The sequence below is a fragment of the Tsukamurella hominis genome, assembly GCF_965137015.1.
GTDB classification, from domain to species: Bacteria; Actinomycetota; Actinomycetes; order Mycobacteriales; family Mycobacteriaceae; genus Tsukamurella; species Tsukamurella hominis.
Genome location: NZ_CBCRZG010000001.1, coordinates 279257 through 390967, shown reverse-complemented (window position 1 = coordinate 390967; position 111711 = coordinate 279257). Strand labels below are relative to the sequence as shown.

111 protein-coding genes, 2 tRNA genes, 1 other RNA gene and 2 pseudogenes (2 of these 116 only partly in view) are annotated in these 111711 nt (G+C 71.0%); 50 read left to right on the top strand and 66 right to left on the bottom strand.

Translation table 11 applies throughout. The features are described 5' to 3' along the window. Together ACM9LD_RS01910 and ACM9LD_RS01905 are read right to left on the bottom strand one after the other, a co-directional pair. Positions 1 to 504 carry the 5' portion of an NUDIX hydrolase gene (locus ACM9LD_RS01910; protein WP_415675106.1) on the bottom strand. It extends 144 nt beyond the left edge of the window, so only the first 504 of its 648 coding nucleotides appear in the window; the start codon lies at positions 502 to 504; its stop codon lies off the left edge, out of view. Then, on the bottom strand, positions 501 to 1373 hold the full coding sequence (locus ACM9LD_RS01905) for an ABC transporter ATP-binding protein (protein ID WP_415675105.1): 873 nt from the start codon (positions 1371 to 1373) through the stop codon (positions 501 to 503). Before ACM9LD_RS01905 ends, ACM9LD_RS01910 begins: the two co-directional genes overlap by 4 nt. 40 nt (positions 1374 to 1413) lie before the next feature. On the opposite strand from ACM9LD_RS01905, the gene glgX reads away from it, so the two are divergent. Further along, the gene (gene glgX, locus ACM9LD_RS01900; RefSeq protein WP_415675104.1) at positions 1414 to 3558 is read left to right on the top strand and encodes a glycogen debranching protein GlgX; all 2145 of its coding nucleotides are present in this window, start codon (positions 1414 to 1416) and stop codon (positions 3556 to 3558) included. Between the two features lie 22 nt (positions 3559 to 3580). Here the strand turns inward: glgX and serB are convergent, their stop codons facing one another. Both serB and ctaD read right to left on the bottom strand, forming a co-directional pair. Further along, positions 3581 to 4810: a phosphoserine phosphatase SerB gene (gene serB / locus ACM9LD_RS01895; RefSeq protein ID WP_415675103.1), complete on the bottom strand. Its 1230-nt coding sequence runs from the start codon at positions 4808 to 4810 to the stop codon at positions 3581 to 3583. Positions 4811 to 4897: 87 nt separating this feature from the next. Then, positions 4898 to 6634, bottom strand: a complete 1737-nt coding sequence (gene ctaD / locus ACM9LD_RS01890) for an aa3-type cytochrome oxidase subunit I (RefSeq protein WP_415675102.1) — start codon at positions 6632 to 6634, stop codon at positions 4898 to 4900. A 246-nt stretch (positions 6635 to 6880) separates the two neighbouring features. Here ctaD and ACM9LD_RS01885 point away from each other — a divergent pair, with 246 nt between their 5' ends. The 5 genes from ACM9LD_RS01885 (at position 6881) to ACM9LD_RS01865 (ending at position 12328) form a co-directional block, all read left to right on the top strand. Further along, positions 6881 to 7825 (top strand): TroA family protein, encoded by a 945-nt coding sequence (locus ACM9LD_RS01885; RefSeq protein ID WP_415675101.1) that lies wholly within the window; start codon positions 6881 to 6883, stop codon positions 7823 to 7825. A 354-nt stretch (positions 7826 to 8179) separates the two neighbouring features. Beyond that, a complete protein-coding gene (locus tag ACM9LD_RS01880) occupies positions 8180 to 9184 on the top strand; it encodes an AurF N-oxygenase family protein (protein ID WP_415675233.1) in 1005 nt (334 codons plus the stop codon). 95 nt (positions 9185 to 9279) lie between these two features. Next, positions 9280 to 10803, top strand: coding sequence for an FAD-dependent oxidoreductase (locus tag ACM9LD_RS01875; RefSeq protein WP_415675100.1), 1524 nt, complete (start codon positions 9280 to 9282; stop codon positions 10801 to 10803). 28 nt (positions 10804 to 10831) lie between these two features. Then, on the top strand, positions 10832 to 11779 hold the full coding sequence (gene ligD, locus ACM9LD_RS01870) for a non-homologous end-joining DNA ligase (protein ID WP_415675099.1): 948 nt from the start codon (positions 10832 to 10834) through the stop codon (positions 11777 to 11779). Positions 11780 to 11833: 54 nt separating this feature from the next. Further along, the gene (locus tag ACM9LD_RS01865; RefSeq protein WP_415675098.1) at positions 11834 to 12328 is read left to right on the top strand and encodes a beta-class carbonic anhydrase; all 495 of its coding nucleotides are present in this window, start codon (positions 11834 to 11836) and stop codon (positions 12326 to 12328) included. 10 nt (positions 12329 to 12338) lie between these two features. Here the strand turns inward: ACM9LD_RS01865 and ACM9LD_RS01860 are convergent, their stop codons facing one another. The 6 genes from ACM9LD_RS01860 to ACM9LD_RS01835 form a co-directional block, all read right to left on the bottom strand. Then, positions 12339 to 12575, bottom strand: coding sequence for a DUF1272 domain-containing protein (locus ACM9LD_RS01860; protein WP_415675097.1), 237 nt, complete (start codon positions 12573 to 12575; stop codon positions 12339 to 12341). Positions 12576 to 12654: 79 nt separating this feature from the next. After that, the gene (locus tag ACM9LD_RS01855) at positions 12655 to 13236 is read right to left on the bottom strand and encodes a hypothetical protein (RefSeq protein WP_415675096.1); all 582 of its coding nucleotides are present in this window, start codon (positions 13234 to 13236) and stop codon (positions 12655 to 12657) included. A 101-nt stretch (positions 13237 to 13337) separates the two neighbouring features. Further along, the gene (nrdF, locus tag ACM9LD_RS01850; protein ID WP_415675095.1) at positions 13338 to 14342 is read right to left on the bottom strand and encodes a class 1b ribonucleoside-diphosphate reductase subunit beta; all 1005 of its coding nucleotides are present in this window, start codon (positions 14340 to 14342) and stop codon (positions 13338 to 13340) included. Positions 14343 to 14634: 292 nt separating this feature from the next. Continuing rightward, the gene (locus ACM9LD_RS01845; RefSeq protein ID WP_415675094.1) at positions 14635 to 15375 is read right to left on the bottom strand and encodes a maleylpyruvate isomerase family mycothiol-dependent enzyme; all 741 of its coding nucleotides are present in this window, start codon (positions 15373 to 15375) and stop codon (positions 14635 to 14637) included. Positions 15376 to 15392: 17 nt separating this feature from the next. After that, complete coding sequence (locus tag ACM9LD_RS01840) at positions 15393 to 15908, bottom strand: TrmH family RNA methyltransferase (RefSeq protein WP_415675093.1); 516 nt, start codon at positions 15906 to 15908, stop codon at positions 15393 to 15395. Between the two features lie 50 nt (positions 15909 to 15958). Next, positions 15959 to 16708: a maleylpyruvate isomerase family mycothiol-dependent enzyme gene (locus ACM9LD_RS01835; RefSeq protein ID WP_415675092.1), complete on the bottom strand. Its 750-nt coding sequence runs from the start codon at positions 16706 to 16708 to the stop codon at positions 15959 to 15961. A gap of 37 nt (positions 16709 to 16745) precedes the next feature. Between ACM9LD_RS01835 and ACM9LD_RS01830 the strand changes: the two genes are divergently transcribed. Genes ACM9LD_RS01830 through ACM9LD_RS01820 form a run of 3 tightly spaced genes read left to right on the top strand, consistent with a single transcriptional unit; the run spans position 16746 to position 18482 of the window. Next, positions 16746 to 17363, top strand: a complete 618-nt coding sequence (locus tag ACM9LD_RS01830; protein WP_415675091.1) for an LON peptidase substrate-binding domain-containing protein — start codon at positions 16746 to 16748, stop codon at positions 17361 to 17363. A 10-nt stretch (positions 17364 to 17373) separates the two neighbouring features. Then, positions 17374 to 18108, top strand: a complete 735-nt coding sequence (locus ACM9LD_RS01825) for an enoyl-CoA hydratase/isomerase family protein (RefSeq protein WP_415675090.1) — start codon at positions 17374 to 17376, stop codon at positions 18106 to 18108. Next, on the top strand, positions 18105 to 18482 hold the full coding sequence (locus ACM9LD_RS01820; protein WP_415675089.1) for a hypothetical protein: 378 nt from the start codon (positions 18105 to 18107) through the stop codon (positions 18480 to 18482). Before ACM9LD_RS01825 ends, ACM9LD_RS01820 begins: the two co-directional genes overlap by 4 nt. Here ACM9LD_RS01820 and ACM9LD_RS01815 read toward each other — a convergent pair. Further along, positions 18467 to 19081: a TetR/AcrR family transcriptional regulator gene (locus ACM9LD_RS01815; RefSeq protein WP_415675088.1), complete on the bottom strand. Its 615-nt coding sequence runs from the start codon at positions 19079 to 19081 to the stop codon at positions 18467 to 18469. The genes ACM9LD_RS01820 and ACM9LD_RS01815 overlap by 16 nt on opposite strands. 103 nt (positions 19082 to 19184) lie before the next feature. On the opposite strand from ACM9LD_RS01815, the gene ACM9LD_RS01810 reads away from it, so the two are divergent. Then, complete coding sequence (locus ACM9LD_RS01810; protein ID WP_415675087.1) at positions 19185 to 19670, top strand: SRPBCC family protein; 486 nt, start codon at positions 19185 to 19187, stop codon at positions 19668 to 19670. 23 nt (positions 19671 to 19693) lie between these two features. Here ACM9LD_RS01810 and ACM9LD_RS01805 read toward each other — a convergent pair whose 3' ends face one another. The 9 genes from ACM9LD_RS01805 to ACM9LD_RS01765 all read right to left on the bottom strand — a co-directional run bounded on the left by ACM9LD_RS01805 (position 19694) and on the right by ACM9LD_RS01765 (position 28517). Then, positions 19694 to 20029, bottom strand: a complete 336-nt coding sequence (locus ACM9LD_RS01805; protein WP_415675086.1) for a hypothetical protein — start codon at positions 20027 to 20029, stop codon at positions 19694 to 19696. Positions 20030 to 20160: 131 nt separating this feature from the next. Next, positions 20161 to 20337, bottom strand: a complete 177-nt coding sequence (locus tag ACM9LD_RS01800) for a hypothetical protein (RefSeq protein ID WP_415675085.1) — start codon at positions 20335 to 20337, stop codon at positions 20161 to 20163. 61 nt (positions 20338 to 20398) lie between these two features. Continuing rightward, positions 20399 to 20890, bottom strand: a complete 492-nt coding sequence (locus tag ACM9LD_RS01795; RefSeq protein ID WP_415675084.1) for an Hsp20/alpha crystallin family protein — start codon at positions 20888 to 20890, stop codon at positions 20399 to 20401. Between the two features lie 203 nt (positions 20891 to 21093). Beyond that, entirely contained in the window at positions 21094 to 22140 is a 1047-nt protein-coding gene (locus ACM9LD_RS01790) for a Rieske 2Fe-2S domain-containing protein (protein ID WP_415675083.1), read from the bottom strand. After that, entirely contained in the window at positions 22137 to 24557 is a 2421-nt protein-coding gene (locus ACM9LD_RS01785) for a cytochrome P450/oxidoreductase (RefSeq protein WP_415675082.1), read from the bottom strand. Before ACM9LD_RS01785 ends, ACM9LD_RS01790 begins: the two co-directional genes overlap by 4 nt. Positions 24558 to 24710: 153 nt before the next feature. Next, the gene (gene nrdE / locus ACM9LD_RS01780; RefSeq protein ID WP_415675081.1) at positions 24711 to 26891 is read right to left on the bottom strand and encodes a class 1b ribonucleoside-diphosphate reductase subunit alpha; all 2181 of its coding nucleotides are present in this window, start codon (positions 26889 to 26891) and stop codon (positions 24711 to 24713) included. After that, a complete protein-coding gene (nrdI, locus tag ACM9LD_RS01775; RefSeq protein ID WP_415675080.1) occupies positions 26888 to 27346 on the bottom strand; it encodes a class Ib ribonucleoside-diphosphate reductase assembly flavoprotein NrdI in 459 nt (152 codons plus the stop codon). Before nrdI ends, nrdE begins: the two co-directional genes overlap by 4 nt. A 2-nt stretch (positions 27347 to 27348) precedes the next feature. Further along, the gene (gene nrdH / locus ACM9LD_RS01770) at positions 27349 to 27597 is read right to left on the bottom strand and encodes a glutaredoxin-like protein NrdH (RefSeq protein ID WP_415675079.1); all 249 of its coding nucleotides are present in this window, start codon (positions 27595 to 27597) and stop codon (positions 27349 to 27351) included. A 386-nt stretch (positions 27598 to 27983) separates the two neighbouring features. After that, positions 27984 to 28517, bottom strand: coding sequence for an NADPH-dependent FMN reductase (locus ACM9LD_RS01765; protein WP_259142516.1), 534 nt, complete (start codon positions 28515 to 28517; stop codon positions 27984 to 27986). Positions 28518 to 28645: 128 nt separating this feature from the next. Here ACM9LD_RS01765 and ACM9LD_RS01760 point away from each other — a divergent pair, with 128 nt between their 5' ends. Then, positions 28646 to 29242 carry a TetR/AcrR family transcriptional regulator gene (locus ACM9LD_RS01760; protein ID WP_415675078.1) on the top strand — a complete coding sequence of 199 codons (597 nt, stop codon included), beginning with the start codon at positions 28646 to 28648 and terminating at the stop codon, positions 29240 to 29242. Here the strand turns inward: ACM9LD_RS01760 and ACM9LD_RS01755 are convergent. The 5 genes and pseudogenes from ACM9LD_RS01755 to trhO all read right to left on the bottom strand — a co-directional run. Continuing rightward, positions 29225 to 30118 (bottom strand): SDR family oxidoreductase, encoded by an 894-nt coding sequence (locus ACM9LD_RS01755; RefSeq protein ID WP_415675077.1) that lies wholly within the window; start codon positions 30116 to 30118, stop codon positions 29225 to 29227. The two genes, ACM9LD_RS01760 and ACM9LD_RS01755, sit on opposite strands and share 18 nt — an antisense overlap. Positions 30119 to 30202: 84 nt before the next feature. Next, positions 30203 to 31591 (bottom strand): N-acetylmuramoyl-L-alanine amidase family protein, encoded by a 1389-nt coding sequence (locus tag ACM9LD_RS01750; RefSeq protein WP_415675076.1) that lies wholly within the window; start codon positions 31589 to 31591, stop codon positions 30203 to 30205. Between the two features lie 159 nt (positions 31592 to 31750). Continuing rightward, a complete protein-coding gene (locus tag ACM9LD_RS01745; protein ID WP_415675075.1) occupies positions 31751 to 32830 on the bottom strand; it encodes a CobW family GTP-binding protein in 1080 nt (359 codons plus the stop codon). Beyond that, positions 32827 to 32964, bottom strand: coding sequence for a hypothetical protein (locus ACM9LD_RS25050; RefSeq protein WP_462933948.1), 138 nt, complete (start codon positions 32962 to 32964; stop codon positions 32827 to 32829). The genes ACM9LD_RS01745 and ACM9LD_RS25050 overlap by 4 nt, the downstream gene beginning before the upstream one ends. A gap of 48 nt (positions 32965 to 33012) precedes the next feature. Next, a pseudogene (gene trhO / locus ACM9LD_RS01740) lies at positions 33013 to 33663 on the bottom strand (oxygen-dependent tRNA uridine(34) hydroxylase TrhO); the annotation flags it as partial. Positions 33664 to 33750: 87 nt separating this feature from the next. Between trhO and ACM9LD_RS01735 the strand changes: the two are divergent. The 5 genes from ACM9LD_RS01735 (at position 33751) to ACM9LD_RS01715 (ending at position 39748) form a co-directional block, all read left to right on the top strand. Continuing rightward, positions 33751 to 34779: an ABC transporter substrate-binding protein gene (locus ACM9LD_RS01735; protein WP_415675073.1), complete on the top strand. Its 1029-nt coding sequence runs from the start codon at positions 33751 to 33753 to the stop codon at positions 34777 to 34779. A gap of 10 nt (positions 34780 to 34789) precedes the next feature. Then, complete coding sequence (locus ACM9LD_RS01730; protein WP_336671087.1) at positions 34790 to 35680, top strand: ABC transporter permease; 891 nt, start codon at positions 34790 to 34792, stop codon at positions 35678 to 35680. Next, a complete protein-coding gene (locus tag ACM9LD_RS01725) occupies positions 35656 to 36432 on the top strand; it encodes an ABC transporter ATP-binding protein (protein WP_415675072.1) in 777 nt (258 codons plus the stop codon). The genes ACM9LD_RS01730 and ACM9LD_RS01725 overlap by 25 nt, the downstream gene beginning before the upstream one ends. Further along, a complete protein-coding gene (locus ACM9LD_RS01720; RefSeq protein WP_415675071.1) occupies positions 36429 to 38735 on the top strand; it encodes an arylsulfatase in 2307 nt (768 codons plus the stop codon). Before ACM9LD_RS01725 ends, ACM9LD_RS01720 begins: the two co-directional genes overlap by 4 nt. A 95-nt stretch (positions 38736 to 38830) precedes the next feature. Then, positions 38831 to 39748, top strand: a complete 918-nt coding sequence (locus ACM9LD_RS01715; protein ID WP_415675070.1) for a TauD/TfdA dioxygenase family protein — start codon at positions 38831 to 38833, stop codon at positions 39746 to 39748. Here the strand turns inward: ACM9LD_RS01715 and ACM9LD_RS01710 are convergent. The 5 genes from ACM9LD_RS01710 to ACM9LD_RS01690 form a co-directional block, all read right to left on the bottom strand. Next, the gene (locus tag ACM9LD_RS01710) at positions 39712 to 40998 is read right to left on the bottom strand and encodes an esterase/lipase family protein (RefSeq protein ID WP_415675069.1); all 1287 of its coding nucleotides are present in this window, start codon (positions 40996 to 40998) and stop codon (positions 39712 to 39714) included. The genes ACM9LD_RS01715 and ACM9LD_RS01710 overlap by 37 nt on opposite strands. 46 nt (positions 40999 to 41044) lie before the next feature. Then, positions 41045 to 42349, bottom strand: coding sequence for a UDP-glucose dehydrogenase family protein (locus tag ACM9LD_RS01705; RefSeq protein ID WP_415675068.1), 1305 nt, complete (start codon positions 42347 to 42349; stop codon positions 41045 to 41047). A 139-nt stretch (positions 42350 to 42488) separates the two neighbouring features. Next, on the bottom strand, positions 42489 to 43538 hold the full coding sequence (locus ACM9LD_RS01700; RefSeq protein WP_462933947.1) for a hypothetical protein: 1050 nt from the start codon (positions 43536 to 43538) through the stop codon (positions 42489 to 42491). A 61-nt stretch (positions 43539 to 43599) separates the two neighbouring features. Further along, positions 43600 to 44484 carry an NAD(P)-dependent oxidoreductase gene (locus ACM9LD_RS01695; RefSeq protein WP_415675067.1) on the bottom strand — a complete coding sequence of 295 codons (885 nt, stop codon included), beginning with the start codon at positions 44482 to 44484 and terminating at the stop codon, positions 43600 to 43602. Then, on the bottom strand, positions 44481 to 45404 hold the full coding sequence (locus ACM9LD_RS01690; RefSeq protein ID WP_415675066.1) for an NAD(P)-dependent oxidoreductase: 924 nt from the start codon (positions 45402 to 45404) through the stop codon (positions 44481 to 44483). Before ACM9LD_RS01690 ends, ACM9LD_RS01695 begins: the two co-directional genes overlap by 4 nt. A gap of 83 nt (positions 45405 to 45487) precedes the next feature. On the opposite strand from ACM9LD_RS01690, the gene ACM9LD_RS01685 reads away from it, so the two are divergent. The 4 genes from ACM9LD_RS01685 to ACM9LD_RS01670 are packed head-to-tail and all read left to right on the top strand — an operon-like array spanning position 45488 to position 47335. Continuing rightward, entirely contained in the window at positions 45488 to 45907 is a 420-nt protein-coding gene (locus tag ACM9LD_RS01685; RefSeq protein ID WP_415675065.1) for a winged helix-turn-helix transcriptional regulator, read from the top strand. Continuing rightward, positions 45904 to 46227: an ArsR/SmtB family transcription factor gene (locus tag ACM9LD_RS01680; RefSeq protein WP_415675064.1), complete on the top strand. Its 324-nt coding sequence runs from the start codon at positions 45904 to 45906 to the stop codon at positions 46225 to 46227. The genes ACM9LD_RS01685 and ACM9LD_RS01680 overlap by 4 nt, the downstream gene beginning before the upstream one ends. 1 nt (position 46228) lies before the next feature. Next, positions 46229 to 46621 (top strand): SRPBCC family protein, encoded by a 393-nt coding sequence (locus tag ACM9LD_RS01675; protein ID WP_415675063.1) that lies wholly within the window; start codon positions 46229 to 46231, stop codon positions 46619 to 46621. 27 nt (positions 46622 to 46648) lie between these two features. Next, positions 46649 to 47335, top strand: a complete 687-nt coding sequence (locus ACM9LD_RS01670; protein ID WP_415675062.1) for a GNAT family N-acetyltransferase — start codon at positions 46649 to 46651, stop codon at positions 47333 to 47335. Between the two features lie 3 nt (positions 47336 to 47338). On the opposite strand, the gene ACM9LD_RS01665 is transcribed toward ACM9LD_RS01670, so the two are convergent. Then, positions 47339 to 48484, bottom strand: coding sequence for a CopD family protein (locus ACM9LD_RS01665; RefSeq protein ID WP_415675061.1), 1146 nt, complete (start codon positions 48482 to 48484; stop codon positions 47339 to 47341). Between the two features lie 255 nt (positions 48485 to 48739). On the opposite strand from ACM9LD_RS01665, the gene ACM9LD_RS01660 reads away from it, so the two are divergent. Continuing rightward, the gene (locus tag ACM9LD_RS01660; protein WP_415675060.1) at positions 48740 to 50050 is read left to right on the top strand and encodes an MFS transporter; all 1311 of its coding nucleotides are present in this window, start codon (positions 48740 to 48742) and stop codon (positions 50048 to 50050) included. Here ACM9LD_RS01660 and ACM9LD_RS01655 read toward each other — a convergent pair. Then, complete coding sequence (locus ACM9LD_RS01655; RefSeq protein ID WP_415675059.1) at positions 49981 to 50838, bottom strand: sterol desaturase family protein; 858 nt, start codon at positions 50836 to 50838, stop codon at positions 49981 to 49983. The genes ACM9LD_RS01660 and ACM9LD_RS01655 overlap by 70 nt on opposite strands. Before the next feature lie 17 nt (positions 50839 to 50855). Next, positions 50856 to 51569 (bottom strand): FadR/GntR family transcriptional regulator, encoded by a 714-nt coding sequence (locus ACM9LD_RS01650; protein WP_415675058.1) that lies wholly within the window; start codon positions 51567 to 51569, stop codon positions 50856 to 50858. A 61-nt stretch (positions 51570 to 51630) separates the two neighbouring features. Here ACM9LD_RS01650 and ACM9LD_RS01645 point away from each other — a divergent pair, with 61 nt between their 5' ends. Together ACM9LD_RS01645 and ACM9LD_RS01640 are read left to right on the top strand one after the other, a co-directional pair. Further along, the gene (locus ACM9LD_RS01645; protein WP_415675057.1) at positions 51631 to 52095 is read left to right on the top strand and encodes an NUDIX domain-containing protein; all 465 of its coding nucleotides are present in this window, start codon (positions 51631 to 51633) and stop codon (positions 52093 to 52095) included. A gap of 112 nt (positions 52096 to 52207) precedes the next feature. Further along, positions 52208 to 54418 carry a sigma factor-like helix-turn-helix DNA-binding protein gene (locus ACM9LD_RS01640; RefSeq protein ID WP_415675056.1) on the top strand — a complete coding sequence of 737 codons (2211 nt, stop codon included), beginning with the start codon at positions 52208 to 52210 and terminating at the stop codon, positions 54416 to 54418. Between the two features lie 62 nt (positions 54419 to 54480). Here the strand turns inward: ACM9LD_RS01640 and ACM9LD_RS01635 are convergent, their stop codons facing one another. Further along, a complete protein-coding gene (locus ACM9LD_RS01635; protein WP_415675055.1) occupies positions 54481 to 55893 on the bottom strand; it encodes an MFS transporter in 1413 nt (470 codons plus the stop codon). A 61-nt stretch (positions 55894 to 55954) separates the two neighbouring features. Here ACM9LD_RS01635 and ACM9LD_RS01630 point away from each other — a divergent pair, with 61 nt between their 5' ends. Further along, a complete protein-coding gene (locus tag ACM9LD_RS01630; protein WP_415675054.1) occupies positions 55955 to 56467 on the top strand; it encodes a winged helix-turn-helix transcriptional regulator in 513 nt (170 codons plus the stop codon). A gap of 6 nt (positions 56468 to 56473) precedes the next feature. Here the strand turns inward: ACM9LD_RS01630 and ACM9LD_RS01625 are convergent, their stop codons facing one another. The 8 genes from ACM9LD_RS01625 to ACM9LD_RS01590 form a co-directional block, all read right to left on the bottom strand. Then, positions 56474 to 56719, bottom strand: coding sequence for a DUF2630 family protein (locus ACM9LD_RS01625; RefSeq protein WP_259142491.1), 246 nt, complete (start codon positions 56717 to 56719; stop codon positions 56474 to 56476). A gap of 144 nt (positions 56720 to 56863) precedes the next feature. Further along, positions 56864 to 56936 (bottom strand) — tRNA-Ala (locus ACM9LD_RS01620). An 88-nt stretch (positions 56937 to 57024) separates the two neighbouring features. After that, positions 57025 to 57765, bottom strand: coding sequence for a DsbA family protein (locus ACM9LD_RS01615; RefSeq protein WP_415675053.1), 741 nt, complete (start codon positions 57763 to 57765; stop codon positions 57025 to 57027). Between the two features lie 56 nt (positions 57766 to 57821). Beyond that, complete coding sequence (pgm, locus tag ACM9LD_RS01610; protein ID WP_415675052.1) at positions 57822 to 59465, bottom strand: phosphoglucomutase (alpha-D-glucose-1,6-bisphosphate-dependent); 1644 nt, start codon at positions 59463 to 59465, stop codon at positions 57822 to 57824. Between the two features lie 172 nt (positions 59466 to 59637). Further along, positions 59638 to 61032: a GntP family permease gene (locus ACM9LD_RS01605; RefSeq protein WP_415675051.1), complete on the bottom strand. Its 1395-nt coding sequence runs from the start codon at positions 61030 to 61032 to the stop codon at positions 59638 to 59640. A 27-nt stretch (positions 61033 to 61059) separates the two neighbouring features. Next, a complete protein-coding gene (locus tag ACM9LD_RS01600; protein WP_415675231.1) occupies positions 61060 to 61686 on the bottom strand; it encodes a bifunctional 4-hydroxy-2-oxoglutarate aldolase/2-dehydro-3-deoxy-phosphogluconate aldolase in 627 nt (208 codons plus the stop codon). A gap of 2 nt (positions 61687 to 61688) precedes the next feature. Next, positions 61689 to 63290 carry an N-acyl-D-amino-acid deacylase family protein gene (locus ACM9LD_RS01595; RefSeq protein WP_415675050.1) on the bottom strand — a complete coding sequence of 534 codons (1602 nt, stop codon included), beginning with the start codon at positions 63288 to 63290 and terminating at the stop codon, positions 61689 to 61691. Between the two features lie 9 nt (positions 63291 to 63299). Continuing rightward, positions 63300 to 64553: a type III PLP-dependent enzyme domain-containing protein gene (locus ACM9LD_RS01590; RefSeq protein WP_415675230.1), complete on the bottom strand. Its 1254-nt coding sequence runs from the start codon at positions 64551 to 64553 to the stop codon at positions 63300 to 63302. A 99-nt stretch (positions 64554 to 64652) separates the two neighbouring features. Between ACM9LD_RS01590 and ACM9LD_RS01585 the strand changes: the two genes are divergently transcribed. From ACM9LD_RS01585 to ACM9LD_RS01570, 4 genes are all read left to right on the top strand, one after another. Beyond that, a complete protein-coding gene (locus ACM9LD_RS01585) occupies positions 64653 to 65705 on the top strand; it encodes a sugar kinase (protein WP_415675049.1) in 1053 nt (350 codons plus the stop codon). After that, positions 65702 to 66448, top strand: coding sequence for an IclR family transcriptional regulator (locus ACM9LD_RS01580; protein WP_415675048.1), 747 nt, complete (start codon positions 65702 to 65704; stop codon positions 66446 to 66448). Before ACM9LD_RS01585 ends, ACM9LD_RS01580 begins: the two co-directional genes overlap by 4 nt. Before the next feature lie 58 nt (positions 66449 to 66506). Beyond that, positions 66507 to 66911 carry a RidA family protein gene (locus ACM9LD_RS01575; RefSeq protein ID WP_415675047.1) on the top strand — a complete coding sequence of 135 codons (405 nt, stop codon included), beginning with the start codon at positions 66507 to 66509 and terminating at the stop codon, positions 66909 to 66911. 86 nt (positions 66912 to 66997) lie between these two features. Beyond that, positions 66998 to 67945, top strand: coding sequence for a cation diffusion facilitator family transporter (locus tag ACM9LD_RS01570; protein WP_415675046.1), 948 nt, complete (start codon positions 66998 to 67000; stop codon positions 67943 to 67945). On the opposite strand, the gene ACM9LD_RS01565 is transcribed toward ACM9LD_RS01570, so the two are convergent. After that, entirely contained in the window at positions 67915 to 68862 is a 948-nt protein-coding gene (locus ACM9LD_RS01565) for an esterase/lipase family protein (protein ID WP_415675045.1), read from the bottom strand. The genes ACM9LD_RS01570 and ACM9LD_RS01565 overlap by 31 nt on opposite strands. A 238-nt stretch (positions 68863 to 69100) precedes the next feature. Between ACM9LD_RS01565 and ACM9LD_RS01560 the strand changes: the two genes are divergently transcribed. After that, a complete protein-coding gene (locus ACM9LD_RS01560) occupies positions 69101 to 69313 on the top strand; it encodes an excalibur calcium-binding domain-containing protein (protein ID WP_415675044.1) in 213 nt (70 codons plus the stop codon). Between the two features lie 44 nt (positions 69314 to 69357). On the opposite strand, the gene ssrA is transcribed toward ACM9LD_RS01560, so the two are convergent. From ssrA to prfB, 8 genes are all read right to left on the bottom strand, one after another. After that, positions 69358 to 69728: a transfer-messenger RNA gene (gene ssrA / locus ACM9LD_RS01555) on the bottom strand. A gap of 82 nt (positions 69729 to 69810) precedes the next feature. Beyond that, positions 69811 to 69933 carry a hypothetical protein gene (locus ACM9LD_RS01550; RefSeq protein WP_415675043.1) on the bottom strand — a complete coding sequence of 41 codons (123 nt, stop codon included), beginning with the start codon at positions 69931 to 69933 and terminating at the stop codon, positions 69811 to 69813. Between the two features lie 110 nt (positions 69934 to 70043). Continuing rightward, positions 70044 to 70523: an SsrA-binding protein SmpB gene (smpB, locus tag ACM9LD_RS01545; RefSeq protein ID WP_068530451.1), complete on the bottom strand. Its 480-nt coding sequence runs from the start codon at positions 70521 to 70523 to the stop codon at positions 70044 to 70046. A gap of 106 nt (positions 70524 to 70629) precedes the next feature. Further along, positions 70630 to 71535, bottom strand: coding sequence for a permease-like cell division protein FtsX (ftsX, locus tag ACM9LD_RS01540; RefSeq protein ID WP_415675042.1), 906 nt, complete (start codon positions 71533 to 71535; stop codon positions 70630 to 70632). A gap of 51 nt (positions 71536 to 71586) precedes the next feature. Further along, positions 71587 to 72276: a cell division ATP-binding protein FtsE gene (ftsE, locus tag ACM9LD_RS01535; RefSeq protein ID WP_068521966.1), complete on the bottom strand. Its 690-nt coding sequence runs from the start codon at positions 72274 to 72276 to the stop codon at positions 71587 to 71589. A 27-nt stretch (positions 72277 to 72303) separates the two neighbouring features. Next, positions 72304 to 72897 (bottom strand): hypothetical protein, encoded by a 594-nt coding sequence (locus ACM9LD_RS01530; protein ID WP_415675041.1) that lies wholly within the window; start codon positions 72895 to 72897, stop codon positions 72304 to 72306. After that, positions 72894 to 73805 (bottom strand): mechanosensitive ion channel family protein, encoded by a 912-nt coding sequence (locus ACM9LD_RS01525; protein ID WP_415675040.1) that lies wholly within the window; start codon positions 73803 to 73805, stop codon positions 72894 to 72896. The genes ACM9LD_RS01530 and ACM9LD_RS01525 overlap by 4 nt, the downstream gene beginning before the upstream one ends. Then, a complete protein-coding gene (gene prfB / locus ACM9LD_RS01520; RefSeq protein WP_415675039.1) occupies positions 73795 to 74910 on the bottom strand; it encodes a peptide chain release factor 2 in 1116 nt (371 codons plus the stop codon). The genes ACM9LD_RS01525 and prfB overlap by 11 nt, the downstream gene beginning before the upstream one ends. A 61-nt stretch (positions 74911 to 74971) precedes the next feature. Here prfB and ACM9LD_RS01515 point away from each other — a divergent pair, with 61 nt between their 5' ends. After that, the gene (locus ACM9LD_RS01515) at positions 74972 to 75742 is read left to right on the top strand and encodes a sulfite exporter TauE/SafE family protein (protein WP_415675038.1); all 771 of its coding nucleotides are present in this window, start codon (positions 74972 to 74974) and stop codon (positions 75740 to 75742) included. Positions 75743 to 75749: 7 nt separating this feature from the next. On the opposite strand, the gene ACM9LD_RS01510 is transcribed toward ACM9LD_RS01515, so the two are convergent. Beyond that, positions 75750 to 76112, bottom strand: coding sequence for a hypothetical protein (locus ACM9LD_RS01510; RefSeq protein ID WP_415675037.1), 363 nt, complete (start codon positions 76110 to 76112; stop codon positions 75750 to 75752). Positions 76113 to 76174: 62 nt separating this feature from the next. Here ACM9LD_RS01510 and hisN point away from each other — a divergent pair, with 62 nt between their 5' ends. The 8 genes from hisN to ACM9LD_RS01470 all read left to right on the top strand — a co-directional run bounded on the left by hisN (position 76175) and on the right by ACM9LD_RS01470 (position 87746). Beyond that, positions 76175 to 76975, top strand: a complete 801-nt coding sequence (gene hisN, locus ACM9LD_RS01505; protein WP_415675036.1) for a histidinol-phosphatase — start codon at positions 76175 to 76177, stop codon at positions 76973 to 76975. 133 nt (positions 76976 to 77108) lie between these two features. Further along, positions 77109 to 78485 carry an acyl-CoA dehydrogenase family protein gene (locus ACM9LD_RS01500; RefSeq protein WP_415675035.1) on the top strand — a complete coding sequence of 459 codons (1377 nt, stop codon included), beginning with the start codon at positions 77109 to 77111 and terminating at the stop codon, positions 78483 to 78485. 35 nt (positions 78486 to 78520) lie between these two features. Further along, entirely contained in the window at positions 78521 to 79762 is a 1242-nt protein-coding gene (locus tag ACM9LD_RS01495) for an acyl-CoA dehydrogenase family protein (RefSeq protein ID WP_415675034.1), read from the top strand. Positions 79763 to 79927: 165 nt separating this feature from the next. Next, on the top strand, positions 79928 to 81091 hold the full coding sequence (locus tag ACM9LD_RS01490) for a sensor histidine kinase (protein ID WP_415675033.1): 1164 nt from the start codon (positions 79928 to 79930) through the stop codon (positions 81089 to 81091). 20 nt (positions 81092 to 81111) lie between these two features. Next, positions 81112 to 81792, top strand: a complete 681-nt coding sequence (locus tag ACM9LD_RS01485) for a response regulator (RefSeq protein WP_462933946.1) — start codon at positions 81112 to 81114, stop codon at positions 81790 to 81792. 140 nt (positions 81793 to 81932) lie between these two features. Continuing rightward, positions 81933 to 85484 carry a tRNA-guanine transglycosylase gene (locus ACM9LD_RS01480; RefSeq protein ID WP_415675031.1) on the top strand — a complete coding sequence of 1184 codons (3552 nt, stop codon included), beginning with the start codon at positions 81933 to 81935 and terminating at the stop codon, positions 85482 to 85484. A 566-nt stretch (positions 85485 to 86050) separates the two neighbouring features. Beyond that, complete coding sequence (locus tag ACM9LD_RS01475) at positions 86051 to 86374, top strand: transglycosylase family protein (protein ID WP_415675030.1); 324 nt, start codon at positions 86051 to 86053, stop codon at positions 86372 to 86374. A 133-nt stretch (positions 86375 to 86507) separates the two neighbouring features. Beyond that, a complete protein-coding gene (locus ACM9LD_RS01470) occupies positions 86508 to 87746 on the top strand; it encodes an MFS transporter (RefSeq protein WP_415675029.1) in 1239 nt (412 codons plus the stop codon). 106 nt (positions 87747 to 87852) lie between these two features. Here the strand turns inward: ACM9LD_RS01470 and ACM9LD_RS01465 are convergent, their stop codons facing one another. Next, a complete protein-coding gene (locus tag ACM9LD_RS01465) occupies positions 87853 to 88806 on the bottom strand; it encodes a sulfite exporter TauE/SafE family protein (protein WP_415675028.1) in 954 nt (317 codons plus the stop codon). Positions 88807 to 88967: 161 nt separating this feature from the next. On the opposite strand from ACM9LD_RS01465, the gene ACM9LD_RS01460 reads away from it, so the two are divergent. Further along, positions 88968 to 89357, top strand: a complete 390-nt coding sequence (locus ACM9LD_RS01460; RefSeq protein ID WP_415675027.1) for a DUF3060 domain-containing protein — start codon at positions 88968 to 88970, stop codon at positions 89355 to 89357. Between the two features lie 39 nt (positions 89358 to 89396). Here ACM9LD_RS01460 and ACM9LD_RS01455 read toward each other — a convergent pair whose 3' ends face one another. Both ACM9LD_RS01455 and ACM9LD_RS01450 read right to left on the bottom strand, forming a co-directional pair. Then, entirely contained in the window at positions 89397 to 89894 is a 498-nt protein-coding gene (locus tag ACM9LD_RS01455; RefSeq protein ID WP_415675229.1) for an adenylate/guanylate cyclase domain-containing protein, read from the bottom strand. Positions 89895 to 90092: 198 nt separating this feature from the next. After that, positions 90093 to 90748 (bottom strand): annotated as a pseudogene (locus ACM9LD_RS01450) (hypothetical protein); the annotation flags it as partial. Here ACM9LD_RS01450 and ACM9LD_RS01445 point away from each other — a divergent pair. Beyond that, positions 90724 to 91617, top strand: a complete 894-nt coding sequence (locus ACM9LD_RS01445; RefSeq protein ID WP_415675026.1) for an LLM class flavin-dependent oxidoreductase — start codon at positions 90724 to 90726, stop codon at positions 91615 to 91617. The pseudogene ACM9LD_RS01450 and the gene ACM9LD_RS01445 sit on opposite strands and share 25 nt — an antisense overlap. On the opposite strand, the gene ACM9LD_RS01440 is transcribed toward ACM9LD_RS01445, so the two are convergent. From ACM9LD_RS01440 to ACM9LD_RS01430, 3 genes are all read right to left on the bottom strand, one after another. Beyond that, the gene (locus tag ACM9LD_RS01440) at positions 91618 to 92163 is read right to left on the bottom strand and encodes a sugar O-acetyltransferase (RefSeq protein WP_415675228.1); all 546 of its coding nucleotides are present in this window, start codon (positions 92161 to 92163) and stop codon (positions 91618 to 91620) included. 119 nt (positions 92164 to 92282) lie between these two features. Beyond that, a tRNA-Met gene (locus ACM9LD_RS01435) sits at positions 92283 to 92356 on the bottom strand. 111 nt (positions 92357 to 92467) lie between these two features. Further along, positions 92468 to 95428 carry a UPF0182 family membrane protein gene (locus ACM9LD_RS01430; RefSeq protein WP_415675025.1) on the bottom strand — a complete coding sequence of 987 codons (2961 nt, stop codon included), beginning with the start codon at positions 95426 to 95428 and terminating at the stop codon, positions 92468 to 92470. Positions 95429 to 95517: 89 nt separating this feature from the next. Between ACM9LD_RS01430 and ACM9LD_RS01425 the strand changes: the two genes are divergently transcribed. Beyond that, positions 95518 to 96114 carry a PPA1309 family protein gene (locus tag ACM9LD_RS01425; RefSeq protein ID WP_415675024.1) on the top strand — a complete coding sequence of 199 codons (597 nt, stop codon included), beginning with the start codon at positions 95518 to 95520 and terminating at the stop codon, positions 96112 to 96114. A 24-nt stretch (positions 96115 to 96138) separates the two neighbouring features. Here the strand turns inward: ACM9LD_RS01425 and ACM9LD_RS01420 are convergent, their stop codons facing one another. Further along, the gene (locus ACM9LD_RS01420) at positions 96139 to 97182 is read right to left on the bottom strand and encodes a YlbL family protein (RefSeq protein ID WP_415675023.1); all 1044 of its coding nucleotides are present in this window, start codon (positions 97180 to 97182) and stop codon (positions 96139 to 96141) included. 96 nt (positions 97183 to 97278) lie between these two features. Between ACM9LD_RS01420 and ACM9LD_RS01415 the strand changes: the two genes are divergently transcribed. The 5 genes from ACM9LD_RS01415 (at position 97279) to ACM9LD_RS01395 (ending at position 102031) form a co-directional block, all read left to right on the top strand. Next, positions 97279 to 98637 (top strand): zinc-dependent metalloprotease, encoded by a 1359-nt coding sequence (locus ACM9LD_RS01415; RefSeq protein WP_415675022.1) that lies wholly within the window; start codon positions 97279 to 97281, stop codon positions 98635 to 98637. A gap of 48 nt (positions 98638 to 98685) precedes the next feature. Further along, complete coding sequence (locus ACM9LD_RS01410; protein ID WP_415675021.1) at positions 98686 to 99411, top strand: ferritin-like domain-containing protein; 726 nt, start codon at positions 98686 to 98688, stop codon at positions 99409 to 99411. Between the two features lie 76 nt (positions 99412 to 99487). After that, a complete protein-coding gene (locus ACM9LD_RS01405; RefSeq protein WP_415675020.1) occupies positions 99488 to 100333 on the top strand; it encodes a hypothetical protein in 846 nt (281 codons plus the stop codon). A 14-nt stretch (positions 100334 to 100347) separates the two neighbouring features. Continuing rightward, on the top strand, positions 100348 to 101664 hold the full coding sequence (locus tag ACM9LD_RS01400) for an ABC1 kinase family protein (RefSeq protein WP_415675019.1): 1317 nt from the start codon (positions 100348 to 100350) through the stop codon (positions 101662 to 101664). A gap of 10 nt (positions 101665 to 101674) precedes the next feature. Next, entirely contained in the window at positions 101675 to 102031 is a 357-nt protein-coding gene (locus ACM9LD_RS01395; protein ID WP_415675018.1) for a VOC family protein, read from the top strand. A gap of 4 nt (positions 102032 to 102035) precedes the next feature. On the opposite strand, the gene ACM9LD_RS01390 is transcribed toward ACM9LD_RS01395, so the two are convergent. The 5 genes from ACM9LD_RS01390 to ACM9LD_RS01370 all read right to left on the bottom strand — a co-directional run bounded on the left by ACM9LD_RS01390 (position 102036) and on the right by ACM9LD_RS01370 (position 108494). Continuing rightward, a complete protein-coding gene (locus tag ACM9LD_RS01390; protein WP_415675017.1) occupies positions 102036 to 104015 on the bottom strand; it encodes an acyl CoA:acetate/3-ketoacid CoA transferase in 1980 nt (659 codons plus the stop codon). Between the two features lie 107 nt (positions 104016 to 104122). Next, positions 104123 to 105331 carry an acyl-CoA dehydrogenase family protein gene (locus tag ACM9LD_RS01385; protein ID WP_415675016.1) on the bottom strand — a complete coding sequence of 403 codons (1209 nt, stop codon included), beginning with the start codon at positions 105329 to 105331 and terminating at the stop codon, positions 104123 to 104125. 212 nt (positions 105332 to 105543) lie between these two features. Then, complete coding sequence (locus ACM9LD_RS01380; RefSeq protein WP_415675015.1) at positions 105544 to 105840, bottom strand: WhiB family transcriptional regulator; 297 nt, start codon at positions 105838 to 105840, stop codon at positions 105544 to 105546. Positions 105841 to 106055: 215 nt separating this feature from the next. After that, positions 106056 to 106259 carry a hypothetical protein gene (locus ACM9LD_RS01375; RefSeq protein WP_415675014.1) on the bottom strand — a complete coding sequence of 68 codons (204 nt, stop codon included), beginning with the start codon at positions 106257 to 106259 and terminating at the stop codon, positions 106056 to 106058. A 144-nt stretch (positions 106260 to 106403) separates the two neighbouring features. Further along, complete coding sequence (locus ACM9LD_RS01370) at positions 106404 to 108494, bottom strand: ATP-dependent DNA helicase UvrD2 (RefSeq protein WP_415675013.1); 2091 nt, start codon at positions 108492 to 108494, stop codon at positions 106404 to 106406. A gap of 77 nt (positions 108495 to 108571) precedes the next feature. On the opposite strand from ACM9LD_RS01370, the gene ACM9LD_RS01365 reads away from it, so the two are divergent. Next, positions 108572 to 108811, top strand: coding sequence for a mycoredoxin (locus ACM9LD_RS01365; RefSeq protein ID WP_068522052.1), 240 nt, complete (start codon positions 108572 to 108574; stop codon positions 108809 to 108811). A 73-nt stretch (positions 108812 to 108884) separates the two neighbouring features. On the opposite strand, the gene ACM9LD_RS01360 is transcribed toward ACM9LD_RS01365, so the two are convergent. Next, complete coding sequence (locus ACM9LD_RS01360) at positions 108885 to 109442, bottom strand: hypothetical protein (RefSeq protein WP_415675012.1); 558 nt, start codon at positions 109440 to 109442, stop codon at positions 108885 to 108887. A gap of 66 nt (positions 109443 to 109508) precedes the next feature. Continuing rightward, the gene (nudC, locus tag ACM9LD_RS01355) at positions 109509 to 110411 is read right to left on the bottom strand and encodes an NAD(+) diphosphatase (protein WP_415675011.1); all 903 of its coding nucleotides are present in this window, start codon (positions 110409 to 110411) and stop codon (positions 109509 to 109511) included. A 14-nt stretch (positions 110412 to 110425) separates the two neighbouring features. Here nudC and ACM9LD_RS01350 point away from each other — a divergent pair, with 14 nt between their 5' ends. The 3 genes in view from ACM9LD_RS01350 to ACM9LD_RS01340 are tightly spaced (at most 59 nt apart) and all read left to right on the top strand, a layout consistent with a single transcriptional unit that may run on beyond the window. Continuing rightward, positions 110426 to 111220, top strand: a complete 795-nt coding sequence (locus ACM9LD_RS01350) for a sulfurtransferase (RefSeq protein ID WP_415675010.1) — start codon at positions 110426 to 110428, stop codon at positions 111218 to 111220. A 2-nt stretch (positions 111221 to 111222) separates the two neighbouring features. Further along, a complete protein-coding gene (locus ACM9LD_RS01345; RefSeq protein ID WP_415675009.1) occupies positions 111223 to 111645 on the top strand; it encodes a hypothetical protein in 423 nt (140 codons plus the stop codon). A gap of 59 nt (positions 111646 to 111704) precedes the next feature. Continuing rightward, positions 111705 to 111711: the 5' end (the start) of a TIGR03621 family F420-dependent LLM class oxidoreductase gene (locus ACM9LD_RS01340; RefSeq protein WP_415675008.1), read on the top strand. It continues 863 nt past the right edge of the window; the window shows 7 of its 870 coding nt (coding positions 1-7); it begins with the start codon at positions 111705 to 111707; its stop codon lies off the right edge, out of view.

Below are 111711 nucleotides of genomic sequence, written 5' to 3'. Positions count from 1 at the left end.
CAGCAACTGGAACAGCTGGGAGTAGGTGGGCGCCATGAGCTTGTTGCGTCCCGCGAGCCACGCGTCGATCACGGCCTGCGGCGCGTGCCAGCCCGCCGACACGGCCTCGGTGGTCACGCACGTCGCCTCCTGCCCCGCGGGCAGCGCGGCCAGGTAGAACATCGTGTCGTACCGGCGCGGCCGCCCGGGCGGGGTCACCCAGCGCGACAGCGGCACCAGGTCGTCGGGGTGCACCCGGACGCCGCACTCCTCGTGCGTCTCGCGCGCCGCGGTCACCCGCAGGTCGTCGCCGTCCGACGGCTCGATGCCGCCGCCCGGGAAGACCGTCACGTCGGGCGCGAACTCCATCCCGCTCGCGCGCGTCTGCACGAAGACCTCCAGGCCCTCCCGCGCCGTCCGCAGGAGCAGGACGGTGGCTGCGGGCCGGATGGGCACGTCGGGGAGGTCGCGCCGATGATCGGCGCCCTCCGCGCGGTGCGCCTGCGCCGCCTCGTCGCCGCTCATGCCTGCAGCCTCCGGCGTCCGGGGCGCGAGGCCCGTCGGGCGAAGAACCGGCCGTCCACCTCGTCGAGCACGATGCGCTGGCTGAAGGTCTCCGAGAGCACCTCGGCGGTGAGCACGTCGCCGATGAGGCCCTGCGCCACGACGCCGCCCTCCTTGAGCATCAGCGCGTGCGTGAAGCCCGGCGGCACCTCCTCGACGTGGTGCGTCACGAGCACGGTCGCGGGGGCGTCGGGATCCTGCGCCAGGGTGTCGAGGCGGGCGACCAGCTCCTCGCGGCCGCCGAGGTCGAGGCCCGCGGCGGGCTCGTCGAGCAGCATCAGCTCGGGGTCGGTCATGAGGGCGCGGGCGATGAGCACGCGCTTGCGCTCGCCCTCGGAGAGCGTGCCGAAGCGGCGGTTCGCAAGGTGCTCGGCACCCATCGACTCGAGGACGTCGACGGCGCGGCCGATGTCCACCTCGTCGTAGCGCTCACGCCACCGGCCGAGCACGGCGTAGCCGGCGGAGACCACGAGGTCGGTCACCAGCTCGTCGTCCGGCACCCGCGACGCCAGGGCCGCCGAGCACACGCCGATCCGCGCCGTGAGGTCCTGCACCACCGTCTTGCCGAGCACCTCTCCCAGGATGTGGGCGGTGCCCGCGCTCGGGAAGTCCTGTGCGGAGGCGAGCCGCATGAGCGAGGTCTTGCCCGCGCCGTTGGGACCGATGACGATCCACCGCTCGTCGAGCTCGACCCGCCAATCGATGGGGCCCACCAGGGTTCGGCTGTCGCGCCGCAGGCTCACCCCGCGGAAGTCGATCACCAGGTCCTGGTCGGGTTCGGCGGCGCAGTCGGGGGCGGGCGCGCTGGAGGCGGCGGCGGGATCGGACACATCACCATCCTGCCGCACGCGACGGGTCACGGTTGGCAGGATGGTCCCCGTGTCCACAGACCACCGCTCCCCCACCCCCGGCGCCGCGCACCCCCTCGGCGCCGCCCCGCAGCCCGGCGGCGTGAACTTCGCCGTGCACGCCCCGCGCGCCACCGACGTCTGGGTGTGCCTGATCGACACCGACGAGGCCGGGGCGCGCCGCGAGCAGCGCCTGCGGCTGCCCGCGCAGACGGCGGGCGTCCACCACGGCTTCGTCGCCGGTATCGGCGAGGGCACGCGGTACTGCCTGCGCGCCGCGGGCCCCTGGGAGCCGGAGAACGGCCTCCGCTTCAACGAGCACAAAGCCCTCATCGACCCGTACGCCCGCCGGCTCGACGGCGCACTCGGCGACGGCACCGCGCTCCTGCCCTACGGGACGGACGGCGGACCGTCGGAGACGGATTCGCTCCCCGACATCCCGTTGTGCGTGGTCACCGGGGCGCCGCCTGCCCCGGAACCGGGCCCGGGCGTGCCGTGGGACCGGACGGTGATCTGCGAGGTGCACGTCGGCTCGTACACCGCGCGGCACCCGGGTGTCCCGGAGGAGCTGCGCGGCACCTACCGGGGCCTGGCCCAGCCGGCCGTGATCGAGCATCTGCGGCGCATCGGCGTCACCGCCGTCGAGCTGCTGCCCGTCCAGGCCTGCCTCACCGAGCCGGGCGTGCGCGACCGTGGCATGCGCAACCACTGGGGCTATTCGACGGGGGCCTACTTCGCGCCGGACCCCCGGTACGCGGCGCAGCCGGGCCGCGAGGTCGAGGAGTTCGCGGAGATGGTCTCGGCGCTGCACTCCGCCGGCCTCGAGGTGCTGATGGACGTGGTCTACAACCACACCGCCGAGGAGTCGGTGGCGGGCCCGTCGCTGTCCTGGCGCGGGCTCGACGCGCCCGGCTACTACCTGCTCGAGAACGGCGAGGACCTCGACTACACCGGCTGCGGCAACACGGTGGACTGCGCCTCCCCCGCCTCGGTGCGGATGGTGCTCGACAGCCTGCGGTACTTCGCCGGGGAGTTCGGCGTCGACGGCTTCCGGTTCGACCTCGCGAGCGTCCTCGGCCGCGGACGGACGGGAACCGGGCCGCAGGGCCCGGTCATCCCGTTCGACCACCGCGCGCCACTGCTCACCGCCATCGCGGCCGACCCGATCCTGTCCACCCGCAAGCTCATCGCCGAGCCCTGGGACGCCACGGGCGAGGGCTACCGGGTGGGCGGCTTCCCGCCGGTGTGGGCCGAGTGGAACGACCGCTACCGCGACACCGTCCGCGACTTCTTCGCCGGCGGCGCGACCGTCGGCGCGCTGGCCTCGCGGGTCTCCGGCAGCCAGGACCTGTTCGGCGCGCAGGGCCGCACGCCCTTCTCGTCGATCAACTTCGTCACGGCCCACGACGGCTTCACCGCGCGCGACCTGGTCAGCTACGAGCGCAAGCACAACGAGGCCAACGGCGAGAAGAACCGGGACGGCACCGACAACAACCACTCCGTCAACCATGGCTTCGAGGGCGGCACCACCGACCCCGCGATCCTCGCGGCGCGGGCGGCGCACGTGCGGGCCCTGATCGCCACGCTGCTGCTCTCGACCGGCACGCCGATGCTGCTCGGCGGCGACGAGCTGGGCCACACCCAATTCGGCAACAACAACGCCTACTGCGTGCCGGAGGGCACGCCTGCGGCCGACGCCTTCGCCGTGGACTGGGACGCCGCCGACGCCGACCTGACGGCGTTCGTCGCCCGCGTGGCGGCCGTGCGCCGCGCCGCGCCCGTGCTGCGCCAGCACGAGTTCTTCGACGGCCGCGCCACCCGCGACGGCGAGCCCGACCTCGCGTGGTTCGGCGCCGACGGCGCCGAGATGCCGGGCGAGGACTGGCAGTCGCCGGAGGAACGCACGCTGCAGGCGTGGGTCGACGGGTCCGACGTCCGCGCGCCCGGCCACGACGCCGCCGTCGCGGAGAAGGACGCGCTCATCATCTGGCACGCCGGCGGCGAGGCGACAGTGGTGCTCGGCGGGCCCGAGTCGTGCACGCACGACTGGGAGCTCATCGTCGACACCACGCTCCCGACGGGCGAACCCGCGGGCCGCACGGTCTACCCGTCGCGCGCGGAGGTCACGGTCTCCGGCCCGACGGTGCTGGCCTTCCAGCAGGTCTGACCGGCCCGGCGCTCGATCGGGCTCAGTGCTCGATGGGCACGCGGCGCAGCCGGCCGTCGACGGCGTCGGCCGCCTCGATCTCGTCGCGGGTCACGCCGAGCACGAACAGGACCGCGTCGAGGTAGGGGTGCGAGAGCGCCGCGTCGGCGACCTCCCGCAGGGCGGGCTTGGCGTTGAACGCGACGCCCAGCCCGGCGGCGGAGAGCATGTCGATGTCGTTGGCACCGTCGCCCACGGCGACGGTCTCCTCGACCGGCACGCCGAAGGTGTCGGCGAACTCCTGCAGCGCGCGGGCCTTGCCCGGCCGGTCGACGACCTCGCCGATCACGCGGCCGGTCAGCACACCGTCGATCACCTCGAGGGTGTTGGCGCGGACGAAGTCGAGCTCGAGGTCCTGCGCGAGCGGCTCGATGACGGCGGTGAAGCCGCCGGAGACGACGCCGCAGCGGTAGCCGAGCCGCTTGAGCGTGCGGATCGTGGTGCGCGCGCCGGGGGTCAGCTGCAGGCCGGCGGCCACGTCGTCGATGACCGACGCGGGGAGGCCTGCGAGGTTCTGCACGCGGGCGTGCAGGGACTGCTCGAAGTCGAGCTCCCCGCGCATCGCGGCCTCGGTGACCGCGGCCACCTCCGCCTCCTTGCCGGCGCGGGCGGCGAGCATCTCGATGACCTCGCCCTGGACCAGGGTGGAGTCGACGTCGAAGCAGATCAGCCGCTTGGAACGGCGCGCGATGCCGGCGCGCGAGGTGGCGATGTCGACGCCCTGCTCCTTGGCGACGGCGGCGAGCTCGGCGCGGAAGGCGACCTCGTCGGCACCGTCGGGCACCGTGACCATGAGCTCGAGCGCGGTGACCGGGTAATCGGCGACGCCGGCGATGGACTCGATGTTGACGTCGCGCCCGGCGAGGGCGGTCGCGAGTGCCGAGAGGGCGCGGGCGCTCACGGGCGCCCCCAGCAGCACGACGGCGTGCGTCGGCACGGGCGGGCGGGGCGGCTGCTCGGCGGTGATCTCCACCGCGACGTCCATCCCGACGGTGGCCATGGCCTGCTCGACGAGTTCCTGCACGTGCTCGGGGTCACCGTGGACCGCGGCGAGCACCCCGAGGGTGAGGCGGCCGCGGATGACGGTCTGCTCGACGTCGAGGACACTGACCTCGTTGCGGGCCAGCACGCCGAACAGGACCGAGCTGACGCCGGGCTTGTCGCCGCCGGTCACGGTGATGAGGATCGTGGGATCCGAAGTCGCTTCGTGCACGGGGAAATCGTAGTCGCCGCCTGGCGCAACGCCGAACGGCGCCTCCCCTGCGGGAGACGCCGTTCAGATCAGGTCACGGGCCGAGCATCACACCTTCGCGTCGCCGCGCTCCTGCGAGTGCTTGTCGCCCAGGCCGGGGCCCGAGTGGGCCTCGGCGCGCATGCGCTCGACCATGTGCGGGTAGTGCAGCTCGAACGCGGGGCGCTCGGAGCGGATGCGGGGCAGCTCGGTGAAGTTGTGCCGCGGCGGGGGGCAGCTGGTGGCCCACTCGAGGCTGTTGCCGAAGCCCCACGGGTCGTCGACCGTGACGACCTCGCCGTAGCGGTAGCTCTTGAAGACGTTCCACACGAAGGGCAGCGTCGAGGCGCCCAGGATGAACGCGCCGACCGTCGAGATCTGGTTCAGCGTGGTGAAGCCGTCCGTGTCGAGGTAGTCGGCGTAGCGACGCGGCATGCCCTCGGCGCCGACCCAGTGCTGCACCAGGAAGGTCATGTGGAAGCCGATGAAGGTGAGCCAGAAGTGCCAGCGGCCCAGGCCCTCGTCGAGCATGCGGCCCGTCATCTTCGGGAACCAGAAGTAGATGCCGGCGTAGGTCGCGAACACGATGGTGCCGAAGAGCACGTAGTGGAAGTGCGCGACGACGAAGTACGTGTCGGACACCGCGAAGTCGAGCGGCGGCGACGCGAGGAGCACGCCGGTGAGACCACCGAAGAGGAAGGTCACGATGAAGCCGATCGAGAACAGCATCGGCGATTCGAACGTTATCTGCCCTCTCCACATGGTGAGGATCCAGTTGAAGAACTTCACACCGGTTGGCACCGCGATGAGGAAGGTCATGAAGCTGAAGAAGGGCAGCAGCACCGCGCCGGTGGCGTACATGTGGTGCGCCCACACCGCGACCGAGAGGGCCGCGATGGCCAGCGTCGCCAGGACCAGGCCGCTGTAGCCGAAGATCGGCTTGCGGCTGAACACGGGGAAGATCTCCGAGACGATGCCGAAGAAGGGCAGCGCGATGATGTAGACCTCGGGGTGGCCGAAGAACCAGAACAGGTGCTGCCACAGGATGACGCCGCCGTTGGCGGGGTCGTAGATGTGTGCGCCGAACTGGCGGTCGACCTCGAGGCCCATGAGCGCGGCGGTCAGCAGCGGGAAGGCCAGCAGGATCAGCAGCGAGGTCACCAGGATGTTCCAGGTGAAGATCGGCATGCGGAACATCGTCATGCCGGGGGCGCGCATGCAGATCACGGTGGTCACCATGTTGACGGCGCCGAGGATGGTGCCGAGACCACCGACCGCGAGGCCCATGATCCACAGGTCGGCACCGGGGCCGGGCGAGTGGAGGGCGTCGGTCAGCGGGGTGTAGGCCGTCCAGCCGAAGTCAGCCGCGCCACCGGGGGTGATGAAGCCGGCGATCACCATGATGGCGCCGAAGACGAACAGCCAGTAGCCGAACGCGTTCAGGCGCGGGAAGGCGACGTCGGGCGCGCCGATCTGCAGCGGCAGCACGAAGTTGGCGAAGCCGATCACGATCGGCGTCGCGTACAGCAGCAGCATCACGGTGCCGTGCATGGTGAACAGCTGGTTGAACTGCTCGGTGGAGAGGAACTGCAGGCCCGGGTTGGCCAGCTCGGCGCGCATGAGCAGCGCCATCAGGCCACCGATGAGGAAGAACGCGAAGCACGTGACGATGTACATGATGCCCAGCGTCTTGTGATCGGTCGTCGTGACCAGCTTGTAGATGAACGAGCCCTTGGGCCCGGTCCGCTGCGGATACGGACGTGCGGCGGTCACCTCGACTGCCGGACGATGCGCTTGCGCGGTCACAAATCCTCCTGCCCTGGGCCTCTCGGTACCGCGGCTGTCGGTACCGGCGTACGGCCTCTTCAATCAGGTCTTTCGGGCGGTGTTCGCTCACGGCGGACGCCACCCTTGTGGGGTAAGCGTAGCCCCTCGCCCCCGGGCTTGTCCCCGCGGTCCTACTCTGCGTCGTACTCGCGTCGCGGAACCGGCCGGAAAGGCCCCGACTGCTACCGTGGCGCTCGGTCGGAACTACAGGTGAGGACAGTTGCCGTGAACAGGCTCGGAACATCCAGGACGGGCGCCGCGATGGCGCTCGCCGTCGTCGCCGGCTCGGTGCTCACCGCATGCGGCGGCTCGGAGCCGATCCAGCAGCCCTTCGCCTCGATCTCGACGACCACCACGCGCCTCGCGTCGGCGAACATCATCGGCCTCGACCGCAAGCCCGACGAGGCCTGCGCCGCTCCCGTCGCCGGTGGCGCCGCCCCGGCCGCGATCGTCGTTGCCGATCCGGCGCTCCTCGACGGCCTGTGCGCGCTCGGCCTGCAGAACCGGGTGAAGGCCGTCGGCGGCGACGTCCCGTCGTACCTGGGCGCCACCCTCGCGAAGGTCCCGAAGCTCGCCGACGGCGCGCAGGCCGACGTCGCGGTCGGCACCGCGGACTCGGCCGAGGCGAACCGCCGCGCGGGCCGGACGGTGACGATCCCGGCACCGTCGGCGGACTGGCGCCGCAGCTTCCTCGCCCTGGCCGACGCGGTACGCATGCCCGCGGAGGCGCGGGCCGTGCTGGACCGCTACCAGCGGGACGCGGCGGAGAAGTCGGTGAAGATCGACGCGGTGCACAACACCGTCTCCCTGGTCCGGTTCACGGCGGACGGCAAGAACCTCGCGTTGGGCACCGCGCCGCTCGCGGCGCAGGTCCTCGCGGACCTCAAGGTCGTACGGCCTGAGCCGCAGCGCAAGCCGGAGGCCGTCGAGATGTCGGGCGACGACGTCTCCGCCGCCGACGCCGATCTGATCTACGTGGGCTATCAGGGCGACAAGGGCCGCGAACACGGCATGGCCGTGATGACCACGAAGCCCTGGAAGCAGCTCCGCGCCGTGGTCGCCAAGCGGCAGCTCCTGGTCGAGGACTCCGCCTGGTTCTCCGCGGGCGGGCCCGTCGCCGCCGGCATCGTGCTGCACGACGTCGGCAACACCATCAAGGCCTCCTCCTAGGCCTCCCCCTCCCCCGCACCCCGTCGCGTCCCGACGGGGCGCTCGGCGTGCGTCCGCCACAGCCTCCGCGGAGGGGCGAAAACGCCCCGGAACGCGAACGTTCCTCCGTGACGCCTCTCACATCCGCCGGGTAAAACCGCTGGCCGAGAGCTCGGTGTACACCTGTTCACGGATTGCCGGCCGAAGAGCCTTCATTCATGCTTGTTTCAAGTGATAGCCTGAAGGCGATTCAATCTCATACACGGCTTCTACCAGCACAGACGCCTGTGGGATTTCCCACAGGGCCACGGAAGAAACACCAGGTACGAGCCGGTCGAGGGTGCCAGGAAAGGATCCATCATGGCCCTGCTGAACATGCCCCGAGTGACCCACATGGCGCGCATGCGCGGCCGCTCGTTCCCCGGCCAGGCCGAGTACGAGCAGACGCTGAACGACCTCTCCGAGGCCTCGGTGCGCCGCAACTTCGATCCCTACGTCGACATCGACTGGGACTCCCCCGAGCTCGCGATCGTCCCCGACGATCCGCGCTGGGTCTGCAATCCGCGCTTCGACCCGATCGGCCGCCACCCCTGGTACCAGGAGCAGCCGCTGGCCAAGCAGATCGAGATCGGCATGTGGCGCCAGGCCAACGTCGCCAAGGTCGGCCTGCAGTTCGAGTCGATCCTGATCCGCGGCATCATGCAGTACACCGCCGTGCAGCCGAACAACTCCCCCGAGTTCCGCTACGCCACGCACGAGGCGAAGGAGGAGTGCCAGCACACGCTGATGTTCCAGGAGTTCGTCAACCGCGTGGGCATGGACGTCCCCGGCGGCGCCTGGTGGTTCCGCCGCCTGTCGCCGATCATCCCGCTGGCGGCCACCACCTTCCCGAACATCTTCTACATGGGCGTGCTCGCCGGCGAGGAGCCGATCGACCACCTGCAGAAGCAGTTCCTGCGCTCGGCCGACACGCAGCACCCCGCGATGACCTCGGTGATGCAGATCCACGTGGCCGAGGAGGCCCGCCACATCTCGTTCGCGCACCAGCTGCTCGAGCACAAGGTGCCCACCCGCGGCCCGATCCCCCGCTTCCTGCTGTCGCTGGCGATGCCGCTGGTCATGCGCATCCTGCTCGGCGCGATCATGGTCCCGCCGAAGCAGTTCTGGGACACCTTCGACATCCCGCGGGCGGTCAAGAAGGACATCTTCTGGCGCTCGCCCGAGTCGAAGGCCATGCGCCAGGAGATCTTCGGCGACGTCCGCCTGCTCGCGGAGCGCACGGACCTGATGAACCCGGTCTCCCGCGTGCTGTGGCGCGTCCTGGGCATCCATGGCCGGACCTCGCGATTCCGCAGCGAGCCGTCGTACGCCGCGCAGTAGTCTCGAACCACCCCGAATATCCGGCTCGGCGGTCACCCGCCGAGCCGGACCCGTATCCCGGCCCGGATGCGAACACCCCCGGAGGAGCTTCCTCGATGCCCCACGTCATCACCCAGTCCTGCTGCAGCGACGCCTCGTGCACCTTCGCGTGCCCGGTGAACTGCATCCACCCGACGCCCGACGAGCCGGGCTTCGCGACGGCCGAGATGCTGTACGTGGATCCCACCACCTGCGTCGACTGCGGCGCCTGCGTGACGGCGTGCCCCGTCGACGCCATCGGACCGGCGCATCGCCTGCCCGAGGAGCACAAGGTCTACATCGAGCTCAACCGCTCGCTCGCGGCCGCCGACCCGGCCAACTCCTCGCTCGGCGGCCCGAACCCGCAGGAGCGCAGCCGCCCGCCGATGGCGCACACCGTGCCGCCGAAGGTCCTCCCGATCCCGTCGGGCACCGTCATCAGCGTGGGCGTGATCGGCAGCGGCCCGGCCGCGATGTACGCAGCCGACGAGCTCCTGCGCTACCCGGGCGTCACCGTCGACGTCTACGAGAAGCTGTCCACGCCCTACGGCCTGGCCCGGTTCGGCGTCGCCCCCGATCACACCCGCACCCGCAAGGTCTCGGGCCTGTTCGACAAGGTCGCCGCCGACCCGAACTTCACGATCCACCTGAACACCGAGATCGGGCGCGACATCAGCCTCGAGGAGCTGCGGAAACGTCACGACGCGATCGTCGTCGCCGTCGGCGCCAGCACCGACAAGAAGCTCGGCATCACCGGCGAGGACCTGCCCAACGTCCGCAGCGCCACCGACTTCGTCGCCTGGTACAACGGCCACCCCGAGCACAAGGGCGACGCCGTCGACCTCACGCACGACCGCATCGTCGTCATCGGCAACGGCAACGTCGCGCTCGACGCGGCCCGCATCCTCACGGCCGAGCCCGAGGAACTCGAGGGCACCACCATCTCCCCCGCCGCCCTCGCCGCGCTGCGCGAGTCGAAGGTCGAGGAGGTCGTGATCGTGGCCCGCCGCGGACCCGAGCACGCCGCCTTCACCCTGCCCGAGGCGCTCGGCCTCGCGGACGAGCGCACCGTCATCGTGCACCCGGACCCCGACGTCGCCGAGACCATCGTCGCGGGCAGCGATTCCGAGCTGATCGGGCACAAGCTGGAGCTCCTCGAGTCACTGGAGACCCAGTCGGACGCGCCGCGCCGCATCCGCCTGCGCTTCCTCACCACGCCCGAGTCGATCGAGGCCACCGACGACGGCCTGGTCCTGCACGCGAAGCACACGGTCACCGGCGAGGCGATCGACCTGCCCGTCGGCATGGTGTTCACCTCCGTCGGCTACCGGGGCGTCCCGGTGCCGGGCCTGCCCTTCGACGACCGCCGCGCGGTGCTGCCGAACGAGGCCGGCCGGGTCCTCGGGGACGACGGTGCGCCGCTCCCCGGCGTGTACGTCACGGGCTGGATCAAGCGCGGCCCCAACGGCTTCATCGGCACGAACAAGACCGACTCGCAGGAAACGGTGGAGAAGTTCGCCGAGGACGTCGTCGCCGGCGTCATCAAGGGCCGCCCGTCGGGGAAGCGCAAGCGCCCGCTGGGCCGCTTCCTGGGCGCGTAGTCCCGCCCGGGCGCGTACTCTCAGCGCCGTGGCCTCTTCCGCGAACGGCGAACCGGTCGAGCTGACCGTCGGTGACCGGGTCGTGCGCGTCTCGAGCCCGGAGCGGGTCTACTTCCCGCAGATCGGCGCGACGAAGCTCGACGTCGTGCGGTACTACGAGGCCGTGGGCCCGGGCATCGTCCGGGCGCTGCGCGATCGGCCGACGATGCTGCACCGCTACCCCAAGGGCGTCGACGGGCCGAAGGTGCACCAGAAGCGGATCCCCGCCGGCGCGCCCGACTGGCTCGAGACGGTGGAGATCTACTTCCCGCGGTTCGGCCGCACCGCCGACGAGGTGGTGGTCACGGAGCTCGGCTCGGTGATCTGGGCGGCGCAGATGTCGACGGTCGAGTTCCACCCGTGGAACTGCCGCGCGGGCGATCTGGACCATCCCGACGAGTGGCGGATCGACCTCGACCCGATGCCCGACTGCTCGTGGTCGCGGGTGCAGTCGGTGGCCGCGGTGGTGCGGGAGGTGCTCGACGAGCTCGGCATCCGCGGTTTCCCCAAGACCTCGGGCGGCTCCGGCTTGCACGTGTACGTGCGGATCGAGCCCCGCTGGACGTTCTCGGAGGTCCGACGGTGCGCCCTCGCCTTCGCCCGGGAGGTCGAGCGCCGGGCACCGTCGGACGTGACGACGATGTGGTGGCGCAAGGACCGCGACCCGGCGGCCGTGTTCCTCGACTACAACCAGAACGCCCGCGATCACACCATCGCGTGCGCGTACTCGCTGCGCGGCACCCCGATCGCCACCGCCTCCGCCCCGATCACCTGGGACGAGGTGCCGGACGTGCACCCCGACGACTTCACGATCCGCACCCTCCCCGCACGCTTCGCCGACCTCGGCGACCTGCACGCATCCATCGACGACGAGGCCTTCTCCCTGGACCCCCTGGTCGACTGGGCCGACCGCGACGACCTCCCCATCGCCGATTGACGCAGCGGGAGCGCAACGGTGGGCGGCGGCCCATGCGCGATCGACCATGGATCCATGACCGTCACCGATGAACTGCTCACGAACAACGCCGCCTACGCCGAGGCCTTCTCGGGCCCGCTTCCCCTCCCACCGTCGAAACACGTTGCGGTCGTCGCCTGCATGGACGCCCGACTCGACGTCTACCGCGTCCTCGGTCTCCAGGAGGGCGAGGCGCACGTCATCCGCAACGCCGGCGGCGTCATCACCGAGGACCAGATCCGCTCGCTGGCGATCAGCCAGCGGCTACTGGGCACGACCGAGATCATCCTGATCCACCACACCGACTGCGGCATGCTCACGTTCACCGACGACGGGTTCAAGGCCGACATCCTGTCCGAGACCGGGATCAAACCCGCGTGGGCGGCCGAGGCCTTCGCCGATCTCGACACCGACGTGCGCCAGTCGCTCAAGCGCGTCGCGTCCAGCCCGTTCATCCCCGCGACGACGTCGTTGCGCGGCTTCGTCTTCGACGTGGCCACCGGCCGGCTGCGCGAGGTGGCACCGAACTAGGGCGGGAGACCTAGCGGCAGGTCTCGCTGACGACGCGGACCGTCGAGGCGGGATGGGCTTCGAGCAGGGCCGCCGGGCGGATCGGGCGGCGGACGAGCTCGCCGCCACAGTTGGGGCACGTGCCGTGCAGCTTGTCCCTGTTGCAGTCCGCGCACCAGGTGCACTCGAAGGTGCAGATGAACACGTCGCGCGCGTCCGGCGCGAGGTCGCGCCCGCAACACTCGCAGTTCGGCCTGATCTCCAGCATGGGTGCCTCCTTTCCGCCCACTGTCGCAGTTCCCTGCGGTTCCGGCGAACGAAACCCCAGGATGTCGCCGCCGAAACCGCTAGGAACCGCCGATGAAGTCGAGCAGACCGCGGACGGGATCGAGAGCGTTCGTGACGTTGGCGACGGTGACCACACCGGCGACGACGGCGGCCGCGAGCGTCGCGGCCGCCCACCGTCGACGGTCCTGCCGCCAGGCACGGGCGGCGAAGACCAGCAGCACGACGGTCAGCACGCCGGCCATGACCACGACGCCCAGGTGGTACCGCGCGAAGTCGTCGACCAACGCCTGGACCGCCGGCGACCGCTCACCGCGCAGCTGCCGCCGCATCAGCGACAGCGCCTCGGCCAGTGGGCCGTCCGATTCCGACACTCGATCACCGAGGAGAGAGAACGCCGACGACAGCGGCGCGACGATGCCCTGCACGTTCGCGATGAGCAGCACCGTCGGGATCAGCGCGAGCGCGCGGTGTCCCAGGTACAGGGCCAGCGCCAGCAGCAGTGCGGCGAAGAACGCCTTGACCAGGTGGTACCGCAGCCAGTCGTCGACCAACGACTGCAGCCCCGGCGTGTACTCAGCGCGCCCGGCCAGCAGCCACGACGGGAACGCCGCCCCGGCCCGCTCGTCGAAGCCCGTCCCCACGATCTGCCGCGGCGCGACGAGGAAGCCGAAGACGAGAAGACCCGCCCCGAAATACCACCAGAATCTGGTGCGCGGGCGGGTCTCTCCGGCGTCGTCCGGGGTCAGAAGTCCCAGTCCTCGTCTTCCGTGTTGACGGCCTTGCCGATCACGTACGACGAACCGGAACCGGAGAAGAAGTCGTGGTTCTCGTCGGCGTTGGGCGACAGGGCGGAGAGGATCGCCGGGTTCACGTCGGTGGCGTCCTTGGGGAACAGCGCCTCGTAGCCCAGGTTCATCAGCGCCTTGTTGGCGTTGTACCGCAGGAACTTCTTCACGTCCTCGGTGAGGCCCACCTCGTCGTACAGCGACTCGGTGTAGTCCTCCTCGTTCGAGTACAGCTCCATGAGCAGCTCGAACGTGTAGTCCTTGATCTCCTCGCGGCGCTCCGGCGTCTGCGTCTCCAGACCCCGCTGGAACTTGTAGCCGATGTAGTAGCCGTGCACGGCCTCGTCGCGGATGATCAGGCGGATCATGTCGGCCGTGTTGGTGAGCTTGGCCCGCGAGGACCAGTACATCGGCAGGTAGAAGCCGCTGTAGAACAGGAACGACTCGAGCAGCGTCGAGGCGACCTTGCGCTTGAGCGGGTCGTCGCCGCGGTAGTAGTCCATGACGATGGACGCCTTGCGCTGCAGGTGCTCGTTCTCCTCCGACCAACGGAAGGCGTCGTCGATCTCGCGCGTGCTGCACAGGGTGGAGAAGATCGAGCTGTAGCTCTTCGCGTGCACCGACTCCATGAACGCGATGTTGGTGTACACCGCCTCCTCGTGCGGGGTGATCGCGTCGGGGATCAGCGAGACCGCGCCGACGGTGCCCTGGATGGTGTCGAGCAGCGTCAGGCCCGTGAAGACCCGCATGGTGAGCTGCTTCTCGTGGTCGGTGAGCGTGCCCCACGACGGGATGTCGTTGCTGACCGGCACCTTCTCGGGCAGCCAGAAGTTGCCCGTCAACCGGTCCCAGACCTCGGCGTCCTTCTCGTCCGGCACCCGGTTCCAGTTGATCGCCGACACCCGGCTGACCAGCTTGAGCGGAGCTCCGTCGGCGGGGCTGTGAGCGGCGGTTTCAGACATGACACCTCGGTTTTCGCGGAGCTGGATTTCAACGCTCATGACACTACCCCTTGGGGCCGACAAGTCCGGGAAACGCAACACCTAGTGCATAGCGCCAGTTCGGCGTGTCGCGCGTCGGTACCGCCGGGGAGCCTCCGCGCATACGGATCACCAGCACGATCGTCATCGCCGCGCCCCGCGCCGCGGTCTTCGCGGCGTTGATACGAAGCGGTACCCGGAGCGCCCGGCTCCTAGCCGCGCCCTGCGGTGGATCTTCGCCGCTGAGCGGGCACTATCCACCGCACAGTGCCGCTCAGATGATCACCACGTCGAGCAACCCGTCGAGCACGGACCGATCGCCGTCCACCTCGACGGTGCCGGGCTCGGCCCGGCGCCACAGCACCAGGTCCAGGTCCGACGCGGTGCCGCGCAGCGTCACGTCCGCCGGAACCGGCTGGTCGAGGACGTCGATCCCGTCGGCGCGCAGCCGCAGCGTCCACCGGTCCCCCGTGTCGGTCGCCTCGATCGCGATCACCTTGCCCACCAGCGTCTCGGGCAGCCCCTTCTTGCCGACGATGAGCGGGATCTGCATCTGCGTCAGCTCGGTGATGCCGTCGGCGGCGGTCCACGCCGGGAGCGGCTCGGCACCGTCGGGCAGCGAGTTCTGCAGGTCCCAGCGGTGGATGGACACTTCCTGCGTCATCCGGCGCATCCAGAACGCGGCCACGGTACGCCCGATGAAGGCGCGCGCGGGCTCGTCGGGCGCATGCCGGCGCAGCTCGTCGAGCAGGGCCGCGTTGACGCCCGCGTACCACCCCAGGACCGCGTCGCCGTCGGGCGCGTCGGAGACGTCGGGGATGAAGCGCTCCTTGGACTCCGGGCCGGCCTGCAAGAAGGCGGTGGCCCAGCGGTGCGCGCCGGCGGTATGGACGACGCCGTCGCGCACCGTCCACCCGGGGCAGCTGGGGACGGGGAGCGCGAGGTGGGCGGGGTCGATGGCGGCGATGCGGGCGCCGTCGGCGGCGATGGAGTCGAGCCAGAGCTGAGCTGTCATACCCCGACACTACGAAGTCAGGACAGGCCCGCGAGGCGATACAGCACGAGCGACCCTGCGACCGCGACGTTGAGGCTCGCCCCCCGCCCGATCATCGGGATTTCGACCGCTTCGTCGAGCAGGTGCAGGGTGTCGCTCGGGATCCCGGAGAACTCGTGACCCAGCACGACGACGGTGCGCCCCCGCGCGGGAGGCAGGTCGCCGAGGCGCGTCGCGCCCTCGGCGAGTTCCACGCCGACGATGTGCGACCCGCGCTCGCGCTGCTTGAGCAGCCAGTTCTGCGGGTTGCCGACGCGGTGGATGCAGCTGGGCCCGGGCAGCGTATTGCCCTTGCGCAGAGCACCCTTCACCCAGTCGTGCGACGGGACCGCCATGCAGGCGCCGACGGCGTCGCAGGTGCGCAGCAGGGTGCCGAGGTTCGCGCCGTGCTGCGCCCAGAGCGGGGCGACGATGAGGTGATCCCAACAGGAGTGGCCATGGCGCCGCCGTGCGCGGCGCAGTTCGGAGCGGGACTTCACCCGCAGCTCGGCCATCAGACGGTGTGAGGCGTGGCGCCCCTTCCATGATTCGTCATCGCTCCAGGCTACGTGACCTGCACCGCGTCCAGCAATGCCGCGGCGACGGTGGCGTCGCCGAAGCTCGCGAGGTCGGCGAGCGGCACCCGCCGCCACAGCGCGAGGTACAGGTCCGACGTAGCGCCGCGAAGCGCGACATCGCCCTTCGCGTGCCCGCGCTCGACGGCGATCGACTCCGGTGCGAGCGTGAGGGTCCATTCCGCGTCGTCGCGGTCGGTGCCGTGCAGGTGGACGGTCCGCCCGACGAGCCCGTCCGGCAGCCCGGGGCCGCGGGCGAGGAACCGTCCGGCGAAGACCTGGGCCCATTCCTCGATCCCGTCCCCGGCGAGCACGGATTCGACGGGTCGCGCTTCGTTCCAGGAGTTCTCGGCGTCCCAGCGGTGCACGGCGGTCTCGTGGGCCTGGCGGCGCATCCAGAAGCCGGCGGTGACGCGGCCCGTGAAGGCTCGGGCCGGCTCGTCCGCGTCGTGGCGGCGCAGCTCGGCCAGCAGGCCCTCGAGGCGGTCGCGGTACCAGTCGGTCACCGCCGCGCCGGCGGGCGCGTCGTCCTCGATCGGGGCGAACCGGTTCGTCGAATCCGGGCCCTCGGCGAGGAAGGTCGAAGCCCAGCGATGGACTCCGCCGAGATGCACGACGAGGTCGTGCACCGTCCACCCGGGGCAGCTCGGGACGTCGAGGGCCAGCCGCTCCGGCGGGGTGGCGGCGACCGCGCCACCGTCCCGCTCCAGCGTCGCCAACCAGTCGTTCGGGGCCGTCATGGCCGCGACGATACCGCCTGCAGTGCATGCTGTAGCGGTGACCGAACTGCCGATGTTCCCGCTCGGCGCCGTGCTCCTGCCCGGCGAGGAGCTGCCGCTGCGCGTCTTCGAGCCGCGGTACCGACGCATGATCGAGCAGTGCCTCGCGACCGACGGCCGGTTCGGGGTGGTCCTCATCGAGCGCGGCAGCGAGGTGGGCGGCGGCGACGTGCGCACCGACGTCGGCACCGCGGCGCTCATCGACCGGTACGTGCGGCGCCCCGGCGGCGAGTTCACCCTGATCTGTCAGGGCACGGACCGCGTCCGCGTCACCCGCTGGCTGCCCGACGATCCCTACCCCCTCGCCGAGGCGGAGGCCTGGCCGGACGAGGTCCAGCCCGCCGTCGACCTGATCCCACTGCTCGGCAAACGCAACGAGATCGAGAGGCTCGCAGCGCGACTCGCCCGCAGCGAGGGAGGCCGTCCGCGCGCGTGGCCGAAGCTGAAGCTCCCGGAGAACCCGGTGGAGCGCAGCTACTACCTCGCCCGGGCGCTGCCGCTGGCCGACGCCGACCGGCACCGGGCGCTCGCCGCTCCCGGTCCCGCCGACCGGGTGCGCGTGCTCACCGAGGCCCTCGACGACGTGATCGCGACCCTGCGGTTCCGCTTGCAGTAGAAGGAGACCCATGTCCCACGACGACACCGTCCTGCTGGACGTCGCCGACGGCGTCGCGACGCTCACCCTGAACCGCCCGGACAAGCTCAACGCGCTGCACGCCGGCATGCTGGCGCGCCTGCACCGCCTCGTCGACGACCTGGCCGAGCGCGACGACGTGCGCGTGGTCGTGGTGACCGGCGCGGGCCGGTCCTTCTGCGCCGGACACGATCTCGTCGCGCTCGACGAGAGCGACGCCGCCGGGGCGCGGTACGTCGAGGGCGGCGCGGTGGACGCGCTCGCGGGGCTGCCGATCCCCACCATCGGGAAGATCCGCGGCCATTGCCTCACCGGCGGTTTGGAACTCGCCCTCGCGTGCGATCTGCTCGTCGCCGCCGACGACGCCCGACTGGGCGATACCCACGGACAGTGGGGCCTGGTCCCGGTCTGGGGCATGACGGTCCGCCTGCCGGAGCGGGTGGGGTACGCCCGCGCCAAGGAGCTCTCGTTCACGGCCCGCAGGGTCGACGGTGCCGAGGCCGCCCGGATCGGGCTCGTCGAGCACGCCGTTCCCGCGGGCGATTTGGACGCCTCCGTCGCTGCGCTGGCCGCCGAGATCGCCGCCACCTCCCCCGGCTCGAACTCCCGGTTCAAGCGGCTCTACGACGACGCCCGCCGCCTGCCCCGCACCGAGGCGCTCGCCGCCGAGCGCGATCTGCCGTACGGTTTCGCCCCGGACATGATCGAGCGGCTCGCCGGCGGGTGATCGGCATCGACGCCGTCCTCGCCACGCGGCCCGCATGGCGACGGACCGGCCTGAAGTACTTCCCCTATGCCGCGTGGCACGACGGTGCCTGGTGGATCCTGCGGGTCAATCACGGCTTCCCCGAACACGACCTGTTCACCCTGTTCATCGGCGGCGCGGCAGTCGTCGACGTGACCCCCGGCAGCAGGTCCTCCCCGTTTCACACGAGCCTCTCCCGGCTGCAACCGCTCAGCGGTGGCCGCGAGCCGCTACTGGAGCCGGCCGTCGCCCGCGCGGCGATCGAACCGATCGCCGCGTTCGCCGACTTCGGCAGCGAGGACGGCGACACCTGCGACTTCTGCTTCAACCACAAGGACGGCTACGCGCCGATGTGAGAACCACCCGCGGCATTGACGACCTCGGCCGCCAGCGTCCGGGCGCGATCGAGCTCGGTGTCGTCGCCGAACAGCTCGCGGCGCGTGTTCGCGGCGGCGAGGTACGCGTCCACTCGGAAGGCGTCGGTCTCGGGGTCCGCGGCCCCCGCGACGGCGAGCTCGCGCACGAGGAGATCGATCCACTCGCGCTTGAGCTCCCGCACGGCGTCGGCGACCGGACCGGCGCGGTGACCGTACTCCGCCGACGTGGCCGTCACGAAGCAGCCGCCTGGGAACGTCTCGGCGCGGAGGTAGTCGACCCACGCGTCGAGAAGCGCGCGTAAGCGCGCGGCCCCGGGCTCTGCCGCCAGCGCGGGCCGGATCACCACGTCGGCGTACACGCGGCGCGCTTCCGCCACGGCGGCGATCTGGATCGCTTCGCGCGTCGGGAAGACGGTGAGGATGCCACTCTTGCTGACACCGGCCTCGGCGGCGAGACCACCCACCGTGATGCCGTCCAAGCCGCGGACGGTCGCGACGTCGGCCGCAGTGCGCGCGACACGCCGCCGGGTGGCGTCGCCGCGCGCACGCCGTCCGTCGACGGCCGCCGGTGGAGTCATGCATTCACTGTAGCCGCGTGACGTGGGCCTGGACGGGCACCGATGGATGGCGTACCGTCGACTCCATATCTACGACCGATCGGTCGTATTTGACGGGAGGGTCATGTCCGACAACGCGTTCGCGCCTCTTCTGGAGCGCAGCATCACCATCGCCGCCCCGCCGGCAGCCGTCTGGGACGCCGTCGGCGACGTCCGGCGCATGCCCGAGTGGAGCCCCCAGGTGGCCTCCGTCCGGCTGCGCTCACCCGACGACGGCGTCCATCTGGGCACGCGCTTCACCAACCGCAACCACCTCGGGGAACTCCAGTGGGTCACACATGGCGAGGTCGTGCGGCACGAGCCCGGGCGGGCGATCGCGTTCCGCATCGAGGAGAACTACACGGTCTGGTCGTTCACGCTCGCGGCCGAGGGCGCCGGCACCGTCCTGACGCAGCGACGGGAAACGCCGGACGGGATCTCGCAGTTCTCCCTCGACCTCACGGAGAGCCACCTCGGCGGACAGGAGACGTTCACCGCCCTGATGCTCGAAGGCATGGAGCAGACGCTCGCCGGGATCCGATCGTCCGCCGAGGCGGTCGCCGAGCGGTGACTCCGTAACGGCCGCCGGATGATTCACGCCGCCGCGGGCGGTGGCGCGTCGAGGTCGTCGCAGAAGTAGAACGCGGCCGCGTGGCCATCGCTCCCGGCGAGACGCGGCGACCGCGTCAACAGCCGGGACAGCGTCACCGAGTGATGGAACGGCAGGTCCGCCGGGTCGGCCAGATCGGCGCTTCCACCCGCGACCGGGTGCCAGGCGTCGTCTCCCGCGACCCGGCAACGCATGTGCGCCCGCCCGCTCGGCGTGCACTCGGTGACCACCTCGACGGTGCCGGCGACGCGGGCGCCGTCCTCTGTGGGGAGCGGGTGTTCCGTGTCGATCGTCGCGGAGAGCCGATGCAGAGTTCTCATGACGTCCTCTTCTTCATGGACTCCAGGGGCCGGCCGGAAGGAGAAGGAGGGCAGGGAGAGTCGGGTCGGGGGCTCCGACCAGCCCGTCAAGGGGCCCCCGACCCTCGCAACGTGGTCCGTCGCAGGTCCCGCTAGACGAAGAAGCGTCGTCCGTCGATGGTCAATACCTCGTCGCGGCGCACCCAGGGGTAGTCCTCGATCAGGGCGTCGAGGTCGACGGTGCGCGCCTGCTCGGCGAGATCCGCGGGGTCGGCGTGGGGAGCGTCGGCCTGCGAGGGGCACGAACGGCGATCACTGGCATGCGGCATGCCCACCCTCCGATCATGTTCGGGTGCGGCGGCGGGAGTTAGACCCGCCGCCGCACCGGGACTATTCGGTTGCGCCGGTGCGCGCTTCACCGTCGGCCGCACTCGACGCGACGGCGAGCTGCTCGCACTGCGGTTCGTCGGAGCCCTGCTCCACGACGATCCGGCGGGGCTTGGCACGCTCGGCGATCGGAATCGTCACTGTGAGAACGCCGTTGTCGTAGCGCGCAGCGATCCCCGCGGTGTCGATGCTCTCACCGAGGGTGAGCTGTCTGCGGTAGACGCCCGAGAAGCGCTCGCTGGTCAGCCACCGCACCCCGGAATCGGACATCGGAGTCCGCCGGCCGGTGAGGGTGAGGACGCCGTTCTCGACGTCGACGTCGATGGACCCCGGGTCCGCGCCCGGCAGATCGGCGGTGAGGACGTAGTGGTCGTCCACCTGATAGAGATCCATCGGCATGAACCGCGGCGACCGCGGCGATCCGGCATCCCGGCCCGCGGTGAGCAGGCCCTGGGCCACAGCATCCAACTCGGAGAATGGATCGAACCTCAGCACAGCAAACACCTCCCGTGAACTCCAGGCCGCCCGCCACCCTGGCGGGCGACTCATCAACTGTGCAGTTCCAGTTTTAGCACTCTCCGTGCGCGAGTGCCAGCCCTCAGTTCGTCGAATTTCCGGCGAGAGATCGGACAGGCACTCCGGCGAGTCGTCCTCGCCGCCAGGAGAACCGGTCGCCGCGTCCTGGGGCGAGCACTGAGCTAGATCCCCCGCTCGTCCTCCACCATCGTCGTCAGGATCCGACGCGCGCGCACGGCGGCCCGGTCCGCCTTGACGTTGACGTAACGCCGTGGGATCGGGTCCTCGTCGAGGCACTGTTGCATGGTCTCGAGGACGGCGACGTCTCGGTCGGCCATCGCGTGGAAGACCGCGATCAACTGCTCGCCGATGTCGGGTGACACCGAGGCGCCCCGCCACGAGATCTGCAGGAAGACATGGGTGACGCCGGACGATCTGGGTGTGAAACCGTGCGTCCGCACGAGTTCCAGCTCCGGGCCGGTCGCACCGACGATGGTGTAGGTCTGCTTGTGGAGGCCCGGCGTCACGAACGTGCCCGTCTCCGTCCGGCCGAACGGCGCGGTCGCGGCGGCTTCGTCCAGCCCGGTGACCGCGGCCTCCCACGGAGCCAGAGGCGCCTCGGGCAGTTCTCGCCGGTAGGAGACCGACACCTCGGAGACCTCGACGTCCTCCAGCGGAGGCAGCGCCTCGATGCCGGGCGGCATCATCTCCGGGTGCATCGTGACGACGTTGGAGAGGTCGAGGTAGTGCTCGTGCAGCAACTGCAGGTTGGCGGCCACCTCGCGCCGCTCCCCGACGCTCGTCCAGCCGTCACCGTGCAACCACGGTGTCGCCGGCGGCGGCCGCAACCGTTCGCCGCCGGGTGTCCCCGCCCAGATCCAGATGAAGGGTCCGCGCTCGACGACCGGGAAGGCCCGCACCCGCGCGGAGGGCGGGTTGTCCTGAGACGGCACGCTCACCCAGCGTCCGGTCGCGTCGTAGGTACAGCCGTGGTAGCCGCACACGACGAAGTCGCCCTCGCGGCGTCCCGCCGACAACGGGTAGGGCCGATGCGCGCAGCGATCCTCCAGCGCGGCGATCGCGCCGTCGGACAGACGGAACAGCACGACCGGTGTGTCGACGACGCGCCGTGCGGTGAATCCGTATCCGACCTCGGCAGCGGTGGCGACGACGTACCAGCAGTCCCGCGGATAGTCGGCGGCGGGATGGTTCAGCGCGGTGTCGTTCATACGTCCAGCACCAGCTTCTTCGACAGGGAGCGGGAGACGCAGAGCATGATCGTCTCGCCACGTTCCTTCTCCGCCTTGGACAGGATCGAATCCCGGTGCTCGGGCGTGCCTTCGAGCACGTCGGCCTCGCAGGTGCCGCAGATGCCTTCCATGCAGGACCCGAGGACGTCGACGCCGGCCTTCTCGACCGCGTCGAAGATCGTGGTGCCTTCCGGAACGGTCACGCTCACTCCCGAGCGCGAGCACACGACCTCGAACGAGTCGAGCGCGTCCTCGGACGCCGCGACCTCCTTGGCCGCGAAGCGCTCGATGTGCAGGCTGCCGTCGGGCCACGGCGCGCACGCCTCCTCCACGGCGTCGAGGAAGGCGCCGGGGCCGCAACAGTAGACCACCGTGTCCGGCGTGGGTGTGCCGAGTGTCGCCGCCAGGTCGATCCGACCGTTCTCGCTGCTCGGCCAGATCGTGACCCGCTCGGAGTCCTCGAATCGGTCCAGGAACGCCATCGACTCGCGGGAGCGTCCGCAGTAGAGCAGGCTCCAGTTCGCCCCGCGTGCTTCGGCGGCCTCGATCATCGGGAGGATCGGCGTGATCCCGATGCCGCCCGCGACGAATCGGTAGTTCGCGGACGCGACCAGGGGGAAATGATTGCGCGGTCCACGCACGCGGACGGTCGCGCCCTCCGTCAGCTTCTCGTGGACGTACGTCGAGCCACCTCGGCCGTCCGGGTCGCGAAGGACGCCGATCTTCCACGACGACTCGTCCGAGGCACTGCCGCACAGCGAGTACTGCCGCGTCAGCGACGGCTCCAGGAGCAGGTCGATGTGGGCCCCGGCGGTCCACGACGGGAGCGGTGCACCCGCCGGGTCGCTGAGGGTGAGCTCGACGACCCCGTCCGCCACCTCGCGCCGGCCCGCCACCTGAACGTCGACCTCCGTTTCCGTGGTGGTGGTCGCTTCGCGGGAGCGGCGAATCGGTGGTCGAGCGGGGGCTCGTACCGCTGCGGGCTGCAGCGTCCGTTGGTCGCGGGGGCGTGGCCTCTGCCCGATCGGCGTCAACGTGACCATCATCTTCGTGTAGCCCCGGACGAAGTTCGACTGGAGGTACTCCGGCTCCTCCACCACTTCGATGTCCTCGAACCGCGCGAGCAACTCCTCCCAGAGGATCCGCAGTTGCAGTTCGGCCACGCGACTGCCCATGCAGCGGTGCACGCCGATGCCGAACGAGAGGTGGTGGCGGGCGTTGTGCCGGTCGATGACGAAGTCGTCCGGATTCTCGAAGGTGCGCTCGTCCCGGTTCGCCGAGGCGTACCACATGACGACCTTGTCGCCCTTGCGGATGAACTGACCTCCCAGGACGGTGTCCTTCGTGGCGATGCGACGCATGTAGGCGAGCGGCGTCTGCCAGCGGATGTTCTCGTGGACGAACTTCGGGATCAGGCTGTGATCGGCTTTCAGACGATCGAACTGGTCCGGAAACAGGTTGAGTGCGTACACGCCGCCCGACATCGAGTTGCGGGTGGTGTCGTTGCCGCCCACGACGAGCAGGATGAGATTGCCGAGGAATTCCATCGGCCTGTTGATCAGGTCCTTGGTGTCCTCGGACATCTGCATCAGGGTGATCAGGTCGTATCCCGGCTTCTCTCCCGCCTTGAGGCGCGCCGCCTTGTCGTGCCAGAGAGCGCTGAAGCTCTTCGCCATCTCGGCGGCGCCCTGGTACATCTCGTCCATGTCGACGTCGCCGCCGGTGGCTGCGGCGCTCGCACCTGCCAACTCGGTCCAGTGGACGAGCTTCCGCCGATCCTCGTAGGGGAAGTCGAGCAGGGTGGCGAGCATGCGGGACGTCAACTCGACGCTGACCCTGTCCACCCAGTCGAACGGTTCGCCGACCGGCAGGTCGTCGAGGACCTCCTGGACGCGCGAGCGGATGAGGCCCTGCATCTCCTCGAGATTCTGCGGTGCCACGACTCCCTGCACCGCTGCGCGCTGCTCGTCGTGGCGCGGCGGGTCCATCGCGATGAACATCTCGATGTCCAGCCCGTCCGGCGGTACGCCGATGACGATCTGCGGCTCGGCCGAGTAGGTCTCGAAGTCACGGTCCACGGTGACGATGTCGTCGTACCGCGTGACCGACCAGTACGGCCCGAATTCGCTCGACGCCCGGAAGTGCACCGGCGCCTCGTTGCGCAGGCGCTCGAAGTAGGGGCGCCACTGGCCCTGCCGCCACATGAACGGGTTGCTCATGTCGATCTCGGTCAGCGACACCGCGTCGACGTCGGGGATCTCCGACTCGACGAACTCCGGCTGCCGGTCCCCCAGAGCCAGGGTCTTCGCCTTCTGGAAGAGGTGCAGGCCCTGGACCTGCCGTTCCATCGGGACGATCGCCTGGGCCTTGTTCATGACCCGGTCGAGAATGCTCATGGTCCCACCGCCTTGCGGACGAAGATGTGTGGACTCGTCCAAACTAGGCCGTCCATCGCCTCGCGCGGCCGAGATTCTTCTATTCGATCGACCACTGAAACGGGAACGCCGGCCGGAGGATGTCTCCTCGGCCGGCATTCTTGCGCATCTACATCAGAGCATGCAGGAAACGCAACCCTCCACCTCAGTGCCCTCGAGCGCCATCTGGCGCAGGCGGATGTAATACAGGGTCTTGATGCCCTTGCGCCACGCGTAGATCTGCGCACGGTTCACGTCGCGCGTGGTGGCGGTGTCCTTGAAGAACAGCGTCAGCGACAGGCCCTGATCCACGTGCTGCGTGGCGGCCGCGTACGTGTCGATGATCTTCTCGTAGCCGATCTCGTACGCGTCCTGGTAGTACTCCAGGTTGTCGTTGTCCATGTACGGCGCCGGGTAGTACACGCGGCCGATCTTGCCCTCCTTACGGATCTCGACCTTCGCCGCGACGGGGTGGATCGAGCTCGTGGAGTGGTTGATGTAGCTGATCGAGCCGGTGGGCGGCACCGCCTGCAGGTTCTGGTTGTACAGGCCGTGGGCCTGCACGTCGGCCTTGAGCTCGCGCCAGTCGTCCTGCGTGGGGACGTGGATCTCGGCATCGGCGAAGAGCCCGGCGACCTTCTCGGTGGCCGGCTTCCACTCCTGCTCGGTGTACTTGTCGAAGAACTCGCCCGAGGCGTACTTGCTGTTCTCGAAGCCGCCGAAGGACTGGCCGCGCTCGCGCGCGATGTGGTTCGACGCGCGGATCGCGTGGAAGAGCACCGTGTAGAAGTAGATGTTCGTGAAGTCCACGCCCTCGTCGGAGCCGTAGAAGACCCGCTCGCGCGCCAGGTAGCCGTGCAGGTTCATCTGCCCGAGGCCGATCGCGTGGGAGAGGTTGTTGCCCTTCTCGATCGACGGCACGGAGCTGATGTCGGTCTGGTCCGAGACGGCGGTGAGGCCACGGATCGCGGTCTCGATGGTGGCGCCGAAGTCGGGGCTGTCCATGGTCTTCGCGATGTTCAGCGAGCCCAGGTTGCAGGAGATGTCCTTGCCGATCTCGGCGTAGGACAGGTCGTCGTTGTAGGTCGACGGGGTGGAGACCTGCAGGATCTCGCTGCACAGGTTGGAGTGCGTGATCTTGCCCGCGATCGGGTTCGCCCGGTTCACGGTGTCCTCGTACATGATGTACGGGTAGCCGGACTCGAACTGCAGCTCGGCGAGGGTCTGGAAGAACTCGCGGGCGTTGATCTTCGTCTTGCGGATCCGCGAGTCGTCGACCATCTCGTGGTACTTCTCGGTCACGTTGACGTCCGCGAAGGGGACCCCGTACACGCGCTCCACGTCGTACGGGGAGAACAGGTACATGTCGTCGTTGTTCTTGGCGAGCTCGAAGGTGATGTCGGGGATCACCACGCCCAGCGAGAGGGTCTTGATGCGGATCTTCTCGTCCGCGTTCTCGCGCTTGGTGTCGAGGAAGCGGTAGATGTCCGGGTGGTGCGCGTGCAGGTACACGGCGCCCGCGCCCTGCCGCGCGCCCAGCTGGTTGGCGTAGCTGAACGAGTCCTCGAGCAGCTTCATGATCGGGATGACGCCCGAGCTCTGGTTCTCGATCTTCTTGATCGGCGCGCCGTGCTCGCGGATGTTGCTGAGCAGCAGCGCGACTCCGCCACCGCGCTTGGACAGCTGCAGCGCGGAGTTGATCGAGCGGCCGATCGACTCCATGTTGTCCTCGATGCGGAGCAGGAAGCAGGAGACGGGCTCGCCGCGCTGCTTCTTGCCCGAGTTGAGGAAGGTGGGGGTGGCCGGCTGGAAGCGCCCGGCGATGATCTCGTCCACCAGGTTCACGGCCAGCTTCTCGTCACCGTCGGCGAGGGTGAGCGCGACCATGCAGACGCGGTCCTCGAAGCGCTCCAGGTAGCGCTTGCCGTCGAAGGTCTTCAACGTGTAGCTGGTGTAGTACTTGAACGCGCCCAGGAAGGTGGGGAACCGGAACTTCTTGGCGTAGGCACCGTCGAACAGGCTCTTGACGAACGCGCGGCTGTACTTGTCCAGCACCTCGGGCTCGTAGTAGTTCTCCTCGACGAGGTAGTCGAGCTTCTCGTCCAGGTTGTGGAAGAAGACGGTGTTCTGGTTGACGTGCTGCAGGAAGTACTGCCGCGCGGCCTCCCGGTCCTTGTCGAACTGGATGCGCCCGTCCTTGTCGTACAGGTTCAGCATCGCGTTCAGGGCGTGGAAGTCCAGCTCGCTGTGGCCGGGGCCGCCGTGGACGCCGGACTGGCTCGCGGAGGGGACGAGGTCTTCCTGAGTTGCGGTCATGAGCGCGCGCTTTCCTTTTCGGGGGTGGAGACGGTTCCGGCGAAGAATTCGGTGAGCCCGGTATGGACGCGATCCACGTCGTCAGTGGTGCCCATCAGCTCGAAGCGGTAGAGGTACGGGACCCGGCACTTACGCGAGATCACATCCCCTGCGAAGCAGAACTCTTCGCCGAAGTTGGTGTTCCCCGCCGCGATCACGCCGCGGATCAGGGAGCGGTTGTGCTGGTCGTTGAGGAACCGGATCACCTGCTTGGGGACGTATCCCCCGCCCGAGACCGCGGTGGCCTGCTTCCCCCCGCCGTAGGTGGGGGTGATCAGGACGAAGGGCTCGTCGACGGTGAGCGGATCGGACGCCCGCGTCACCGGGATGCGCAGGGCGCGCATGCCCAGCTTCTCGACGAATCGGTGCGTGTTCTCCGACACCGACGAGAAGTAGACGACGAGCGGCGCAGCCATCGCTACGCCGTGGCGGCGACGGCGGCGAGCGCCTTGACCCGGTCCGGGCGGAAGCCCGACCAGTGCGCATCGCCGGCGACGACGACGGGGGCCTGCAGGTAGCCGAGCGCCAAGACGTAGTCACGGGCGTCCGAGTCCTCGGTGATGTCCACCACGCGGTACTCGAGGCCGGCCTTGTCGAGCGCCTTGTACGTGGCGTTGCACTGCACGCAGGCGGGCTTGGTGTAGACGGTGATCTCGGCCTGGCTCATGGACGGCTCCCCTTCGCTGGACGGTCCCGGAGACTGCTCGGAACCCGATTATCGACCTACGGACTGACAAGTTTTCTCGCCACGTTTACCTGCGTGAACTCAGTCGGCCAGCGGACCCCTCAGCGACGTCCTCATGCCTCCCGGACGCCCTTTCGGCGCGTCCGCTCTCGCAGTGGACTGAACACTACACCTAGTGGTGGCGTCGAGGAAGCGACACAACCACTTGCGAACAACATTCGTGGAATTACCAGCTCGCAAGACGGTCTTTCGGGCGTTTTTCATCGTGAATCCCCAGGACACGCCGAGGATCGACGACACGCCGATCCGACACGCCCGGCACCGTCGGAACGCCGCCCGCGACGGCCCACCGGACGCGCGGAACCGCCCTACCGGACGGGCGCGACGAGGCGCTCGAGGAGGTCGCCCGCGCGCTGCGCGACGGCGTCGTGCTCGCGGACGGACTTGCCGTCGAGGCCGGAGATGGGGAACTCCTCGACGAGACCTTCGGGGACCTCGCCACCGGCGATGGTGACGGCCCGCTCGGCGTCGGCCAGCGTGGTGTCCAGACGGTGTCCCACCCCCGCCAGCGCGACCCGCTTACCGGACAGCGCGCTGGCGCCGTAGGGGCGCGAGCCCCAGTCGATGACGTTCTTGAGCACGGCACTGACGGTGCCGTTGTTGGGCGGGGCGAGCAGCAGGAGCGCGTCCGCGGCGGCGATCCGGTCGCGGAGCGCCGCGGCGGTGGCCGGCGCCCCTTCGCCGTCGATGTCCTCGTTGTAGAAGGGCACGTCCGCGATCCCCTCGGCGATCTCGACGCGCACCCCCTCGGGCGCGTTCGCGACGGCGACCTCGGCCAGTTCGCGGTTGAGCGAGCTGCTGCGCAGCGATCCGACGACGGCGAGCACGGTGATGTCCGACATGATCCTCAGTTCTCCTGACGTTCCGAGCGACCCCGTCGGGCCACATCCGCACAAAGTAACGGACTTCGGTCCGGATTTCTTCCCCGGGATCATGGTGAGTCGAAAACCCGCACGGTAGGCTCCATCCGATGACCGGACCACTCCTGCCCCTCGCGCAGCCGCAGACCGAGCCGCGCCGTGACGCGGCCCGCAACCGCGAGCTGCTCATCGACGCGGCGCAGCGGCTCTTCGCCGAGCACGGCGTCGACGCGGTGAGCATGGACGCCGTCGCGCAGGCGGCCGGCGTGGGCAAGGGCACCGTCTTCCGGCGATTCGGCTCGCGTGCCGGGCTCCTGCAGTCGCTCCTCGACCACGACGAGACCGAGTTGCAGCACCGCTTCATGTTCGGCCCGCCGCCGCTGGGCCCGGGTGGCGATCCAGTGCACCGGCTCACCGAGTACGGCAAGGCCCGGATGCAGCTCATCGCGCGCCACGGCGACCTGCTGCGGGGCGCCGAGCAGGCCGCCCGCGACCCGTACGACGCCCCGCCCTGGCGGGTGTCGACGATGACGGTGCGCGCGATGCTCGTCGAGGCCGGGCGCGCGGCGCAGGCCGACGTGTGGGCGGCCGCCCTGATGGCCACACTCAGCCCGGCGTGGGTGCTCCACCAGCTGGCCGCCGGCGTCACCCAGGACGAGCTCGAAGCCGTGTGGGCGGAGCACGTGCGTCTAGTGGCCGCGCTCTGAGATCTTCGCCAGGTACGCGAACCGGTCGTTGGCGACCCGCATGGCGATCTCGTAGGGCAGCCCGAACTTCCGCTTCCAGAAGTACCCGAACCGCGTGTCGAACGACGTGTAAACGATGAACCGGTTGTGCAGCACCCCGTCGATGATCGCCTGCGCCGCCTTCTCCGCAGTGACCTTCGGGAAGGCGTCGATCCCCTTGTTCACCTTGGGATTCGAGCGGTCGACCCCGTTGATCTCGACGGTCTTCACCAGGCCGGTCTCCACGGCGCCGGGCACCACCACGGAGACGCCGATGCCGTGCCGGCGCAGGTCGTAGCGGAGCACCTCGGAGACGCCGACGAGGCCGAACTTCGCGGCCGAGTAGGCGGCGTGCCACGGCAGCGCGATGAGGCCGGCCGTGGACGAGACGTTGACCAGCTGGCCGCCGCGCTTCGCCGCGATCATCGGCGGGATGAAAGTCTCGATCACGTGGATCGGCCCCATGAGGTTCACGTCCACGGTCTTGCGCCACTGCTCGTGGGTGAGGTTCTCGACGGTGCCCCAGACGGCGATGCCGGCGACGTTCATCACGATGTCGAGGGCGCCCGCGGCCGCGTGCACCTCGTCGGCGAAGGCGCGGACCGCGTCGTAATCGGAGACGTCGAACGCCCTGGACGCGATGACCTTCGCGCCCAGGGCGATGACGTGGCGGGTGACGGCGTCGAGCTGTTCGGCGTTGATGTCGGTCAACACCAGCTCGGCGCCGTGCGCCGCGAGGAGATTCGCGGTAGCGCGGCCGATCCCGCTGGCGGCGCCGGTGACGAGGACCTTCTTCCCCTTCAGGTCCTTGATCGGCGGTGCCATGTGGACGAGCCGGACGATATTGCGGAGTGCCATATCAGCCAGCTTGCCAGATCGGGCCGCGCTACCGCTTCCCGCCGGGGCGTGACGTCCCCGGCGGAAGTCGGTGCGGTGTGACGCCTACTTCGGCAGGATCGCGCCGGCGCTCAGGATCGCCTTGAGGATCTCCTGCGCGGCGGCCGGTCCCTGCGCGGACTGCAGGGAGTTGAAGGCCTGCGGGCTGGAGATCAGCGTGTTGACGAGCTGTGTCCCCTGCGAGCTGGTGAGGAACTCGGCGGCCTTGGGCCCCATCTCGAAGAGGGTGTTCACGCCCAGCGGCTGGGCCTGGCCGGGAATCGTCACCGTCGGGAGCTGCGGCAGAGCCACCTGCCCCAGGCCGGGGATGGTCACCGACGTGCCCTGCGGCGCGGCCGCCGCGGGCGCGGCCGCCTGCGGCGCGGTGGCGGCGGACGGGGTCGCTCCACCCTGCAGCATCGGCACGCCCGAGACGATCGGAGAGGTACCCGTTCCGGTGCTCGGCGTCACGGGCGCTGCCGCTGCCGGGGCACCCGGCACGGCCGGGACGATCGGGGTCTGCGCCGGAGCCGTCGGCGCTGTCGCTGCGGGGGCGGTGGCCGTCGGCGCGGTCGCCGCCGGGGCCGCGGGCGCGGCCGGGGCTGCGGGCGTCACCGGCACGACGGGCTCGACCTGCGGCGCGACGGGCTGGGCCACGACGGGCTGCTCGACGACGCCTCCCGGCTTGACCTTGCCGGTCAGCTGCTGGATCACGCCGTTGGTGAGCACGGAGGCGTACTGGGTCTGGCCTTCACGGGAGGTGAGCAGTGCCGCGTCGTCCGCGTTCGCCAGGTTGCCGAGGTTCGCGTAGACGAGCGGGATGTTCACCAGCGAGGCGAGGGCGTTGGTGGTCTTCGCGATGCCGTCCTGGCCGCCGAGGTACTGGGCCGGCACGAAGCCGCCGGCGCGGGTGGCGTCGCGGAGCACCGTGGTCGCGGGATCACTGACGGCCTGTTGGGCCGTCACCTTGGGGTCGGTGGCGCCCGGGGCGGCCGTCTCCAGCACGAATCCGCGCTGGGCCGCATCCTGGACCGCGCTGTTGATGCTGACGGCGAGGTCGGCGCCGGACTTGTTCGCGGCGGTGGCGCGCTGGTCGACGCAACCGCCGAAGCCGGCGTCGTCCGCGCGGGAGAGGATGACCTTGGCGCCCTGGGTCTTGAGCGCCGCCTCGACCATCTTGGCCACGGCGAAGTTGACGGAGTGGTCGGCGGTGCCGTTGGAGGCGATCGCGACCGGATTGACGCAGGGCACCTGGCCGCCGCGACCGTCGGCGACCTTGCGGGCCTGCTCGACGGCCGACGCGACGGACGAGCCGGCGTCGAGGAACACGGTCTTGCCGTTCAGCGGCTTCGCCGGTGCGGCGGGGGCGGGGTCGGCGGATGCGAAGCCGGGCACGCCGAACAGCGCGACGGCCGCAGTCGCAAGCGAACCTGCGAGGACACGGGTCTTCTTCATGGGTAGCTGGGCGCCGGGGAAGTGGCGCCGCTCTCCTTCCAAGTCTCTTGTGCAACTTTCGTCACATCAGTCACACGAGAAACAGTCAACCATCAATTGAGACTTTAGGAAAACCCCGACCTTGATCGTTACCGGATCGTTACCAAAGAAGGACGTCGATCAGTCTTCGAGGATCGCCGAATCAGCTTGCGCCGCAGCTGAGTACCGCAGCAGGGAGAGCGCGGCCCGCGGGTCGGCGGGGGCGTCCGGGTCCGCCAGGCATCTCTCGACCCGGGCGCGGATCGCCTCCTCGTCGAGCCCGATACCGAGGAGGACGAGCACCGACGCCGCCCCGCCCCGCCGGCCGCGCTCCGGGGCCGTCCGCACGTGCCGTCCGACGGCGTGCACCTCGAGCCGGGTGCCGTCCGCGACGGTGACGAAGCCCTTCGTCCGGAAGACGCCCCGCGGCGGGTCGGCGAGGAGCGCGGCGGTCGCCCGGGCGTCCAGCTGCCCGGTCTCGACGGTGACGGCGGCGTAGTCGTCGTGCAGGTGCCGGTGCGATTCGCCGTGCTCGTGATCGTGACGGTGGTCGTGCTCGCGCAGCGCCTCGTCGAGGGTCAGCTGGCGCGGGGAGTCCCGCCGTTGGGCGGCCCGGCGAGCGAGGACCTCCGCGTCGATGAGCAGTTCCACCGGTACCACCGCGTCGACCGTCCCCACCAGCGGGGCGGACGGCGCGTGCGCGCGCACCAGCGCCCGCGCGGCGTCCGGGTCGGCGGCGAGATCGATCTTGTTGAGCACCACCAGGTCGGCGAGCGCCAGGTGGTGGCGCAGCGAGGGGTGCCGCTCCATCGTGCCGGCGAGGTGCGCGGCGTCCGCGACGTAGACGAGCCCGCCGTAGTCGATCCGCGGATCCCCCGCGAGCACCACGCGCCGCACCATCGCCGCGGGCTCGGCGAGCCCGGACGCCTCGACCACCACGAGGTCGAGGTCGCGCGCGGCGAGCGAGGAGAGCACGTCCTCGAGCTCGTCGTCGTCGACGGTGCAGCACACGCACCCGTTGCTCAAGGAGACGGTCCGCACCGAGCCGCCGCCGGACGCGCCCGAGACGAGCATCGCGTCGATGTTGACCGCACCGAAGTCGTTGACCACGACGCCGATCCGGGCGTCCCCCGCGCCGGACAGCAGATGGTTGAGCAGCGTCGACTTGCCCGCGCCCAGGTAGCCGGCCACCACGACGACGGGGACGGGACCGCCGCTCACGGCGCGCAGTCCTCGCACAGCACCGCCAGCTCCCGGTCCTGCGGCGGCGCGAGGTTCGCGACGTTCGAAGTCGGCGCGCCGCACTCGGTGCAGCGACCGATCCGCTTCGCCCGGTCGGAGAAGTCGATGCGCATGCGCCGGTCGAAGACGTACATCGAGCCCTCCCAGAGCCCGCGGTCGCCGAACCGCTCGCCGTAGCGCGCGATGCCGCCGTCGAGCTGGTAGACCTCGCCGAACCCCCGGTTGCGCATCACGGCGCTCAGCACCTCGCAGCGCACGCCGCCGGTGCAGTAGGTGATCACCGGGCGGGCCTTGAGGTGGTCGTACTCCCCCGACTCGAGCAGGGTCACGAAGTCGCGCGTCGTTCGCGCCGGGGTCACCACCGCGCCGGCGAACCGCCCGATCTCCGCCTCGATGGCGTTGCGACCGTCGAAGAAGACGGCGTCGGGCTTCTCGGCGAGCAGCGCGTGCACCTCGTCGGGCGTCAGGTGCACGCCCCCGCCCCGGACACCGTCCCCGTCGACCTCCACCTCGTCGGGGACGCCGAAGGTGACGATCTCGTCGCGCACCTTGACGGAGAGCTTGGGGAAGTCCTCGGCGGAGCCGTCGGACCACTTCACGTCGGCGCCCTTGAAGGCCGGGTACTCGCGGACGGCGCGCACGTACCGCTTGACCGCCCGGATCTCGCCTCCCACGGTGACGTTGATCCCGTGGCGCGAGACGATGATCCGGCCGCGGAGACCGTTCGCCTCACACAGCGCCCGCTGCCACAGCCGGATCGCCTCCGGGTCGGCCAGCGGGGCGAACACGTAGAACAGCACGACCTTGCCCATGACGCCCACCATTCTATCGGTGCCGCCTTGCGCTCAGCCTGCGCGCAAGGGTTCCGACGGTGCGCCCGCTCCCCTTCAATGGCCCCCATGCCTTTTCGCCTGCCGCGCCGCGCCGCGGCCTTCGCCACCGCCCTCATCGCGGTGCTCGGCGTCTCCGCGTGCGCGTCGTCGTCGGGCCCCGCGTACGACCCGTCCGCGCCGATCTCCGACCAGGTCCCGGCCGGCACCGTCATCACCGTCGCCGACCAGCAGTCCATCCTCAAGACGATGCTCACCGCGTCCGGGGAGGCGGCGAAGCTGGGGTTCGGCGTGAAGTTCGCGGACTTCGCGGGCGGCCCCGCGATCCTCGAGTCCTTCCGCGCCGACGCGACGCAGGTGGCGATCGTCGCCGACGTGCCGCCGATCCACGCCCGGATCGCGCGGTTCCCGAGCCCGATCATCAAGGCGTGGCAGCTCGACCGCGGCGGCGTCTCCACGGTCGCGCGCCCCGGCGTGCCGCTGCGCACCACGGCCGACCTGCGTGGACGGAAGATCGGCTACGCGGAGGGCACCGCCCACCAGGCCATGGTCCTGCGCCTGCTGCGCTCGGCCGGCCTCACCAAGCACGACGTCCAGTTGGTCCCGCTGCAGCTCACCGAAGTCGGTGAGGCGCTCGGCGCCGGCCAGATCGACATCGCCCCGCTGATGGAGCCGATCAGCACCAAGTACCGCCTCGCCCACCCGGACGCGCAGGTGCTGCCGGACGACCTCAACCAGGCCGCCCAGTCCGGCCTCATGTTCCTCTACTCGCCGCAGGCCGCGCTCGCCGATCCCGCCCGGGCCGCCGCCCTCAAACGGCTGTCCGCCGCGGTCGACCGCGCCCGCGCGTGGGTCGACGCCGACAAGGAACGCTGGATCCAGACCTATTACGCGGGAGCGCTGAAGATCCCCGCCGCCGTGGGGCGCATCGCCTACGACGGCCAGGGCGGCTGGCGCTCCGTACCGCTCGACCGCGCCCTCGTCGCACGCCAGCAGAGCACCATCGACATCCTCGCCGACTTCGGCGAGATCCCCGGCGGCCGCGTCTCCGCCGACGGTTCCGTCGACTTCCGGTTCGACACCCACCCCGCAACGTAAGGGCCCTCCCGTGACCTCTCCCCCCACAGGCCGCCTCGGCAGCGGCCTCGCCCACGACTCCGCCCCCGAGCAGCGACCGGGCGCCCTCGATCCCGACCACGAGCTGCTGCCCCGCACGTCCACGCGCCGCGCCCTCGTCGACTCCCGACCCATCGGCGCGTGGATCCTCGCCGGTCCCGCGCTGGTCGTCGCCCTGTGGGCGGCGGGCTCCGCGACCGGGATCATCCCGGACACCGTCCTGTCCGCGCCGTGGACGGTCGCGAACACCGCCTGGAACCTCGCGCTCGACGGCTCGCTCTGGTCCAACATCTGGGCCTCCGCGCAGCGCGCGATCATCGGCGGCGTCCTCGGCGTGACCCTGGCGGTCGTGCTCGCCCTGCTGTCCGGGCTCACCCGCCCCGGCGAGGCCCTCATCGACGGGACCGTCACCATCTACCGCGCGATCCCCGCGCTCGCGCTGCTGCCCCTGTTCATCGTCTGGTTCGGCATCGGCGAGGAGATGAAGATCGTCCTCATCACCCTCGCGGTCGCCACGCCGGTGTACCTCAACACCCACGCGGGGCTGCGCGGGATCGACCGCAAATACGTGGAACTGGCGGAGACCGTCGGCCTCAGTCGCGCGAAGTTCGTGCGGTACATCGCGATCCCCGGTGCCCTGCCCGGCTTCTTCACGGGCCTGCGCCTCGGGGCGACGGTGGCCTGGCTCGCGTTGGTCGTCGTCGAACAGGTCGGCGCCTCCGACGGCATCGGCTACCTCATGTACAAGGCCCGGCTCTACGGCCTGACCGACGTCATCGTCGTGGGCCTCGCCGTGTACGCACTCCTCGGCTTCAGCACCGACCTCCTCGTCCGCTTCTCCGCACGAAAGGCCCTGTCATGGCAGAGCACCCTGGCCCACTGAGCACGCCGACCACGACCGCCGAGAACGACGGCCCGGTGATCGAGGCGCGGAACCTGGTGCGCGGCTTCGACGGCCGCGCCGTCCTCCGCGGCATCGACCTGACCATCCGGCGCGGCGAGTTCGTGGCGCTGCTCGGCCGGTCCGGCTCCGGAAAGTCGACGCTGCTGCGCGCCATCGCCGGACTCGACGACGGCGTCCCCGGATCCGGTGTGCTCGAGGTCGATCCGCGGCGCGCCGTGGTCTTCCAGGACTCCCGGCTGCTCCCCTGGTCGCGCGTGCTCGACAACGTCATCCTGGGCCTGGGCGGCGCCGACGCCAAGGACGTCGGGCGCGAGCTCCTGCGCGAGGTGGAGCTGGACGGCCGCGAGAAGGCCTGGCCGCGCGAGCTCTCCGGCGGCCAGCAACAGCGCGTCGCGCTGGCCCGCAGCCTGGTACGCGAGCCGGCCGTGCTCCTGGCCGACGAGCCCTTCGGCGCGCTCGACGCCCTCACCAAGCTCAAGATGCACGACCTGCTGCGGCGCCTCGTCGCGCGTCACCGCCCCGGAGTCCTGCTCATCACGCACGACGTCGACGAGGCCATCGCGCTCGCCGACCGGATCCTCGTGCTGGACCACGGCATCCTGTCCGTGGACGTCACCCTCGCCGACGGCGCCGGGCGCCGGCCGGGCGAGTCCGGGTTCGCGGAGCTGCGCGGCTCGCTGCTCGACGCCCTGGGCGTGGAGCAGGATTCGGCGGTGGCCGCCACCGCATGACGATCCCCGATCACGCCCGCGGGTACGACGGCTTCACGGGGCGTATCGGCCGCTCCGAGGCCGAATCGGAGCCGGCCTGGCCGGCGGAGGTGCGGGCCAGGCCCGGTGCGCCGAACATCATCGTCGTCCTCGTCGACGACATGGGCTTCTCGGACATCGGGCCCTACGGCTCGGAGATCCCCACCCCGCACCTGGACGCGCTCGCCGCCCGCGGCATCGTCTCCACCAACCACCACACCACCCCCGTGTGCTCGCCCGCCCGTGCGGCGCTGCTCACCGGGCTCAACCCGCACCGCGCGGGCTACGGCTCGGTCGCCAACTCCGATCCCGGCTTCCCCAACCTGCGCCTGAGTCTCGCCGATGACGTGCTCACCCTGCCGGAGATCCTCCGCGAATCGGGCTACGCCACCCACGCGGTCGGCAAATGGCACCTGGCGAAGGACTCCCGGCTCGGCCCGGACGCCGACCGCTCGTCGTGGCCGCTGCAGCGCGGCTTCGACCACTACTACGGCTCGTTGGAGGGCCTGAACTCCTTCTTCCACCCGAACCAGCTGGTGCGGGACAACACCGTCGACCCCGTGACCGAGTATCCGGAGGGCTTCTACGTCACCGACGCGCTCACCGACACCGCGGTCTCGTGGATCAAGGATCTGCGGGCGCACGACGCGGAGAAGCCCTTCTTCCTCTACTTCGCGCACATCGCGATGCACGGGCCCCTGCAGGTCAAGGACGAGGATCTGCCGCGCGGCGACCTCGACTACGCCCGCGGCTGGGATGCGGTACGCGCGCAGCGGTTCGCGCGGCAGCAGGAGCTCGGCCTGTTCGGTGCCGACGTCCGGCCGGCCCGGCGCAACAGCGAGCCGGGCTACGACGTGCCGCCGTGGGACGAGCTCGATCCCGAGCGGCAGCGGCGGTTCGCGAAGTACATGCAGGTGTACGCGGCGATGGTGCGCACCGTCGACGACAGCCTGGGCCGGTTGTTGGAGACGGTCGAGCAGTTGGGCGAGCTGGAGAACACGATCGTCGTCTTCACCTCCGACAACGGCGGCACCGCCGAGGGCGGCCCGGAGGGCACGCGCAGCTACTTCGCCGAGTTCGTGAAGTTCGCCGACGGCATCGGGCCCGACGGCTGGGAGGGCGACGTCGACCATCCGGAGGAGCTCATCGGGACGGCACGGCTCGGCGTGCACTACCCGCGAGGCTGGGGGCAGGTGTCCAACACGCCCTTCCGGTTCTACAAGGGCCAGACCTTCGCCGGCGGCGTCCGGGTGCCGTTCGTCCTGTCCTGGCCCGCGGGCCTTCCGGAGGCGCGCGGCGTGCGCGAGCAGTTCTCCTTCGTCACCGATGTGGCGCCCACGCTGCTGGATCTGGCGGGCGTCCCGACGCCCGGCGCGCGGCACGGGCTCCCCGCGCAGGAGCGCGACGGGCTCTCGCAGCGCTCCGCCTGGTCCGACGCGGCCGCCCCGTCGGCCCGCACGCGCCAGTACTCGGAGTTCCGTGGACACCGCGGCTACTACCGCGACGGCTGGAAGCTGCTGAGCCTGCACGGCCGGGGCGACGATCCGCTCGCCCCGCGCTGGCAGCTCTTCGACAACCGGGCGGACCCCGCGGAGACCACCGACCTCGCCGCGCAGCACCCCGACCTCGTCGCCGAACTGGCCGCCGAGTGGGAGCACGAGGCCTGGCGGAACACGGTCTTCCCCATCGTGATCGACGGCTCCACCCGCAACCCTGCGGAGCGGCGCCTCTCCGATCCCGTGCGCCTGCTGCCCGGCACGCCCGTGCTCGAGCGGTACCGTTCGGCGAAACTCGTGCAGTACCGGGACTTCCGCGTCGACATCGACGTCGAGTTCGGCGACGGCGCCGACGGAGTCCTCGTCGCGCACGGCGACGCCCTGGGCGGCTACCTCGTCTACGTCGAGGACGGAGCGGTCGTCGTCGGCTACAACGCCTACGGCCGGTACGCCGAGGCCCGCTCGGGCTCCGTCGAGCCGGGACGGCGCACCGTCACGCTGACGGCGACGGTGCGCCCGAACCTGCGCTGGGACCTCGCGCTCGCGGTCGACGGCGCCGAGGCCGCCGCACTCCCGGATCGCGTCCAGCTCATCGGCATGGCGCCGTGGACCGGGATCTCCGTCGGCCTCGACGCCCGCGGGCCGGTCGCCTGGGAGCTGCGCGAGCGCCGCGGCACCTTCCCGTACTCCGGTGCGCTGCACGCGGTCACGTACACACCGGGCCCCGTGGGCGTTCCGTCGGACGACATCGACCGCCTGCAGCAGGAGGCCGAGGAGGAGGCGGACTGAGCGGATTGCGCCCGCGCTGAACGCAACCCTGGCCCCGTCGGCCCGGATCGGGTGAGCTGGATGAACCACGCACGCAACGCACCCCGGAGGCAGCCATGACCGCAACGCTCGAGCCCACCACCACCGCGCCCGAGATCACCGTGACCAAGGTGGGCGAACACATCGGGGCGATCGTGCACGGGGTCCGCGTGGGCGGCGACATCGACGATGCGACCGCGGAGACGATCCTCGACCTGCTCGCCGAGCACGAGGTCATCTTCTTCCGCGGCCAGGACCACCTCGACGACGCCGGCCAGCACGCCTTCGCCGCGCGCCTCGGCGTGCCGACCACCCCGCACCCGACGGTCCGCTCGGACTCGGACCTGCTGCCCATCGAGGGCGCGGCGAACAGCTGGCACACCGACGTCTCCTTCGTCGACCGCGTGCCGAAGGCGTCGATCCTGCGGCCCGTCGAGCTGCCGCCGCACGGCGGGAACACGACGTGGGCGTCCACCACGCGCGCCTACGACCGGCTGCCGGATCCGCTCAAGGCGCTCGCCGAGAACCTGCGCGCGCTGCACACCAACGACTACGACTACGCCGGCCACAACGCCACCTACCAGCGCGCCGAGTACCACAAGGAGTTCATCCGCAACATCTTCGAGGCCGAGCACCCCGTGGTGCGCGTGCACCCGGAGACGGGCCGCCGCTCGCTCCTGCTGGGCCACTTCGTGAAGTCCTTCGCGGGCCTGAGCACGCAGGACTCGGCGCCGATCCTCGCGCTGCTCCAGCGGCGGATCGAGAACCCGGACAACACCGTCCGCTGGGCGTGGCAGCCGGGCGACGTGGCGATCTGGGACAACCGCTCGACGCAGCACTTCGGCATCAACGACTACGGCGACCACAAGCGCCTGCTGCGCCGCGTGACGCTCGCGGGCGACCTGCCCGTCGGCGTCGACGGCCGGGAGGGCGTGGCACTCAAGGGCGATGCCTCGGACTACGCGCCCGTGACCCCCGCGCGCTCGCGGGGCTGATCCAGCCAGCTCAGGATCCGCTCGTAGACGGCGTCCGAGCGGAGCAGGGTGAAGTGATGGGCTCCGCCGAGGTGCATCCCCGCCTCGGCGGTGAACCCGATGCGGCGGGTCGTGTTCCGGCCCGCCGCACTCGGCGCGAGCACGAGCCCGTCGCCCAGGAGGCGCCCCACCGGGTGCCGCGCGTCGTGGGTGAAGGTGGCGGCGACGAAGTAGTGCTCCGCACCCTCCAGGAGCGGGATCTCCGCCGCGGCGGCGGCGCCGAGCGCGTCGGCCTCGCGGCCGCGCCAGTCCTCGTCGACGATCGAACCCCCACGCAGGTCACGGATCCCCGCGCTGCGGCGGCGCAGTAGCCGTCCGAAGGGCGCCGTCTCCGGGATCGCGGTCAGGGCCGCGCTGCCGTAGTGCGCGGCCTGCTCCAGCGGGGCGCCCAGGTGCGGCGTCCCCAGGCTGACGGTGGCCGATACCGCTGCGGGCCACGCCATCACCGCCTCGTCGGCGAGATGCGCCGCGCTGCGGGCGACGAGGCCGCCCATGGAATGGCCGATGAGCACGAGATCCGTGACGGGGACCGGCCAGGCCGCGACGAGCCGCTCCAGCAGCTCCGCCAGATCGCGCCCGTTGTCGCTGATGTGTCGCCCGCTGTTGTAGCGTACGTACACCGGGGTGACGCCGAGGTCGACCGCCAGCCGCACGCCGTAGTCGTCGGCTTCCAGGCCGCCCAGGCCCCACGCGTGCTCGGTCTCGGTGAGCCCGTGCAGGAGCACCACCACGCGGCCCGTCGCGCCGTCGAAGACCTCCGCCGGATCCAGCCGGCCGGGCGGGACAGGCCCCTCCCCTAGGTGGACGACGGCGCCGTCGATACGGACCGTGACGGGGTCCGCGGCCAGCGGCGAGGCCCGGGTCTCGAGGTCGTCGCCGATGAGCCCGAGCACGGCGCCGATCAGCGTCGCCCCGCGCACCGTCTCCGACGGTGGCCGGTCCCCCGGCCAATCCGCGCCGACGGCCGCGACCCGCCCCACGGTCCGCGCGACGGTGCTGATGGTCGCGTAGACGCCGTCGGTGATGCCGTCGTGCAGCGCGCGCACCGGCGCGACCGCGGGACCCACGCCCAGGCGGACATAGCGGAAGACCCGGTCGGAGATCGCCCGGTGCACGCCGTGCACGCCATCAGCGGCGCCCGCGATCTCGCTGCAGCCCAGCTCAGCGAGAGCGCGCACCTCGGCGCGACGGCGATCCTCGACAACACTCACGAAGATCGAGTGTACGAGTGTGCACTCGAACTGTCCAGCAGCGACGTCAGGCGCGGCACTCCCAGCCGGCGGCGACCCACGCGGCGGACGGCATGCAGTTGCGGCCGTCGAGCAGCACGGGGTTGCGCACGACCGCGCCGACCACGGCCGGGTCCAGCTCGCGGAACTGGGTCCACTCGGTGAGCACCAGGACCACGTCGGCGCCCTCGCACGCCTCGAGCGCGGTGGTGGCGTAGTCCAACGTCGGGAAGACGCGGCGCGAGTTGTCCATGGCCTCGGGGTCGTACACCGAGACGGCCGCGCCCTGCAGCTGGATCTGGCCCGCGATGTTGAGCGCCGGCGAGTCGCGCACGTCGTCGGAGTCCGGCTTGAAGGCGGCGCCGAGCACGGCGACCTTCGCGCCGAGCAGCGAGCCGCCGCAGGCCTCCCGCGCCAGGTCCACCATGCGGGTGCGGCGGCTCATGTTGATCGCGTCGACCTCGCGGAGCAGGCCGTGCATGTGGCCGGCGCCGAGCTCACCCGAGCGGGCCATGAAGGCGCGGATGTCCTTCGGCAGGCAGCCGCCGCCGAAACCGATTCCGGCGCCGAGGAACTTGCGGCCGATGCGGGAGTCGACGCCGATCGCGTCGGCCAGGGCCACCACGTCGGCGCCCGCCGCCTCGCAGACCTCGGCGACGGCGTTGATGAACGAGATCTTGGTCGCCAGGAAGGCGTTCGCGGAGATCTTCACCAGCTCCGCGGTGGCGGTGTCGGTGACGAAGAACGGGGTGTCGCGGGCGAGGATCTCCGCGTAGACCTCGCGGGCGACCTCCTCGGCGCGGCCGCCGGGCTCGACGCCGAGCACCAGGCGATCGGGCTCGAGCGTGTCCTTGACGGCGTGGCCCTCGCGCAGGAACTCGGGGTTCCAGGCGAATTCGACGCTCACGCCGGCGGGCACCAGCTCGGCGGCGCGGGCCCGGAGCAGGTCGGTGGTGCCGACGGGGACCGTCGACTTGCCGAGGATCACCGCGTCGCGGTGCAGGTGCGGCACGAGCGAATCGATCACGGAGTTCACGTAGGTCATGTCGGCCGCGAACTCGCCCTTGCGCTGCGGCGTGCCCACGGCGATGAAGTGCACGTCGCCGAACGCGCCGGCCTCCTCGTAGGAGTCCGTGAAGCGCAGCCGGCCGGCCTCGATGTTCCGCTTGAGCACCGCGGGGAGCCCCGGCTCGTGGAAGGGCACCTTGCCCTCCGACAGCGCGGCGATCTTGCTGAGGTTGACGTCGACACCGAGCACCTCGTGGCCCAGCTCCGCCATGCACGCCGCGTGCGTGGCTCCCAGGTACCCCGTACCCAGCACTGTGATCTTCATGCGCCGAAAGTAGGTCGGCACCAGGGCGACACGGAAGGGCCCCGCGCCGGAGTTGGGCAAGGGTTACGCGGAGATTCACGAGCGCGCCCGCCGCGATCCCCCGTGTTCGCCTCGGGGTGGCCGCGGGTTCGCCTCGGCGTTACTGGGGCGGAGCGGCGGGATCGTCCGCCTCGGGCGCCGCGGGACGGGGCGCGGGCGCGCTCGGTCGGGGCGCCGGCGCCGCCGGGTTCGCCGGGCCGGACGGGGCCGAGGGCGCACCGTCGTACGCGGACGAGCCGCGGCGGGGCTCCCGGCCCTCGCGGCCCTTCAGGATGCGCTTGGGCAGCCGGTTGACCAGGTCGCTCATGGGGTTGACGGCGGCGGTCATCAGCGCGACGGCCTCGTTGAGCTCGGCGACGACGTCGGGGAGCTGGGAGACGGCGTCCAGCGTGCCGCCGGGGGCGATGGCGCGCTCGATGGCGCCCTCCTGGCCGAGGAGCTGGTCGACGATGCCGCCGTCGGCGATCGCGCGGTCGATGACCCCGTTCGGCTCGGTGAGCTTGTCGATGAGGCCGTCCTGGCCGGTGAGCTTGTCGAGCACGCCGTCCTTGGCGGCCAGCTTGTCCAGCACGCCGCCCTTCTCGGTGAGTTTGTCGAGGACGCCGTCCTTGGACATGAGCTTCTCGAGCACACCGTCGGGCGCGGTGAGCTTGTCGATGACGCCGCCCTCGGAGGTGAGGCGCTCGAGGACGCCCTCGGACTCCGTGATCTGGTCGACGACGCCGCCGGGGCGGGTGAGCCGGTCGAGCGGCCCGCCCTCCTGCGTCAGGCGGGTGACGGGGCTGTCCTCCTTGGTGGCCTGGTCGAGGAGGCCGCCGGGGGCGGTGAGCTTCTCGAGCATGCCGCCGGGCTCGGTGAGCCGGTCGACGACGCCGCCGGACTTGAGCACGCGGTCGAGGGGCCCGCCGCGCGAGAGGATGATTCCGACGGGGCGGTCGGGTTCGAGCAGGGAGGCGAGGCGCTGCAACAGCTGCATCGGCGTGGCGGAGGACATCCCCGCCTCCACGTGCAGCGCGTTGCTCACCTCCGTATCGACGTTCTGCACGGCGAATCGGGTGACGGCGACGCCGCCCTCGATCGCCGACATCGCGGCGTCGGCGGTCGAGAAGGCGACGCGCAGCGGTGTGGTGACGATGCCCTTGAGGTCCATAGCCGCCCATCGTAGGGGGCGCGGTGAGAGGATCCGAGGCGAATCCACTCATTGTGCGCACCTACGCCGGCCGCCGGACCGCCTCGACGGTGGCGCTCCACCCCGCGGCGCCGTGGCCCAGGTCGATCGCTCGCCGAGCCACCGCATCGACGCCGCGCAGCACCGCGACGTCGAGTCCGTGCGCCGCGGCGGCGTGCAGGACGTGCTCGACGCCCGCGGCGTCCATGACCAGGTTGTCCGCCTCGCCCGGGTACGCCCCCGCGTCGATGTCGGCCGCCATCGCGGGGACCAGCGACGTGAGCAGCCCGCCGTTGCCGAGCAGATACGGAACGAGGTCGACGGCTGCGATCCCCTCCGCCCGCCCCAGGGCGAAGGCGTGCACGAGGCCGGACATGCTCGTCCAGAAGTAGTCGAGCACGGCGACGTCGTACGCGGCGGGGAGGGCGTGGTCCTCGCCGAGGTGCGTAGTGGCGCCGCCGAGTGCCCGCAGGGTGCGCTCGTGCCGCTCGAACGCGGACCGCGGGCCCGCGTAGAGGACCAGCGCGTCGTCGGCGCCCACCATCGGCACGTTGACGACGATGGTGCCGTCCAGGTAGTCGAGTCCCTCCTCCTTCGCCCACGCGGCGGCCTCCCGGGCGCGCTGCGGGACATCGGAACTCAGGTCCGCCAGCACCCGGCCCCGCAGGTCCGCGGCGAGCGGGCCGAGCACGGCGCGGGAGGCCGTCTGGTCGAGCAGGCAGACCACGACGAGATCGGACGCGCGGACGGCCTCCGCCGCAGTGGCCGCCTCCCGCGCGCCGCGGGCGACGAGACGATCCGCCCTCCCCGGGGTCCGGTTCCACACGGTGACGCGGTGTCCGGCATCGACGAAGGCCGCTGCGATCGCGTGCCCCATGGCCCCGAGGCCGAGCACGGTGACGGTCGCCGCGCTGTCGGGCCGGCTCATGCGACGACCTCCGCGGCCTCGTCGCGGCGGTCTTCCTCACGTCGCAGGCTCTCGTAGATCCTCGCCATGCCCTCGTCGCCGTGACCGAGGGTGACCTGTTCGGCGATGAGCGCCTGAACGGCGCGGAGGGTCGATGAGTTCGCGCCCGCCCCGTCGCTGGCGCGGATGATGTCGGACAGGTCCGAGAAGTGCAGGCTCTGTTGTCCCGGGACGGTGTAGTCACCGCCGTCGATGATCTCCGCGTCCCCCGCGAAGTGGGGCACCATCGCGGCGACGAACGGAACCGCGCGGGCTGCGAAGTCGGTCGCTCGCATGCCCACCGACGCGGCCATCGCCGCTCCGTGGAGCAGGCCGGCGAACATCTGGTACATCGCCGCGAGCATCGCGAGATCGACGAGCGACGCGGCACCGGGCTCGGCACCGTCGTAGACGATCTCCGCCCACACCTCGAGCACCGCGCGCGTGCGTTCGTGGACGGCGGCCGGCCCGCTGACGAAGAGCTGCGCACCGGGGGCGCCGATCATCGGCGGCGTCGCGAGGATCGCCCCGTTGAGGAAGTCGATCCCGTGCTTCGCCGCCCAGGTGCCGAGTTCGCGCGCTTCATCCGGCGTCGTGGTGGTGAGGTCGATGAGGGTGCGGCCGCGGAGCGCTTCCGCGAGGGGGTCGAGGGTCTCCCGGACTGAGGCGTACCGGAGCAGGCAGGTGACGATCACCTCGCTCCCGCCCACCGCCTCGTCGATGGTGCCGGCGCGGTGCGCGCCGCGCTCGACGAGGCCGTCGCCGCGCCCGGGGCTGCGGTTCCAGACGGTGACGGGGTCGCCGCGGTCCAGGAGTGCGGCGGCGAGGGCGGTGCCCATGGCCCCCAGTCCGAGGATCGACAGGGTCTGCGGCTCGTGTGCTCTTGCGTTCTGCGGTGTCATGCCTCGATCATCGAGAGGAACGGTCGGTTCCGTAAGTACCCACTATTTACTGGGGTACTTACCTTCTGGTGAGTGAGGTGGTCATGGCGAGATCGACACGATCGGGCCCGTACATCTGCGGCATCGACGCCGCGCTGGACGTGGTGAGCGGGAAGTGGAAGGGCCTCATCCTGTGGGAGCTGCAGGCCCACGGCGTGCGGCGGTTCGCGGAGCTACGCCGAGGACTGCCGGGCGTGAGCGAGAAGATGCTCACCCAGCACTTGCGGGAGATGGAGGAGGACGGCCTGGTGACGCGCGAGGTGTACGCGCAGGTGCCGCCGAAGGTCGAGTACTCGCTGACCACGTCCGGCCTGGCACTGAACGCGGCGCTCGCGCCGCTCGGTGCCTGGGGGCGCGATCGCCTGCGGCGGGAGCGGATCGACACGGTGCCGCTCGCGCCCGGCGGAGAAGCGTCGGAGAATGTTGACACGTCGGGAATCTCCGACATATCCTCGACGGCGTGACCACGGAGACGGAGAGCACCGATCGCGTCTTCCTCGCGCTCGCCAATCCCCTTCGCCGCGAACTCCTCCGGATCCTCGCCGAGGGGCCGCTCGCCGCGGGCGAGCTCAGCGCGCGGTTCACACTGAGCCGCCCGGCGGTGGCGGAGCACCTCAAGGTGCTCCGCGACGCGGGACTCGTCGCCGACTCCCCCGACGGCCGACGCCGGATCTACCGGCTGACGGCCGAGCCGCTGGCGGACCTCGGCGAGTGGTTGCACCCGTTCGAGAAGTTCTGGCGCGCACGCCTGTCCGCGCTCGCCGACGTCGCAGAGGAGTTGTGAGATGGCCGCCATCACACTGGATCAGTTCGTCGCCGCCACGCCGGCCGCCGTGTGGCGCGCCCTCACCGAGCCGGAGCTGGTGCGGCGGTGGTGGGCCGAGGGTGACATCGGAGCCGAGGTCGGCCACGAATTCACCCTGGACATGCCGGGCTTCGGCGCGCAGCCGTGCCGCGTCCTGGAATCGGTGGCGCCCGAGCGCTTCGTCTACACCTTCACCCCCGCGTGGACCCTCGCGTGGACGCTGCGCCCCGAGGGGCGGGGCACCCGCGTCCTCCTGGAGCACAGCGGATTCGACCTGGACGACAAGCGGATGGCCGCCGCCTTCGACCGCATGGGTCCGGGCTGGCGCGACGTGGTGCTGCCGCGCCTCGCGGAGACCGCCGCCGCGCTCTGACGCCGGCACGTCTGCCATGATCGGCTGGTGACCGAGCGCACCGTTCTCGCCGACCCCGTCAACTCCGCCCTCTCCGGCCCGCACGCGCGGTTCCGGCAGGCCTCGGGACGGATCCAGCGGTACCACCCGGACGTCTCGGTGTTCTACGGCCACCCGCGCGAGCTCACCGACGAGGACTACGCGGACGTCGCGCGCCTGACCGGCGCGGACCGGATCGCCCTGCTGCGCGACCGCTCGGCACCGCTCCCGGCGGGATGGACCGTGGTCGAAACGATCGGCCTGGTGCAGTACGACGGCAGCGCCGTCGAGACCGCGCCGGAGCCGGAGGCCGTGCGCCTCACCGCCCCCGACGTCCCGGAGATGACCGCGCTCGTCGAACGGACCAAGCCCGGCCCGTTCCTGCCGCGCACCATCGAGCTGGGCACGTACCTCGGCATCCGAGGCGCCGACGGGGCCCTCATCGCGATGGCCGGCGAGCGGATGCACCCGCAGGGCTGGACCGAGATCAGCGCGGTGTGCACGGCGCCCGAGGCGCGGGGGCGGGGCCTGGCCTCCCGGCTGATCCGCGCCGTCGCCCACGGCATCCGCGAGCGCGGCGACGCCCCCTTCCTGCACACCTCGGACGACAACCCGGCGCAGAAGCTCTACGACGCCATGGGCTTCCTCCACACCAGCACGGTGTCCCTCGAGGTGATCCGCGTCCCCGCGGACTAGGCGCTAGGCCGCCGGGACGCCCGCGGCGCCGGACGAGCGCTCCGAGCCCAGCCGAACCGCCGCCGTGCACGCGCCGATCAGCAGGACCACGAGGAGTGCGCCGATGCCGAAGGTCTCCCAGTCGAACGGGCCGGCGGCGGCACCGTCGGCCTGCTTGCGCGCGGAGCCGGACAGGAAGGGCACGATCAGCAGCACGCCGACGCCGGCGACGGCCTCGGCGGTGACCACCTTCGGGAAGTGGTGCAGGGCCAGCCGAACGACGGTGTCCTCGTCGCCGGCGAGGCGCGCCCGCCGGATCGCGGGGATGAGGACGCGCACGTTGTAGACGCCCGCCGCCACCATCCCGGCGACGAGGAGCAGCTTGATCACCAGGTAGCGCCCGTACGGCGTCGTGACGAACTGGGCGAACGAGCCCACGTGCACCCACGTCAGCCACAGACCGCTCACGCCGACCGCGATGACGGCGCCCATCGCCCACGCGCTGAACCGGACCCACATGCGCTCGAAGGCGCCGGCGCCGTCGACCCCGGAGCGCCGCGCGCGCAGGCCGGCGGCCGCGAGCACGAACAGGCCGCCGAGCCAGACGACGCAGGCCAGGATGTGCGCGAGCTTGAGGACGCGATTGGCCGCCGCGTCCATGCCCACCACCGCCGTGGTGAGGCTGGGCGCCGACGCGGCGAGCATCACGACGGCGAAGCCCGCGGTCGCCACGACGGCCATCGAGCGGCCGTGCAGCCGCCGCAGGGCCAGCAGCAGCACGACCGCGAGCGCGAACAGGGCGAGCTGCACCGTGGCCATCGCGGCGGCGGAGATCCACGCCCCCTTCTCCTTCGGCAGGCCGAGGTACGCGCCGATTCGGGCCGGCGAGAGCGACTCGGCGAACGAGAGTCCCAGCTTGCTCCGCGCGATGCGCCCCGCGTACTGCGCGTACGCAGCGACCACGGTGAAGACCGCGATGTACGGCACCAAGCCGCGGAGGGCGCGCTCGGCCGCGCCGCCCCGGGCAGTGGCGGGCAGCAGGAAGGCGAGTGCCAGGAACAGCCCGCCGGACAGCGACAGTGCGCCGAAGTAGCCCATCTGCGTGAGGATGCGCCACAGCGGAGGAGCGGCCGGTGCGGCCGCGGCGAGATGCAAGGTAAGGCTCGTCATAGTCGAGTGAGACTAGCCTTACTTACCCGGTGTGACCAATCGGACAAAACCCCTCTTTACCTGGGGTTTTATTAGTTTCGACAAGCTGTCCGGTTCTTGCATGCGCGCATCGTCCGCCGAGAATTGATAGGATGATTCGGCCGCGATGACGCCGCGGCGACAGCTCCGTGTATCTACCTGGCACGGCCTCCGGGCACCCAAGGCGGCACGTCGACAACGATGGCGGCCGCGGCGCCGCGGAAAGGCCCGACGACGGTGACCGCCACCATGTCCCACGAGACGTCCCCCCAGGAGACCCCTTCCCCCGCACCGACATTGCTGTCGGTCGCCGGGCGCAGCTACTTCCCGGTGGCCTTCGTCGCGCGGCTCCCCTTCGCCATGATGGTGGTCGGCGTCCTCACCCTGGTGGTCGCCGGCCGGGACTCGCTCGCCTTCGGCGGCCTGAGTTCCGCGATGGTCGGCATCGGCTCCGCCGCAGTCGGTCCGCTCGTCGGCGCGGCGGCGGACCGGTTCGGCCAGCGCCGGACGGTGCTCGCCGCGGGGATCGCGAACAGCCTTGCGCTGCTCCTCATGACGTGGGTCGTCTTCAGCCCGCTGCCCGGCTGGGCGGTGCTCGCCTCGGCCGCGCTGGTGGGCGCGAGCGCCCCGCAGGTCGGGCCGATGTCGCGCAGCCGCCTGGTCACCATCATCACCACGAAGCTCCCCGAGGGACGCCGGGTGCGCACGCTGCTCTCGGTGATGGCCTACGAATCCGCGGCCGACGAGGTGATCTTCGTCTTCGGCCCGGTCATCGTCGGCCTACTCGCGACCACGATGTCGCCCGCCGCCCCGATGATCGGCGCGGCCGTGCTCACGGTGCTCTTCGTCTCGGCCTTCGCCCTGCACCCCAGCGGCCGGGCGCCCGAGCAGCACGGCGACGGCGCCGTCGTGCAGGCGCCGGCCCGCGAGCTCGCGAATCCCCTGCTGTTCACCGTGATCGCCGGCGTCTTCGGCATGGGCCTGTTCTTCGGCTCCACCCTCACCGGGCTCACGGCCTTCATGCGCGACGCCGGCAACGCGGAGTCCGCCGGGCTCTTCTACGGCGTCATGGGCGTCGGCTCCGCCGCGCTCGCCCTCGGCTCCGCGCTCCTCCCCGAGCGGTTCAGCATCGCCGCGCGGTGGGTGAGCTTCTCCACGGTGCTCGTGTTCGGCGCCGCCTTGATCGCCGCCGCGCCCTCGCTCCCGCTGCTGGTGGCAGGACTGGCCATCGCGGGCATCGGCGTGGGCCCGACCCTGGTGACCGAGTTCAGCCTGGGCGCCGAGCGCAGCCCGCTGGGCCGCTCCGCCACCGTCATGACCATCCTCGGCAGCAGCCTGATCCTGGGCCAGTCGCTGGCGTCGGCGGTGAACGGCGCGCTCGCGGAGAACGTCGGCACCGGGGTGGCGCAGTGCGCGCCGCTGGTCGCCGCCCTCGTCGTGCTGGGTGCGGGCGTCGCGAACGCCGTTCTCTCGCGGCGTCAGTCGGCGGGCGCCGCCGCGGGCAGCGCGGGTGCGGCGGGCGACCAGCCCGGCCCCTTCGCCACGTAGCCCCATCGCTCGCGCCACGAGCGCGTACCCCGCACGTCCGCGAGGATCGCGGTGTACTCGTGCGTCGCGACCTTGAGCGGGTTGTGCGTCTCGATGTTCTTCGTCAGCCCGAAGCGCACCCGCTCCCCCTCCGGCTCGAAGGTGCCGAACAGGCGGTCCCAGACGATGAGGATGCCGCCGTAGTTGCGGTCGAGGTACGCCGCGTTCGAGCCGTGGTGCACGCGGTGGTGCGACGGGGTGTTCATCACGAATTCGATCGGCCGCCACAGCTTCCCGACCCGCTCGGTGTGGATGAAGAACTGGTAGAGCAGGCTCACCGACTGTTGCAGCAGGATCATCCACGGCGGGATGCCGATGAGCGCCAGCGGGATCCAGTAGGGCAGCGCGGTGAACGGCGTCCAGGTCTGGCGGAGCGCGGTCGAGAGGTTGTAGAAGCGGCTCGAGTGGTGCACGACGTGGCTCGCCCAGAGCACGCGCACGGTGTGGTGGGTGCGGTGGTACCAGTAGTAGGCCAGGTCGTCGGCCACGAAGAGCAGCACCCAGGTCAGCGGGTTCGTCGCCGGGAGGTGCACCGGCGCGATCAGGTACGCGCCGGCCAGCGCCGCCAGTACCACCAGCTTCCAGCCCAGGTTGATCACCACGTTGCCGATCCCCATGGTGAGGCTGGTGCGCGCGTCGCGCAGGTCGTAGCCGAGCTCGTCGTCGTCCGGTCGGAACCGGAAGGACAGGTACTCCAGCGCGAGGCAGAGCACGAACACCGGGATGGCGGCGCGGATGAGGTCGAACACGGTGGCATCGGTGCTTTCTAGGAGGTCGCCGAGGCGGTGTCGAGGGCGGCGACGACGCCGGCCAGGAGGTCGGAGGTCGTCCGGTGGGCCGCATCGCCGTCACCGTCGGCGATGTGCCGGGCGAGGTCGAGGTGCGCCTGCCGGTCCAACAGCTCACCGTCGAGCCCGAGGGCGCCGAAGGTCTGCTCGCCCACGCCCCGCATGCCGGCGAGAAGAGTGTTGAGCGCGAGCCGATAGGCGAGGTTCCCGGAGCCGTCGATCACGGCAGTCCAGAAGGCGGCGTCAGCGACGTACCCGCCGTCCGGATAGCCCTGCGCGAGCGCGACGATCGCGGCCTTGCGCTCCGCGGTAGCGCGCTCGGCGCACAGCCGCGCGGCGTCGGCGGCGATGGTGCGGCGCATCTCGGTGACGTCGCGCAGTACCCGCAGCGGTGGTACGACGCCCGCGGCGGCGACGGCGCTGAGCACGTCGAGGCCGGCGCTCTCCCGCCAGTCGAGCACACGGGTCTTGCCGCCCTGCGCGATGTGCACCAACCCCGCCTGCCGCACGCCCTTGAGGGCCTCGCGGATCGCGTGGCGGTTCACGCCGAAGCGCTCGGCGAGCTCGCGCTCCGCGGGCAGCGGGTCGCCCGGGGCGAGGCGCCCGGACAGGATCTCGTCGACGATGCGCGCGAGCACCTCGTCCGAGACCGCGGTCCTGGCGATGGGGGTGACGTCCATGGCGAGCAGCATGGCACGGCTCCAGGTCCTGGTCAACTGGTTGGACCAGTTGTGTGAGGTGCACACTGAGGACGTGACCACGACCAGTGCCGGGCTTCTGCTGTTCCGCCGCACCGACGACGGTGTCGAGATGCTGCTCGGCCACATGGGCGGCCCGTTCTGGAGCCGCAAGGACACGCACGCCTGGTCGATCCCCAAGGGGCTGTACACCGATGAGGAGCCCCTGGCCGCCGCGGAGCGCGAGTTCGCCGAGGAGATGGGCTCCCCCGCGCCAACGGGCCCGACGGTGCCGCTGGGCTCCGTCCGGCAGTCCGGCGGCAAGACGGTGACGGTCTTCGCCCGCGAGGGCGACTTCGACGCGGAGACCATCCGCTCCAACGAGTTCGAGCTGGAGTGGCCCCGCGGCTCCGGCCGGATGCAGAGCTTCCCCGAGATCGACCGCGCCGGCTGGTTCAGCCCCGGGGAGGCCGTGGAGAAGCTGGTGAAGGCGCAGTCGGCGTTCCTCGACCGGCTGCGGGAGCACCTGGCTGACGGCTGAGCGAGCCCACGACAGCGCGGCTCCGGAGCCGCGATCGGGACGTACCGCCCAAGAGTGTCGGCGCCGAACGCTATAAAGATTCGGACACGCACGAACGGGGAGGTTCGCATCAATGTCCACCTGCGTAGCTGACGGCACGGCGCACCCGACGGTGATGCTGTGGACGGACGCCTTCCCCTGGCTCACCACCTCCGCACCAGAAGGCGAGTGGGCGGCTCCCATTGACGACGCGGGCACCGAGGCGAGACGGGCGCGCCTCGCCGAACTCGCCGCCCTCGCGATGGAGCACGTTCCCGGGACGCCCGTCATCGAGCTGTTCCCGCTGCTCCCGCCCGACGTTTCCGTGACCGCCCTGCAACTCCCCACTCGTGCGGCCCGCGCTCTGGCCAGGTTCGACTACACCACGACGAGCCAATTGCGCCCCCTGACGTGCGGCACGATGATGGGCTGGAAGGCCATCGGTGTCGGCACCGTCGGAGCGATCCTCGAGGCACTTGCCGAGGTCAACGCACAGGGCGCCCGCCCCGAGCTGACCGGGTCACTCGCGACCTTCGCAGGTACGGATCCGGAGACGCCGGAACAGATCGTCGCCGACCTGTACCTGAGCCCGTCCACGACAGAGGAATCCCCCGACCCCGGCGGCGCCATGGGCGAACGACTGCTCGTCATCCGGCGATGGCTCGAAGCCATCGGACGGCCCGACGAACCACTCCTCGGGGGCGAAGCGCTGCCCGGCGAGCCTCCCGAGGTCCTCGACGCACGCGAGTACCTCCGCGGCCTCACCGCCGCGGACCTGCGGGACGAGGCGGCTCCGGCACGGACGATCGCGACGATGCTCGACGAGCTGTTCGTCGGAGTCGCGCCACGCACCGTCGACATCCTGCGGCTCCGGCTGTTCGCCGATGAACCCGTGACGCTGGAGGAGCTCGGACAGGCGCACGGGGTGACCAGGGAGCGCGTCCGCCAGCTCGATAACAAGGCGCGCGCCACGCTGTCGAGCGCCGTGACCGAGGGCGGTCCCCTCGCGCAGGCCGCAGCAGCGGTCCGCCGAACCATCGGCGCGCTTCGTCCACTGGAGGACGTGATCGCCGTGATGCCGGCCCTCTCCGGCACCGTCGACGCCGTCGGGCAACCCGCCTGGCGACTACTGGATCGTCTCGACGACAGCTACGAGATCGTCGACGGGTGGTGCGCTGCACCCACCATCGCAGAAGCGGAGAACCGGACGCGGCAGCTTCTCGATGCTGCGGCCGGCCCGCACGGCGTGGTCCGGATCGGCGACGTCGCATTCGGACCCGAGCCCGCGCCCGAGCGGACGACGCGATCGTGGCTGGAGCGGTGCGGGTACGTCGTCGACGGCGATCATGTGATCACCCGGATCTCGTCCGTCGGCGACTACGCCGCCGCCGTGCTGTCGATCGAGGGAGCGCCTCTGGGGGCACAGCAGATCGTGGACCGCTTCGCCCACGAACGGAGCGCGCGAAGCCTTGCGAACTCCCTCAGCTCGGACGATCGGTTCGCCCGCGTCGACCGCGATCGCTGGGCCCTCGCCGAATGGGGACTCGAAGGGTACGCGGGGATCAAGGCCGCGATCGGAAGGGAACTCGACCAGGCGGGCGGCGCAGTCCCCCTCGACGATCTCGTCGAGGCCATCACCAGCCGCTTCTCCGTCTCCGCCACCAGCGTGCTCGCCTACGCCTCCAATCCGCCGTACGAGCTGCGGGGCGGCATCGTCCGCGGAGCGACGACCGCGCGCCACCCGCGGAAGGCCCCCGAGCACACCGCTCGCCTGTACCGGCACGGCGACGCCTGGGCGCTCCGCGTCCGGGTGACCGGCGAACACCTGCGGGGCAGCGGATTCATCGCCCCGATCGCGATCGCCGGCATCCTCGGGATGAGCCACGGCGACAAGGTGGTCCTCGCCTCGGACTACGACGAGCAGGCGGTGAACTGGACCGGAAACCAGCCGATCTTCGGCACAATCCGGCGCTACCTGCTCGCCTACGACGTCTCCGCAGGGACCGAGGTCCTCCTCATCTTCGGCGACGAGCAGCTCTTCACGGTCGAAGTGGTCGACTCGGCATCAGGCGACCCGGTCCGCGACGCACTCGTCCTCATCGGCGCCGGGCGACGTCTCCGCGGAGATTCCGCGCGACGAGCGTTCGCGCGCGCCGTGTGCCTCCCCGAGGATTCCCCGCTCACGACGATCATCGGCGCCTACCGCAGCCGCGGGGACGACGACATCGCCGAGTTGCTCCTCACCGCCCGCACCGCCATCCAGGACGACGAGGCGCAGGATGCGGGTCCCGCTCCGCTTCCCTGAGCTCGCGGTGGGCCCGGCGGCGCCGGCCGGATACCGGTCTTCCCTCGATCATGCCGGCTTGTTCAGCCCCGAGACGGCGGCAGAGGGGTCGGCGAAGGCGTGGCCGACGTTCCTCGACCGGCTGCGGGAGCACCTATCCGGAGCGTGAGCGCCCAGGCGCCGACGGCGCAGGCGAGCGAGGCTCCGGCGGCGGCCAACGCGATGTGGTTCCACCCGGCGACGGCGCCGGTGCCCGCCGCGAGGACACCGGCGATCGTGATGCCGAGCGCGGAGCCGACGTAGCGAGCGGTGTTGTTGACGCCGCTGCCCATCGCGGCGTCGGCCGCGGGGACGCTCGCGATCGCCTCGCGCGCCAGTCCGGTGTTGAGCAGTCCTGACGCGATGCCCGCGACCAGGAGGCCCGGGACGAGGCGGAGCGGGGAGGCACCGTCGGACAGACCCGCGGTGAGGAGCAGGCCCAACCCCACGCCGGCGAGCCCGCCGACGAGGTGGACCCGACCGGAGAGGACCCCCGCGAGGCGCGAGAAGCCCAGCGCCGCCACGGCGCTCGTCCCCGCCCACAGCGCCAGCAGGGCGCCCGCCTGCAGTGTGCTCAGGCCGAGGCCGCGGACGACGAAGGTGGCGGCGACGGACATCGCGGAGATCACGCCGATGCCGGTGCCGAAGGCCGCGAGGGTCGCGGCGAGGAATCGGGGCCGTCGGAACAGGCCAGGGTCGACGAGGCGCGCCCGGCCGTAGCGCTGGCTCGCGACGAGTGCGGCGGCGAGGACCACGGCCGCCATCCCGAGCGCGGCCGCCGGCGCGCCCGCCCCGGCGCGCGCCTCGACGAGCGCCGCGACCGCTGCGGTGAGGGCACCCGTGAGCAGGGCGAATCCGAGGACGTCGAGCGGGCGGTCCGGGTTGTGCGCCGGCCGCGCCGGGATCCTGCGCGCCGAGACCCACAGCGCCGCGCCGCCCGCCGCCAGCAGGAGGTAGAACAGGCGCCAGGCGCCCGCGAGGTCGAGGAGGCCGGTGAGGATCGGCCCGAGGGCGATCCCCGCACCCATCGACGAGCTCCACCACACCGCGGTGCGGGCGCGGTGGCCGTCGTGTTCGCTCACCGCGGCGACGAGGCCCAGCCCCGTGGCGATCATCCCCGCGGCGCCGACGCCGGCGAGGATCCGGGCGGCCACGAACAGCGGCGCCGAGGCCACCGCCGCGCACGCGAGGCTCGCCGCGACGAAGACGGCGGCGCCGGCGAGGAAGACCCGTCGGTGGCCGATGCGGTCGGCGACGACACCCGCGGTGACCAGGGCCGCCGCGAGCCCGACGCTCATCGACGCGAGGATCCACGTGGCCGCCGCCGGCCCCGCGCGCAGCGCGCCGTTGAGTGTGACGGCGTTGCCCAGCGGTCCCGCGTACGCGAGCATCGCGAGCAGCGTGCTCGCGGCGACGGTCACGAGGACCCGCTCGTACCCGGACTCCAGTCTGGTCATGAGACTCATCATGACCCATGACGAGTCCATTCACAAGACTCTTTTCGATTATGCTGAAGACATGGCTCTGGGGACCGGATACGAGGCGCAGCCCTGCCACCTGGCGCGCGCCCTCGAGGTGATCGGCGAGCGGTGGACGATGCTCATCCTGCGCGACCTCTTCTACGGCGTGCGCCATTTCAGCGATCTGCTGGAGCACCTCGACGTCTCGCGGGGCGTGCTCACCGAGCGACTCGACACCCTCGTCGCCGCCGGGGTGGTGACCCGCCGCAAGGTGGGGCGGACCGTCGAATACGAGCTCACTCCCGCCGGGGAGGAGCTGTGGCCCACGCTGTTCAGCCTCATCCGCTGGGGCCGCCGCCACCTCGACGCCGACTTCCCCGCGCGGGTCTTCGCGCACGCCACCTGCGGGACCGATCTGGAGGAGTCCGGCCTGTGCCCACGGTGCGGCATCGTCCCGACGGTGCGGGACATCGACACCCGTCCTGGCGAGGGGCCGAACCCGCGGCGGCGCAACGACCCGGTCGCCGTGGCGCTCCGCACGCGACACCGAATGCTGACGCCGGTCCCCTGACGGCCGTCAGTTGCGGTAGTTCTCCACGGTGTTCGCCGACCGGGTCGCCGCACCGTCCGGGTTCTCACCGAACTCGCGCCGCGCGCGACGCTGCCGGAGCAGGTCCCACGCCTGGTCGAGCTGGGTCTCGAGCACCTGGAGCCGGGCGTGCTCCTCGCTCTCGCTGATCTCGCCCGCACCGAGCTTCTCCCGGAGCGTGTGCTCCTCCGCGATGAGGGCGTCGATCCGGGTGTGCACTGCGTCGTCGGTCATGATCCGATCCTGCCACCGATCGGCGAGGCGCGTGGGGACACAATCGAGGCGTCCCCGCCGTACCGTCGGCGCGAGCAAGCGGCGGACCGTCGTGCCCGGACACGAGAAAACCCCTCCGACCTGCGTCGGAGGGGTTTTCTTTTGTGGAGCTAAGGGGACTCGAACCCCTGACCCCCACACTGCCAGTGTGGTGCGCTACCAGCTGCGCCATAGCCCCGTATTGCGTTGTTCACCTGCGGTTTCCCGCCCGGAGAACATTACAGGAGGCAGCTCTCGTGCACCAAATCGGCTGGTCAGTGCCGGTTTTACTTCAGGAGCGGGGTCAGCCAGTCGCCCTGCACGGTGACCTTCTCGCCGTTGTGCACGACGGTCGGCGTGCCGGTGCTGCCGATGTCCTGCATCAGCTGGCTGCCGGCGCCGGCGTTCTGAGCGGACTCGACGGTGTACTTGCCGTCCCGGATGGCGCTGACCACGTCGGCGGGCAGCTCGACGCCCTTGGCCTTGGAGCCGTCGGCGAGCATCGTGGCGATCTCGGCGTTGGTCTTGTCGCCCTTGCCCTCCTCGGGCTGGTTCGCGTACATCGCGGTGTGGGCGCCCATCCACGCCTTCTGCTTCTGGTCGTCGGGCAGCGAGGACTTCGCGATGGCCAGGAGGCCGCCGGCGGCGCGGTCGGAGTAGTCGCCCGACGGGCTGTTGCGGTTCAGGAACGACAGCATGAAGAACTTGATCTGCAGCTTGCCGTCGTCGATGGCCTTGGTGATCTGCTCGCCGTACTGGCGCTCCATGTTGCCGCAGGCGGGGCAGTACGGGTCCTCGAAGAAGGTCAGCTTCGTCGGGGCGTCGGCCTTGCCGAGGACGAAGGCCGGCGTGGCCTTGTCGATGGCGGCCTGCGCCTTGTCGACGGGCGTGCCCTCCTTCTTGCTCAGCAGCAGGACGCCGCCGATGACGACCACGATCACCACGAGCACGGCGATGCCGCCGAGCACGTAGGTCATGGTGTTGGACTGCTTCGCGGGAACGTACTTCGCGTTCTTACCCTTGCTCACGCCGACCACAATAGCGGCAGTCGGCGAGTGCGCAGGTCAGGTGGGTTCGGGCGGGGTCAGGCGCCCAATACACCGTCGACGAGGGCCTTCGCCTCGGCCTGCACCTGCGCGAGGTGCTCCGGCCCCCGGAAGGATTCGGCGTAGATCTTGTACACGTCCTCCGTGCCCGACGGCCGCGCCGCGAACCAGGCGCTCTCGGTGGTCACCTTGAGACCGCCGATGGGCGCGCCGTTGCCCGGCGCGCGGGTGAGCTTGGCGGTGATGGGCTCCCCCGCGAGCTCGTCGGCGGTGACCTGCTCGGGCGAGAGCTTCGCCAGGACGGCCTTCTGCTCGCGACCGGCGGGCGCGTCGGTGCGGGCGTAGGCGGGCACGCCGTACTGCTCCCCCAGCACCGCGAAGTGCTGCGACGGGCTCTTGCCGGTGACAGCGAGGATCTCGGAGGCCAGCAGCGCCAGGATGATGCCGTCCTTGTCCGTGGTCCACACGGAACCGTCGTGCCGCAGGAACGAGGCGCCCGCGGACTCCTCGCCGCCGAAGCCGACGCTGCCGTCGAGCAGGCCGGGCACGAACCACTTGAAGCCGACGGGGACCTCCAGGAGCTTCCGGCGCTGCTCAGCCACCACCCGATCGATCATCGACGAGCTGACCAGCGTCTTGCCGACGGCGGCGTCGTCGCGCCAGCCGCCCCGCGACGCGAAGAGGTAGTCGATGGCGACGGCGAGGTAGTGGTTCGGGTTCATCAGCCCGCCGTCGGGGGTGACAATGCCGTGCCGGTCGGAGTCCGCGTCGTTGCCGGTCGCGATGTCGTACTGGTCCTTGTTCGCGATGAGCGAGGCCATCGCGTTCGGCGAGCTGCAGTCCATCCGGATCTTGCCGTCGGTGTCCAGCGTCATGAAGGCGAACTGCGGGTCCACCGTCGGGTTGACCACCGTGAGATCGAGGTTGTACCGGTCCCCGATCGCTCCCCAGTAGCCGACGGCCGCGCCGCCGAGCGGGTCGGCGCCGATGCGGATGCCGGCGTCGCGGATCTTGTCGAGGTGCAGCACCGAGGGCAGGTCGCCGACGTAGGAGTCGAGGAAGTCGAAGCGCTGGACCGCGTCCGACGCCAGTGCCTGCGCGAGCGGGATGCGGCGCACGTCGCGCAGGCCGCCCTCGAGGATCTCGTTGGCGCGGGCCGCGATCGCCGAGGTCGCGTCGGTGTCGGCGGGCCCGCCGTTGGGCGGGTTGTACTTGAAGCCGCCGTCGGCGGGCGGGTTGTGCGACGGGGTGACGACGATGCCGTCGGCCTCGACGCCGCCGCCGTGCCTGCGGTTGAAGGTGAGGATCGCGTGGCTGAGCGCCGGCGTCGGGGTGTACCGGTCGTCGTGGTCGATGAGCGTGTCCACGCCGTTCGCGGCGAGCACCTCGACGGCGGTCTCCCACGCGGGGCCGGACAGCAGGTGCGTGTCCTTCGCGAGGTACAGCGGCCCGCGGACGCCCTCCGTGGCGCGGTATTCGACGATGGCCTGCGTGGTGGCGGCGATGTGATTCTCGTTGAAGCTGCCGTTCAGTGACGTGCCGCGGTGCCCCGAGGTGCCGAAGGCCACCCGCTGATCCGGATCGCCGGGGTCCGGCACGACCGAATAGTACGCAGCACGAACAGCTTCGACGTCGATCAAGTCCTCGGGAAGAGCCGGTTGACCGGCACGCGCATGAGCCATCTTCAGTCCACCTCGTCAGTGCGGGAACGCGGCCGCGGATCGCACGGCCGCTGTCGTCCAACGTATCGCCGGAAGGCGGTCCGCGCGCGGTAATCCGGTGCACCGGGCGGTGAGACGGCGGTGAGGCGACGACGCGGCGCCGCGACGGCGGACCGTCGCGACGCCGCGGCCGTCAGACGATCGCCCAGACGATGAGCACCATCGCGAAGCCCACCACCGAGAGGATGGTCTCGAGGACGGACCAGGTCATCAGGGTCTGCTTGACCGTCATGTTGAAGTACTTCGCGACGATCCAGAAGCCGCCGTCGTTGACGTGGCTGAGGATGATCGAGCCGGCCGAGATGGCGATGACGATGAGCGCGATCTGCGCCTGCGAGTAGTTGCCCGCGGCCACCGTCTCGCCGATGATGCCGGCGGTCGCGGTGATCGCCACCGTCGCCGAGCCCTGCGCGATGCGCAGCGCGCAGCTGACCAGGTAGGCGGTCACGATGAGCGGCAGGCCGAGGTTCGACATCGACTCGGTGAGCGCCGTGCCCACGCCCGTGGCCCGCAGGACCGCGCCGAACAGGGCGCCCGCGCCGACGACCAGCAGGATCATGCCGATCGGCTTGAGCGCCGCGCCCGTCATCTCGGCGAGCTGCGTGGCGTTGATGCCGCGCCGGATACCGAGCAGGTAGAAGGCCATCACCACGGCGATGGTCAGGGCGATGGCCGGCGTGCCGAGGAAGACGAGGATCGAGAAGGGCTTGGTACCGGGCGTGAGCCAGACCGAGCCGAAGGTGCCGCCGAGGATCAGCAGCATCGGCACCGCGATGATGAAGGCGATGAGCGAGAGGGGCGGCTGGTCCTTGCTGGCGTGCTCCTCCTCCGGCACGAACTCCTCCGGCACGTCGACGATGACGCGCTTGCCGATCCACGTGCCCCACACGACGCCCGAGGCGAACCACGCCGGGATGCCGCAGACGAGGCCCATGATGATGATCCAGCCGAGCGAGGTGTGCAGCAGGCCGGCCGCGGCGACGGGGCCGGGGTGCGGGGGCAGGAAGGCGTGCGTCATGGACAGGCCCGCGAGCATGGGCATCGCGTACATGACCAGCGACTTGCCGCCGCGCTTGGCGCAGACGTAGACCAGCGGCGCCAGGATGAAGATGCCGATGTCGAAGAACACCGGGATGCCCAGGATGAGGCCCGTGACGCCCATCGCGAGGGGCGCACCCTTGGGCCCGAACAGCTTCAGCAGCCAGCTGGTGAGCACGTCGGCGCCGCCGGAGCGTTCCAGGATGGCGCCGAGCACCGTGCCGAGGCCGATGATCGGCGCGATGTGCCCCAGGATCCCGCCGAAGCCGGTCTCCAGGATCGATTGCGCCGCCCCCTTCTGCGGCGACCCGACGAGCTTCTCTACGGAGACGCCCGCGACCAGCGCGAGGCCCACGGAGACGATGATCAGCGCGATGAAGGGTTCGAGCTTGACCTTGATGATGAGGAAGAGCAGGACCGCGATCGACACCGCGGCGAGGGTCAGCAGACCTCCGGTGTCGTGCTGCAGCCAGTCGATGGCCGAGGACATGAGTGGTACTCCCGTTCTGGAAGGGGATCAGAGCGCGGCGACGAAACGCGCGGCGCGGAGGGTGATGTCGGCCCAGTCGCCGGCGGCGACGGTGTCGGGGGGCACGACGGACGTGCCGGCGCAGACGGCGACAGCGCCGGCACCCAGGAACTCGCGGGCATTGGCCTCACTGACCCCGCCGGACGGGAGGAGCGGCAGGCCGGGGAACGGACCGTGCAGGTCCTTGAGATAACCCGGCCCGAAGGCGCGGGCGGGGAAGATCTTCACGGCCACCGAGCCGAGCGCCGCCGCGCGGGCCACCTCCGTGGGAGTGAGCGCGCCCAGGAAGACGGGCACGCCGAGGTCGCGGGCGGCCTGCGCCACCTCCTCGTTGACGTCGGGCGTGACGAGGAAGCGGGCGCCGGCGTTCACGGCGTCACGGGCCTGGGCGGCGGAGCGCACCGTGCCCACGCCGAGGTTCGTGCCGTCGACGCCCGCGGCCCGCTCGAGGTGGCCGAGCACCCCGGGGGTGGTGAACGTCAGCTCCACGGTGCGGATCCCGCCCTCGGCGAGGGCGCGGCACAGGGCCGCCGCGTCGGGGAGTTCGGGGGCGCGCACCACGGTGAGCGCCCGGTCGGCGGCGAGCGCATCGAGCAGGCCGGAATGGTCGGTCACGGTCACAGGACCCCTTCTTCGGTCAATCGCAGCGCGCCGCCCGCGAGCGCGCCGGTGAGGTTGCCGTCGTCGAGCGCGGGGACCCCGCGGACGAGGACGTGCGTGAATCCCGCGGCGGGCGTGCGCGGGGCGTCGTAGGTGGCGCGGTCGATCACCGCGTCGGGGTCGAAGAGCGCCAGGTCGGCGGCGTAGCCCTCGCGGACGAGGCCCCGTCGGACCAACCTCAGGCGACGGGCCGCCCGGCCCGTGAGGTGGCCCACGCACTCCTCGAGGCTCATCAGCCCCAGGTCACGGCTGTAGTGGCCGAGGTAGCGTGCGAAGGTGCCCCACGCCCGCGGGTGCGGCTTGCCGCCGACGAGCAGGCCGTCGCTGCCGCCGGTGTGCGCGGGGTGCCGCATGATGGCGCGCACGTTCTCCTCGTGCCCGACGTGCTGCAGGATGCCGGTGGCGAGGCGGTCGTCGAGGAGGATCGCGATGCACACGTCGAACGGGTCGCGGCGCTCGTCGGCGGCGATCGCATCGATGGTGCGGCCCACGTAGCCGGCTAGGTCGTCGTTGCCGACGCCGCTGATCTCGATGGTGTTCCATTCGGCGATCACGCCGTGGCAGCCGTCGGATCCGGTGTGCTCCAGGTGCTCCCGGATGCGGGCGAGATCCTGCGGGTCGCGCAGGCGCGCCAGCGTCGCGTCGGCGCCGCCCGCCGCCGCCCAGCTCGGCAGGATCGCGGCCAGGGTGGTCGCGCCGGGTAGGTACGGGTAGGTGTCGAGGGAGACGTCAGCGCCCGCGGCGACGGCCTCGTCGAGCAGCGCCAGGAGTTCGGGCGCGCGGCCCTTGTTGGGCCCGAAGTTGAGCGTGGCGTGGGCGAGGTGCAGCGGGCAGCCGGTGCGCCGCGACAGGTCGATCATCTCGGCGTAGGCCTCCATCGCGCCCGCGCCGTAGCTGCGGTGGTGCGGCGAGAAGTAGCCGCCGAGCTCGCCCGTGGTGCGCATGAGCGCGGCCAGCTCGGCGTCGTCGGCGTACATGGCCGGGGTGTAGGTGAGGCCGGTGGACAGGCCGACGGCGCCCTCCCGCAGGCCCTGCACCAGGATCTCCTGCATCCGGGCCACCTCGGCCGGGGACGCGACACCGTCGCCGAAGCCGATCGTGAGGGCCCGGAGCAGGCCGTGCGGCACGAGGTAGGCGAGGTTGGTGGCGGTGCCCGCCGCGTCGAGCCGGTCCAGATACTCGCCGACGGTGCGCCACGAGAAGTCGAAGTCCTCGGGATCGGTGTTCCACCCGGCGATCTGGCGCCGCACGACGGCGAGCGTCTCGTCGGAGACGGGGGCGTAGCTCAGCCCGTCCTGGCCGATCACCTCGCAGGTGACGCCCTGCGTGATCCGCGAGGGGTGTTCGGGGTTGAGGAGCACCTGCAGGTCGGAGTGGGCGTGCATGTCGATGAAGCCGGGGCTCAGGACGAGACCGTCGGCGTCGATGACGCGGTGCGCCGGCCCGAGGTCGGTGCCGATCGCGGCGATGACGCCGTCGGAGATCGCGACGTCCGCCGTGTAGCGCGGCACCTCGGTGCCGTCGACGACGGCGGCGGCGCGGATCAGTGTGTCGTGCATGGCGAGCCTCTAGAAGTAGGTGGAGATCATGTCGACGACCTGCGGGTTCTCGCTGTCGTCGGCCACGACGGGGATGACGCGCCACTTGTCGAAGACGGTGCACGGGTGGCTCAGGCCCAGCCGCACGACGTCGCCGACGGCGAGCGGGTCGCCGGCGGGCAGGCGCAGGAAGGCGTGCTGGTCGTTGACCGCGGAGATCTCGGCCTCCAGGGGGCGGGCGGGCTCGCCGAGTCCGGGTGCGGCGACCTGCGGTTCGGGCAGGCCCTCGTCGAAGGAGACGTCGCGGCGGCCCACGTCGAGGAGCGCCAGGCCGGGCTCGGGCCGCGAGATGACGCGGGCCCAGACGTGCATCGCCGACCGCAGGCGGGGTGCGTCGGCCTCGCGACCGGACGGCGTGATGCCGCGGTAGAAGCCGTCGTCGTGGATGATGTACGCCCCCGAGCGGACGACGATCCGGGCGTCGTCGATGTCGCCCAGGACGGCGGCGACGCGGTCGAAATAGGCGCTGCCCCCGGCGGAGACGACGATGCGCCCCTCCGGGTACAGCGGACGCAGCCGGACGTGCAGGTCCTTCAGCGTGCGGAGGTAGTCGTCGACGGTGCCGAGCGCCGCGGCCGAGGTGTCGTGCGCGAACGCGCCCTCGTAGCCGGTGACGCCGCCGAGGCGCAGCCGCGGGGAGGCGGCGATGCGCTCGCCGATCGCGAAGGCCTCGTCGACGGTGCGCGCGCCGGTGCGGCCGCCGGGTCCGCCCAGCTCGACGAGGACGGTGGGCTGCCGCGTCGCTTCGGCGAGGCCGCGGTCGAGCGCGTCGACGGTGCCGAGCCCGTCCGCCCACAGGGTGACCTCGAGCGCGGGGTCGGCGTCGAGCGCCTCGCCGAGCCAGCGGATGCCGGCCGGGTCGGCGATCGCGTTGGCCACGTGCAGGTTCCGGAAGCCGGTGGCGACCGCGGCCTGCAACTGCGGGAGATTCGCGACGGTGATGGCGGTGGACCCCGCGTCGACCTGGTCCTGCCAGAGCGCGGGCGCCATCGTGGTCTTGCCGTGCGGCTCGAGGTCGAAGCCGTGCGCGGCGGTCCACCGCGCGAACTCGGCGACGTTGTCGGCCATCGCCGCGCGGTCGAGGACGAGCACCGGCGTCGAGAGCTCCGCGAGGCGCGGCGCGCGGGCGAGGTAATCGGCCGTCGTCATGCCGTTCGCCCACGCGGGCACCGCCTTGTCGAGCACACTCAGCTCCGCCGGCCGCGCGCCGTTCCCGTTGGCCATCATGCTTCCCAATCTGCTACGTTGCGTATATTGCAATCACCGTTGCGTGATGCGTGTCACAGACGCTAGCATTGCGGCGAGGACCTGCACAACCACGACATGAAAGAACGGTGCGAGACGGTGACGGAAGCTTGGATCGCGTGCCTCGGGGAACCGCTGGCGCTGGTCGCCGCGGCGGACCTGGACGCGCCCGCTCCCGCCATGCACGCCGGCGGCGCCGAGGCCAACGTCGCCGCCGGCACCGCGGTCCTGGGCACCCCCACGGCCTTCCTCAGCCGGGTCGGCGGTGACGCCGAGGGGCGACGGATCGTCGAGCACCTGCGCGCGCACGGTGTGCAGACCGACGGCATCGAGGTCGACGGCGACGGGTTCACCGGCCGGTACGCCAAGACCGAGGGCGTCGACGCGGACGGCGAGCCCGCCACCGCCAGCACGTACCGTCGCGCGGGCAGCGCGGCGGCGGCGATGGGCCCCGACTTCCTGGCGCGCCCCGCGGTCGCCGCGGCCCTCGGACAAGCCCGGATCGTGCACACCAGCGGCATCACCCCGGCCCTGTCCCCGTCGTGCGCGGCTCTCACCCGCGCCCTGCTCCGCGGCCGGACGGGCGTGCGCGGCACCGTCACCTTCGACGTCAACTGGCGCGAGCAGCTCTGGCCCGACGGCGACCCGTCGCTGGTCATCGAGCTGGCCCGCTGCGCGGACGTCGTCCTGGTCGGGTCCGACGAGGCCGAGCGCGTGCTCGGCACCGGTTCCCCCGCCGAGGTCCGGGCGCTCCTGCCCGAACCGCGCACCGTCGTCGTGAAGGACGGTGCCGTGCGGGCCGTCGCCGTCGACCGCGAGGGCGCGCAGATCACGGTTCCCGCGCTGCCCGTCGATGTGGTCGAGCCCGTGGGCGCGGGCGACTCGTTCGCCGCGGGCTTCCTGCACGGGCTCGCGCACGACGAGGACATGCGCACCTGCCTGCGCCGCGGGCACGCGGGCGCCGCGGCGACCCTGACGGTGCGCGCCGACTTCGCCACCCTGCCGCCCGAGGCGATGGCGGCCTTACTGACCTGCGACGACGAGACCTGGTCCGCCGCACACATCGGCCCGGGCGGGATCCGCGTGGGCGGCGCGGACTTCCCGCCGCCCCGCGAGAGCGGGGCGCCATGAGCCAGAGCCTGACCCGCGCGCTGGAGATCCTGCGCCTGCTGGGCGAGAGCCCCGCCTCGCTGGACGAGCTGGCCGACGAGCTCGGCGTGCACAAGACCACCGTGCTGCGCCTGCTGCGGCCGCTCACCGAGGCGCGGTTCGCGTACCACGACGAGGCGCACCGCTACCACCTCGGATCGCGCGTCTTCGACCTGGCGGCACGCGCCTCGGAGCAGCGCGGGATCCGCGAGATCGCCGCGCCCCACCTGGTCGCGTTCAACCGCGAGTACGGCCGCACCACGCACCTCGCGGCCCGCGAGGGCGACGCCGTCGTCTACATCGACAAGCTGGAGTCGCGCGACCTCATCCGCATGTATTCGCGGGTCGGCATGGAGGTCAATCTCAACTCCAGCGCCGTCGGCAAGCTCATGCTGTCGACGCTGCCCGACGACGAGCTGCGACGGTTCGTCGCCGGGATGGACTTCACTCGGCGCACGCCGAACACCATCGTGACCCCCGAGGACTACCTCGCCGAGATCGAGCGCGTCCGCGCGCAGGACTGGGCCGTCGACCGTGAGGAGAACGAGCCCACGATCAACTGCATCGGCGCGCCCGTCCGCGACGCGAGCGGCACCGTCGTCGCTGCGGTGTCGGTGTCGGTGCCCGACGTGGTCCTGCCCTTCGACGAGCTACTGGACCTGCTGGAGCCGCTGCGCGCGACGTGCGCCGCCATCTCCCGCGACTGCGGGTACCGCCCGCGCTGAACCTCCCGGACACCCCGGGGAACACCGAAACACTCACGAGAGCAAAGGAATCACCACCATGACCGCGACCGCCGTCTCCACCACCGACGCGCCCGCTCCCGCCCACTTCTTCTCCCAGGGCGTGCGCCGCGGCAACCTGCTGCAGGTCTCGGGCCAGGGCCCGATGGACCCGGCGACGAACCAGTACATCGCCGAGGGCGACGTCAAGGAGCAGACCCGGCGCACCCTGGAGAACGTCAAGGCGATCCTCGAGGCCGGCGGCGCCTCGGTGGCCGACGTGCTCATGTTCCGCGTCTACCTCACCACGCGCGACGACTTCGCCCCGATGAACGAGGTCTACGGCGCGTTCATCGCCGAGAACGTGCCCGAGGGCGCCGCGCTCCCCTGCCGCACGACAGTCTTCGTCGACCTCCCGCACGAGGTCATGCTCGTGGAGATCGACGCGCTCGCCGTGCTCGACTGATCGCCGCCGCGCTCCGCCATTGATACATGCGCATACAGCCATGTATGTTCATCCGGTGATCTCATCGGACGAGGGGCGGAGCTGAGATGAGCGGACACGCGGGACACGACCACGGGGTGTCGGCGGACGCCGACAAGCGCTGGCTGAGCCTGGCCCTGGCGCTCATCGTCGGCTTCATGGCGATCGAGGTGGCGATCGGCATCATCGCGAGCTCGCTCGCACTGATCACCGACGCCGCGCACATGCTCACCGACGCCGCGGCGATCGTGCTCGCGTTGGTCGCGATCAAGATCGCCGCGAAGCCGGCGAAGGGCGGGTACACCTGGGGCCTCAAGCGGGTGGAGATCCTGTCGGCGCAGGCCAACGGGATCACCCTCCTTCTCCTCGCGGCGTTCTTCGTCTACGAGGGGATCTCGCGGCTGATCACGCCGCCCGACGTCGACGGCCGGCTGGTCTTCTTCACCGCCCTCGCCGGCTGCGCCGTGAACCTCGCCGCCACGTGGTGCATCCGGCGGGCCAACCGCACCAGCCTCAACGTCGAGGGCGCCTACCAGCACATCCTCAACGACCTGTACGCCTTCATCGCCACCGCCATCGCGGGCGCGATCATCTGGGCCACGGGGTGGGGTCGGGCGGACGCGATCGCCGCCCTGGTCGTTGCGGCGCTCATGCTCAAGGCCGGCTGGGGGCTGGTCAAGGCGTCGGGGCGGATCTTCCTCGAAGCCGCACCCGAGGGCATCGACCCCGCCGAGGTCGGGCGCGACGTCGCGGCCGTCCCGTCCGTGACCGAGGTGCACGACCTGCACATCTGGGAGATCACGTCGGGCCAGCCCGCGCTCTCGGCGCACGTCCTCGTCGACGCGGCCGCGGACTGCCACGCCGTCCGCTCGAAGATCAGCGGCATGCTGCACGACGAATACGGCATCGAGCACGCGACGCTGCAGGTCGATCACGACGGGGCCGAGGAGCACTGCGGCGACCCGCACGGCGAGAGCTACCCCGGTCAGGCTCCGGTGAACGGCGGCACCACGTAGCAGGGCACCGGCCGCGGATGCTGCGGATCGAGGGCGTTGAGCGCGAAGTACGCCGCGCGCCGGGAACCCGCGATGGCCAGATGGTCGGAGAAGTCCTGGCCGCAGGTGTTCTGCACGACGATGTTGGTGACCGTGGTTCCGGGCGGGCCGTCGAGCTGGCCGCTCGTGTACGGCAGCACCAGCTCGTCGAAGCGGGTGGAGATGTTCGTGTACTCGACGCCGCGCGCATAGGGCGTACCGTCGGCCCAGATCTTGTCGAGGAAGCGCGATCCCGGCAGCATGTCGCCGATCGACTCGAAGATCGGGAAGTACGGATCGCGGACGTTCAGGCCGCGCACGAAGACCGAGGCCGCGCGCCCGAGATCGCCGCCCGTGCCGCGCCACAGCGGCGCGAGCGAGACGTGCTTACCGACCTTCTCGGCGCCGCCGAGGTACTTCACGAAGTACGACGGCATGAGCGTGCCCTGCGAGTGGCCGATGAGATCGACCTTCGTCGCGCCGGTGGCTTCGAGAACGCGTTCCACCGTCGACTTGAGCTGCTGCGCGCTCGTCGCGAGCGGACGGGTGCCGCCGATCTGACTCACCGGCCACGGCGCGCCGGGCAGCGCGCCGTACGTGAACGAAAAGACGCAGTAGCCGTTGTTCTTGAGCAGCGGCGCGTAGGCGCCCCAGTTCGTCTGCGAGCCGCCGCCGGTGCCGTGCACCAGCACGACGGGGTTGGGGTGGCGAGCCGTGGGCCTGCAGGAGTAGTCGTTGGTCCCCGGCAGCGAGCCGTTCGGGTTCGTCAGTTCCGACGGTATGCCGCCGAAGAAGGTGAAGTTCTCGGGCAGCGGCGCCGCGGTCGACGGTGCCGCCACCAGCAGCGCGGCGCCGGCCGCCGCGACGACCGCCCGTCGCCATACGGAACGCAGGTTCATGCCCACGGACGATAGCCCAACCCACGTCGCACCGAGAGACGTTTCTAGAACTTGTTTCACTCACGGTCGTCCGGCCCGGCCACTCCGCCATCGCCGCCGAATCGTCCGATGCGGCCACTTTCCCGGCTAATTACCCATATCCGGCAATCGGCTTGCCGCCGCAAAGGCGTACACCGTAAGAACCGCAGGAGAGGGACCGTCCCGCGGTCGTCGCTTCCCCCGGTCTGCAGGAGTACCCATGTCCCCCACCTTCACCCGCGTCGTCGTCGCCGCGTTCTCGATCGCCGCGCTCGCCGCCCCGGCCGCCGTCTCGCACGCCGACCCGTACTACAAGAACTGCACCGAGGTGCGCAAGGCCGGCAAGGCCCCGCTACTCAAGGGCGATCCCGGGTACGCGAGCCACCTCGATCGCGACGGCGACGGGATCGCCTGCGAGGTGAAGAAGAAGTAGCGCGGACGCAGAAGCGCCCCCGACCACTGGTCGGGGGCGCTTCGCTGTGGAGCCGCCGGGAATTGAACCCGGGTCCTCCGTCATTTCTACGGGGCTTCTCCGTGCGCAGTCCGCTGTGCCTCTACTCGGATCTCCCGGTCTCACGGACGAGCCGGGATGACGATCCCAGTCGCTGTTTGATGTCCCCCGCGATACCGCGACCGCACCGCGGGGTGAATCCCTCTAGCTGATGCCAGTACCCGGGCCGAGGGCGAACCCGGACTGACAGACTCGCCTGGCTGCTTAGGCAGCGAGAGCGAAGTCGCGCTGATTGGAATCGGCGCTTATAGGGTTGCTGCGACGCTTACGGTGGTCTCCAGCCTGCACCGGCACGCTTCCCCCGCGTCAACAAACGAAGTCGAAACCGATCGGCCCCTCATCGTCCGCTCTGCGGAAGCCCACCCCTTGCGGAGTGGAAGTTCCATACTACCGCACCGGCATCGGCGGCTGTCCAGCGATTATCCGACGGTGCGCAGCCGCACGCCGGCGGCGGAGGCGTTCATGTTCATCAGCACGGTGAGCAGCACCGCGCCCACGCGATGCGCCAGCGAGACGACCTTGGCCCGGTTCTCGACACTCATGGATCCGCTCCTCACTTGAGTCCCACGAGTCACATCAGTAACTCGTATCTCAAGTGAACGCCCGCCAAGACCGGAACTCAACGCGCCACGCCGGGCACCGTCGAAAGAAGTCAGCCGCGCATGCCCTTGACGCGTCGGCCCAGCTCCCGGACCAGTTCGCGCTCGGCGGTGCGGCGGGCGATGTCCTGCCGCTTGTCGTAGTCCTGCTTGCCCTTGGCGAGCGCCAGCTCGACCTTGACGCGGCCCTCGTTGAAGTACATCGACAGCGGCACCAGGGTCTGGTTGCCCTCGCGGATCTTGCCGGTCAGCGAGTCGATCTCGCGCCGGTGCATCAGCAGCTTCCGCGTGCGGCGCGGCGTGTGATTGGTCCATGAGCCGTTGCCGTACTCGGGGATGTGCAGGCCGCGCAGCCAGACCTCGCCGTCGTCGATCGTCGCGTAGGCGTCGACCAGGGAGGCCTTGCCCTCGCGGAGCGCCTTCACTTCGGTGCCCACCAGCACCACGCCGGCCTCGAAGGTGTCGAGGATGGCGTAGTTGTGGCGCGCCTTGCGGTTGCTCGCGATCACCGAGCGCCCCTTCTCCTTCGCCATCGTCCTCATCCCTTCCGTACGCCGCGACCGAGTGCCGGTCACGCTGGACAACCACTCCATCGTACGGGGATGCGACGGTGCGCGGAAAGCGACTTATGGCCGGGGGCTACTCCCGCACGTAGAAGCGCAGCGTCACGTACGCGGTGACCGCGGCGAAGCCCGCGCCCACGAGGATCAGCCACGGGGAGACCAGCAGCACGTCGGTGTTCGTGATCCGCGCCAGGATGTTCACGCCGTACATCTCGCGCAGGGCCCGGTCGAAGAACAGGGCCTTGCCGGCGAACAGGCCGCCGATCGCGAGGACCGCGCCGATGACGGCGCCGATCACCGCCTCCAGCAGGAACGGCAGCTGGGTGTACCAGCGGGAGGCGCCCACGAGCCGCATGATCGAGACCTCGGTGCGCCGCGTGTACGCGGCCACCTGCACCATGTTCGCGATCAGCAGCACTGCCGCGACGGCCTGGATCAGGGCGACGAAGAAGGCGGCGTTCCGCGCGCCGTTGAGCACGGAGAAGACGCGCTCCACGAGCTCGCGCTGGTCCTGCACGCCGGCCACGCCGGGCTGCCCCTTCACCGCGTCGATCACCGCGGAGAATTTGTTCTCGTCGCCGACGCGCACCTTGAACGACGCGGGCAGCACCCCGGGCCGCACCAGCTCGGCGAGCTCCGGCTGGTCGGCGAAGGTCTTGGTCTTCGCGGTCTCGAGGGCCTTGTCCTGCGAGATGTAGTCGATCGAGTCGACGCCCGGCTGCGCCTTGATCTTCGACTCGATCGCCTGGCACACGGCCTTCTGGCAGTCCGGATCGTCCGCGGCCACCTTGTCGTCGACGAACACCTGGATCTCGACGCGCTGCAGGAAGATGTCCTGGCTCTTGTCCGCCATCCGCACCACGAGCAGGCCGCCGCCGAACAGGCCGAGCGAGATCGCGGTGGTCAGGATCATGGCGATCGTCATGCTCACGTTCCGGCGCAGGCCCGTGAAGACCTCGCTGGTGATGAAACTGGCTCGCACTGGGAATTCAGTCCTTCGGTTCGTCGTCGTCGGCGGGGGCGGCGGGCGCCGTCAGCGGCCCAGCCCGTACACGCCGGTGGCGTCGTCGCGCACCATCTCGCCCATGCGGAACTCGATGACGCGGCGGCGCATCGAGTCCACGATGTGGCGGTCGTGCGTGGCCATGACCACGGTGGTCCCGGCCCGGTTGATCCGGTCGAGCACGTCCACGATCTCGGCGGAGGTGTCGGGGTCGAGGTTGCCGGTGGGCTCGTCCGCGAGCAGCAGCAGGGGCCGGTTGGCGATGGCGCGGGCGATGGCGACGCGCTGCTTCTCACCGCCGGACAGCTCACTCGGCATGCGGTTCGCCTTGCCGCCGAGCCCGACGTAGTCGAGCACCTGCGGGACCGTCCGGTCGATGACGTTGCGCGGCTTGCCGATGACCTCGAGTGCGAAGGCCACGTTCTCGGCCACCGTCTTCTGCTGGAGCAGGCGGAAGTCCTGGAAGACGCAGCCCAGCGACTGCCGCAGCTGCGGCACGCGCCGGCCTGACAGCTTGTTGACGTGGTAGTCCCCCACGTAGACGTCGCCGCTGGTGGGCTTGTCCTCCTTGAGCAGGAGCCGGAAGAACGTCGACTTCCCGGAACCCGAGGGCCCGATCAGGAAGGCGAACTCGCCCTTGCCGATCTCGAGCGACAGGTCGTGGAGCGCCGGCCGGGCCGACGCCTTGTACATCATCGTGACGTTCTGGAGCGTGATCACGAGCGCCCAGTCTACTGACGCCGCGGACTACCCCGCCGGAACCGTCGTCGTCGGTGCGCCGCCGGACGCGGGCGGCTCCGTCGTCGCGCCCGGAACGCCCGGCAGCGTGACCCCGCCCGGGAGCACGATCCCGCCCGGAGCGGAGGTGGTCGTCGCGCCCCCGGTGGTGGCTGTCCCGGGCTCGCCGGAGCGCCCCGGCACCGTCGACGACGGTGCGCCGGACTCCCCCGCCGCGCTGCTGGTCGGGACCGCGCTCGACGGCGCCCGGCTCGGCGTGGTGGTGAGCGGCGCCTCGTAGGTGGGCCCCTCCTGGGCCGGCACCGTCGTGGTGGCGACCGGCGTCTGCCCGGTGCGGCGCTGCTCCTCGGGGACGAACTGCGCGTACAGGTCGAGGTACCACCACATCAGCCCCAGGAACAGCAACCCCAGGACGACGGTGCTGGTGCGCGCGCGGGTGTGCGGGATCGTCTTCGGAATGCGCTCCCACGCGGCCGGGAGCGCCCGGGTGGGCTCGGACGGCGCGGGAGGCGGCTCGGGCGGTGCGGCCTGGGCACGGATCTCCGTCGTGGCGTCGGCGTCGTTCTCGGGTTCGTCCTGCGACCCCTTCGAGATGTCGCTCACTGCGGCGTCACCTCCTCCTCGTCCTCGACGGTGTCGGTGACGGGCGCGACGTCGATGCCGGCCGTCGCCAGGCTGCGGACGATGCGCTCACGCAGGTTGCGGCCCACTTCGAACTGCTTGCCGGGCAGGGTGCGGGCGACCATCCGCAGGTTCACCCGGTCGAGGTCGATCGACTCGATGCCCATGAGGGTGGGCTCGTCGAGTAGGAGCGTCGACATCTTCGGGTCGTGATAGGCCCGCTCGCCGACGCGGTGCAGCAGCGTGTTGACCTTCCCCATGTCGACGGTCTTCGGCAACGGGATGTCGACCACGGCGCGCGCCCAGTCCTTCGACAGGTTGGTGGCCTTGACGATCTGCCCGTTCGGCACGGTGATGACCTCGCCGTCGGTGTTGCGGAGCTTAGTGACCCGCAGCGTGACGTCGGAGACGGTGCCCTCGGCCTCCGAGCCGCCGGTCAGCGAGAGGTTCACCACATCACCGAAGCCGTACTGCCGCTCGGTGATGAGGAAGAAGCCGGCGAGCAGGTCCTGCACCACCCGCTGGGCGCCGAAACCGAGGGCCGCGCCGATGACGGTGGCCGGCGCGACGAGGGCGTTGATCGGCACGCCGAGCGCCTTGACGATCTGATAGGCGGCGAACAGGTAGATCGCGGCGATGGCGACCCAGCTGATCACCTGGATCAGCGCGTGCTGGTGCTTCGCGGACTCCGAGCGCACCAGCGAATCGCTGTTCTTGAACTGGGCGTCGATCCGCATGGTGACCCGCGCCGAGAACCAGTTCACGAACCGGTTCGCCAGGACCGCGGCGATGATCCACAGCATGATCGGCAGGACCCGCTCGAACATGAGGAGCCGCCACCCCGTGACGTCGGGGAGGATCGAGTTCGCGAGCAGCGCGCTAGTCGTCATCGCCGCGCATCCGCCAGCGGATACCGGCCTCGATGAAGCCGTCCAGGTCGCCGTCGAGCACGGCCGACGGGTTGTTCACCTCGTACTCGGTGCGCAGGTCCTTGACCATCTGGTACGGGTGCAGCACGTAGGAGCGCATCTGGTTGCCCCAGGAGGCGCCCTCGTTCGTCTTGAGCGCGTCCATCTGCGCGCGCTCCTCCTGCCGCTTGCGCTCGAGCAGCTTGGCCTGCAGCACCTTCATCGCCGAGACCTTGTTCTGCAGCTGGCTCTTCTCGTTCTGGCAGGTGACGACGATGCCGGTGGGGATGTGCGTGAGCCGCACCGCGGAGTCGGTGGTGTTGACCGACTGGCCGCCCGGGCCCGACGAGCGGTACACGTCCACGCGCACCTCGTTCTCGTCGACGTCGATGTGGTCAGTGGTCTCCACGACGGGCAGCACCTCGACCTCGGCGAAGGAGGTCTGGCGGCGGCCCTGATTGTCGAACGGGCTGATCCGCACGAGGCGGTGGGTGCCCATCTCGACGGAGAGGGTGCCGTAGGCGTAGTCGGTCTTCACCGCGAACGTGGCGGACTTCAGGCCCGCCTCCTCGGCGTAGCTGGTGTCGTAGACCTCGACGCCGTAGCCGTGCTTCTCGGCCCAGCGGATGTACATGCGCATGAGCATCTCGGCCCAGTCGGCGGCGTCGACGCCGCCGGCGCCGGCGCGGATGTTGACCAGCGCGTCGCGGGCGTCGTACTCGCCCGAGAGCATGGTCTTGACCTCCATGGCCTCGATCTCGGTGCGCAGCTGGGCGCGGTCGCCGTCGGCGTCCTCGAGCGCCGCCGCCTTGTCGTCGCCCTCCTCCGCGTCGGCCAGCTCGTAGAGCACGGGCAGGTCGTCGAGCCGCTGCCGCAGGTCGGTGACGCGGCGCAGTTCCGCCTGGGCGTAGGACAGCTCGCTGGTGACCTGCTGGGCGTTGGCCTGGTCGTTCCACAGGTCGGGGTCGGACGCCTTGTGTTCCAGCTCGTCGACGCGCCGGCGCAGCTCGTCGAGGTCGATCACCTTCTCCACCGTCTGCAGGGTGGTGTCGAGGCTCTCGATGTCTGCGGCTACGTCAGGATGCACAGTCACCCAGGATACTGGCCCGCCACGGCGGGCGAGGCCGGCGGCGCACTATGGTCGCGTCATGGACGGATGGGAGCTGCTGATCGTCCTCGCGGCCGGTGTCGGCGCCGGATTCATCAACTCCCTCGTCGGCAGCGGCACCCTCATCACCTTCCCCACCCTCGTCGCCTTCGGCGTCCCGCCGGTCACCGCGACGATCAGCAACGCGATCGGCCTCGTCGCGGGCGGGATCTCCGGAACCTGGGGATACCGCCGCGAACTCTCCGGCCAGCTGGACCGGCTGCGCTGGCAGATGCCGGCGTCGGTGGCGGGCGCGGTCGTCGGCGCGTTCCTGCTGCTGCACCTGCCGGAGACGGTCTTCGAGACGATCGTCCCGATCCTCCTGGTCCTGGCGCTGGCGCTCGTGGTCCTGCAGCCCCGTATCCAGCGGTGGACCGCCCCGCACGACGATGCGGACGCGTCGCCCTCGGCGGGCCGGCTCGCCGCGCTCGTCGCCGCAACGTTCGCGATCGGCGTCTACGGCGGCTACTTCACCGCGGCGCAGGGCATCCTGCTGGTGGCCGCGATGGGCGTGCTGGTGCACGACGACCTGCAGCGCATCAACGCGGCGAAGAACCTGCTCTCCCTGCTGGTGAACGTGGTCGCGGCGGTGTTCTACCTCGCGTTCGCGTTCGACCGGATCGACTGGCCGGTGGCCGGCGTCATCGCGGTGGGCTCCCTGCTGGGCGGCGCGCTGGGCGCCCGCTTCGGGCGGGGCCTCTCCCCCACCGCCCTGCGCACGATCATCGTGGTCGTCGGCACCATCGGGCTGTGGCGCCTGCTGACCACCTAGGCACCGCTCAGATCGCGGGCGGCTGCAGCGAACCGAGCTGCCAGGAGCTGTCCACCTTGCCGACCTTGTAGTACACCGGCAGCCGGTCGCCGACCTCCGGCCAGCGCTCCGCGAAGTCGATCACGAGCCGTCGGTAGACGTGCGTCGGCGGGGTGGTGGGGCCCTCGACGGTGCCCGAGACGGTGACGAACGCCTGCCCCTTCTGGTCGGGCTCGACGGGACGCGGGCTCACCCCGCTGAGCGTGAGCATCCCGTCCTCCATGCCGGGGCCCGCGGGCGCGGTGCCGAGCGTGCCCCGCTTGGAGCGCTGCCACATGACGACGAGCACACCCAGCATCGCGGCGAGCATGAGCACCCAGATCCATTCCATATGTCCAGATTACCGACGGGGAGCGCGCGGCGCCCGTAGTCGGCCTCCGCTACCGTTCTCGCATGTCGAGCGCACCGTCGAACCCCGTGAACCCCGATCTCGCCCTGGCCCTCGCCCTCGCGGACGCCGCCGACGAGCTGACCATGGCGCGGTTCGGCGCGCTGGACCTGAAGGTGGACGCCAAGCCCGACCTCACGCCCGTCTCCGACGCCGACCTCGCCACCGAGACGCTCATCCGGGAGCGGCTCGCCGCGGAGCGCCCCGGCGACGCGGTGCTGGGCGAGGAATTCGGGGGCGAGGCCGTTTTCGAGGGCCGGCAGTGGGTGATCGACCCCATCGACGGCACCAAGAATTACGTGCGCGCGGTGCCGGTGTGGTGCACGCTGATCGCGCTGCTCGAGGACGGGGTGCCGGTGGCCGGCGTGGTCTCGGCCCCCGCGCTCAAGCGCCGCTGGTTCGCCTCGACCGGGGCCGGCGCGTTCGTCTCCTTCGATGGTGCCGAGCCGCGCCGGATCGCCGTGTCGGGCGTGCGGGAGATCGCGGACGCGTCGATCTCGTTCTCCGACCTCTCGTACTTCCCCGACGCCGGCTCGCGCGAGCGCTTCCTGGCGCTGGCCGCCGACGCCTGGCGCCTGCGCGGGTACGGCGACTTCTGGAGCTACTGCCTGGTCGCGGAGGGGGCGGTGGACATCGCAGTGGAACCGGAGGTCTCGCTGTGGGACCTGGCCGCGGTCGAGATCGTGGTGCGCGAGGCCGGGGGCGTGTTCACCGGCACCGACGGGACGCCGGGCCCGCACGCGGGCTCCGCCGTGGCGGCGAACCCGGCGCTGCACCCGCAGGTGCTGGAGCGTCTCACTCACTGACACGCCGACACGGTTTTCGTCCCATCTCTTGGCACTTAACTTACCGAGGAGTAAGGTCTCATCTGACTGATGAGTAAGTTGGCGGCGAGAACACCGGGATCAGTCCCGCGACCTGCGCCGCCACGACGACGAGATGGTGGAGATGAGCACGTCAACCGATCCCCGGGACACCAGCGCCATCGGGAAGAACCCGATCCGGCGGAACCCCACGGGCCAGCTGATCCGCGCCCTGATGGCCGTGGTGCAGACGCCCTTCGTCCAGAACCGCGGCCTGCAGGACGTGGTGAACCGCGTCGCCTACGAGGGCACCAAGCACGGCTTCAAGGCACTCGGCGCCGCGAACCGGACCTTCAAGGTCGTCGCCGGCAGCGGTAAGCCGAAGCGGCTGAGCTCGAGCACGAAGTCGAACTACGACCTCACCCCGGACGACGAGCAGCAGATGATCGTCGACACGGTGCGGGACTTCGCGGCCGAGATCGTCCGTCCGGCGGCCTTCGACGCCGACGCGGCGACCGCGGCCCCCGCGTCGCTGCTCGAGCGCGCGACCGAGCTCGGCATCACCATGATCAACGTGCCCGAGGAGCTCGACGGTGCCGGAAGCGACCGCGGCGCGGTGACCAACGCCCTCGTAGCCGCGGCCCTCGCGCACGGCGACATGGGCCTCGCGCTGCCGATCCTCGCCCCCAGCGGCGTCGCGGTGACGCTGTCGCAGTTCGGCTCCGACGGCCAGCAGCAGACCTACCTCAAGGAGTACGCGGGCGAGTCCGTGCCGCAGTCCTCCGTGGTGATCGCCGAGCCCGGCGCGCTGTTCAACCCGTTCGCGCTGTCCACCAAGGCCACTCGTACCGCGGGCGGCTACATCCTGAGCGGCGTGAAGTCGATGGTGCCGCAGGCCGCTTCCGCCGAACTCTTCGTGGTCGGCGCCGAGCTGGACGGCAAGCCCGCCCTGTTCATCGTCGAGTCCGGCACCGACGGCGTGATCGTCGAGGGCGACCCCAGCATGGGCCTGCGCGCCGCCGCGCTCGGCCGCCTGAACCTCAACAACGTCAAGGTCCCCGCGACCGCGCTGCTGGGCGAGGTCGACCTCGACACCGCCACCCAGAACTACACCGACGTGGTGCGCCTTGCCCGCCTCGGCTGGTCGGCGCTCGCGCTCGGCACCTCGCGCGCCGTGCTCGACTACGTCACCCCGTACGTCAAGGAGCGCGAGGCCTTCGGCGAGCCGATCGCGCACCGGCAGGCGGTGGCCTTCGCCGTGGCCGACATGGCGACCGAGATCGAGGGCCTGGAGCTGCTCGTGTGGCGCGGCGCCTCGCGCGCCGACCAGGGCCTGTCCTTCGGCCGCGAGGCCGCGCTGGCGCGGAAGTTCGCCACCGACAAGGGCATGCGGATCGGCCTGGACGGCGTCCAGCTCCTCGGCGGGCACGGCTTCACCAAGGAGCACCCGGTGGAGCGCTGGTACCGCGACCTGCGCGCCGTCGGCATCGCCGAGGGCGTCGTCGTCCTCTAGGCCCCTTCGACTTCAGAGCAGAAGAAAGAACCCTCATGGCAATCAATCTGGAACTCCCCAAGAAGCTGAAGGCATCGGCCGAGATGTCGCACCAGGGTGCGGCCGAGATCTTCCGCCCCATCTCGCGCAAGTACGACCTCGCCGAGCACGAGTACCCCAAGGAGCTCGACACCATCGCGGCCCTCTACGACGGGCTGGCGGATGCGGGCCAGGCCCCGTCGGCCGCGTCGGGCGACCGGAAGAAGGGCGAGGGCGAGGAGAAGCCCAAGCCCAAGCCGGCCGATGTCACCGCGGGCAGCCGCAACGGCGGCACCATGGAGTCGATCATCAACGCGATCGAGATGTGCTGGGGCGACGCGGGCCTCATGCTCGCCTTCCCCTACCAGGGCCTCGGCAACGCCGCGATCGCCGCCGTCGCGACCGACGAGCAGCTCGAGCGCTTCGGCAAGGTGTGGGCATCGATGGCGATCACCGAGCCGTCGTTCGGCTCGGACTCGGCCGCCGTCACCGCGACCGCGACCCGCGACGGCGACGAGTGGGTCCTCAACGGCACCAAGATCTTCGTGACCTCGGGCTCGCGCGCCGACCACATCGTGGTGTGGGCGACCGTGGACAAGAGCGCGGGCCGCGCCGCGATCAAGTCCTTCGTGGTGCCCCGCGAGCACCCCGGCGTCACCGTGGCCCGGCTCGAGCACAAGCTCGGCATCCGGGCCTCCGACACCGCGGAGATCCGCTTTGAGGACTGCCGCATCCCCTTCGAGAACATCCTCGGCAGCCCCGAGGTGAACGTCGAGAAGGGCTTCGCCGGGGTCATGCAGACCTTCGACAACACCCGTCCGCTGGTGGCCGCCATGGCCATCGGCGTCGCGCGGGCGTCGCTGGAGGAGCTGCGCACCGTCCTCGAGAACGCGGGCATCGTCATCGACTACGACGCGCCGGTGAACACCCTGCCGCACGCCGCGGCCGAGTTCATCCGCCTCGAGTCCGACTGGGAGGCCGCCTACCAGCTGACGCTGAAGTCGGGCTGGATGGCCGACAACAAGCTCCCGAACTCGATGAACGCATCGATGGCGAAGGCCAAGGCGGGCCGGGTGGGCTCGGACGTCACCCTCAAGGCCGTGGAACTGGCCGGTGCGCTGGGCTACTCGGAGCGCACGCTGCTCGAGAAGTGGGCCCGCGACTCGAAGATCCTCGACATCTTCGAGGGCACGCAGCAGATCCAGCAGCTGATCATCGCGCGCCGCCACCTGGACCTGAGCAGCTCGCAGCTCAAGTAAGCCAGGGGTAGGCACGACGGGGCGTCGCCGCGGCTTCGGCCGCGGCGGCGCCCCGTTCGCGTCGGCCCCCCGGACGCCGACCGCGACGAAAGTCGTAGGCCCGCGAGGGCGGGCAACGACCTTCGACCACTCCCCCGCGCGGCACGACGTCAGTACCGTGAACGCATGGATTCGAGCGCGGCCGGGCCGCGGTGGCAGCGGTGGTGGGTCGCACCGCGCCTGCGGGACTGCGCGTGCATCCTGCTGTCCGCGCTGCTCGCGGTCGGTGCGGCGGCGGTGGAGTGGCAGGGCGGGTCCACCGCCTACGGCAACCTCGCGCTCGTCGTGGGTCTGACCGGTTCCGTGCTCCTGTGGTGGCGGCGGCGGTGGCCCCTCGAGGTCACGATGATCGGCGGGATCCTCACCGCAGCCGTCGGATTCCCCGGCGTGGCCCTCCTCGGTCTGTTCACCCTCGCGGTGCGGCGGCGCGACCGAGTCCTGGTGATCGCGACCGCCTTCGTCGCCACATGCCTCGCCGTGCCGCACCCGTGGTCGAGCGTTCCGTGGCGGCTCGGCGACACCCTCACCAGCGTCGCGCTCGCCGCGGCCTTCGCGCTCTGGGGCTCCTACGTCGGCGCGCGCCGGGACCTCATCGAGTCGCTGCGCGAGCGCGCCGTGCGGGCCGAGGCCGAACGCGAGCTGCGCGCCGTCCAGGCCCGCACCGCCGAGCGCTCCCGCATCGCCCGCGAGATGCACGACGTCCTGGCGCACCGGGTCTCGCTCATCGCGCTGCAGGCCGGCGCGCTCGAGGTCAACGCCGACGCGGCGCCCGGCACCGTCGAACGCGCGGCCGCCGAGATCCGCTCCACAGCGCACGAGACGCTCGAGGACCTGCGGGGCGTGCTCGGTGTGCTGCGCGGGACCGACGCCGAGCCGCTCGCGCCGCAGCCGGACCTGTCCGACCTCGCGCGCCTGGCGGACGAGTCTCGGGTGGGCGGCGCCACCGTCGACCTGCTCGTCGACGAGGCCGCCGCGGCGCCGCACGCGGTACCGGAGGCCCTGGGCCGCACCGCGTACCGCATCGTCCAGGAGAGCCTGACGAACGTGCGCAAGCACGCCGGACCCGCGGACATCCGGATCGCGGTGCACCTGCGGGAGCACCGCCTCATGATCGAGGTGGTCAACGACCGCCCGCGGTCGCCCGCGCCGCCGCTCCCGGGATCGGGGGCCGGCCTGATCGGCCTGGCGGAGCGCGCCCAGCTCGCGGGCGGCGAGCTCTCCTCCGGCCCCACCGCCACCGGCGGCTGGCGCGTGTACGCCGACCTGCCCGTCCCCGTCGAGGGGGCCTGACGAGCCGGGGCCGTGGCAGGATGGTCACGACCCCAGGAGGCCCCGTGACCCGCATCGTCATCATCGACGACGACCCGCTGGTGCGGTCCGGGCTGCGCATGATCATCGAATCCGCCGAGGACCTGTCGATCGTCGGCGAGGGCGGCGACGGCGCGGAGGCCGTGGGCCTCGTGCGCGAGTGCCGCCCCGACGTGGTGCTCATGGACATCCGGATGCCGTCCGTCGACGGTCTGGCCGCCACCGCGCTGGTGCGCGCGGAGCCGGAGCCGCCGCAGGTCATCGTGCTCACCACGTTCGACCTCGACGACTACGTGCTGCGCGCCCTGCAGGCGGGCGCCGCCGGCTTCATGCTCAAGGACACCCCGCCGCGTCAGCTGCTCGACGGCGTCCGCGTGGTCGCCTCGGGCGAGGCGATGCTCTCCCCCAGCGTGACCCGCAAGCTCATCGCGCGCTTCGCCGGCGATCCGCGCGAGGACCGCCGCCGCGCGGCGCTCGCCCGCGTCGCCGTCCTCACCGAGCGGGAGCACGAGGTGTTCCTCGGCATCGCCGCCGGCGCCTCGAACGCACAGATCGGCCGTGATCTGTTCATGAGCGAGGCGACGGTGAAGACCCACGTCTCGCGCCTGTTGGACAAGCTCGAGGTGGCCAACCGCGTGCAGCTCGCGATCCTCGCGCACGACGCCGGACTCACGCCCCGCTAGGCCGACGCCGCCGCCCGTACGACTTTCGTAGGGGGTCGCCGACGCCCCCGTCCGACCATCGTCTACGAAGTGGACATCGGTCGTCCACAAGGGCTTTCGAGGCCTACCGTGCGCCGCTCCCGATGCCCACACTGAATGGCATGGCATCACTCCTCTACAAGGTCGGACGGTTCTGCTACCGGAAATGGTGGCTCGTCCTCGTGCTCTGGATCGTCGCCTTCCTCGCGATCGGGGCCGCGGGATCGTCGCTGTCCAAACCCTTCAAGGACGACTTCAACCTCCCCGGCAGCCGCGCCGTCGAGGCGCAGAACGTCCTGCAGGAGAAGTTCCCCGAGACCGCGAAGACGCAGGCGCCCACCGCCACCGTCGTGCTGCAGTCCACCAACGGGCAGCGGCTGGACCAGGGCGGCAACGCCACGGCCGTGAACGCCGTCGTCGACAAGCTGCGCCAGGTACCGCAGCTCACCGCCGCCGACAAGGCCGCCGTCATCAACCCCACCGTGGGGGCGGCCGCGGCCGAGAACCTCAGCAGCGACGGCCGGACCGCGCAGATCCACTTCTCCTTCGGCGACGTCAAGGAGGTCTCGGAGGAATCGATCGAGGCCGTGGCGGCGGCGAAGAAGGCGGGCACCGACGCGGGCCTGAAGGTCGAGAGCGCCGGGTCGGCGAACGAGACGGAGGCCGAGCCGCCGGCGGAGATGATCGGCATCGTCGTGGCCGTGATCGTCATGATCATCACCTTCGCCGCGCTGCTCGCCGCGCTGATGCCCCTGGGGGCGGCGCTGATCGGCATCGGCCTCTCGACGTCGATCATCGCGATCGGCACGTCGTTCCTCACGCTCGGCACGTCCACGACCGGCCTGTCGATGATGATCGGGCTCGCGGTGGGCATCGACTACTCGCTGTTCGTGATCTCCCGGTACCGCCAGGAGCTGATGACCACGTCGGATCGATCGCACGCCGCGGGCCTCGCGGTCGGCACCGCGGGCAGCGCCGTGGTCTTCGCCGGCGCCACCGTGATCATCGCGCTGTGCGGCCTGTCGATCACGGGCATGTCGTTCCTGTCCCAGATGGGCCTCGGCGCCGCGGTCACCGTCGCGCTCGCCGTCCTCGTGGCGCTGACGGTGCTCCCGGCCCTCCTGGGCATGTTCAAGTCGACCGTGTTCAAACCGCGGCTGCCGCTGCTCTGGACGCCCGAGCAGACCGAGCGCCGCCCGATGGGGCAGCGCATCGGCGAGCTCCTCACCCGCAAGCCGCTCCCCTTCCTCGTCGGCGCGGTCGCGATCCTCGCGCTCGCGGCCATCCCGATCGGCAAGCTCGAGCTCGGCCTGGACTTCGCGGCACCGTCGGACAAGGCGGCCGTGCAGATGCAGAGCGAGGCCTTCGGCGCCGGCAAGTCGTCGCCGCTCGTCGCCGTCGTCGACACCCAGGGCAAGGGCGACCTGAAGGCGGCGACGCAGCGGTTCGCCGAGCAGGCCCGCACGCTGCCGGGGATCGCCCACGACGGCGTGATCGGCCCCGTGCCCAACGCGACCGGCGACGCGGCGCAGTTCATCATCGTCCCGGAGTCGGGGCCGTCGACGAAGCAGACCGCGACCCTGCTCGACGAGCTGCGGGACCGCGCGGAGACCGTGGGCGGCGCCACGTCGACCTACATCGGCATCGGCGGCGCCGCGGCGATCAACGCCGACTTCTCCGAGACGCTCACCTCGAAGCTGCCGCTGTACCTGATCGTGGTGGTGGGCCTGGCGATCCTGTTGCTGATGATCGTCTTCCGGTCGGTGATCATCCCGGTGATCGCGTCGCTCGGCTTCCTGCTCTCGATCGCGGCCACGTTCGGCGTCACCGTCGGCTTCTTCCAGGACGGCTGGCTCGGCTGGATCGCGCCCGAGGAGCGCGGCCCGATCCTGGTGTTCATGCCGATCTTCCTCATCGGCATCGTCTTCGGCCTCGCGATGGACTATCAGGTCTTCCTCGTCAGCCGGATGCGGGAGGAGCACCATCACGGCGCGCCGGCCCTGGAGGCGATCCGCATCGGGTACCGGTCGGGGGCGCGCGTGGTGACGGCAGCGGCGATCATCATGATCTCCGTCTTCGCCGGATTCACCCTCTCCTCCATGACCTTCCTGAAGCTGATGGGCTTCTCGATGGCGGTGGCCATCGTGTTCGACGCCTTCCTCGTGCGGATGATCATCATGCCCACGGCGATGGCCGTGCTCGGCGAGCGCGCCTGGTGGATCCCGCGCTGGCTCGACAAGGCGCTCCCCCGCATCGATGTCGAGGGCGACGCCCTGCGCACGATGAACCCGGGCGAGGATGCGGATACCGCTCCCGTGGAGCAGAACCCGGCGATCGTGGCCGTCGCGCCGGCTGCGGCTCCGGCTGTGGTGCAGCACCCGGTCCCCGCGCCGGCTTCCGCCGGACCCGTCGCCCCGGTGCTGATTCCGGCGCCACGCACCGCACCCGCGGGAGCCGCGCGCGGGGCGCAGCAGACGCCCCGGAGCACGGCCGAGCTCGCGGAACTGCGCGCCAGCAACCGTGCGCTGGTGGCGGAGCTGTCCGAACTGCGCTCGGACTACCGCTCGCTCACGGCGCACGCGCGCCTGCAGGCCGAATCCGTCACCGACCCGGTGCGTTTCGAGGTCACCGGAGGAACGGGCTCCGCCCGCACGGGGGCGCTGCACGCGCGCCACCGCTCGATCGCCACGCCGGCCTTCGTGGCGTCCGCGCCGCTCGCCGCGATCCCGGGCGTGGATCCCGCGTCGGCCGCGCGGCTCGGCGCGAGCGGTGTCACCGTCGACGGGGCCCGGCTGGGGCTCCACCCCGGCGCCGAGACCATCGAGGAGGCCGGCGGCCTCGCCACCTTCGCGGGGTGGGATCTGCCACTCTTCGTGGACGTCTCGGCCCCGTCCTCCGATCCGGCTGCGGCCGTCACCGCGGCGTACCGCCTGGGCGGCGATGTCGTCTTCGCGCCCGCCGCCGCGACCGGGGCTCGGCGTGCCCTCGCGGAGCACAACTGGCTCACGGCGCAGCGCCGGGGCGAGATGTCGCTGTGGGCCAGTGTTCCCGTGCGCCTCGCGCACGATCGAGCCGCGCTGCGCGAGCTCCTCGCCCGCCACGAGGAGGACGTCCGCTCCGGCGGTCTGGGCTTCGGCGGGCTCCGGATCATCGGCGCCGCCACCGACCCGCAGGCACGCGACGCGCTCGCCCTGCTCACCGCGGCGCTGGACGAGTCCCGGCCGCGGTACCTCACCGCGGTACGCGGTCCCGAGGACCTGTTGCACGCGATCGACGCGGGCGTCGACTTGATCGAATCCGCTGCGCCGCAGGACCTCGCGACCCGCGGGATCGCGCTGACGGCGGGCGGTCCCATCGCGGTGTCGACGCCGCCGTTCCGCCAGGACGTGCGCCCGCTCGACATCGGCCCGGCCCAGGACGGGGCGGCACCGTCGCCGAACCGCGCGTACCTGCACCACCTCTACCGCACCGACGCACCGTCGGCGGTGCAGGCGGTGACCCGCCACAACCTGCGGTTCCTCACCGCGCTCACCGCCGGGGCCCGGCGCGCGATCGACGAGGGGCGGTTCCCCGCGTACCGCGACGCCTTCCTCCGCCGCTTCAACGGTGGGGAGGCCGCCGGCGCCGCGCACGTGGACGACCACGACGGCGACGTCGTGGCGACCGCGCACTAGCGACGGAAAAGAGCGCTGCCGGACGGCGGCGGTGACGGCGAGAGGCCGTCGCCGCCGCCGTTCGGCGTCGGTCGAGGCGTGTTCCGGCGCGATCGCGTACACCGTTCCGTAACCTGGCCACGCGTGACGGGAACCACAAAATGCTTGTGATTGCCATCACTTTTCCCAGGTCATTGCCTATGCAAGCTATTGCTAGCGATCGCGCACGTGACCTGGTCTTACGGTCCTCACAGCCGATCGTGACCTAAGCGTTATCAAACCGCGACCGTCCCGCGTCGGGGATGACACCGCGGCGATAGGCCCCTAGTGTTCATCTCGACCCGGTCACGGGAACAAAACTGAATCCACGAACCACCGCGTATGTGTGGGCCCGCCGCCGAAACGAGAGCATCTTCCTCGGGCGCCGGACCGCTTCCAGCGTGACGCACCACGTCGCCGAAGCCGGTTGAGCGATCGTCCTCAGCCCACTGCCGTGCCCGACAGAGAAGGCGCGGTCCATGTCTTTCCCCGACACCTCCGCCCCAATCGGGCTGTGTCCTGGCATGCGCACCGGCGAAAGGAACCCCTTGAAGAACATCCGCAAGACCCTGGGCATGATGGCCGTCACCGGCGCGATCGTCGCCGCTCCCGTTGCCTTCGGCACCGGTGCTGCGAACGCCGACAGCGTGAACTGGGACGCCATCGCGGCCTGCGAGTCGGGTGGCAACTGGAACACCAACACCGGCAACGGCTACTACGGCGGCCTGCAGTTCAGCCCGTCGACCTGGCGTGCCAACGGCGGCTCGGGCCTGCCCCACAACGCCTCGCGTGCCGAGCAGATCCGCGTCGCGGAGAACGTCCTGGCTTCGCAGGGCATCGGCGCGTGGCCGAGCTGCGGTGGCCGCGGCTAGTTCGCACCCACTGCACAGAGACTGACGCCTGCGGCGGTCGATTCCTCGTGAATCGGCCGCCGCAGGCGTTTTCGCGTCCCGCCCACTGAGACCTGCCCACCCCCGGCCCGGCGCGGACTGCCAGAATCGCGGGGTGCGACTGCGCGTGTTCCTCCTGCTGACGGGGCTGTACTTCGCCCAGGGGCTCCCGTTCGGCTTCTTCACGCAGGCGATCCCCGTCCTGCTCCGCGAGGCGGGCCTGTCCCTCACCGCGATCAGCCTCACCTCCTTCCTCTACCTCCCCTGGGGCCTGAAGTTCCTCTGGGCGCCCGCCGTCGACCGGATCGGCACGCGCCGGCGGTGGCTCCTCGCCACGCAGCTCGGCTCCGCCGGCGTCGCCTTCGCCCTGGCCGCCACCGACCTCACAGGGTCGCTGCGGTGGCTGTTCGTCGCCATCGCCGCCATCAACGTGCTCTCCGCCACCCAGGACGTCGCCACCGACGGCCTCGCCGTGCGACTCCTCGGCCCCCGCGACCGCGGCCTCGGCAACGGCATCCAGACGGGCGCCTACCGGCTCGGCATGATCGCCGGCGGCGGCGGGCTGCTGTGGATCTACGCGGAGAGCGGCTGGCGCGTCCTGCTCCTCACCCTGGGCGGGCTGATCCTGCTGTGCACGGTCCCCGTCGTCCTGCTAGCGCGGGACGAGCCCGCCGACGGTGCGCCCCACCCCGTCGAGCACGTCCGCCGCGAGAGCCTGGGCACGGCGTGGTGGCACCGGCTACGCCGGCCCGGGGTGATCCCGTTGATCGGGCTCCTGGCCGCCTACAAGTTCGGCAACGCCATGGCGTCGTCCGTCTCCGGCCCGTTCCTGCACGACGCGGGCCTGGGCCTGCGGGAGATCGCGCTGGTGAGCGGCGCCCTGAGCTCCGCGGGCGCCCTCGCCGGATCGGCCGTGGGCGGCTGGCTCGCCTTCCGGCACGGGCGGCGCACCGCATTGCTGTTCGGCGGAGTCAGCCAGACCCTCGCGGTGGGGCTGTACGTGATCGCGGCGCTCGGGATCGGCGGCGGCGGCATGGTGATCGCGGCAACGCTGCTCGAGCACGTCTTCGGCGGCGCCGCGTTGGTCGCATTGTTCACGCTGATGATGGACGCGTGCGAGCGCGACGACGCGGGCGCCGACTACACACTGCTCGCGAGCGCCGTGGTCGCTGCGCAGGGGATCGCCGGATTCGCCGGCGGCGCCGTGGGCGACGCACTCGGCTACCCGGCCGTGTTCACCGTCGGCATGGTGCTCTCGGGCATCGGCTGCGCCGTGCTCGTGCGCGGCCTCGACCGGGGCGTCGGGCCCGCCACCATCACGACGTGGCGGCGGGGCCCGGTTCCCACCCCCTGACGCCGTCCGCCGCGGCGGGGCCGCCGGGCGACGGACCCAGCAACGACGCAGCGCGGTGGATCGGGCCCGCTGAGCGAGCACGATCCACCGCGCTGGGAGTCGGCGATCAGGCCGGGACCGGCTCCTTCGGGTCCTCGGCGGCGCTGGCGTTGCGTGCCGCGAGATCGGCGATGGAGTCGGCGGATTCGAGCACCGCGTCACGCCGGTACTGCACGAAGGAGTAGGTGAAGGCGGCGATCCACCCCGCGACGATCAGGATGTACACCACGCGCTGGGTGCCGGGATCGAGGGCGAGACCGCTCTTGCCCATGAGTGTCTTCGCGTTGGTGAGGATGATGAGGCCGCCCACCGAGGCGCCGAGGAGGCGGGGCGGGAAATGGCGCACGAGCCAGGCCGCGAAGGGCGCCGCGATGACGCCGCCCAGCAGGATGGCGCCGGCGTAGGCGAAGTTCACGCCCTCCCCACCGAGGTTCGCGAGGAAGCCGAGCGACGCGGCGAGCGCGATGAGGAACTCGCTGGTGTCGATCGTGCCGACCACCTTGCGCGGCTCCATCCGGCCCGAGGCCAACAGCGCGGGCGTGCCGACGGGGCCCCAGCCGCCGCCACCGGTGGCGTCGACGAAGCCGCCGAACAGGCCCAGCGGTGCGAGGAAGCGCGACTTGAGCGGCTTGCCCAGGTTCTTGGTATCGATGCCGCGGAAGGTGAAGCGCAGCAGCACGTACAGGCCGAGCAGCAGCAGAATGGTGGACATCAGAGGCTTGGCGACCTCGGTCGAGAGGTTCGACAGCACCGTCGCCCCGACGAAGGCGCCGATCGCGCCGGGGATGCCGATGCGGCGCACGACCTTCCAGTCGACGTTGCCGAAGCGCCAGTGCGAGGCGCCCGAGACTGCACTCGTGCCGATCTCCGCGAGGTGGATCGTCGCGCTGATGGCGGCGGGCGAGAGCGTCGTGAGCGCGACCAGGAAGGTCGTCGCCGTCACGCCGAAGGCCATCCCGAGACTGCCGTCGACGAGCTGCCCGAGCAGTCCGACGAAGGCGACGATGACGAGGGTGGGCATGCTGGTCTCCTGCGGCTGAGGCGGACGAGGGGACTCGTCCGGATATGACAGGCCACTCTGCCGATCGCGTCACAGGAACGGAACCGTCCCGATCAGCGTGATCCGAAACCGGTACTGTCCGATTCGCCCCGATCGCACGTTTGCAGAAGGACGAACTCGACATGCGCACGCTCCTAGCCCGTTCCACCGCCGCGGCCGCCGCCGCCGTACTCGCAGCCTCGGTCATCGCACCGACGGCCTCCGCCCGATTCGACCTCTCCGGTCACGACCAGGTGCGGACGCTGGCCTGCAACGACGACGTCAAGCTCATCGGCTCCGACAATGCGATCGTCTTCACCTCCGCCTGTCAGCGCGTCGAGGTCAACGGTCACGACAACACGCTGACGCTGCGCGACGTCACCTCGCTGCAGGTGATCGGTAGCAACAACTCGATCGTCCTCGCCGGCGCGTCCTCGATCGACGTGAGCGGCCACGACAACACGATCACCTGCGGCGCGGGCAAGAAGCCCACCGTGAAGTCGATCGGCAGCGACAACTCCTACCGCTGCTGACCCGTCCCTCCCGGCGACGCGGTCACGCCGGTGGCTCGGTCACGCCGCGCGTTCGCCGAGGAGGAACCAGGTCCGCTGGTCCGGCTTGCCCTTGACGGTGATGAGGCCCCGCTCCTCGAAGGCGAAGGCCCGGCCGAGCCGGTCGTGGACGGACGACGTCACCTGGATGCGGCCGACGACCCCCGTCGACTCCATCCGGGACGCGACGTTGACGGCATCGCCCCAGACGTCGAAGAAGAACTTCTTCGACCCGACGATGCCGGCGACCACGGGACCGTCCGCGAGGCCGATCCGGAGCGGCGTCGCGCGGCCGTCGGCGTTCGTCACGCCGGCCGCGGCGCCCTGGAGCGCCACCGCGAACCGCGCCAGCTCCTCGAGGTGGTCCGGGTGCGGTTCGGGGACGCCGCTCACCACCATGTAGGAATCCCCGGTGGTCTTGATCTTCTCGAGCCCGTGGCGCTCCACCAGCGCGTCGAGGGTGGTGTAGAGCCGGTCGAGGTACCGGACGACGTCCGCGGGCGCAGTGCGGCTGGACATCTCGGTGAACCCGGCGATGTCCGCGAACAGGACCGAGGCGTCGTCGTAGGAGTCCGCGACCTCTGCGTGGCCGGGCTCCTTGAGGCGCTCCGTGACCGACCGCGGCAGGATGTTGTTCAGCAGCGCCTCGGACCGCCGGAACTCCTCCTCGAGCGCCGCGTCCGCGCGCTCGATCTGGAACAGCCCGGCCCCGACGATCGCCACCGCCAGGGACGCCGCGGCGACCACGTTGACGACGAAGCCCGTGGTGGCGAACCAGTGCGGCATCAGGCCCGTGTCCTCGGGCACGGTGAAGTGCAGGTAGATCATCGCCGCGAGACAGACGACGACCACCGCGGAGGCGGCGACGATCCGGCGCACGCCCACGATCATCGGCACGCCCACCGCCATGACCAGGTAGTAGTAAGCAGCCCCACGCCCTCACCGAGGAGGACGCACAGGCTCCACAGTGTGACCGTCGCGACGGCGAAGAACGCCGTCGGCGCCACCAGCGTCCCGAACCGCCCCAGCGCGGGGACCAGTGCCAGCGCGGCCCCGGAGACGACGTTGACGACCATCACCTGGTGCGGGCCGCCGAACACCAGGCCGATCACCGCGAAGCCGAAGCTCACCGCCGCCGAGGCGTACGCCGCGAGTGAGACGAGGCGCAGCCGGCGGCGGTCCGCCTCGGGGATCGTCCCCTCGGTGTAGGCGCTCGCGGCGCACCACGCCCGGAAGTCTGCGCTGGTCGGCACAGGCCGAGCGTAGCCAGGCCCGGGCGCCGCCGATGCCGATCCGGGCGGATGCCCGTACCGCTGCCGAGCCCCGCGACGGGGCCTAGGCTGGCGGCATGGACTACCGGCGTCCCGTCGCATTCGGCCTGTTCGTCACCCCGTCCGCCGCGGCGCTCGACAACTGCTTCGCCCTCGCCGCGCTCGCGGACGGGAAGGTCGAGTTCCTGGGGGTGCAGGACCATCCCTACCAGCAGGCGTTCGTCGATACCTTCACGCTGATCGGCGCGCTGCTCGACCGCACCGAGGAGGTGCGCGTCTTCCCCGACGTCGCCAACCTGCCGCTCCGGCCGCCCGCCGTGATGGCGCAGGCCGCGGCGACCCTCGACCTGCTGTCCGAGGGCCGGTTCGAGCTGGGCCTCGGCGCGGGCGCCTTCTGGCCCGCCATCGCCGCGATGGGCGGCCCCGAGCGCAGTCCAGGCGAGGCCGCCGGCGCGCTCAGGGAGGCCGTCGAGGTGATCCGCCTGATGTGGTCCGGCGAGCGATCCGTGCGCTTCCGCGGCGAGCACTACCGCCTCGACGGGGTGCATCCCGGACCGCGCCCCGCGCACGACATCGGGGTCTGGCTGGGCGTCGGCGGGCCGAAGCTGCTGCGCTTCCTCGGCGGCAACGCAGACGGGTGGGCACCGTCGAACTCCTTCTTCCCGCCCGCGACCCTGCCCGAGCGGCACGCCGCCATCGACGACGGCGCCCGCGCCGCCGGCCGCGATCCCGCGTCGATCCGGCGCGTCTACAACATCTTCGGGTCCATCGACGACCAGCCGTCGGACGAGGCCTTCCACGGCACCGTCGAGCAGTGGACCGAGCAGCTGACGGGTCTCGTCGTGGACACGGGCATGGACACCTTCGTCTTCGGCGCGGAGAACGACGACTACGAGCAGTGCCGCCGATTCGTCGACGAGATCGCACCGCGCGTGCGGCAGCGCGTCGCCGAGGTGCGCGCGAGCGGATAGCTACTCGGCGGGGAGCGCACGCACGACGCGGCAGGGATTGCCGACGGCGGCGACGTGGTCGGGGACGTCGCGCGTCACCACGCTGCCCGCGCCGATGACGGTGTTCCGGCCGATGGTGACGCCGGGGCACACGATGACGCCGCCGCCGAACCAGACGTTGTCGCCGATCGTGATGGGCTCCGCGGTCTCCCACCGCGCCCGCCGCGCGGCGTGTTCCTCCACGGGGTGCAGCGCGGTGAGCAGCTGCACGCGCGGGCCGATCGAGCAGTCGTCGCCGATCGTAATCGGCGCGCAGTCCATGAGGATCGCGTCGTAGTTGAGGAAGCTGTTGGCGCCGATCGTGATGTGCGCCCCGTAGTCGCACTGGAACCGCGGCATGACCCAGGAACCCTCGCCGATGCCTCCCAGGAGCTCCTGGAGGATCTGAGAGCGCACTGCGTCGTCGTCCGCGGCGGTGGCGTTGAACCGGTCGAGCAGCCGGCCGCAGGACTTCCGCATCGCGACGAGCTCCGGATCGCTGTCACGGTAGCGCTCGCCGGCGAGCATCCGCTGGAGTTCCGTGGCCACGCCCCGACGGTACCCACCGCCGTGGAACTACCCGGAGAATGCGAAAGGGCTCCGGAATGCGAAAAGCCCCCGGATTTCTCCGGGGGCCTTCGACCTAGTAGCGGGGACAGGATTTGAACCTGCGACCTCTGGGTTATGAGCCCAGCGAGCTACCGAGCTGCTCCACCCCGCGTCGGGTAAACACCACGTTACTGGAATGCGCTCACGATGTGCAAATCAGTTGAACGTGACGCTCGTCTCTCCGGCCGGGCCGGGCGTCGCCGCCCCGGCCGGAGAGCTGAGATCAGTTGCCGCCCCGCGCCTTCGCCTCGGCCGCCTGCAGCTTGGTGATCGCGTCACCGAGCTGCTTCATGGACTGGCCGACGGCGACCTGGTCGCCGGAGCGCTGCGCCGAGAGCACCGAGCTCCAGGCGTCGGAGACGGCCTTCACCGCGGCCTGCACCTCGGGGGTGTCGGCGCCGGGCCCCGTCGCCTGCGTGGGCGGCTGCGCCGGGTCCTGCCCGCCGGGCACCGTCTGGCCCTGGGTAGGACCGGAAACGCCGGTCGCGGCCGTCGCGAGGGCGGCGTCGACCCCCTTGTAGCCGGCGTCGGTGAGCGAGGCCGCGACCGTCGTGCGGTAGCCCGCGCCGCCCGTGACCGGGTTGAGGCTCAGCACCTTGATCAGCTTCGGCGCGGCCCGCTCCCCCGTCGACTGCGCGTACATCGGCCACACGTAGGTCAGGCCGCCGTTCGCCAGCGGGATCGCCTGCAGGTTGCCGAAGCGCGGGTTGAGCGCCTGGATGTTGGCGTTGTCGGCCACGACCGGCGGTGCGCCCTTGATCAGGTCGGCCGCCTGCATGGGGCCGGGCGTCCGCCGCCCGGGCAGCTCGCGCATGTCGCGCACCAGCAGCCGGCCCGCGTCCTCACCCTCCGAGGAGACGGAGACGAGCCCCGCGAGGTACGGCTGGTCCTTCGCCTGCAGGATCGACGACAGCTGGAACTGCGCCGGCCCGCCGCCGGGTGCCGCCCCCACGGAGTAGTACGGCGACTGCAGGCCGTCCTTGTCGGGCGTCTCGTTCGGCGCCGCAGCGGCCTGCCAGACGTCGTTCTGCCGACGGAAGGTGTCGGGGTCCGACGTGTGGTACTTCTGCAGCAGGAAGCGCTGGACCTCGAAGAGATCCTGCGGGTAGCGGAAGTGCTGCGCGACCTCCGCGGGCACCGCGCTCTTCGGCTCGACCACGCCGGGGAAGACGTTCTTCCAGGCGTTGAGGACGGGATCGTTCTCGTCGACCTGGTAGAGGTGCACCGAGCCGTCGTAGGCGTCGACGGTGGCCTTCACCGAATTCCGGATGTAGCCCACCTTCTCGTCCACCTGGCGACGCTGCGCCTGCTGGCCCGGGGTGTTCTGCTGGCGCGAGCCCGTGGCGTCCGAGAGCGAGGTCTGCTGTGCGTACGGGTACTTCGGCAGCGTTGTGTAGCCGTCGACGACCCACAGGATCCGGCCCGTGCGCGAGTCGACCATCGGGTAGGTCTTGGTGTCCACCGTGAGGAACGGGGCGAGCTGCTTGACCCGGTCGCGCGGGTCGCGCTGGTAGATGATCTTCGAGTCCGGGCCGATGTTCCCGTTGAGCAGGATGTTCCGCTCGGTGAACTTGATCGCGTAGGCGAGGCGGGTGAACCAGTTGCCGATCCCGACGCCGCCGTCGCCCTCGTAGCGCGACCGCTCGGTGTCGCTGTCGAGCTCGCGCGGGTCGCCCGTGCTGCCGACGACCGAGTAGAAGCCGGGGTCGGAGCCGATGATCTCGCCGTAGTAGATCCGCGGCTGCGTGACGGCCTTGCTGCCGGCGACGCCGTTGCGCGTGAACACGGGCTGGCCGCCCGCATTGTTGTTGTTCACGGCGTCGCGGCCGCTCTCGCTGACCACCTGGTCGACCTGGCCGGCCGGCGCGGTGATCAGGCCGTTGCCGTGGGTGTAGACCATGTGCCGCGAGGTCCAGTCCGACGGGGTCTTGCTGGGGTCCAGCTCGATCGGCGCGAGCAGCACGTTGGTCTGGTTGCCGCCCACGTCGTAGCGGTCCACCGAGAGCTTGCCCGAGAGCCGGTAGTAGTCCTTGAGGCCGCCGAAGTTGGAGAAGGCCTGCGAGACGACGTTCGGGTCGAGCAGGCGCACGTTCTGCAGCGACGGGGCGTCCTTGGCGGTGAGCGTCTGCAGGGCCTCGGGTGAGGCCTTGGGATCGGATTTCTCGTACTTGGCGCCCGCGAGGCCGTAGGCCTCCTGTGTCGCCGCGATGTTCCGCGCGATGTAGGGCAGCTCCTTCTCCGCGTTGGGGCCGACGGAGAAGGTCTGCACCGCGGTGGGCCAGCCGACGCCGACCACCAGCGAGGAGAACAGCATGAGCACGGTCGCGATCGCGGGGACCCGCAGGTCCCGGAGCACGATGCCGAAGAAGAAGGCGGCGGCGCAGATGATGGCGATGCCCGTGAGGATCGCCTTCGCCGGGAGCATCGCGTGGATGTCGGTGTAGTTCGCGCCGGTGAACATCGGCGACCGGTTCGAGTAGACCAGCGCGTACCGGTCGAACCAGTAGGCGACGGCCTTGGTCAGCAGGAAGACGCCGGCGATCGCGGCCAGCTGGATGCGCGCGCCGCGCGACAGCGAGCCCTCGCGGCCCGCCAGGCGGATGCCGCCGAAGACGTAGTGCGCCACGAGGTTCGCCAGGAACATGACGATCAGGCCGGCGAACAGGAAGCCGAGGACGAACTCGATGAACGGCAGCGTGAAGGCGTAGAAGCCGATGTCCATGCCGAACTCGGCGTCGGTGTCGCCGAAGGGCTGGCGGTTGAAGAAGAGCAGCACCTGCTGCCACGCCGACTGTCCGAAGATGCCGGCGATGAGCCCGATCAGCAGGGAGGGCACGATCGCGAAGGTCTTCAGCTTGCTCGTCACCACGGCGCGGTAGCGCACCACCGGATCGTCCGTCGGCGAGGGCAGGAAGGCGGGCCGCACGCGGTACGCCAACCACATCCCGGCGAACGTGAACAGCGCCAGCACCACGCCCGTCACCACGAACAGGCCGAGGCGCGAGAGCAGCACCGTCCGCAGCACGCCGGCATGGCCCAGTGAGCCGTACCAGAGGAAGGCGGTGATCACGTCCACCACCCGCGGGCCGATGAGAAGCAGCGCCAGGAGAACCACGGCGAGCGCGATGAGGATCTTTGCCCGGCGGGACAGCGTGGGAATGCCCGCGGCACGAGGTGTCGTCACGACAACCACTGTACGGATTGCCCGAGATGGGATCCGCGTGTGCTCACCGACGTGGTACCGCGCGCGCCACGGGATGCGATCATAGGCGCGTGACCTACGACGAGCCGGAGCAGGTATTCGACGAGGCGGCCCTGGGCCGCGCGGCCCGCGAGGCCATCGAGTTCGTGGAACCGCAGGGCTGGGGCCAGCCGCCCCAGCTGTTCGGACTCGTCCCGACCTCCTTGCTCGCCACCAGCCAGCCCGAGTGGGCGGACATCCTCGACGACGGTGCCTCGCTCACCGTGATCGAGCAGGAGCCGCTGCCCGGCGACCCGCGGGGTGGCAGCACCGAGCTCAACCACGTGCTCGCCACCACCACCTGGCCCGACGAGGTCGTCGGGTGCGCGCTGGTGCAGGAGATCATCGTGCTGCCGCCGACCGCGGAGGCGGATCTCGACGGTGCGCTCGAGCCCCATCTGGCCGATGTGGACGCCGCCGACCGGGCCGGCCGCGCCGCCGCCGAGAGCCACCCGGGCCGGCGCACGGCGCGGATGGTCGCGGCGGTGCTGCGCGACGGCCATCGGATCACCCTGCTCATGCTGCAGCCCGACGACGACGATCCCTTCGCGGACTCCGACCTGCTGCGCGCCGACCAGCTCGCGCCCGGCCTGATCCAGGGACTGCTCGCCACCTTCGACGAGGACTGACCCCGCTCCGCCGCGGGCGGGCGCTCAGCAGGACGGTGCGGGGCGCCCCTCGCGGACGTCCGCGAGGGCCTGGATCGCGCCGTCGAGCGTCTCGACCTTCACCAGCTGCAGGTCCGCGGGCGGCGAGGACTTCGCGGCGTCGCAGTTGGCGGCGGGCACGAGGAAGACCGAGGCACCGTCGCGCTTGGCGCCCTGGAGCTTGTGCTCGATGCCGCCGATGGGCCCGACCTTGCCGTCCGAGGCGATCTCGCCGGTCCCGGCGACGTTCTTCCCGCCCGTGAGGTCGCCCGGTTCGACCAGGTCGACGATGCCGAGCGAGAGCATCAGCCCCGCCGACGGCCCGCCGACCTGTTGCACGCCGAAGCCGATGCGGATCTTCGGGTCCGAAGGGACCTGCCCCACGACGATGCCCAGGCGCGGCTTGCCCTCGGACTCGGCGAGCGTGACGGGCACCTGCGCGGCACCGTCGGCACGCCGGACGGTGACGGTGACGACGTCGCCCTTCTTCTTGCCCTCGAGGCCCTTCGCGACCTGATCGGGGGCGGCGACGGGCGCACCGTCGACCGCCTCGACGACGTCGCCCTCGCGCAGCTTGCCCTGCGACGGTCCGCCCTCGCTGAGGCCGACGACGCCGACGGCCGTCGGGATCTTCAGGTACCGCAGCGCCGCGACGGTCGCGGAGGATTCGGAGCCGGTGAACTGCTCGCGGTTGCCCGCCTCGATCTGCTCGCGGGTGGCGCCGGGCGGGTAGTAGGCGTCGCGGGGCGCGATCTGCGCTCCGCTCGCCCACTTGGCGAGCGCGCCGTAGAGGTTGAGGCCGTCGGTCACGGCGATGGTGGTGAAGCGCAGCTGACCGGCGGGCTGATGCACGGGCAGGCCGTCGATGGTGATGACCCTGCGGTCGACGACCTTGCCGTCGGCGTCGCGCTCGGCGTACGTGGTGAGCGTGTCGGCGGTGTCCCCCGGGCCGACGGCGACGTACGGCACCGTCACGAACATCCCCAGCAACACGAGCACCAGGAGCGGCACCAGGGCGGCGAGAGCTGTCGTGATCCTGCGTTCCGTCACGGGCCACAGCGTAGCCGCCGCCGTTCGCGCGAGATGTTCGCGCAGAGCGTGACGCACGGGGCGGCCCGGGACGGGCCGGGGCAGTACCGTGGAGTCATGAATGACCTGCCCTTCGGATTCTCCTCCGGCGACGACGGCGGTGACGACGGCAAAGGCCGACGGGACCAGCCCTTCGGCGCCGGTCAGCCCTTCGACATGTCGCAGCTGGGCGACATGCTGAGCCAACTCGGCCAGATGATCTCCGGCATGGGTTCGGGCATGACCGGTCCCGGTGCCGGCTCCGGCGAGCCCGTCAACTACACGCTCGCGGCGCAGCTCGCGCGCCAGACCCTCGGCAAGCACGAGCCCGTCTCCGAGTCGCAGCGCAAGGCCGTCGAGGAGGCGATGCACCTCGCGCAGCTCTGGCTCGACGGTGCCACGGTGCTCCCGGCCGGCCCGCAGAAGACGGCTGCGTGGACCCCCGTCGACTGGCAGGAGAAGACCCTGCCCACGTGGAAGCGGCTGGTGAACCCTGTCGCGGAGAAGATCTCCGGCTCGTGGATGCAGAGCATGCCCGAGGAGGCGCGCGAGATGGCCGCGCCGATGATGGGGATGTTCAGCCAGATCGGCTCGATGTCGTTCGGCACGCAGCTCGGGCAGGCGCTCGGTTCGCTGTCGAAGGAGGTGCTCACCAGCACCGACATCGGCCTGCCGCTCGGCCCCGAGGACACCGCCGCCCTACTGCCCGAGGCGATCGAGGCCTTCAGCAAGGACCTGGACATCAAGGACCAGGAGATCCTGGTGTTCCTCGCCGCCCGCGAAGCCGCACATCAACGCCTGTTCTCGCACGTGCCGTGGCTGCGCGCGCGGGTCCTCGACACCGTCGAGCAGTACGCCCGCGGCATCACCATCGACATGTCGGGCATCGAGGAGCTCTCCCGCAACCTCGACCCGACCGCGCTGCAGGACCCGTCGAAGCTCGAGGAACTGATGGCCGCGCAGGGCGCCGCGCTGCAGCCCCAGGCCACGCCGGAGCAGACCGCCGCGCTCGAGCGCCTCGAGACGCTGCTGGCGCTCATCGAGGGCTGGGTCGAGGACGTCGTGCACGCCGCGATCGCCGACCGGCTGCCCAGCGCCGCCGCGCTGCGCGAAACGATGCGCCGCCGGCGCGCGTCGGGCGGCCCGGCCGAGCAGACCTTCGCCACGCTCGTCGGCCTGGAGCTGCGCCCCCGCAAGGTGCGCGAGGCGGCCGACCTGTGGGAGCGGATCCTGAACGCCACCTCGATGGAGGAGCGCGACGGCATCTGGGCCCACCCCGACCTGATCCCCGACGCCGCCGACCTGGACGCGCCCGCGGCCTTCATCGACCGCATGCTCGGCGACGCGTCCGGCGCCGACCCGTCGGACCTCGACGACCCGATCGCCGCGATCGAGCGGCTGGGACGCGAGTCCGGCGGCGAATCCGACGGGAACTGACCGAATCCACTCACCTTCATCTCAGCTTTACTGGGCTATGAAGGAGGGATGGAATGGGTCGAACACTTCGAAGAACGGGCACGACGACGCGGACCGGACCCGGCGTGGTCCCTCGGCGCGGAGTTGCCCCCGTCGGTGATCGCGAGCCTGCAGCGCTTCCAGGTCGGTGAGAGTGGCGACGGCGCGACGCTGGCCGCGCACGCCGACGCCGCGGGCGACCCGGCCTACGCCGCGGCGGTCCGACTGTTCGTCGCCGAGGAGAACGAGCACGCACGACTCCTCGCGGAGCTGATCCGCGCGGGCGGCGGCGAACTGCTCGACGGGCACTGGTCGGACGCGGTTTTCGTACGCGCCCGTCGCGCCCTCGGCCTGCGCTGCGAGCTGCTCGTGTTGACCGTCGCGGAACTCATCGCGGTCAGTTACTACGGGGCGCTCGCGCAGTCGCCCGATCCGCTCCTCGCCGAGGTCAGCCGCCGCATCCTCGACGACGAGCAATACCACATTCGATTCCAGCGGGACCGCCTCAGCGAGGGCTTCGCGGCCACCCCACCCGCTCGGCGGCGCGCGATCGGGGCCCTCTGGCAGGGCTTCGCCTGCGCGGTGTCGATCGTGGTCGCCGCAGACCACGGTCGCGCGTTGGCGGCGGTCGGCGGCTCGCGGCGGGCACTGCTGCGGGAGAGCGCCGCGCTGTTCGGCCGGTTCCGGCGCGAGGTCTTCGTCGCCGCGCCACCGGTGACCGCGCGAGAGATCTCCGCCGCGCCCCATCGCCCCTGATCAACACCGGTATCCGCCTGTGGATAGCCGCTGATTCCGGACGGTTCACGGAGCGCCGGCGTGCTCGACTGGAGCCATGCGGCACCGTCTGAACCCGTACCTCACCGTCGTCGTCCGGCCGCCCACGCTGGTCCAGTTGGGCGCCTCGGCGACCGGCGCGCCCGTGCTGCAACCGCCGCCGTGGCTGGCGCCGGACGCGACGGCGGGGCTGCTGCGCTGGCTGCAGTCCTTCCGCACCGCGCGCGAGCTGGAGCGCCGCGCCGCCGACCTGGGCATGACCCCGTCCGACGTCACCGAGCTGCTGGACGCGCTCCGCGGCCACGGGCTGCTGGAGGCGGAACCGCCGCACGCGCCCCTGCAGGTCCACCTGCACGGGCGGGGCCCGGTCTCCGACACCGTGCTCGGCGAGCTCGCCGCCCTCGACGAGGTCCGGGTGACCGCCGGGACCGCGCGGAGCTGGACGCCGGCCGGCCGCGGCGTCGACCTCGTCGTGCTCGCAGACGCCCTCTCCCCCGATCCCGTGCTGGTGGCGCGGCTGATGCGGGAACGGGTGCCGCACCTGCCGGTGGTCCTGCGCGACGGCGCCGGGATCGTCGGGCCGCTGGTGCTGCCCGGCGCGGGCCCGTGCCTGCGCTGCCTGGACCGCGCCCGGGCCGACGCCGATCCCGGGTGGCCCACGCTCGCCTGCCAGCTGTTCGGCCGCGCGGGGCGGGCCTCGGCCCAGATCCTGCGGATGACCGCCGCGGTGGCCGCGCAGCAGGTGGCGTCCGTCGCCGCCGGGCGGTGGGACTCGGCGGACCCGCCGGACGCCCTCGGCTGTACGTTGGAGGTCGAGGGCAGCGCGATCGCCGTCCGACGATGGTTCATGCACCCCGGGTGCGGATGCGGGGTCCCCGCAGCCGCGTCCGAGGCGGCAGGCTGACTCCAGGGGGCCAGATGTCCGAGATCACTCGTGGCAGTGCGAAGCGCACGGCCAAGCTGGCGGGGCTGCCGCTGGGTATGGCCAGCCGCACGGCGGTGGGCTGGGGCAAGCGGCTCGCCGGCGCCGATAAGGACGAGGTGAACGCGGAGCTGCAGGCCAAGGCCGCGGAGCAGCTCTTCGAGGTCCTGGGGCAGCTCAAGGGCGGCGCGATGAAGCTCGGCCAGGCCATGAGCGTGATGGAGGCCGCTGTGCCGCCGGAGTACGCGGCCCCCTACCGTGACGCGCTCGCGAAGCTGCAGAACGAGGCCCCGCCCATGCCCGCGGCGACCGTGCACAGGGTGCTCGACCAGCAGCTGGGCACGGGCTGGCGGGACCGGTTCAGCTCCTTCGATGACGAGGCGGCGGCGTCCGCGTCCATCGGCCAGGTGCACCGCGGCGTGTGGTCCGACGGCCGGGAGGTGGCGGTCAAAGTCCAGTACCCGGGCGCCGACGAGGCCCTGCGCGCCGACCTCAAGGCCCTGGGCCGACTCAGCTCCGTGCTCAAGCCGCTCACGCCGGGCGCCGACGTGAAGTCGCTCGTGCAGGAGCTCACGGACCGCACCGAGGCCGAGCTCGACTACCGGTACGAGGCCACCAACCAGCGCAAGTTCGCCAAGGCCTTCGACGGTGACCCGAACGTCCAGGTGCCGAAGGTCTTCGCCAGCGCCCCCACCGTGATCATCAGCGAGTGGGTCACCGGCCGGCCGCTCCGCGACGTCATCGCGAACGGCACCCAGGCGGAGCGGAACGACGCCGCACTGAAGCTCACCGAGTTCGAGGTCAGTGCGCCCGCCCGCACGGGCCTGCTGCACGGCGACCCGCACCCCGGGAACTTCATGATCGCGCCCGACGGGCGGCTCGTCGCCCTCGACTTCGGTGCCGTCGCCGAGTACCCCGGGGGCATCCCGCCGGCCGTGGGCAAGATCCTGCGGCTCGCCCGCGACGAGGACTACGACGCCTTGTTCCCGCTGCTGCGGAGCCAGGGCTTCATCCCGCCGCGGCTGGAGATCACGCCCGAGGACATCCGTGGCTACCTGGCGCCCTACGTCGATCCGCTGCGGTCCGAGAGCTTCCATTTCACCCGCAAATGGCTGATGAAGGCCGCGTACACCGCGACCGACGTACGCAGCGAGCAGTTCCAGACGGGCCGCAAGCTCGCGCTGCCGCCGGAATACGTGATGCTGTTCCGCGTCCTACTGGGCATGGTGGGCATCTGCTCGCAGATGGAGGCCGAGGCACCGTACCGCGCCATCGTGGAGCATTGGGTGCCGCTGCTCGACGGCGACGAATAACGTCGGACGCATGACCGCATCGATCTCCCGCCTCGTCGTCTCCGTGTCCGAGCTGGACGCCGCGCTGGCCTTCTACGAGGGCCTCGTCGGCCTGCGGCGCACCGCCGCCGCCGGCGAGCTGGCGTGGCTCGCCACCGCCGACGGCGTCGAGATCATGCTGCACGAACGCCCGGCGACGCCCAGCGACACCGCCGTCGCCCTCGGCTTCGCCGTCGCCGACCTGGACGGCACCGTGGCGACCTGGTCCGCGCGCGGCGGCGCGGTGGTGGACCCGCCCGAGGAGCGGCCGTGGGGCGAGCGGATGGCCGTCGTGCGAGACCCCGACGGGCACCTCGTCTGCCTGTCGCAGGCATCGCCGCCCGCGTAAGCGATCAGTCGAGGTCCTCCTTCGACGCGGCGACGGCCTCCGTCCGGCTCTCGTACAGGTGGGGCGCGAGGCCGCGGTCGGCGAGGTGATCGGCCAACTTGAGCCGCAGGAACGCCGACGTCGTGTAGCGGGTCACCGACTCGTAGTACTTGCTCATCCGGCGGACGCGGGTGGCGTACTCGTCGACGAGGTCGGGGCCGAGCACGAAGTTGTCGTAGTTGATCACCACGTTGACGGGCCGTCCGATCTCCGCGAGCCGCCGCTCGATCTCCACCCCGGCGCGCTCCACCTCCTCTTCGGTGCGCACCGCGACGCCCTCGAAGTTCATGAAGAACAGGTTCCGCTTCTCGTCGTAACTGAACCGCGCTTCAAGGGGCACCGACAGCAGGTCGTCCCGCAGCCCCATGGGGTCGTCGCGGAAGATCCGTGGATCCATGAGCGCGGGCGGGCCGTCCATGATCGGCTTGAAGCCCAGCAGATCCAGCACGTCGCGCTGCAGGTCGACGCCGGGCGCGATCTCGATGAGCTCCATGCCGCGCTCGGAGAGCCGGAAGACGCACCGCTCGGTGATGTACATGACCGGCTGACCCGACGCGTGGGCGTACTCGCCGGAGAAGGTGCGCTGGTCGACGGCCGCGACGAACTTGGGCGCGGCCGGACCGTCCGAGGTGACGATGGCACCGTCGGAGACCTCGGTCCGCGCCGGCGCGAGGAAGGTGCCCAGGAAGTAGACCGCCTTGGCGTTCTGGCTGATGTTGATGAAGCCGCCCGCGCCCGCGAGGCGAGGCCCGAACCGGCTGACGTTGACGTTGCCGGCACCGTCGGCCTGCGCCATGCCGAGGAACGCGGCGTCGAGCCCACCACCGTCGTAGAAGTCGAACTGGGACGGCTGGGCGAGGATCGCGTCGGCATTGATGGCGGAGCCGAAATCCGTTCCACCCGCAGGCATGCCGCCGATCACGCCCGGCTCCGCGGTTAGCGTGAGGTACTCGAGGACGCCCTCCTCCGCGGCCACGGCGGCGACGCCCTCGGGGACACCGATGCCGAGGTTGACCACGGAGTTCGGGCGGAGCTCCAGCGCGGCGCGGCGCGCGATGACCTTGCGCGGGTCGAGCGGCATCGGATCGATCCAGCTCATCGGCTGGCGGATCTCGCCGCTCATCGCCGGGTTGTACTGCGAGCCCCACGACTGGGTGTGGCGCGCGGGGCTGGTCGCGACGACCACGCAGTCGACGAGGGCACCCGGGATCTTCACGTCCCGCGGGTTCAGCGATCCGCGCTCGGCGATCCGCTCGACCTGCACGATCACGAGGCCGCCCTTGTTGTGCACGGCGATCGCCGTCTCGAGCGCCTCGAGCGTGAGCGCCTCCTTCTCCATGGTGACGTTGCCGCTGGGGTCCGCGGTGGTGCCGCGGAGGAAGGCGACGTCGAGCCGGTCGAAGGCCTTGTAGAAGAGGTACTCGCGGCCGTCGATCTCCATCAGCCGGACGCGGTCCTCGGTGGTCGCGTCGTTGACCTTGCCGCCGCCGAGCCGGGGGTCGGCGAAGGTCCCCAGCCCGACGTGGGTGATCAGCCCCGGTTTGCCGGCACCGGTGTCGCGCAGCAGCTGCGCGATCACGCCCTGCGGCAGGTTGTAGGCCTCGATCTCGCCCGACAACGCGAGCTTCTGCAGCGCGGGAGCCATGCCGTAGTGGCCGCCCATCGCGCGCTTGATCATCCCGTCGTGGCACAGGTGGACGGTGCCGCGCTCGCCCCGGTCGCCCTGCGCCACGGTGAACACCAGCGACAGGTCCTTCGGCGAGCCGGTCGCGAGGAAGCGCTCCTCGAGGGCCAGCACGAGCTCCTCCGCGAAGCCCTGCCCGGCGAAGCCCTCGAGCACCAGGTGGTCGCCGTCGCGGACGAGACGCACCGCCTCCTTCGCCGTGACCACCTTGTCGCGGATCGGTGATGTGGCCGTGGGCATCAGGACCGGATCGATGGACATCGCATGCCGCCTCTCACTCGCCCCGCGGGGCTGCGATCGCAGTATGCGATCGCACTGTGATGTGTATCACGCGGCGAGGTGGCGTTCGCGGGATTCCGCGACAGCGGTCAGACGAAGGCGCTCTTCCCCGTGACCTCGCGCCCCACGAGCAGCGACTGGATCTCGGCGGTGCCCTCGTAGGTGACCAGCGCCTCCATGTCGCAGAGGTGCCGCATCACGTGGAAGTCGAGGGTGATCCCGTTGCCGCCCAGCACATCGCGCGCCATCCGGCACACGTGCCGGGCCTTGACGCTGCAGTAGTACTTGGCGAGCGCGGCCATGGTGTCGGTGACCGCGCCCTCGTCGAGCAGGCGGCCGAGCCGGATGCAGTAGAGCTGCATCGACGTGACGTCGGCGAGCATCTCGACGAGCTTGCTCTGCACGCTCTGCGTGGCCGCGATCGGCTTACCGAACTGGGTGCGACGCTGCGCGTACGTCAGCGCGATCTCGTAGGCCGCCACCGCGTGCCCCGTCGACGACCAGGCGACCGCGTTGCGGGTGCCCATGAGGACCTTGGAGACATCGGGGAAGCCGTTGCAGTTCACCAGGCGGCGGTCGTCGGCGACCCGCACGTCGTCGAGCACGATGTCGGCGTTCTGCACCATCCGCAGCGAGACCTTGCCGCCGATCTTGGTGGCGCTGTACCCGGGATCGTCCTTCTCCACGACGAAGGCCTTGACCTTGCCGTCGCCGGTGTCACGGGCGAAGACGACGATGACGTCGCACCAGGTCGCGTTGCCGGGCCAGCGTTTGAGGCCGTTGAGGATCCAGTCGCTCCCGTCGCGGGTCGCAGTGGCCTCCAACGCGACGGAGTCGGAGCCGTGGTCGGGCTCGGTGAGCGCGAAGGCGCCGATCGTGTCGAGGTTCGCCATCGCCGGCAGCCACCGTTGCCGCTGTTCCTCGGAGCCCAGGATGTAGATCGACTGCATGGCCAGGCCCACGTGCACGCCGAGGAACGTCGCGATGCTGCCATCGATGCGCCCCAGCTCGTATGAGACCAGGCCCTGCCCGACCGCTGTCATCGGCGTGATGCCGTAGCCGGTCATGGTGTCGCCGACGATCTTCAGCTCGCGCAGCTTCGGCAGGATCTCGAAGGGGAATTCGCCGCGCTCCCAGTAGTCGTTGACGATGGGGAGGAGCTCCTTGTCGCCGAACTTGCGGACCTTGACCAGCAGGTCCTTCTCCTCGTCGGAGAGCAGCGCCTCCATGTCGAGGTAGTCGGTGTCGCGGGAACGGGCGATGCCGTCCACGAGGGCCTCGGTGGTCTGGTCCGTCATCGGGCGTCCTAACTCTCAGTCGAATCGGCGTGGATCAACTGTGCGCCGCATCACTGTGCGGTCGCAATGTTTTCGCGGACAACGCCGAAACGGCTTTCGGGTCACCGATCACAGCGCGGTGGTCGGGACGCCCCCGATCGCCGCCGGGCGTTGTCGCCGCGGACCCCGGAAACGAATGAGCCCCGATCCTCTCGGATCGGGGCTCATTGCGCTCAGGCCGCATTCTTCCGCGGCCGGCCGCGCGGGCGCTTGCGCGCGATCACGACGCCCTGCTCGAAGATCTGGCCGCCCCACACGCCCCAGGGTTCGCCGCGCTCGAGGGCGGCGGCCAGGCAGGCGCGCTGGAGGGGGCAGGTCTCACAGAGGGTCTTGGCCCGCTCGAGGTCCGACGGGGCCTCGGCGAACCAGAGGTCGGGATCCCCGGCCCGGCAGGGCACGCGGCTCTCGATACTGGTCGTCCGGGTGATACTGATGGAATCGATGGTGCGGACGATTGGTCGTTCGTCCATGATGGTCGGCACTTCTGGTCACCATTCCACCTGCGGTTCAGGTGGCCTCGGTAGCGGCGCCCGGTCAGGCGCACGGGATGTTCTTCCAAGTGGGTGCGCGAACCGTGTGGCGGTCCTCGATCCCCGACGGTGCGGGGGTGACGAGAGACCGCGAATCCACGGGTTCCGCGCTGCTGCGGGGCCCGTGGTGAATGTGAAGAGGTGGGTCTAAGGACCTAACCTCGTCGCGAAAGACACACGGGGCGCGTGAGCGGTTCGTGATCGACGGCGTACGTCGCCTGCTCCTGGCGCAGTCGCCAGAGACGTGGCGACATGCCGGGCAGGGCGTGGGAGGCCTCGATACGAACCGCTACTGCAGCGAACACTCCACCCTCTGCTGCGGTGAACTGCTTGCTTGCGTTGATGATTGCGTTGTTCATTTCGTTTGCCTCCTTTCGCGCGCTGGTCAATCACGTTCCGGCGAGCGAGGCAGTACCTCGCGCGTCATCCCGTGCGGTCGTGTTCCACAGTATGCGGACGAAACTATCCGCACAAGTTATTTTTGACCTGCACTTTCACGGAATTCAGGCGTGCTCGGAGACGAGCGCGAGCACCTCGTCGCCGTACTTGTCGATCTTCGTCGACCCGATGCCGTTGATCCGCACCAGCTGGGCACGGGTGCGCGGCTGGTGCTCGGCGATCGCGAACAGGGTGGCGTTGGAGAAGATCGTGTACGGCGGGACCTGCTGATCGCGGGCCTGGCCGGTGCGCCAGAGCTTCAGCGCCTCCACGAGCGCGTCGTTGAGGTCCGACGGGCAGTCCTCGCAGCGCGAGCGCAGCTTCTCCTCGCGGGTGTCGAGAATGCCGCCGCACACGCGGCAGACGTCGGAGCTGCGGCGCTTGCCCTTCGACGGCCCCGCATCGACGCGCGGCCGGCCCGCGTCGGCCTGCCCGGCGACCACGTCGAGGAAGCGGGTGCGCTTGCGCGTCCTGCGCCCGCCCTCGTTGCGGGCGAGCGCCCAGGAGAGGTGCAGGTGCTCCCGGGCGCGGGTTACGCCCACGTAGAGCAGGCGGCGCTCCTCCTCGATCGGCTCGGGATCCCCCTTGGCGATGGCCTGCGAGATCGGCACCGAGCCCTCGGTGAGTCCGACGAGGAAGACCGCGTCCCACTCCAGGCCCTTCGCCGCGTGCAGCGACGAGAGGGTGACGCCCTGCATCGTGGGCGGGTGCTTGGCCTCGGCGCGGGCGCGGAGCTCGCCGATGAGCTCGGCGAGCGTGAGGCCCGGCCGCTCCTTCGCGAGATCGGCCGTCAGCTCGACCAGCGCGCCGAGCGCCTGCCAACGCTCGAGGGCGCGGGCACCGTCGGGCGCCTCCGGGGTGAGGCCCAGCGGCTCCAGCGCGCCCTTCACCAGGGCGAGCAGTTCCGCGCCCGCGACGCCGCCGAACTGACCCGCGCGCTCCATGAGCGCCCGCACGGCCTGGCCGATCTCGGGCCGCTCGAAGAAGGCGCTGCCACCACGCACCTGGTACGGGATGCCGGCCTCGGTGAGCGCGGCCTCGTGGACGGCCGACTGGGCGTTGATGCGGTAGAGGATGGCGATCTCGCTGGCGGGGACGCCGCGGGCGAGCAGCTCCTTGATGCGCTTGGCGACGAGCTTCGCCTCGGCGGGCTCGTCGTCGACCTCGGCGTAGATGGGGGCGGGCCCCTCGGGGCGCTGGCCGATCAGTTCGAGGCGGGTGCCGGCGACGCGGCCCTGCGCCGCGCCGATCACCTTGTTGGCGAGCGCCACGACCTGCGGCGTGGAGCGGTAGTCGCGCTGCAGCCGGACGATGGTGGCGTCCTCGAAGCGGCGGGTGAAGTCGAGCAGGTAGTTCGGGGTGGCGCCGGTGAAGGAGTAGATGGTCTGGTTCGCGTCTCCCACCACGGTGAGGTCGTCGCGCTCGCCGAGCCAGGCGTTGAGCAGCTGCTGCTGCAGCGGCGTGACGTCCTGGTACTCGTCGACGACGAAGCTGCGATAGCGGTCGCGGAACTCCTCGGCGACCACGTGGTTGTCCTCGAGGATCGCCGCCGTGACCAGGATCAGGTCGTCGAAGTCGAGGAGCCTGTTACCGTCCTGATCGGTCTTGCGCCGCTCGTAGGCGGCGTAGACGTCCGCGACGGTGCCCGGCGCCATGGGAGCCGTGCGGCCCGCGTCCTCAACGGCCTTCGCGTAGGTCTCGGGGGTGACGAGGGAGGCCTTCGCCCAGTCGATCTCGCTGAGCAGGTCACGGATGGTGTCGGTCTCGGGCCGCAGGTCGCAGTCGCGGGCGGCGCGGCCGATCACCGGGAACTTGTTGTCCAGCAGCTCCCAGCGGGTGTCGCCGATGGCGCGGGGCCAGAAGTACCGCAGCTGCCGCATCGCGGCCGCGTGGAAGGTGACGGCCTGCACGCCCGGCTGCCCGTCGCCCCCGCCGATGCCCAGGCTGCGCAGCCGGGCCCGCATCTCCCCCGCGGCCCGCGAGGTGAACGTCACGGCGAGCACCTGACCTGCGGCGACGTGCCCCGTGGACACCTGGTGCGCGATGCGTTGCGTGATGGTGCGGGTCTTGCCCGTGCCCGCGCCCGCCAGCACGCACACCGGTCCGCGCGGCGCGAGAACCGCCTCCTGCTGTTCCGGGTCCAGTGCTTCGATCACACCGTCGAGTATTCCAGTCGGGTCCGACAGGTCGGGGCCGGGGAAGAAGTGCGGGCGCGGCGTGGTTGAGTCATGGCATGAGCCAGCTGACGATGTACACCACCACGTGGTGCGGTTACTGCAACCGCCTCAAGACGGGCCTCAAGGCCAACGGGATCGAGTGGACCGAGATCAACATCGAGGAGGATCCCGCGGCCGCCCAGTTCGTGGAGGGCGTCAACGGCGGGAATCAGACGGTGCCCACCGTGAAGTACGAGGACGGTTCCACCGCGACCAACCCGTCCCTCGCCGACGTCAAGCGCAAGCTCGGCGTCTGATCCTCCCGACGAAAGTCCGGTCATTCGTCTCAACGATCGTTGAGACGAATGACCGGACTTTCTCGTTCCGCGCTCACGCCGCCGCAAGCACGGCCCGCCGCTCGCCGACCCGCGCGACGTACGCCCGGGTGAACAGCGCCGGCAGCGCGAAGCCCAGCGCCTGGACCGCGATCCGCACCGGCTCCGGCTCGCTCAGCGCGACGCACGCCGCGCCCAGCAAGGCGGTCGCGGCGAAGGATCCCGCCCACGCCGCGGTGATGACCATGTTGACGTGCAGGAACATCGGGTGGCCCGCGGTCGCCTCGTCGACGGACCGCCGGGCGATCGCCAGCGTGAACGGACGGCCCGTCCCGAGCCCGATCCCCGCGATCACGGCGAGCCACGCCGACGAGAGCGCACCGTCGTAGGCCTCGAGCGGCGAGTGCGGCACCACGAACGCGAGCGCCGCGAGTGCGACGAAGTAGACGACGCCACCGAGCTCGAGCGCGCCCGCCGCCCGCCCTGCGCGCCGGTCCTGCACCAGCAGCGCGACGGCGACCGCAAGCGCGGCCACAGCGCCCCACTGCCAGCCGACGGCCGACGAGGCGATCGCCAGGACGATCCAGGGAAGGAATCCGCGTACGTAGCTCATGAGAAGGACGCTACGAGTGAGGCCGTCGGAGCGCCTCGGCCCGCGGGTGGAGATCCGGGTGGAGACCTACTGCGCCGCCCAGGCCTCCGTGATCGCGCGCGCGATCGAGATGGAGTTGGGCAGGAGCAGCGGGGCGTCGGGGGCGTCGGTGCTCCAGTCGCCGGCGGCCAGCGCGTCGCGCACCTCCCGGCGGCTGAACCACCGCGCCTCGGCGATCTCGCCATCGCGGAAGTCGAGCGCTGCGTCGCGGGAGGCGCGGGCGGTGAAGCCGAGCATCAGCGAGCGCGGGAAGGGCCAGGGCTGGCTCGCGACGTAGGTGATCTCGTCGACCTCGATCCCCGCCTCCTCGTGCAGCTCCCGCGCGACGCACTGCTCCAGCGATTCGCCCGGCTCGACGAATCCCGCGAACAGCGAGAACAGCCGCTCCGGCCACTGGTGCTGGCGGCCGAGCAGGACGTGATCGCCGCCGTCGTGCACGAGGGTGATCATGGCGCCGTCGGTGCGGGGGAACTCCTCGCGACCGTCGGCGGTGGTGCGCACCCAGCCGGCCTTCCCGGGGAGCGTCGGCGCACCGTCGACGGGCGAGAAGCCGGCGGTGGCGTGCCAATTGAGGATGCCGAGGGCCTGCGCGAGCAGCGCGGAGTCCACCGCGGAGAGCAGGTGCCCGCGCATGCGCAGGTCGGCGCCGTCGAAGACGTCGACGCGCAGCGCGAAGACGACCGCCCCGTCGACCCGGCCGAGCAGCACCGCGTCGGCCGGGCGCGACGGCGCGACCTCGTGCCCACGGGCGAAGACGAGCTCGGTGCCGTCGAGGTCGAAGCGCCCGCGCGGGTCGAGGCGCAGCACCTTCGCGGTCGCCCACGCCGCGTCGAGCGCGGTCTCGTCGGCGCGCAGTTCGTCGGCGCGGTCGACGTGATAGCGGGAGAGGAGCGGGGGCACGGTCAGACTGAGCTTCGCCACGCTCATCATCGTAGGCTGACGGCATGATCGAACCGTTCGTGGACGCCTCGTGGGTGCGGGCCAACCCCGGCGTGATCCTGGCCGACACCCGCTGCTACCTCGACGGGCGCTCCACTCGCGAGGCCTACGACGCCGGCCACCTGCCGGGCGCGGTGTTCGTCGACCTCGACGGCTACCTCGCCGCTCCCCCGTCGTCCGCCGAGGGCCGGCACCCGTTGCCCACCCCGGAGGCCTTCGCCGCGGGACTCTCCGCGGCGGGCATCGGCGACGGCGCGACGGTGGTCGCCTACGACGACGCGGGCGGCGTCATGGCCGCGCGCCTCGTGTGGCTGCTGCGGGCGCTCGGCGAATCCGCCGCGCTGCTCGACGGCCCGCTCGGCCCCTTCGACGACACCGGCACCGTCGAGCCCGCGCCCGCGCGCTTCACGCCGCGACCGTGGCCCGCGGACCGCCTGGCCACCATCGACGAGGCCGCCGCTGGCGCCGTCCCCGTGATCGACGCGCGCCCCGCGGACCGGTTCCGCGGCGAGAACGAGACCGTCGACCCGCGGGCGGGCCACATCCCCGGCGCGGTCAGCGTGCCGTGCCGGGAGAACGTGTCCGACGGTGCGCTGCTCCCCCGCGCGACCCTCCGAGCGAGGTTCGAGGAGGCCGGCCTGCGGCCCGGCGCGGACTTCATCGCCTACTGCGGCTCCGGCGTCACGGCGTGCCACGACCTGCTCACCTCGGAGCACGCGGGCTTCCCCGGCGGCCGCCTCTACCCCGGCTCGTGGTCGCAGTACGCCGCCACCGACCGGCCCGCCGCGACCGGCGACTGATCGTGCGTGCCCGTCTCGCCCTGGCGACCGTCGCGGTCCTCGTCGGAGGGTGTTCGTGGCCCGGCGGCGAGCCTGTGGTCCAGCGCCACTGTCTCACCGACGACGGGCCGAAGCTGCTGTCGGAAGCGCGGGTTCCGGCCGACGCCGAGCAGATGGGGGTGCGACTCGTCCAGCTGAGTTCGGATTGCGGTCTCGACATGGGCTCCCGGTTCTCCATCGAGGCCGCGCCCGCGAGCGTCGCTACTCTCGTGCAGCGCATGGGCATGGACCGCAGTGACGAACGCGGCACCGTGGGGTCGACGGGCTACTGGGTTCAGGACCGCGTCCAGACGCCGACCTTCGGTTCGCTGGTCCGCGACCTGACGATCGACTCCACGACGGCGACGGGCACCGTCACCGGCGTCCTGCAGCTCTTCACCACCTGAACCGCCGCGACCGTGGGCGACGCCGGGCGGGGCACGTCGGCCGCTGGTTCAATGACCGCATGGTCC

Coding starts and splice junctions, on each gene's coding strand:
- ACM9LD_RS01580 (WP_415675048.1), top strand. CDS start 65,702: ATGAGCCAGAGCCTGACCCGCGCGCTGGAGATCCTGCGCCTGCTGGGC.
- ACM9LD_RS01810 (WP_415675087.1), top strand. CDS start 19,185: ATGTCCGACAACGCGTTCGCGCCTCTTCTGGAGCGCAGCATCACCATC.
- ACM9LD_RS01665 (WP_415675061.1), bottom strand. CDS start 48,484: ATGACGAGCCTTACCTTGCATCTCGCCGCGGCCGCACCGGCCGCTCCT.
- ACM9LD_RS01865 (WP_415675098.1), top strand. CDS start 11,834: ATGACCGTCACCGATGAACTGCTCACGAACAACGCCGCCTACGCCGAG.
- ACM9LD_RS01815 (WP_415675088.1), bottom strand. CDS start 19,081: ATGACTCCACCGGCGGCCGTCGACGGACGGCGTGCGCGCGGCGACGCC.
- ACM9LD_RS01550 (WP_415675043.1), bottom strand. CDS start 69,933: ATGAGTGTCGAGAACCGGGCCAAGGTCGTCTCGCTGGCGCATCGCGTG.
- ACM9LD_RS01380 (WP_415675015.1), bottom strand. CDS start 105,840: ATGGACGAACGACCAATCGTCCGCACCATCGATTCCATCAGTATCACC.
- nrdH (WP_415675079.1), bottom strand. CDS start 27,597: ATGAGCCAGGCCGAGATCACCGTCTACACCAAGCCCGCCTGCGTGCAG.
- ACM9LD_RS01395 (WP_415675018.1), top strand. CDS start 101,675: ATGACCGCATCGATCTCCCGCCTCGTCGTCTCCGTGTCCGAGCTGGAC.
- hisN (WP_415675036.1), top strand. CDS start 76,175: ATGTCGAGCGCACCGTCGAACCCCGTGAACCCCGATCTCGCCCTGGCC.
- ACM9LD_RS01490 (WP_415675033.1), top strand. CDS start 79,928: ATGGATTCGAGCGCGGCCGGGCCGCGGTGGCAGCGGTGGTGGGTCGCA.
- nrdE (WP_415675081.1), bottom strand. CDS start 26,891: ATGACCGCAACTCAGGAAGACCTCGTCCCCTCCGCGAGCCAGTCCGGC.
- ACM9LD_RS01385 (WP_415675016.1), bottom strand. CDS start 105,331: ATGACGGACCAGACCACCGAGGCCCTCGTGGACGGCATCGCCCGTTCC.
- ACM9LD_RS01485 (WP_462933946.1), top strand. CDS start 81,112: ATGGTCACGACCCCAGGAGGCCCCGTGACCCGCATCGTCATCATCGAC.
- ACM9LD_RS01800 (WP_415675085.1), bottom strand. CDS start 20,337: ATGCCGCATGCCAGTGATCGCCGTTCGTGCCCCTCGCAGGCCGACGCT.
- ACM9LD_RS01495 (WP_415675034.1), top strand. CDS start 78,521: ATGGCAATCAATCTGGAACTCCCCAAGAAGCTGAAGGCATCGGCCGAG.
- ACM9LD_RS01785 (WP_415675082.1), bottom strand. CDS start 24,557: ATGAGCATTCTCGACCGGGTCATGAACAAGGCCCAGGCGATCGTCCCG.
- ACM9LD_RS01605 (WP_415675051.1), bottom strand. CDS start 61,032: ATGTCCTCGGCCATCGACTGGCTGCAGCACGACACCGGAGGTCTGCTG.
- ACM9LD_RS01590 (WP_415675230.1), bottom strand. CDS start 64,553: ATGGCCAACGGGAACGGCGCGCGGCCGGCGGAGCTGAGTGTGCTCGAC.
- ACM9LD_RS01390 (WP_415675017.1), bottom strand. CDS start 104,015: ATGTCCATCGATCCGGTCCTGATGCCCACGGCCACATCACCGATCCGC.
- pgm (WP_415675052.1), bottom strand. CDS start 59,465: ATGGCTCATGCGCGTGCCGGTCAACCGGCTCTTCCCGAGGACTTGATC.
- ACM9LD_RS01415 (WP_415675022.1), top strand. CDS start 97,279: ATGAATGACCTGCCCTTCGGATTCTCCTCCGGCGACGACGGCGGTGAC.
- ACM9LD_RS01735 (WP_415675073.1), top strand. CDS start 33,751: ATGCCTTTTCGCCTGCCGCGCCGCGCCGCGGCCTTCGCCACCGCCCTC.
- ACM9LD_RS01510 (WP_415675037.1), bottom strand. CDS start 76,112: ATGGAATGGATCTGGGTGCTCATGCTCGCCGCGATGCTGGGTGTGCTC.
- ACM9LD_RS01445 (WP_415675026.1), top strand. CDS start 90,724: ATGGACTACCGGCGTCCCGTCGCATTCGGCCTGTTCGTCACCCCGTCC.
- ACM9LD_RS01460 (WP_415675027.1), top strand. CDS start 88,968: ATGCGCACGCTCCTAGCCCGTTCCACCGCCGCGGCCGCCGCCGCCGTA.
- ACM9LD_RS01455 (WP_415675229.1), bottom strand. CDS start 89,894: ATGTCCAGCCGCACTGCGCCCGCGGACGTCGTCCGGTACCTCGACCGG.
- ACM9LD_RS01630 (WP_415675054.1), top strand. CDS start 55,955: ATGGCTCTGGGGACCGGATACGAGGCGCAGCCCTGCCACCTGGCGCGC.
- ACM9LD_RS01400 (WP_415675019.1), top strand. CDS start 100,348: ATGTCCGAGATCACTCGTGGCAGTGCGAAGCGCACGGCCAAGCTGGCG.
- smpB (WP_068530451.1), bottom strand. CDS start 70,523: ATGGCGAAGGAGAAGGGGCGCTCGGTGATCGCGAGCAACCGCAAGGCG.
- ACM9LD_RS01595 (WP_415675050.1), bottom strand. CDS start 63,290: ATGCACGACACACTGATCCGCGCCGCCGCCGTCGTCGACGGCACCGAG.
- ACM9LD_RS01840 (WP_415675093.1), bottom strand. CDS start 15,908: ATGGCCGAGCTGCGGGTGAAGTCCCGCTCCGAACTGCGCCGCGCACGG.
- ACM9LD_RS01625 (WP_259142491.1), bottom strand. CDS start 56,719: ATGACCGACGACGCAGTGCACACCCGGATCGACGCCCTCATCGCGGAG.
- ACM9LD_RS01405 (WP_415675020.1), top strand. CDS start 99,488: ATGCGGCACCGTCTGAACCCGTACCTCACCGTCGTCGTCCGGCCGCCC.
- ACM9LD_RS01560 (WP_415675044.1), top strand. CDS start 69,101: ATGTCCCCCACCTTCACCCGCGTCGTCGTCGCCGCGTTCTCGATCGCC.
- ACM9LD_RS01860 (WP_415675097.1), bottom strand. CDS start 12,575: ATGCTGGAGATCAGGCCGAACTGCGAGTGTTGCGGGCGCGACCTCGCG.
- ACM9LD_RS01480 (WP_415675031.1), top strand. CDS start 81,933: ATGGCATCACTCCTCTACAAGGTCGGACGGTTCTGCTACCGGAAATGG.
- nrdF (WP_415675095.1), bottom strand. CDS start 14,342: ATGTCTGAAACCGCCGCTCACAGCCCCGCCGACGGAGCTCCGCTCAAG.
- ACM9LD_RS01715 (WP_415675070.1), top strand. CDS start 38,831: ATGACCGCAACGCTCGAGCCCACCACCACCGCGCCCGAGATCACCGTG.
- ACM9LD_RS01565 (WP_415675045.1), bottom strand. CDS start 68,862: ATGAACCTGCGTTCCGTATGGCGACGGGCGGTCGTCGCGGCGGCCGGC.
- ACM9LD_RS01640 (WP_415675056.1), top strand. CDS start 52,208: ATGTCCACCTGCGTAGCTGACGGCACGGCGCACCCGACGGTGATGCTG.
- ACM9LD_RS01585 (WP_415675049.1), top strand. CDS start 64,653: ATGAAAGAACGGTGCGAGACGGTGACGGAAGCTTGGATCGCGTGCCTC.
- ACM9LD_RS01720 (WP_415675071.1), top strand. CDS start 36,429: ATGACGATCCCCGATCACGCCCGCGGGTACGACGGCTTCACGGGGCGT.
- nudC (WP_415675011.1), bottom strand. CDS start 110,411: ATGATGAGCGTGGCGAAGCTCAGTCTGACCGTGCCCCCGCTCCTCTCC.
- ACM9LD_RS01705 (WP_415675068.1), bottom strand. CDS start 42,349: ATGAAGATCACAGTGCTGGGTACGGGGTACCTGGGAGCCACGCACGCG.
- ACM9LD_RS01790 (WP_415675083.1), bottom strand. CDS start 22,140: ATGAACGACACCGCGCTGAACCATCCCGCCGCCGACTATCCGCGGGAC.
- ACM9LD_RS25050 (WP_462933948.1), bottom strand. CDS start 32,964: ATGCGCATCGACTTCTCCGACCGGGCGAAGCGGATCGGTCGCTGCACC.
- ACM9LD_RS01570 (WP_415675046.1), top strand. CDS start 66,998: ATGAGCGGACACGCGGGACACGACCACGGGGTGTCGGCGGACGCCGAC.
- ACM9LD_RS01725 (WP_415675072.1), top strand. CDS start 35,656: ATGGCAGAGCACCCTGGCCCACTGAGCACGCCGACCACGACCGCCGAG.
- ACM9LD_RS01350 (WP_415675010.1), top strand. CDS start 110,426: ATGATCGAACCGTTCGTGGACGCCTCGTGGGTGCGGGCCAACCCCGGC.
- ACM9LD_RS01690 (WP_415675066.1), bottom strand. CDS start 45,404: ATGACACCGCAGAACGCAAGAGCACACGAGCCGCAGACCCTGTCGATC.
- ACM9LD_RS01695 (WP_415675067.1), bottom strand. CDS start 44,484: ATGAGCCGGCCCGACAGCGCGGCGACCGTCACCGTGCTCGGCCTCGGG.
- ACM9LD_RS01525 (WP_415675040.1), bottom strand. CDS start 73,805: ATGACGACTAGCGCGCTGCTCGCGAACTCGATCCTCCCCGACGTCACG.
- ACM9LD_RS01675 (WP_415675063.1), top strand. CDS start 46,229: ATGGCCGCCATCACACTGGATCAGTTCGTCGCCGCCACGCCGGCCGCC.
- ACM9LD_RS01825 (WP_415675090.1), top strand. CDS start 17,374: ATGTCCCACGACGACACCGTCCTGCTGGACGTCGCCGACGGCGTCGCG.
- ACM9LD_RS01515 (WP_415675038.1), top strand. CDS start 74,972: ATGGACGGATGGGAGCTGCTGATCGTCCTCGCGGCCGGTGTCGGCGCC.
- ACM9LD_RS01465 (WP_415675028.1), bottom strand. CDS start 88,806: ATGCCCACCCTCGTCATCGTCGCCTTCGTCGGACTGCTCGGGCAGCTC.
- ACM9LD_RS01500 (WP_415675035.1), top strand. CDS start 77,109: ATGGTGGAGATGAGCACGTCAACCGATCCCCGGGACACCAGCGCCATC.
- ACM9LD_RS01685 (WP_415675065.1), top strand. CDS start 45,488: ATGGCGAGATCGACACGATCGGGCCCGTACATCTGCGGCATCGACGCC.
- ACM9LD_RS01760 (WP_415675078.1), top strand. CDS start 28,646: ATGACCGGACCACTCCTGCCCCTCGCGCAGCCGCAGACCGAGCCGCGC.
- glgX (WP_415675104.1), top strand. CDS start 1,414: ATGGTCCCCGTGTCCACAGACCACCGCTCCCCCACCCCCGGCGCCGCG.
- ACM9LD_RS01635 (WP_415675055.1), bottom strand. CDS start 55,893: ATGACCAGACTGGAGTCCGGGTACGAGCGGGTCCTCGTGACCGTCGCC.
- ACM9LD_RS01375 (WP_415675014.1), bottom strand. CDS start 106,259: ATGAACAACGCAATCATCAACGCAAGCAAGCAGTTCACCGCAGCAGAG.
- ACM9LD_RS01700 (WP_462933947.1), bottom strand. CDS start 43,538: ATGGACCTCAAGGGCATCGTCACCACACCGCTGCGCGTCGCCTTCTCG.
- ACM9LD_RS01755 (WP_415675077.1), bottom strand. CDS start 30,118: ATGGCACTCCGCAATATCGTCCGGCTCGTCCACATGGCACCGCCGATC.
- ACM9LD_RS01805 (WP_415675086.1), bottom strand. CDS start 20,029: ATGAGAACTCTGCATCGGCTCTCCGCGACGATCGACACGGAACACCCG.
- ACM9LD_RS01650 (WP_415675058.1), bottom strand. CDS start 51,569: ATGCTGCTCGCCATGGACGTCACCCCCATCGCCAGGACCGCGGTCTCG.
- ACM9LD_RS01575 (WP_415675047.1), top strand. CDS start 66,507: ATGACCGCGACCGCCGTCTCCACCACCGACGCGCCCGCTCCCGCCCAC.
- ACM9LD_RS01360 (WP_415675012.1), bottom strand. CDS start 109,442: ATGAGCTACGTACGCGGATTCCTTCCCTGGATCGTCCTGGCGATCGCC.
- ACM9LD_RS01750 (WP_415675076.1), bottom strand. CDS start 31,591: ATGAAGAAGACCCGTGTCCTCGCAGGTTCGCTTGCGACTGCGGCCGTC.
- nrdI (WP_415675080.1), bottom strand. CDS start 27,346: ATGGCTGCGCCGCTCGTCGTCTACTTCTCGTCGGTGTCGGAGAACACG.
- ACM9LD_RS01845 (WP_415675094.1), bottom strand. CDS start 15,375: ATGACAGCTCAGCTCTGGCTCGACTCCATCGCCGCCGACGGCGCCCGC.
- ACM9LD_RS01765 (WP_259142516.1), bottom strand. CDS start 28,517: ATGTCGGACATCACCGTGCTCGCCGTCGTCGGATCGCTGCGCAGCAGC.
- ACM9LD_RS01880 (WP_415675233.1), top strand. CDS start 8,180: ATGCCCCGAGTGACCCACATGGCGCGCATGCGCGGCCGCTCGTTCCCC.
- ACM9LD_RS01835 (WP_415675092.1), bottom strand. CDS start 16,708: ATGACGGCCCCGAACGACTGGTTGGCGACGCTGGAGCGGGACGGTGGC.
- ACM9LD_RS01875 (WP_415675100.1), top strand. CDS start 9,280: ATGCCCCACGTCATCACCCAGTCCTGCTGCAGCGACGCCTCGTGCACC.
- ACM9LD_RS01365 (WP_068522052.1), top strand. CDS start 108,572: ATGAGCCAGCTGACGATGTACACCACCACGTGGTGCGGTTACTGCAAC.
- ACM9LD_RS01410 (WP_415675021.1), top strand. CDS start 98,686: ATGGAATGGGTCGAACACTTCGAAGAACGGGCACGACGACGCGGACCG.
- ACM9LD_RS01440 (WP_415675228.1), bottom strand. CDS start 92,163: ATGCTCGCCGGCGAGCGCTACCGTGACAGCGATCCGGAGCTCGTCGCG.